This window comes from Paenibacillus sp. FSL H7-689 (assembly GCF_000517905.1).
Lineage (GTDB): Bacteria > Bacillota > Bacilli > Paenibacillales > Paenibacillaceae > Paenibacillus > Paenibacillus amylolyticus.
In genome coordinates, this window is record NZ_ASPU01000003.1 from 57,672 (window position 1) to 173,014 (window position 115,343).

The window sequence follows — 115,343 nt, forward strand, 5'->3', positions numbered from 1 at the left end:
CCCGCGACCCTATGCTCGCTGTGGAAGGGTATGATGTCATCCGGCGGATCTGGGCAGCTGACAAACCGTTGAACGATCCGTTAATCAGTCCAATCTACGGAGATTTCGCAGGTCTGGGCAAAATCAGCATCTTTATCGGAACCCACGAGGGTTTGTTTCCTGATAATATGAAGCTCGACAAACTGCTGACGGATCAAAGAATCGATCATCAAACGTACGTTTACCCCAAAATGAACCATGTCTTTGTCCTCTATCCGATTCCGGAGGCAAGGGATGCTCAGCGTAAAATGGTTAACATCATAAAAAGCTCAGCACATGAAGCTGGACAATAAACTGTAACGCATCCCCCCACTCCTTTCGCAAAAAGAATGAAAAAAAGCTCAATCCCTGGACTACCGCCACCGGATTGAGCTTACTTTCTGTTATTCTGTCATCTAAATATTATTTATATGAACCATATTCAAACCAGTCAAAGTCCGCTACCTGATCGGAAGAAGTACCGTTGCTACTGCTAAACATTCCGATACAACAGCCAACAAAGCCGCCAGCTACTTCGGTGCTCAGGCTGCTTGTATCCACCTGTTCCGCCACCAGATGATACTGACTTCCATCTGTGCTGTAATAGAAGTTTAGTTGCTGACCTGTCGCAGCCAGTTTGATATACACTCGCGATACATCACCCTCCAGCGCGATTTGCGCAATGTGGCTATCCTGACCATCTATAACGGTCACCACACGCAGCACCTGCTGTTTATCCGCCAGAGCACGCTCAATCCGTACGTGATACAGATCGTTCTGAATGACGACAAGACCAGCCGTTTCATTGGCATTCCCGGGCACAAATTCCATCGCTGTAGCTGCGACATAATCCATATGCCTTTGACGCAGACAAACAAAGCTGGAATTTTCTTTTTCCTTCAATGTTTGCGGTTTCAGCTTCAGCCGCAAGTATCCTTTTCGTTCGGTTAATGAATATAGATCCTCCTGAGGATTGCGCAGGAACATCCATTGCAAGCCCAGTTTATCACTGTCAAAATGGTCAAAACGCAGTTGCGGCTCTACCGGAACAGGCTTCAAATCCAACGTGCCCTGCTCCTCCAGAATTCCGCGGCCCTCATTAACAACAGGCCATCCGTCCTCCCAAACAACAGAAGCAAGGAACGTCTCCCGCCCCAGGTTGCTATAGCTCCCTCCATATGGACGCGAAGCAAGCATGACCATGAACCATTGACCGTTCGCAGCCTGCACCAAGTCGGCATGTCCTACATTAACAACAGGGTAACGCTTACCCAAATGGCGATGTGTAATGATTGGATTATTCGGATTCCCGACGTATCCTTCGGTTAAACTTTTGCTACGAGCAATGGTCACGGCGTGGTTTGGCCCTGTGCCTCCCTCTGCAATCAATAAATAGTAATATTCATCGATCTTATACAGATGCGGGCCTTCCGGCCAGATGACATCTACCATCGCCCCGCGCCACAGAACGTAACTGTCTCCCACCAGCTTCATACTGCCCAAATCAAGCTCTCTCAACCAAACTTCCCAATTGCCATTATAACGAACCCCCTCAGAGCAAGGACGTGTACCAAGGTAATAGGCTTTGCCGTCATCGAAGAAAATCGTAGGGTCGATGCCTTCTGCGCCTTCAATAAAATAAGGATCAGACCATGGCCCAGCCGGGTCGGTAGCGGTTACAACAAAATTGCCGCCATGTGATACATTGGTTGTAATCATATAGAAGGTGCCTTCATGATACCGAAGCGTTGGAGCGAATATCCCCTGTGAATGGCCTGCTCCCTGAAGATTCAACTGTGAAGGGCGGTCCAGCACATTTCCAATCTGTTTCCAATTTACAAGATCACGGCTCTGAAAGATCGGAACGCCAGGAAAATAGGCAAATGTTGATGTCACCAGATAAAAATCTTCACCCACCCGGCATACGGATGGATCTGGATAAAATCCGGGCATAATCGGATTGTTAAACGTGCATTGTTCGCTTTGATTTGCATTTTTCATTCTTTTACCCCTCCAATGGTTAGTCCAGTCACAAAGTATTTTTGCAAGAACGGATACAGTAAAACGATTGGCATTGCCGTTACAACCGTGATTGCTGCCCGAATAGATACAGGCGTCACCATGTTGGTTACATTTTTGAATGAATCCACATTGACGGTTCCCCCCTGTGAGGTCGCAGAGGATAACAATTTCATCAGCTCATACTGCAAGGTGGTCAAATTCCGATTTCCCGCCGTGTACAACATGGAGTCAAACCAGGAGTTCCACTGACCTACAGCAATGAACAAAGCGACTGTAGCCAACACCGGCTTGGACAGCGGAAGCACGATGCGCATGAAAATCCGAAAATCTCCGGCTCCATCCATCTTCGCGGATTCTATCAATCCCTCGGACAGTCCCTGAATGTAGGTACGAATGACGATCATGTTGAACACCCCGATCAACCCGGGAATAATGTATACCCAGAAGCTGTTCAGCAGCCCCACTTGTTTGATCAGCATGTATCCCGGAATTAAACCACCGCTGAAATACATCGTCATGACAAACAGCGTTGTGACCAATTTGTTGAACATATACTCCTTGCGGCTCAGCACATAGGCCAGCATGGCTGTACAGAACAGCTGTACAACCGTTCCCACCACAGTTCTGGCGACCGAAACAAATGCGGCTTGTGTCAGATTCGGGTTTTGGAATACGGAGACGTAATTTTGCAGCGTCCATTCCCTCGGCCAGAGATAGATCCCCCCGCGGATCGTATCCAGCCCGTTATTGAAAGATACGGCAATGGTGTTTAAAAAAGGATATAACGTAACAACCATGACAAGCAACATAAATATGCCATTGGTGATGGAAAAAATAGAGTCACCCAAGCTTCGTTTTCTGCTAAATCGCTTCACAGTTCTGCCCCCTTATCATATCAATCGCTCTTCACCAAGAGACTTGGCAATCCCGTTGGCGATAAATATGAGCACCAGACTGACCACACTTTTGAAAATGCCTGCTGCGGTGGCAAGTGAGTAGTTGCCGAGATTAATCCCGTATTTCAAAACAAAAATGTCGATCGTCTCGGATACATCCTGCACAAGTCCGTTCCCCAGCAAGTATTGAATCTCAAAACCTGCGTTCAGTACGTTACCAACGTTGATGATGAGCAGGATAATAATTGTTGGTTTGATGCTTGGAAGTGTGACATTGAACATTTTACGAAACCGTCCGGCTCCGTCGATGGAAGCTGCCTCGTACAAGCTCGGATTAATCGACGCCATGGCCGCCAGATAAATAATCGTGCCCCAGCCGATTTCCTTCCACATGCTGGACAGACCTACAATACCCCAGAAGTACTTTGGTTCGGCAAAAAAATTGATCGGTGCATCAATCAGGCCCAATTTCGTCAACAGCACATTCACTATTCCTGTTTCCGTTGATAATACATTCGCAACAATACCTGTTACGATGATCCATGACAGGAAATGCGGAAGGTAGGAAACCGTCTGTACCACGCGTTTGAACAATACCATTCGCAGTTCATTCAATAAGAGCGCCAGACCAATCGAGCCGACAAATCCCAGAAACAGACTGATCAGGCTCATCGCCAGCGTATTGCGAATGACACGTAAAAATGTAGGGTCCGTGAATAACGTTCGAAAATGATCCACCCCAACCCAATCCTGCTCCATAAAACCAATGCCCGGTCTATAATTCTGAAACGCCATCAACCAGCCCCATAATGGTCCATACGCAAAAATAGCGATAAACGCAATAAACGGAAATGACATCCACATTAATTGTCGCTGACTTTTCATTCTGGACAGGTTGTACCCGATCCAACTTGTTCCCGCTGGGATATGGCTGGTTTTTAACGAAGGCTGCAGCTCCTTTTTGGCCATGTTTTTTCTCTCCTTGCTTACGAGTTTATCTATATCACCCAGTCTGGGTGAATCGATTCCATTCCTATCCAATCTCCGAATCTAGCGTGTAAGAAAGGCTACGGGGTTCCCCATAGCCTTTCTGTGTGACAGGCCTTTATCCCCACAGTTCCATACGTCTGCGGACTTCTTCCGTCAGCGCATCTTCATACGCTTTAATATCTGCACTTTCCTTGAGCGTGGCTTGATATTCTTCCCAGGCCTTATCAAATTCGGCTGGTGAAGTCATAATCACTTTTGGCAGCCATTTGCGTTTTACATCATCCATTTTCTGTCTGGCGATGGTCTCCGGTTTATTCGGTTCAAAATTATAGGTATAGATTGGGAACCACGGTTCATTTTCCTCCGCAGGCTCAAGGAAGTCGGTAAACTTCGTATATCCATAAGCCTTCAGCACTTTTTTGTCGATGTCATTCAATGTGGCAAGGTACTCCTCCGGCTGCTCCTTAGGGTCAAGGGCATTCTTCCCGTCAGCGGTCATGCCTTCATGATGCGGGAAATAGACCAACGGGCTTCCCGTGTTTGCCAGCACCCAGTCCGGATCTTTGGAATTCGCACGTTGCTCTTCATTCCTGGAGAACACGCCTTTGTCATCGACTTGGTAATCCACGCCTTCCTGCCCCCAGGTTCTCAATACCTCCATCTCAGGGTCCAGCAAATCATTAATATATTGAAGTGCCCCCTCGATATCCTCGCAGCTTTTTGTAATGGCCAAGCCACCATTCACGTTAAGGATTGGATTGTTCTGATAACGCCCTTTAACATCCTCGGAGAGTGTAATGGACAACGGTACATAGGTTTTGTCGTACAATTTTTGCTTCACGAGTGATGCCTCGGCATCAAGGAACTGCCATCCTTGATCCACCATACCCAGCACACGTCCGGTTGAAATTTTGGAGATATATTGATCATAGTTTGCTGTAAAGGTTTCGTTATCGACGAGGCCTTGATGATATACCTCATTAATTTTCTTGAAATATGCCTTCGCTTCCGGAATGGTATTATAGTTTTTGGCCGTCAGCGTTTCTTTATCAACGATGGCTGCGCCTTCGTTAGGATAACCAGCCATGAAGAGCGGAGGGTTCTCCAGTGCGAAATAACGCCAGTCATAGGAGATAATTTCAAATCCAATTGTTGGCTGACCATCAACAGTCGGGTGAGCTGCTTTATACCGTTCAATCAAGTCGAAGTATTGGTCAAGCGTTTTGATTGTCGGATAATTATCCCATTCCAGTACGGCCTTCTGAATCCAGAATGCTTCTCCGTCATGGGATACTTTCATCGACTTTTCTTGTATATTGCCGAATTGAGGAATGAAGTAGATATGTCCATCCGTCGTATTTTTCATCTTCTTCCAGTCTTCGCCCAGGTAATTTTTGATGTTTGGATATTTATCGATGTAATCCTCAAGTGGTACTAACGCTCCTGCTGCTACCAGTTGCTGAGTACCATCACTCCCATCGATAAAATCGGGATATTCGCCGCCTGCAATGAGTACACCAATCCGCTCTTTGGCTGTTTGGCCTGTAAGCCAGTCCATCGTGACTCTGGCGCCTGTTTTCTCCTCAATAGCCTTTAACACCCGATTATCGTCAGGAGCAATTTTTCCCGGTACGGCAAAAAATGCGGAAAATTGTTTCAATTCCCTTCCATCTGCTGTCTTTTCCCCTTTCGAGGACGATCCCGGTGTACATCCAGTGAGTGCGATGACCAGTATTAAAGCGAGCAGAGCACTATACTTGATTCTTTTTCTAACATCCTTTTTCATCATGACCCCTCCATCGATTATATTGACAGAAGCTTTTTGGAAAGCGCTTTCCAAAGGCTGACTTAAAATTATCATGCTTCCATGCCCCTCTCAACGGGATAAACTATAGATGGAATCCCACTAATTCCAGCATCTGCGAAAAAAAATATCCCGCCGCTCCGTCAAGGAGTGCAGGATGTTAATCAAGAGAGTACGCAGCATGGGCACTTTTACGATATTGTGCAGGAGTCTCCCCCATGAGTTTCTCGAACCGGCTAATAAAGTAATCGGAATCCCGATATCCCACCATTGTTGCGATTTCGTATACTCTTTGATCTGTTCTGCGCAACAGCCGGGCGGCTTCCTCAATACGCAATTGATTCAAATAATCACTGAAGCTGATCGAGAAATGCTTTTTGAAAATCTGACCCAGATATGCACTATTCATGTAAAACTGCTCCCCAAGCAATTTCAGGCTGATATTTTCTCTGTAATGCTCGTGAATGAAGGCCTCGATTTTGGCTAATACGCCCATCGCATTTGACTTTTGCTGCTCCTTCAGTTTCTCTGCGCACATGAGCGAGAATTCGCATAAATGTTCAATGTTTTCCTCCATGGATAACATCGCGTAGTTCACCTTCAGAAAAGTCGATTCCATCAGCCCGGAATCTGGAGTAACCGTATCGTTATTCACGAGATCCAGCAAAGTGTAGGCCAAATAATGCAAGTGGATTCGAACCATACCAGGCTCGATTCGCTCATCCAGAAAAAATTGAAAAATGGCCTTTGCATGACTGTATAACTCATCCGTCTGCTGTTCCTCAATAGACTTAACTAGCCCATCAAATAATTGTTTTTCGAACTGTCCCGGCCGATTAACAAATAAGGTCGTATCCATAAGTTCGAAGTAATAAATGGGCCTGCAAGTGGTGAAGAAACGTAAGCTTTTCATTATGCCGCAGGATTGATAAGACTCGTGCAGCGCCTCCAACTCATGTACTTCCTTCCCGACATAACAAGCAATAGCCGCCTCTTGACCATGGCTCAGATCGGCATGTAATCGGGTCAAATATTGCTCCAAGGTCACTGCCTCACGGTTCACCATCAGGTCCGTAACCATAAGCAGAACCGCATTTTTATCACCTGTGAAGGGCTTCAAAATTTGTCCCGGCAAGGGCTTGCCCACCCATGCCTCAACCCGAGCGCACCAATCCGTTCCCTGTTCTGGACCGGCTTCCGCTTCAATCAGGACGCAACGCAGTATGCCGGCATCTTGATAGTGGGGCTGCAGACTCGTAACAGCTTCCTCCTCGGCCACCCCAAGCAAGATCGACTGCATATGCTGGGCCATAATAATTCGATCTTTTTTTTGCTGATATCGCTTCTCTTCCGTCCGCGCATTAAATGCGACCCTGAACTCCTCAAGCACCTGAACCAGTTCGGTCTTCACAATAGGCTTGAGAATGTAGTCATCCACCTGGTATTTAATCGCCTGCTTGGCATATCCGAACTCATAGAATCCACTCAGAAGAATCAGCTTGATGTCACCGTTATATTGCTCGTACAAGGTTTTGGCAAGCTGCATTCCGTCCATTTCCGGCATCTTAATGTCGGAAATCACCAGATCGGGCTGCATAGCGCGTATGCACTCCAATGCCTGCATACCATTGGAGGCCTGACCGCAAATCTGAAATCCGTAAGACTCCCAATCAATTAACAATAGAAGTCCTTGGCGAATAAATGGCTCATCGTCCACAATCAGCACGTTGATCATATCCTCGCTCCTTATTCTTGAGATGCCTGCATAAGAGGAATTTGAATGCCAATCGTTGTTCCCTTCCCCTTTTCACTGAATATGTGCACCTGAACGAAATCATCAAAATACATCCGCAGCCGAATATATGCATTCATCATACCAATGCTGCTAAGCTCGCTCATCCGATCCATACTCGGGTCTTGCATCATTTTGCGGAGCGAGGCCAGCTTGTCCTGATCCATACCGACTCCGGTATCTCGAATGGAAATGTACAGCTCATTCCTTCGAATTTCGAATAATACCTCCACGACCCCATCATTCGACGTCCCCTCAATACCATGGATACAAGCATTCTCCACAAAGGTGAGAACGGTTAGCTTGGGTATCATCATGGCAGCAATGGATTCGTCTGTGATCCGGATTGCAAATTGCAGCTTTTCACCAAAGCGATACTGCTGGATACTCAGATAACTCTCCACAAAATTGATTTCCTCTGCAATTGTAATCAGATCATCGCCCCAATTGATCGTCTGACGTAACAGCAGTGCCAGTTTATGAATGACATCGGAGGTTTCAAGCTCGTCCTTGATCAAACTCCGCATACGGATCGTTTCAAGCGTGTTGAACATGAAATGGGGATTCACCTGACTCTGAAGGGCTTTCAGCTCCGCCTGCTTTTTGGAGAGCTCAAGGGCTTGCCGCTCCACCTGGCCCTTAAACACAATCTCAATCAGGTTCTTGATCTTAATGACCATCATGTTATAACTATGGGTCAGGCTGCCGATCTCGTCTTTGCCCACAGGTCCCGATATCACCTCAAATTTCTCATGCTTCACTTGATCCAGGTGCTTCGCTATCCGATCAACTCTGATGACCAGTGATCTGGATATCAACCAGATTAGCAGTGTCGGCACCAACAGATTAAGAATGATTAGTAAAGTCAAATTAAGCTTGGAATTAACAATCTCCGACAAAACGTCCAATTTCTCCGTGCTGACGACAATCTGCCAATCCTCGGATACGACGGGAATCGATTGCATGGATTGAACAGGATCAATTGAACTGTTTGCAATCAGATTAAATGGCTTGCGCATCTGATTCATTTTTGAATCGTTCGAGAAAATGACCCTGCCATCCGAAACGACATACACCTTCCCATTGGCTCCCTCATTTTTAAGCGATTTGTTGATGAAAGCGTAGTCCAGATCAACCTTTAACACCTTTTCAACCTGCTGCTCCCCAAAGTAATCCAGCTTACGAATAATGCTTACTTTGCGCCCTCCCTGACTTTGCGACATCTCCGCCTGCTGTTTGTCAAAATACGAATAGATCATGATATGGTCGCTTGTGTTCATCAGCGCTTGATACCAATCACTTTTCTTCACCTCTTCATCCAGCTTAATGAAGTTTCCTCCATTGACGAAGGTATCATTGCCAACATAAAACGTAATTTGATTCACCTGCTGGTAGCTGTAATAGTACCTGACCAGATTGTTGTTGCTAAGCATATCATAGTAGGCAGAGTAATAGTCTTCCTGATCGCGATACTTGAACTCCATGAACCGGTTCAGCGTTCCATCGGTATAGAGAAAATTGGACACATACAAGCTATTGTCTATACTGTTCCGCAGGTTGAACTTGATCCTTTGCTGCATTTCATTGAATCGGCTATGCTCCTTCTCTTCAATGTTACCTTTGATACTTTGGTAAAACACGGTATTTGTGACCAGGACCGGGACCAGCACACAAAAAATGAACAATATGTACAACTTGGTTTTGAGACTCCAATCATCCAGAAACTGAATACGCTTACAGTATTTCTTTCGGCTCATGTTATGTCTTTGTCTCCTCTAACCATGTCATATATCAACATTATTATAACGAGTACAGGATGGGTTGGATACTGCAATCCAGGATTTCCGGGAAGCCTTTAATCAACCTCCCGTTCAACTGGCCCAACAAGACAGACACTAACACCCCACATATTTTCGTATGAACCCGATCTGATCTTAAGTCGAAACGGGTATCTCGTTATAATTTCAAGAGCATTTCGTACTGGCCCACATGATATGCAAAACCTGATTTGACCAGGAGGAAATCTTGCATCGGTTTCAGATGAGACTCCACATTGAGGACACTGACTCTAGGCGATTCTGTGCGTTGGACCATCTCTGTCAGGATGCTGCTTGCAATACCTTTGCCCCGGTAATTTTGGTTCACTGCAAGCTGGGGAATATCACCTGTTTTTTGATCTATAATGCCATAACCAACAATGCTGTGATCCTGACGTGCTACCACATAGATAAAAGCCTCCGGTACAGCGTAGATGGAATCAATTGAATTTTGCCAGGAGGGCTCCACATCCCAAAATTCCTTAAACTGCTCCACATCGATTCTCTCCACACATTCCACCGTGCAGGTCGTTTGCGGTATGAATTGATCTTTTTGCAACTGGAAACATGAAAATTCCCTTTGAATTTTAAAGTTTTGTTTACTGTACAGCTGAACTGCAGATTCGTTGGATTGGATGACCTCCAGCAAATATTGCTCTACATTTTTTTCTTTTAACAGCTTTTGAATATTCAAGAGCAGATTGCTTGTAATGCCTTGCCGTCTGCAATCTTTTACAACGCCTGTCCCAAGATCATATGCAGTTGTCTTTCCATTCCAGCTTCGAAGCCCATTGATAACAAATCCGACCATTCTCTCATCCTTAAAGGCTCCCATAGATATTTCGGGGTGATAACCCCTTCGTTGGAGCATTTGTTGAAACTTCCAAAAAGGCAAATCCATTTTAACCTGATAGTCGGAGAACGCATCCACAAACGCCTCGTGAAGTGTTGCCATGCTTACTTTGTCCAACATTTTATAACTGTACATTAGGGCATTCTCTCCTTTAAAAAGATGAAAACAATAAAATATTAGGGCTCATGATCCCTATCCTTATTTAAATATTCTACTAAATAGTATTAACACTATACAGTGAAATCCGTAAGATAAAATCTTCTTCCTTCGAAGTTTTCAGACACGCCCTAATAACTAAAATAGACCGCTTCCTGGTTAAGGAATACGGTCTATCGAGTCATCATTCTATGGGGATACCGATTTTGTTAAACCAATTTTGGTGATCACCGTATCATACGGCTCCAATTCCACGGTCTGTTTTCCATGCTCTGTATTGATCGTCGTGGACTGAACCTGATTGCTATTATTGATCACAACCAATATGTTGCTCTCGGGGTAATAGGCGCACTCAGTATACAAGTTATCCGTGATGTACTTTGTTTCATGGAATTCATTGCCCGCAAATCGAATCAAATTCAGAAGTAGTCTTGTATTTTCCCAGCTGAATTCGAAGGAAGGCAGGTAGATCCCTTTTCCTTTTCCAAAAGCATGTGTGGACAGTGTGATCTGACCATCCGTTTCATTCACTACAGCTGCTGATCCATCAGTAAGATAAATGTTATCTTTCGGAAGTATGCTGGCCCCCTCAGGCACCAAACCATACTCATCATTAACTTCATACGACCATTTTCCATGAACAACCCTTGCACCTGTATCCTCATCTACCCCAAGCACATGGGCCATTCTAAAATAGCTGTCGTACCCGTCCATTGCCGAAGGCTGGTTAATGCCAATAAAGGTACCACCCTCATAAACCCATTGGGTCAATAAGTCCACAGACTGGTGGTCACTCCAATGCGCTCCACCGCTCCATGCTGAACCTGCAGAGCCGGCATTGATGACGACATCTATATCCTTCAATGCGCCCTGACGAATATCATCAAAATCAATAAACTGCACGTCAACAGGCAACCCGGCTAATGCCTCATTCACATGAATCAGATCATGCATATGCGTTTCATGAAAATGACCGGACAAGGTCCACGATCTTAACTTGCCCCAGCTATGCAGCACGGCTACCTTTGTCTTGATCTGATAAGGCTTTCCAGCCTGATGTAGCTCTTTCATTTCCCTGAATTCATGGGCAATCTTCTCGATATAATCCACAAAGTCCGGGTAAGGCTCAACCAGATGCAAATATCCACCCAGTCCAATCCGGTCAATCGACTCACGCAGCAGCGCACGCCGGATATTAATCCAATATTTCTTCGCATCCAGGGTAGGGTCTCCTCCCTCTTTGAAGGTAGGAAGCCCGCCTAAGCCAACTGGGAACAAGTAGGGATGCAAGCGAATTTCATGGGTATCAGCCTTAACGCCGGAGCACATTCTTGCCTCGTAACCGGAGAACACACATTTGATCATGCCGTCGAATCCAAATTCCTCAAAGCGATCATTATACGGCTCCATGCCCACCCAGCTGTCATCATAGAAGACATACGCCAGCTTGTCATGTTTGTGTACAATATCAATTAACTTTTTACCGAATTCAATGACAAAATCATTGATAAATGCCATCCAGTCCAGTTTGCGCTGATCCGCAGGCATATGAGTGACCTGATATTTACCGCCATTTACAAAGTCCTCGGCGGAGAGTGAATACCCATATTTTTGAGCAAACAGATCCAGCGCTCTCGAACTTACCGTGAAATCGTATGAACCCCAATCCGAGAACAGATGGCGATTCCGCTCATCACTGCCCCAGATCCAGGCGAAGTTATAAAATAGGGACGTAAAACGTACAACGGTTGTTTCCGGGTGTTCTTGGCACCACTTTTCCATCCAATCCAGCAAATAGGTTTGGGTGTCTGTATAGATCGGGTCAATCTGCATCAGATGCTCTTTGTCCCAATTATTCGTCGTGTGATTGTACATGGAAATCTCTTCCCAGATCCGATAAACCATGAAACTCACCGTGTATTTATGCCAAGGAGCAACGCCGGTAATGACAACATTGCCAGATTCCCTTTCATAACTCCACTGTCCTCTAGGAACTTCTTCCCCAGTCGTTCGGTCGTACACCTGCCAATACTTAAACGCTTCTTTCGAATCATTCACCCTGAATTGTTCAGCGAAGAAGTCCTCCATCAGAAAGATGGATACATAATCTTGCACAGCAACCTTCGGATTCGTAATGAGAAAACATTGCTGCAACTTATCCAAATTACGGGATGCCCACTCATTATGATCCCGAATAATGCAAATGGTTGAATAGATGCCATATCCGGCATTGATAATCTCATCGGACAACTTTGTACCGTCACTGTCACGGATCACATCGGCACCCCAGCGGTTGGCAAGTTCAAGCGTCAGTGCTTCATAACCGGATTCTCCCGGTAGTGTAAAGGAGCCTTTGGTTAATTTGGACAATTGGGTTCCCTCCCTATCTCAACATATCGGACAGAAAAGCGAGTGCCAGGCCCTGACCCCAGCCCTGAATCCAGTCTTTTGGAATATTGCGATAGCCAGCCCGATCCTTCATCACCGCGGTACCTCCAGATACACCAAGCACGCGTCCATCTTCGCTAATGTTGTTCAGGATACCTTCCAGTGCCTTTTGCACGTATTTGGTATGCAGTGGATTACCGTTATTGATCATCGCTGCTGCAATACCTGCGGAAGCCGATACCTCTTCATACGATTCTTCGTCATCCAAAACCGTACGCCACAAGCCGTTCTCGGTCTGTACCAGCTTGAGAGCCGCCAATTGATCACGAAGGGCACACTCTACATCCATACATTGCGGATACAAGTACCAGTCGTTGAGCTGAGGTTTCACCTGAGACATCGTATAGGCTCCCCAAGCATTCGCTCTGCCCCAGTAAAATCCGGACATGTGGTCCTTATTAATATTGTTATAACCGTGATACCACAGACTGCTGGTCGGATCTTGCAGGTATTTGATATGCCAGTAATACTGATTCAGCGCATCCTGAATCATGGCTTCATCTTTTAATTTGCTACCTACACGGAGCAGGAAAAATGCCGCCATAAACAAGGTATCCGCCCAAGCCTGTTCCGGAAAATCATTGGAAACGGATACCGTATGCTGAAGCACATTGTCTCCAAAGCGAAGCGCATGATTCTGGAGATAATCGACCTTGCTGAGGACAATATCCCAATATTTCTGATCTCCGGTTTCTTCATATAAAGTGATGAGCACATGGCCCATGGCACATGTATTAACCGTCCAACTTGGCAGACCCAGCTCGATATATTCGTCTGCCCATTTCACCAGCCTGTCCAGAATCTCTTGGTTACCTGTCGTTTGATAGGCTCTGGATACACCATAATAAGCCACTCCACCGGGCCAATCCCATGTCAGATCCATATCCAGTGTTTTCTTGGTAACGTTCTCGATTACATGTAGAATCTGATCCCTGTCATATTTCACTTGAAGCATTGTTATTCCCCTCTCCCTGCGCACACGCCCCCAAGTGCGCCCTGAGAGGTGTCCTTCCATTGTTGTAAACGCTTTACTTATTCCATTGTACGCAGTAAAATAGTCTCAATCTAAGCATATTCATAACAAAACTGCGCAATTTCAATCATTTATACATAGGAGTCCTCGAAAATGCCCAAACCGAAGAAACCTGTCATTGAATATCGTCACTACAGCCTGCCCATTGATTTCCCTGTCCTGTTACTCAGTGGGGACCGCTGGAGAATATCCGATATCAAGAGTGAGCATCTTCATTTCCATAACCACATGGAGATTGGCATCTGTTATTCAGATGGAGGCATCATGGAGATTAAGGGGGAATCTGTGCCTTTTCGGGCAGGCGACATCACATTCATTCCCCGCTATCTTCCGCATACCACATACAGTTCACCTAATAACGCCAGCCTGTGGGCTTATATCTTTTTTTCACCGGAAGAACTCTTCCGTCATTCACTCAAAACAGCACAAACTCACATTGAACCGAATCTATGGGCGATTCAGGGAACCAATTGCATTCTGAATAAGGAACAGCATCCCAAAATTCATATGCTCGCAACTTCAATCGTTGAAGAAATGAAGCAGCAGTCCCCCTACTATCGGGAGAGCGCGTACGGCTTGTTGATGTCTCTATATATCGAACTGCTTCGAATTCATGCGAGCAGCGAACGCTTGTCATCTCAGGATCAGGAACGGGAACGTGACCTCCAAGGGGACTTGGTCATCTCACCTGCGCTGGAGTTTATCACCAAAAACTATATGATGCCTGTGACCATCGATTACCTCGCTGAACTGTGTCATCTGAGTACAACGCATTTTCGCCGCAAGTTCCATGAAATTATGGGAACCACGCCGCTTGATTTTCTGAACAGTACCCGGATTGAAGAGGCATGCAAACGATTAAAAAGCACCGAGGCCTCCATTCTGTCCATCTCTGAGCAGGTCGGCTTCCGATCCATCTCCAGCTTTAACCGCTGCTTCGCCAAACTGATGGGCGAATCGCCTAAAGCCTGGCGCAAAGGCGCTCATACAGAAGCACAGTCTGCAAAAGCCTCAATATTGGAATTCACGGGGTGGGTATGAAGGAATTTGTCGAAATGTGATTGCGCCCCCCAGAGATATTCGCTACAATGCCGATAGAATACAAGAGATTTTGTCCGAAGCTACCAAAGGATTGAACAATCTCTAAAGGAGCAGCATTTCGTGTTATTAAAAATTTCAGGCGTTGTCCTGACTGTTTTACTCGCTATTACCGTACTGCTGCTGTCAACGATCAGAGAACCACAATCTGCTGCGCTTCATGCCCGTCAAGGTGTTCTGGACCTCTCGGCCTGGGACCCTGAACAAGACGAGCGGATCAAGCTGGACGGGGAGTGGGAATTTTACTGGGAGCGATTGCTTCCTGACGAATCTGCAACATCGAATCAGGCTGGTCCAACGAAAGCACCCGACACCTATGCAACCGTTCCCGGCTCCTGGAATCGACTTAAAGTGGATGGTGAACGACTGCCAACCCACGGCTTCGCCACGTATCGACTGGTACTGCGTAATGCACCTGTTGAGGGAACACTGGCGATCAAAAAAATGAACATCCGTTTTGCCAGCGAGATCTACATTAATGGCAACAAGCTGCTGGAAGACGGGCATGCCGTGGCAAAATCCGCAGGTTACCGACCAGGCAACTCCCCCCAGATTGGCTTTTTCCCCTATCATGGCGGTGACATTGAGATTTTGATCCGGGTGGCTAATTACGATTACACGGACTCTGGCATTCCGGGTCCACTCTTTTTCGGCGAACAAGCAGCCATGCTGAAAAAACATCAATTCAACACAGCTATCGAATTCGGCACGCTTGCTGTACTGGCTACCATTTCGATCATATTCCTCGTCAGTTACCTGGGGTCTGCACTCTACCGAAACAGGGACGACTCCCTGCTGCTGATTGGTCTAATCTGTCTCCTGTATGCACTCTATAACGGCATGATCAGCGAACGTGTGTTATCGATGGCGGGCACGGAAATCTCCTTTAGCACGCTCTATAAATTAAAAGATTTCTGCTCTGTGGCATGTCTGGGTCTGTTAACCTTTTACTTCTACCGATTCAAAACAGGCATCCTGTCCGGTATGCTCACGGCGTTGATCCTGATCATCTTCGGAGCTTACTTATGTATGGTCACGCTCCTGCCTATTTCCATCTACGGGCTGGCTGCACCTTACGTCGTCGTTATGTACACGTTGATGCTGCTCTGGTTGCTCTATCAATGTGCAAAACAGTTCCTAACCAGTGAGAAAGGCGAACGGCTGTCTACTTTTCTGTGGTACGCAGCCCTCTTAAGCATCATGCTGTACTGTCTGGACATTAATCTCTTCTCGATCTCGCTCAAGGAAAATATGAATATCGGGCAGGCTTCCATTGTCCTGTTCAGCATCCTGATGCTGTTTCTGGCGGTGCTTCGGTTCTTCGAGGCCTATCGTACGGTCCGCACCCTCAAAGATCAGTTGCTATTGCTGGACAAGGTGAAGGACGACTTCCTGTCCAATACTTCGCATGAGCTCAAAACACCGCTGAACGCGATTGTTAACATCAGTGAAAGCCTGCTTAAAGGCGCAGAAGGTCCCCTTACCGATGAGCAAGCGCACAATCTGGCGATCGTGACGGGAAGTGGCAGACGATTAACCTATCTGGTCGATGAATTGCTGGATTATTCGAAAATGAAACATGGCGACATCCCGCTCCACCGGTCTTCGACCGATCTGTACTCGTTTGTCGAATCGGTCATGCGTATGCACTCCTTCCTGCTTGGCGCGAAAAAGGTGGAGCTTATCAACCGCATCCCGGCGCATTTCCCGCCGATCTATGCAGACGGCAATCGACTGATTCAGATTTTGCATAATCTGATCGGCAATGCCGTTAAGTTCACGGAACGTGGCACGGTAAGCATCAAAGCTACGGTCGTGCAAGGCAAAGCGGAAATACGCATTGTGGATACCGGCCGTGGTATCGGTACGGACAAGCTGGAACATATCTTCCTGCCGTTCGAGCAGGAAGCGGATACGGGGCCAGTCGTTGCTGGAGGCACCGGTCTAGGACTAAGCATTACACGCAAGCTGGTCGAGCTGCATGGCGGAACCATTCATGCGGAATCAGCACCCGGCATGGGTGCTACGTTCATCCTGACCTTTCCGCTGGCAGAGAATAAAGGAGAGAAACGTTCCAACGTCATGCCACTTACCATCGCTCCTACAGGTCCTGGTAATCGGCTACTCCGGTTCGAAGAACCAACGATTGTACAAGGGAATAAAGACGAATGGATCATCGTTGTGGATGACGACTCGGCTAATTTGCAGACAATAGTGAATCTCTTGAAGCTGGAAGGTTACAGTTATGCGGTCACTTCACGCTCCCCTTCCGTACTGGAGTTGCTGGACAAACTACCTGCCGTGCATCTCGTCATTGCTGATATCATGATGCCTGACATGTCGGGTTACGAATTGCTGGAACGGATCAGGGAGCGCTTCTCTCCTTCCGAGTTACCTGTACTCATGTTGACGGCGAGTAATAAAGCTAATCAATTGAAGCTGGCCTTGGAGAAAGGCGCCAATGATTTTGTATCCAAGCCGTTCGAATCGGAGGAACTGCTGGCACGGATCGGCGGTTTGACTCGGATGAAAACATCCGTCCAAGCTGCGCGAGATGCGGAAATATCTTTTTTGCGGTCACAGATGAACCCGCACTTTCTGTATAACGCCCTGAACGCCATTGCCGAATTGTGCGTGGATGCGCCAAATCGGGCAGAACAATTGATTTTGCAATTATCGAGTTACTTACGACGGAGTGTGCACTTTAAACATCTGGACTCAAAAACTAGCCTAATGAACGAACTGGAGATGATCGAGGCATACGTAGCGATTGAGCAAGCCCGCTTTGGCTCAAGGTTGGAGGTCATTATCGATGTGGATGCGGATGTGAACCGGAACATGGACATTCCACCGCTCACGTTACAGCCCCTGATCGAAAACGCAATTCGGCATGGGCTGATGTCCAGCATTCGCGGTGGTCGGGTCATGTTGTCTATCCGCAATCTGAATGATACGGAAACACGGTTCACCATCGAGGACAACGGAATCGGCATAACCAAGCAACGGATGGACGAAATTCGGCAATCCACAGACGGCAGTAACGGCGTTGGACTATGGAATATTTCCAGCCGGTTGAACCTGCTGTATGGCAGACACCTTCAGATGGAAAGTCTGGACGGCGAGGGAACGCGGATTACATTTGATCTTCCAAATCAACGTCTAAGCACAGATGGGAACGGAGGTTATGAAACATGAAGATGAAAGTCATCATCGTGGACGATGAGGATTTGTCGCTGAAGCGACTGAATCGCATTTTGACAGAAAGCGGAGAAGTCAAGGTATCTCGTGCGTTTCATGACCCGGAGGAAGCCTGTGAATATGCGGCAGAGAATAGCTTCGATGCGGCATTTCTGGACATTACGATGCCTCGCATCTCGGGTATGCAACTCATTGGTGAACTGCGTAAACATCATCCTTCGCTTCCAATCGTGCTGGTGACCGGTTATGAGGAATATGCGGTGCAGGCCTTCGACAAAGAGATCATCGATTACGTCATCAAGCCGGTCACGGCTGAGCGACTGAACCGCAGCATCAAACGGTTGCAGGAAAAGCTTCACAAGTCCGTGATAACACCTGAACCAGCGGTGCCTGGACCCAAACTGAACGTTCGTCTGTTCGGTGAATTCACCGTGTTTGGCGGTGCCGGAGCAGACAGTCCCATCAAGCTTAGAACGCCCAAAACCGAAGAGTTACTTGCATTCTTGCTGTATACCAAATCAACCACCCGCGATGCCTTGGCCGATACGTTGTGGAAGGACCTCAGTCCGCAGAAAGCCTGGACCAACATCAATTCCACACTGTACTACGTGCGACGTGCCATCGGTGATAACAGTGACGTGCCGATCATTCTCAAGGACAGAAACGGTATCCGTATCGACCGGGAAGCGATTAACTGTGATCTGTACGAGTTCGAGACTTTGTTCCGGCAGATGCGTCAGGCCTCGGCACATCGCCCCGAGCTCTTCGAGCGGATGGATACGTTGTATACGGGTGAACTTCTGAAAGGAAGGCATTATGAGTGGGCTTTTGCGTGGTCCAGACAGCTGGAACTGGATTTCATCATGACGATGGAAACTGCGGCCCACTATCACGCGAAGGCAGGCGAGCCGTTACGGGCGCTGTATTATTTTGAACGTATCCTCCAGATTGATTCGATTCGGGAAGATATTCATCGCGAGATCATCCTGTTGTATCTGTCGCTTGGACGAAGAACCGAAGCGCAGCGACAGTATCTGGTGCTGGAGGAATTGCTCAAAGAGGAGCTTGGCTCCAGTCCGGCAGCGGATATCAAACAACTGCTGCGACAGTCATGAAACAGCAAAAAAGCCCATGCCTTGGCGATAATGAACTGCTCCCATCGTAGTCTTCTACGGTCTACTATGACAGGAGCAGTTCAGTGTTGCTTTTGGCTTGGGCTTTTTGCAATAAATGGACGTTTATTCGTCCTTGCAGGATTATTTTACATCACCATTGTCTAGAATCAATTACTCATTTATAAGTTTTTCTGTATTAAGGGTAAAGCCTTCAATCACAACATCTTCGTCCACTTCAATCATGATGCAACGTCTGCCTTGATAATTTACCTGCTTCACATATCTCAGGTCTTGCGGGCTAACCGAAATCGTAGCAACCTTGGTCTCAATCTTAATGGACTTGGACGTAAACTTCGGCATAACACTGGTTGCCTTCATCTCATAGTTCTTGTTATCAACGATCGTTTCGAAGGCACGTTCTACTTTCTCCGTTGTCAGATCCTCTATACCGCTTGCGGTCAGTACACGTTCCAGATCTTTATAATCCAGCTTCGGAGGTTCTTCCTCATGGGACTCTTCGTTAATCTCGATGACTCGGTTGATCTCCTCGTATACATGTGCAATGGTGGCTGAATCGAACTGTTCACCGGCCACTTCCTTGACGATATCTTCGAAGATCGCCCGTTCTTCCAGTGCGGTAACGGATCTTTCTCCATTCAATACATTTTCAACAAAATGCGGATCCGGGAAATTAGATTTCCCTGTACAATACAGTACACGGTTCACATCGGAGTAGTTGTCCGTCACGCTAGGGTACAGAAACCCTTGCTCTGGCGTGCTTAATTTGATAATCGGATCTACAATGATGTTGTATTTGAATTCTCTCTCCACGTAATCAAACAAGAGTGTCTTCCGCTGTTTCTCCGTGGAATTCACGCTGCACAGAATGAACGGATGGGCGAACACCTCATTCTTCTCACTCTCTTCCGTGGCTTCGTTTCTAGCCTTGGTTGGCAGATAATACTGTCCACGCACGAACGTAGCTACCATATCCCGCTCAAACTTCGTATCCACCAACATTCGATCCACGAGCAGCAACATCAGATCCTGCCATTCATCCGGATCACCTGTTACCAGCGCCTGGTGAAGCAATACTTGTGCTGGATCCTCCGCCGCTTCCTGGAACTTCAACTCAAACAACTTCTGATCCAAATCACCTGTCAGCAATTTTTTGAAATTGCCCATGTACAGCTCCTGCTTCTCTCTGTCCACCAGTTCGAACGGGTGACGCTCCCAGTGATAGACCTCATTGGTTTCCTTCGTAATATACACGTTGAGAATATCGTAAATATTCAGTAGATCGTGATCGAGTTTAAACTGCTTGCGTATATGCGCGACTTCTTTTTTATTCATGATTCGTTAGACAACTCCCACAATATATAATTTTATCTGCGTGCAGCTCTATATCCTAAAAGCCAGTGCTCCCTTGGAAGTCTTCATCTGAGCAGTAGGTCACAAATGGGCGCAGCTATGGAGTAGCTGGATCAAGCCGTTCTTGCTCTCCATTTCTGTACTCTCAGTGAGAAATTATATCATATAATGATGACGATTAATGAGAAACAATCTATGGTATTTCCCTCTTTATCACGATCCATTTTTGAATATGGAAAATAGCTCGCCGTATGGGAGCACGAATGAGATTTAAAAGAAACCAGAAAGACGCAACAGGAATGACTCCCGTGCGTCTTTTTTCGTTGTTTAACGATTCTTAAAAAATTAATTACTGCTCGGCAATATATCCATATTCAACAGGGGTGCTCTGCTGGAAGAAACTTTCCTTGTTTCCCGCAGAAACAGTAATCCCATGAACAAGGACACTCCGCCAATAATAATCAGCAATGCCCCCAACTCCTGACTGTAGGCTGTCAGCGCCCCGTCCCTAAACGCCATTCCACGAATCAGACGGTTAAGCCAGTTCATGGGTAATGCCCATGCGAACATTTGGAACGGTTCTGGGAACGCCAGCGGCGTTAATTGAATTCCCGTAGCCAAAAAGGAGGGATACAATACAAAACTGGTTCGTAGGCTTACTTTCGACATATCTTTGGCAGTGTATCCAATCAGCATACCCATGAGTGACAAGGCAAAAGCATAAACAACTAACGGAATGATAAAAAGATAAGCCTCTGCTTCAAACCGCATTCCCCCCACCTGCTTTAATAATCCATAGGTTAGAAGCAGCGAAAGGGAACTCAACACAGCGTAAGGTACACTCCGAACCCATATCTGGAAAGGTGACTTTCCGTTTGCAAACAGTTTCCCTTCCTGACGAAGCCGGGGTACAATTGAGCCCGCTGCACTTGTTGTAATCATCAATACTACGATATTCACAAATCCAAGCACCATAAAACCGACATAACTGGAGGTTGGATTAAACAGCATCCGCTGCTGAAGGGATAACGGTGACACGATTCCTTTAGCTGTCTCGGCATCCATCCCTTTTTGGATCAGACGTGTCATGGAAAGGGTCATATTCTCTGTCAGTATGATTTCCTGAATCGCAGTGCGAATACCTGTTAACCCCGAGGGCATCGTGTTATCCATCAAGATGCCGATATTCGTCGATTTCCCTTGTTGTTGACGCAAACCCAACTGATTGGGAAGCATAATGACCGCTACAGCCTGCTCGTTGGCAAGCAATGTTTCAGGACTCATTCGGCTCGCATATACGCTTTTGACGCTCATATATTGTGACGCATTTATCTTGGAGATCAATTGCCGTGAATATTCGCTATGATCCTCATCAATAACCACAACTGGTGATTTATTAAGTTGATTCTGCGAGAACATTAATCCAAAAAATAGGGCTGCAATCATTGGCCCAATAAAAATTAGCCGTATATACTTACTGTCCGCGACGTACTTCCATTCGTCAATCAGTGATTTCATCAAGTTTCACCTCTGCTGTCATCCCCGGAAGCAAATCGGTATTCGAATCCATCGATATTCGGACCAGAAACATGCTCAAATCGGCTTGCCCTTTTTCCCGCGACATACGCAAGTTCGCAAACTGAGGAGCAGTTGAGATGGAAATAATACTCCCTTTCACCTGCGTTGGCTGATCCAAATAAGGGAAATGAACATCAATGCTTTGATTCACTTCAAGCTGTTGAATTTCACTTTCCTGTATGTAAAGGTCGGTGTAATACGTATTCTTTTGCACAACTGCTAGCGGGACTCCTGCTTGGACTTGATCTCCCTGTATTACAGCAACTCGGTCAACCAACCCGTCATACGGTGCAAGTACCTCCTTATCTCCCTCCCCCGCTGATTTCACTTTGAAAAGTACCTCTCCCTCTTTCACGGAGTCACCTGCAGACACACCAACCTCTGCAATCGTCCCGGGACTATTCTGATAAAATAATGTCGTTTGCTCTGCCTCAAGTATGCCTTGTTTACTGCTCTCGGCCTGACTTACAGCATCCTTTCCTTTAACAGCCAGAAGTGAACCTCCAACAATGAACACCATCGCAATTCCGATATACAAACCTGCTTTTAACTTCATCTTTTTATCTCTCCCATTCCCAATCCTCGTGTATGGTTAAATTTGCTGACTATTTTTGCTTTTTCATTTTGATGACCGCGTTCTCGGCTGCCTCCATGATCACTTCTCCCAAAGTGGGATGAGGGTGAATCGTCATGGCCAGATCTTCCACGGTTGCGCCCATCTCGACCGCAAGTGCAAGCTCCGATATCAGTGTGGATGCCTCCACTCCGACGATTTGCGCACCAATGACAATTCCTGAAGTCGGGTCAGCCACTATTTTCACAAAACCTTCGGTTTCCCTTAACGCCAATGCTCTTCCGTTGATCCCAAAAGAAGATTTTCCGATAACCACCGGAATGGCCTGCGCTTTGGCTTCCGTCTCACTTACCCCAACACTGGATAGCTCCGGATTAGAAAAGACAACAAGCGGAATCACCTTGTAATCCACTTTGGAGGTGAGACCCGCAATGGCCTCTGCAGCTACTTTAGCTTCATAGGAGGCCTTGTGAGCAAGTGCCGGACCGGCTGTAATATCTCCAATGGCATAAATGTGCGGGATAACCGTTCTGCACTGTGCATCCGTCTCAACCAGTCCTTTGTTTGTTACGGGCAAGCCTATGCGTTCCAGTCCTAACTGGCCGTCTGTATTGGGTTTCCTGCCGATTGTGACCAATACATATTCCGCTGTAACCTGATGCTGCTCCTGATTTTTTGAATAATGAAGTGTAATGGAATCCGCCTTGTGCTCCACCTTTTCGGCAATCGCTCCGGTTACGATCTGGATGCCGTCCGCCTTTAATTGTTTGACTACAGGGGCTGCAAGTTCCGCCTCGAATCCAGGCAATACTTGTGCGCCTCCCTCCAGAATCGTTACCTTGGTTCCGAATTTGGCATACATCTGTCCGAGCTCCACCCCAATATAACCTCCGCCGATCACAATCAGACTACTCGGAACCTCCTGTAGAGATAATGCTTCAGTGGAAGATAAGATGCGACCTCCAACTGGAAATGCTGGCAGCTCAATTGGACGAGACCCCGTTGCCAATATGAGATTTTTAAAAGAAATGCTTTGCTCCTGTCCAGTTTGCTGGATCATGGCTGTGTGCTCATCCAACAGACTGGCCTCGCCTTCAAGAATGGTCACACCCGCAGTCTTTAACAAATAGTGGACACCACCTGCCTGTTTATTCACAACCCCCTGTTTAAAATCCTGAGCATTCTTAAATGTCGCTGCCGCGTCAGCTTGATTAAACTGTCTGAACCAATCATAACGATGCGATTCCGCAATTAAGGCTTTGGATGGTATGCAACCCACATGTGTACAGACCCCGCCAAGCTGTTTACGTTCAACAATTGCCGTCTTCATCCCCAACTGCGAAGAACGAAGAGCCGCCACATATCCCCCTGGACCTGATCCAATAACTAACGTATCCACAGATTCAAGCTTGCCCATATTCTGATACCTCCCGATTTGAAGTTGATTTAAAATATGATTACCATAATATATTATAACCATCATATTTTAAGACCGTCAACAATCGTATTTGGCCCTTTTGAAAATGAACAGACATCCAGTTAGCAAATTGACAGGCTTTATTATGATGAATATAATATTTTAAAAAGCATAATGATGAAACTATGGAGTGAATGATCATGCCCTATCCTAAAGGACATAAGATAAAAGTACGAGGTAAAATTGTTGAAAGTGCGGCTCGAGCTTTTCGCACCAATGGTATCCAGGAAGTGAGTGTCCCGTTTATTATGAAGGGAGCTGGATTAACTCACGGTGGGTTCTATTCCCACTTTGACAACAAGGAACAATTGGTTGCCGAAGCCTGTGAATATGCCATTAGTGATACCATTACACTTCTAAAGAACGTGGCTGATCAGGAAGAGCAGAATTCCAAAATTAATAAAGTAATCGATTATTATTTGAGTCCGTATCACCGCGACCAAACAGAAATGAGCTGTATTTTCCCCGCCCTTTCCAGCGAAATATCCCGTTCGTCCGAAGAGGTTCGGCAGGTGTTCACCCATGAATTGGAGCGGATGATCACTTTTATCTCCAATCTGGCTGAGATCGATATGTCCAGCGGTCGTGCACTGTTCAGTACAATGGTTGGTTCGCTTGTACTTGCACGCTCTGTTAGTGATCCTGAGCTTAGCGACAGCTTTCTCTCGGCGGGCAGGCAGCAAGCCAAAGAAATGGTTAAAAGGAACGATATGTAGCCTTGATGTTGCTATGCGCTTATTATCTAGCTTTCAACAAAAAACACGCCTATAAATGGCGTGTTTTTCATATCTGTTTGCAACTAAATAAATTCCATACTAGCCACCGTAACGCTCTTCTCGTACTCAAAGTACGAGGTCATTAACATTCCCAAACTTTTATAAAAACGAATTATTGTTCATCTATTAGCTCCAAGAAAAATATGGTATACTCACAGAGCAATGGAAAGGCTTATATGGGCGGTCGGCTAATCTCCCGGAAGGGAGGTGATGCCTTGTGACAGTATTTGAAGCAATTATGCTAATGCTTACCTTCGGTTTGCTGATTGTAGCGCTGCTGTCCAATAAAGACAAATAGACCGCCCTCTGGCTAAGGGATGCGGTCTATTTAGTCGGTACCCTGCTTGTTAAGCCCACCGCCCTTAAAAGCGGCTATTGCATCAGAGAGTCGTGTTAGCGCACGGCTCTCTTTGCATTATAAGCTGTTTCTGTCCTCATTATAACATGGAGATTGTGGATTTCAATCCCACGATCTCCATATGTTTCGTATGTTAAAACTGACGATACGGCGAAAATTTCAGCATCTTACATATTTACGTTTGAACCCCGTACGCCCTTTTTCCACTGCCTTTTGGATATTCTCAGAGGCATTCAGCAACTTGCTCTTGGGCATGTCCTTGTTCACTTCAACGGGGCCAACTACCTGAGCTGTCTCCACCGCCAGATCGTGCAACGGTTGATAGGATGTTGCAACGGTATACAGGAAATTGTTCATCGAATATTTTGTTCGTTCCGGAGATTCGTGAATCGTCTTTTTCACCTGTTCCAGCATCTCCATCAGTTTATTCTCCGAAAACTCAGCATCCTTTCGACTGCCGAGCAACCAACAGTAACAGCTCCATCCCGCTGACATTCTCAGTTCATCCCCACTAGCAATCCACGCATCGGAAACCTCTTGCGCAATGTCTGTCTCGGCTAACGTCACAGCAACGATAAAGTCAGAGATCATGTAAAAATAAGCAGCGTCAATCCAACGGTCAAAATCAGCTTCCGTCATCGCTTGAGGATCGGCAATCACGCCCGCAAAGTACATCGCATCATAATTCCCCGTTGCATATAGTTGCTCTGCCAAAGGTTGATCCTTTTTGATCCGCTTCGCCATTGGTTTCATCGCCCCGGTTGCCACGCCAAATAGCGGTTCATGCGCACCGTTGGAGATATAGATTTTTTTCGTTCGTTCTTTGCCCAGCGCTTCAAGCTCCTGCATCACTTCATCTAGATTCATTTCGTGACACTCCCAATCCTATAAATTATTTATCTGATCAAATCAAACAGACACTTATGTTTAACGAAAAACCGATGGACAATCGCACATTATCCAATTCGAACCATTCTGCCATATGCATAATCATTCCGACGAGATTATTTCCTTTCGTATGGGGGACTCCTCACTGGAGTATTTTTCCTAATAATACTGAAGACTATTCAATTTTCCCTATGGCTCTGACAACCTGTTCGAGCATTATCACCGATCATAACATCCATACCCTTGTTTCGCACAGATCCCTGAAAAGATAGATATAACTTCTTCGCAGACTGACATTTTTCCTTTGTTATGCTTTTACCGGCAACTTCTGATACCTGCCGAGAGCCTGATTGGAAAGAGCTGATTCCCCCAGCACAAGCAGAGCAACATATGTCCATGTCCAAGCAACGTTAAGCTATGGCAGGATACGTCACTCATCGTTTATGTTCAGTTTAGTGTTGTTAACAAAACCGAGATGAGGAAGGATGCGAGAGCATGAGCAACAATCAAGTGTTAGGCTTTGCCCCTGCCCTGGGCTGGAATTCGTGGAATACCTTTACGTGGGATATTAACGAACAATTAATTCGGGATGTCGCTGATGTGTTTGTATCGGAAGGTTATCTGGCCGCTGGTTACGAGTATATTGTCATTGATGATTGCTGGAGCCTGAAGGAACGGGATGCGAGTGGCAATCTGGTGGCTGACCCGGATAAATTCCCGAGTGGAATGAGAGCGCTTTCCGATTATATCCATAGCAAAGGACTAAAGTTCGGCATGTATTCATGCGTAGGTACACATACATGTGCCGGGTATCCAGGCAGCTTCGAGCATGAATTCCAGGATGCTGCTCTTTTTGCCGAATGGGGCGTTGATTATTTGAAGTATGATTACTGCTTCAAACCGCGCCATATCTCAGGAGAGCTGCTGTACAAACGGATGAGCCTTGCGCTCAAAAACTGCGGACGCGATATCCTGTTCTCCGCCTGCAACTGGGGAGCCGACGACGTATACGATTGGATTCGGGAATCGGGCGCTCATATGTACCGTTCTACCGGCGATATCCGTGACAATTGGGATTCAGTGAAGGAACTTGCCCTGTCTCAATTGGGCAAACAAAGCTACACCGGCTCCTTCTGCCATAACGACATGGATATGCTGATTGTAGGTATGTATGGTGGAAGCAACAATGATTATATTGGCAGCATCGGCGGATGCAACGACATCGAATATAAAACCCACTTCTCTCTCTGGTCCATGATGGGTTCCCCATTAATGATCGGATGTGACGTGCGCAAGGCTAACCAGATTACAAAGGATATTCTCCTGAATCCTGACCTGATCGCTATCAATCAGGATGTAGAAGCGCGTGGAGCTTACCGCATTAAACCAGAACCGCAATGGTTTCACACAGACGATGTATTTATGCTGGTGAAGGTACTCACAGATGGTGATCTAGCTATTGGTTTCTTCAACCTGAGCGACAGCCAGCGGGAATTGTCTTTGCAATTTTGGGATATGGGTCTGCCTTACGCTGCCGGTTATGCCCTTTCCCTGTATGACTGCTGGGAACATCAAGAGCTTGGCGTGTTCCGTGAACGCTTCGCTCCCGTTGTCGCAGCACATGATTGCCTCGTCGTCCGGGCCAAACTGGTGAAATAGATGGCTCAACATCGCCTGTGCACCTCCTGTCAGGTCCCGCTCTCTTCAGACGATGTGGGCATCTACCTCAAATTGATCTCGCGCTCTGCCCAGCAATTTCTGTGCATTGATTGTATAGGAGTGAAGCTGAACTGTGGACGTGAGCCTATTGAGAAGCTGATCCGTTATTTCCGAGAGTCCGGGAACTGCGCCCTGTTCCGTTAACGTTATGCCTTGGTCCCGTGCAGCATCATGTACGATGTTGGCGTGTGTGAAGTTGCTTTTTTAAATACTTTGGAAAAATATAACGGATCATTGTAGCCGACAGAATAAGCTACCGATTGAATCGGCAGGCCCGACGTTTTCAACAGTTCACAGGCGCGCTCGATTCGGCAGGATGTAATATACTCCAAAACAGACTTGCCGGTTGCTGCCTTAAACAGACGAAACAAATAACTGCGCTCCAGATTAACTGCCTTTACGATCTCGGTGACGGTCAATGTTGGCTTCCAGTAGTTCTGCTCGATGTACTTTCTCGCCAGCCAGACATAATCCTTGGCGTCCACCTGCGGCTCTTTCGGATAATGCTCCATATAGTAGGAGAGCAGCAGACGCAAACGTGCATCCGCCCGCAGTAATTCATAAGATGATGCACCCGCGTTCCAGGCAAGGTGGAAAAAAGGCTGCAATGTCTCCGGCGAGACCGTCACCACGGGTTGTACCTCTGAGAGCTGTGTCAGCCCCAGCAACCGCCCGGCATCCTCACCGCTAAACTCCACCCAGACGTACTCCCATGGATCTTGCGGGTCTGGATAATAGTAAATCTCCTTTTGCGGAAATATGATAAAGCTTTCCCCCGTAACGAGCCGAAAAACGCGGCCGCCCGTCTCCAGCGTCCCTTGGCCGCGGATAATATAGTGCAGCGCATAAACGTCACGCACGCCTGGCCCCCATTGGTGAGGGTTAGCTGGCTTGTGACCACCGCTGATAAAATGCAAATTACTGGCTCTACTGCTCTCATGCCAAATCGGATTCAACCACGATTCCCCCTTTCTAAGACGCCCTGTTCTGGCGTTAGGTTTATCTTATATATCGTTGATCAGATGCTCGGTAACGCTTACATGCTAAATCCAGAGAGGAGAATGTTGTATGCATAGAATGGTTACGGTAGAACATGGACAAGTGCAAGGACTGCCCGCGGCGGACCCGCGGATTACCAGCTTCAAGGGAATTCCTTTTGTCGCCCCTCCTGTAGGTGAGAACCGCTGGCGCGCTCCGCAACCGCAGTCGAACTGGGAAGGTGTACTGCAAGCTTTTGATTTTGCCCCCATCTCCATGCAAGCCCCAACAGTCATCGATGATAACAATATCTATACCCGCGAATGGGCCGTTGATCCCGACCTGCCCATGGACGAGGATTGTCTGTATCTGAATGTCTGGACACCCGCCAAGCGTACGGACGAGAAGTTGCCTGTTTTTGTCTGGTATTTTGGCGGGGGCCTGCAAGTCGGCCATACGGCCGAAATGGAATTTGATGGCGAGCGAATCGCTCGTAGAGGTATTGTCGTTGTGACGATTAATTATCGACTGAATACCTTTGGCTTCCTGTGCCATCCTGAGATTAGTGCCGAATCCCCACATGCACCCGCCAACTTTGGTCATCTTGATCAACAAGCAGGTACCCAGTGGGTCAAACGCAACATTGCCGCCTTTGGCGGTGATCCAGACCAGATCACCATCGGCGGACAGTCGGCAGGCGGAGGAAGTGTACTCAGCCAGATGACCTCTCCGCAAAATAAAGGCTTGTTCCAGCGAGCCGTCATCATGAGCGGTATAGCTACCGAGTTGTACCCGAAGGTCCGCGTGCCTTCTGTCCGCTCCACACTAAGGGATGCAGAGCAAGCAGGGGTTGAATTTTTCGACTTCCTGGGCGTATCTTCCCTGGCTGAGGCGAGACAACTGGATGCTGAACATCTCCGTGACAAAGCACTCGAATACAAAAGCTTCTGGGGAACCGTCATCGACGAACAATTCTGCACAGGCGATCCGTTTACTCGTTTTGTTCAGCAGGAGCGCGAGGCGATCCCCGTAATGCTGGGGCATACGTCTTCCGAATTTTGGACCCGTCCCGCCGCAGCCAATCTGGAAGAACTGAAGCAGATGGCTGTGGAGCTGTTTGGCGAGGATGCTCCTGCCTTTTTGCAGCTATGTGAGGCCGATACCGGCCAAATCGAACATGCTCTGCAACAAGCATCGGTCCGCATGATCCAACATGCCATTCTGCTCGCCATCCGCGCGAACAGCGGTCATCCGTCTGAAACGCCTCTCTACTATTATAACTTCGACGCCGAGATTCCGGGCTGGGATCAGCCAGGCACTTTTCACTCCGTTGATCTGTGGTTTTTCTTCGAAACACTTGCCAAATGCTGGCGGCCTTTCACAGGCAAGCATTATGATCTGGCTCGCCAGATGTGTAATTACTTATCCAACTTTATTGCTACAGGTGACCCAAACGGTTCGGACTCCACCGGAAAGCTGATGCCTCATTGGACTCCTTGTACTACGGAACAGCCGTATCTCATGGAATTTGGCGATCAGGCTCAATTACAGCAGGCTGAGCCCGGACCGATGCTCGCGTTTTTAGTTGAACAATATTTCAAGAAACAGAATGCACCTGTTGTTTAAAACATGAGGTTTGCCCTCTCACGATATATGTAAGAGCCATGCTGTCGCATGGCTCTTTTTGTATAGTGTGAATGGTAGAGCGTTGTTCTTTCTCCTACGCCTATTTAGCAAGCTCCTCCACTACAGCACCCTAAGGTAACAAAATTAGACAGCAAGATGGATTCCAAGAACACTCAGCATCATTTCAAGAGATCCGTTATATATGAGTCTGTGTTGGTTTGTTGATGATGACAGGTAGCATAATCTGTAGTGAAAAGATATCCTTTTCCTCCGACACCGTCAACGTCCCGTTGTGCTGCTGGATCATTTTCTGACAACTAACGAGCCCAATTTCGTTGCTATCTTTCTTTTTGCCAACACGTTTAATCTTATTCTCCACCTCAAGAATAACCCATTGTTGCCTCAAAGAAATCTGGATATGAACGGGATGCCCTGGATCGGCGTATTTTCGAATATTTGAAAATATGTTATCCATTACGCGACGCATGGCGACCAGATTGATTTCCAGCAAAAACTCCTCATGATGTGCATCTGTCTGAACCTGCACGTCTATATCGTCCAAAACCACTAATTGCTCATCTATGAGTTGATCGATAAGTGCTCTGCCCTCATACATTTCAAATTCTACTTCCTCTTCTTCAGCGGCAGAGGATACCGTAAAATATTCGAATAGTTTGTCCGACAGCACTTTGATCTGATAGGCCTTCTCCCGGCTATTATGAATATACTGCAACAGATCCTCATGTGTCTTATATTTGTTAAGCTCTATGATATCCATATATCCTAATAGAATCGTGAGTGGCGTTCGCAAATCATGGGAAATCGCCGTGATCAATTCACGGTTGGCCATCCTGACCCTCTCCTCGCTGTCCAGCCGCTCCACAAATGATTTCCTCATCTCATCAATACTCTGGGCCAGAGATGACAGTTCATCCTTTCCCGATATCGTAATCGAATAATCCAAATTTCCACCTTCGAGTATTTTGATCTCTTGTTCAAGCACGCCAATATAAGATGTTTTCTTATTAATCATCAGTAGAAAGGAAACAATAAACACAATGGCCGCTATGAAAACACCAATAATCAGAATGAGGTTGTAGTATTGATACTCATAAAAGCTAACCAAGTATATCTGGGCATCCTGATCCGCAAAATGGATGGTGGTGATGGGTATTTTTGATGGCACGAATTGAGTTAACAACTCTTCATTAATGGCAGGATCAATCTCCGTGTTGGAGGAAAATATCAATTTGTCTTTTGCAAAAATATACAGATTTAAGTAGCGCTCATGTCTTATCCAAGCAGACAATTCCTCATGATCACGGGTTGACACGTTCTGGTTATCCACAAATGCTTCAAATCGATCAAGCGCATCTTGCTGCCTGTTCTCTACAAAAGTGGATTTGCTTAAATAACTATCCAATACAGTCTCGCCAACAACTTGTAAAATAACGAGTGCACTTATGGAAATGACCAAAGAAATGACAACCGCCAGAACCAGTTTAATCTTCAGCTTTTTTCCGATTAATAATCTATTCAATTTTGTACCCCTTCCCCCAAACAGTCTTCACATATTTAGGGTTCTGCGGGTCATCCTCCAGTTTGCCTCTCAAATTACGAATATGAACCATCACCGTGTTATTACACGTATAAAAATAGGGTTGCCCCCAAACACTCTCATATATATTTTCTGCCGAGAATACCTTTCGTCGCTTCTTAGCCAACAGCAGCAAGATCTGGTATTCAATTTCAGTTAGAGCAATCTCCTTCTCCCCAACAAACACGGCTTTTGAATCCTGATGGACGGTAAGATCCTTAACGATAATCTGGTCCTGTTCTTCGGTCTTCTCCTTGCCCCGATATACATAATACCTCCGCAGTAAAGCCTTCACCCGCGAAACGAGTTCTGTATAGGAAAAGGGTTTGGACAAAAAGTCATCACTGCCTGAGGAAAAGGCCAATTGTTTGTCAGAATCCTGCGTTTTCGCCGTGAGAAACAGGATCGGTGCGCTTGTTTTTTCACGAATCTCCAGACACGCCTTCAGCCCCGATTTATTGGGCATCATCATATCCAAAATAATGAGATCCGTCTCTTCGTTCACTTTATCAATCGCATCTTGACCATCTATCGCTTCAATCACTTCATAATTCTCACTCTCTAACAAAATCCTTACAATTTCACGAATTTCACTGTTATCATCAGCAATTAGAATTTTCTTGCTCATCTGATCCCTCCGTCTAATTTCAGTATAATATGCGCTATTAGCGACTACCAGCAAATACAATCGACTTAAGAATTCTTCAGAAGTTATGTAGGTATCTCTTAATAATTTCGTCTTATACTGTAAATATGTAGAAGTTATTACACAAAGGGGTCGTCAGGAATGCCACAAACTTCGAAAAAAGTAATGATTAACATATTGTTGGGTCTGTTCATCATGTTGTCCATTGGTCTACTGGTGTATTATTCTCCTGCCCTTATTAAAATCATGTCTTCCATGGACAACTTCAGAGCGTATATTCATTCAACAGGCCATTGGGGTCCGGTCATGTTTATTTTATTCCAGATTCTTCAGATCGTGGTTGCACCCATTCCAGGAGAAGTGGTACAGATTGCAGGCGGTTATATCTATGGGGTTACACTTGGGTCCTTGTATACTACAATAGGTTTGATTATAGGCTCAGCGATTGCTTTTTATTTTACTCGTTTTATCGGTCGCGCTTATATTTCACGGCTAATGCAAAAGAAAAATAATAAGTGGATGTCGTTAATTCATGATGAGAAGAAGTTCTCCGCTTTTTTATTCATCTTTTTCGTAATTCCCGGCTTGCCCAAAGACATGCTTGTATTTGTCGCCGCACTTACATCGATTAGTTCGTTTAGGTTCTTCACGATCCTTATCGTCGGTCGTCTGCCGTGGATCATCGCATCTACCATTGTAGGGTCCACGATTCATATGCAACAATACACAATCGCCATTATTATTTCTGTTATCGCTGTAATCGGGTTTGTACTCGGTTATATCTATAGGGAAAAATTGGTGGGATTGTTCTCCCGGTCAGACAGTACCAAAGCCAAACCCAAGGCTATACCCAGTTATAGTACGAATAGGGCGTCTCGTAAAATAAAAAGAGATACAACATGAACAAAGCCAATCTATTGATATGAAAACCGGAGGTATATCATCTTATGCAAATACTTAAAACCAATCGATTAATCCTGAGAAATTTCACCTTAACGGACGCAGCCGGACTGTTGGAATACACAGCAAATCCCAGAGAAAATTGTTTTATGGATCAACAAATTTCAACATTGGAAGACGCGGCGGCCGAGGTCGCAAAAAGAAGCAGTGACGATTCCCACATCGCGGTCTGCCTGAAAGACAGTAACGAGTTGATCGGTGAGCTGTTTGGTATGAGGGAAGATCGGGATTCCGATACGGATAAAGATTCGAATTCAGATACGTATAGTATAGGTTGGAATTTTAATGGCAGATTTGAAGGGAAAGGGTACGCCAGTGAGAGCGCCAATGCTTTCATCGAAAATCTCTTTATGGAACAGGGAATAAGAAGATTGTACGCTTATGTCGAGGATGATAACTTCCGTTCTCAGAAACTGTGTGAGAAGCTGGGCATGCGCCGGGAGGGTCTTTTTTTGGAGTTCGTTTCATTTGTCAAAAATGAGGACGGCACACCGAAATACGAGAATACGTATCAATATGCATTGTTGAAAAAGGAATGGCTGGCACAGCGTGAATCGCAGTAATAAAGAAAGACATGCCTGCCTCATCATTAGTTTAAAAAAGTTGTAGAAATGAGAACGTACCCATGTGTACGTTCCACAACAAATACGGCGGCTTCTCCCTGGATAGATTCCAGAGGAAAAGTCGCCGTTTCATTATCGTGCATAACACTATTGATCAAACAATGTGTTTATAAGGTCACAATACATTCAGCTTAAATCCTAGACCGTGCTGCCCCAATATTGCTTTGCAATCTTCTGCCCTTGATCAATCTTCGCCCATTGCTGAGCTTCGCTTAATTCGTTACCGCCATCACAAGATGCAAAGCCGCATTGGTGAGACAACAACAGCCGATCCTTATCGATGATTTTGGAAGCTTCGTCCAGCAAACGGACAACACGTTCTTCATCATCGAGTGTACTCGTTTTGGATGAAAGCAAACCTAATACAATTTCCGTTTCAGGTCTGTCCTTGAACACTTCCAGAGCTTCAATTGAACCCGCACGATCATCATCCCACTCCAGGAAGAAACGGTCATACTTCAATTGCTTCAGGAACAGATTCGCAATTTTGGCATACGATCCACCACCCATGTTGCGGGAATCATAATTGCCGCGGCAGTTATGTGTCCACATTTTCAAGCCAAGGCTATGTCCGAAGTCAATCACGGTATTATTAATATCAATGAATTCGGTAGCGAGACCCTTTACTTCATCTTGATTAATATTTTCCCCTGTAAAAGGAGAGTTCGGGTTGTCGTCTGCAAACAGTTCCCACAAGCAATCATCGAATTGCAGAATTTTACCGCCCACTGCAGCGAATTCCTCCACGAATTCCTTATACGCGATCACAAGACCCTCTTTGAGCTCCTGTATGTTTTGATATACAGCATCCGTACCGCCAATGTTATCTGACCAGGAAAGCTCACCGAAAATATGGGAAGGAGACGGTACGCAAAGTTTCGTTTGTTGCTCCCCAGCCGTGTCTTGCAGTTGTTGGAACAGTTGAATGAAATGATGGTTCTTTCCACTCAATTTATCAGTGATGCGCAATCCAATATCTTTGCGTGTTTCATACTTCGAAGTTCCGTCCACATCTCTGAAAAAATAGCCGTGATCCGCGATGTAACGCTTCACTCCGCCAAATCCCCATACAAAGTCCAGATGCCACATCGATTTGGAGAATTCGCCATCGGTAACCACGGACAAGTTATGTTCGATTTCCTTAGCGACAACTTGTTTTATTGCCTCCGTCTCACACTTCTCATATCCTTCGTAGTTTTCATAGAACGGATATTGGATATCATCATTATGTTCAATTTGCGTTTTATATTTCAGCAGCTCATCCGGCCGCAATAAACTTCCTACGATCTGGAACTTATCAGTCATGTAAAAAACCCCCTCGTTGTATACAATGATCATATCACGCTGAGAGCAGTTAGAAGGGATACTAAAAAACCATAACTGGTTATAGTTAAAAGCTATATCAAAAGTTATTCAATTTCACACCGTACGACGACGCAGTTCATAAAAATATTGTACCGCTGGATGCTTTAATTTGACCTGCTCCGACATATTTAGAATTCGCTTTTTGCCAACTCGTCTGTCCATTAAAGCCAGAATATTAAATAAGATATCCTTGCTCTCCAGATTATCCTCTATAGAAGTGGATAAATACGTCGTAGCTGCAACGGTAAAATTTGATTTACTGAGTGCGGTCTGAGCCAGCAAAAGCTCTTTGGCATGTACGGAGATTTTTCTACTTCTTGCCATGACTTGAAGACGATCCTCGGGAATGGGTCCTTTAGACTCTTTTCTGATAGCTTCAATCTCTTCATCGCTCACAGGAATCATGATCTCCGGATCACTCTTGATCTCCTGCTCTGACTGATACCATCGAATTGGGGTTGTAGTATCGCTCATGTTGAGTACATTCTTTTTATCTACAGTAATATAACAATTGCCTGATTTATCAGGTGAATAGCTATAGCTGGTGGCACGGTACTCCACCCTTCCAACTAACGCAGGACTAAGAAAACTCTCCAGTTGTTGCTTCAATTTACTCCAGGACATAAATCCTCCTATTATCAAAAGCCTACCGCATGAATTGCGGCGATCATTTCAAATATTTTTCAATCCGTCTCCAGTATCAACATTCATCTAAATTATAACATAGCAAACCAAATGGATGATGGAAGAAACCCAGTTATTGGTTTTGAATTCCCCTATGTGATAAAATTGCAGAAAATTATCTACTTACTATTAAATCGTCATAACCTACCATTGGAACTTACGTTGTTATTCACAAAGGAGAGGAAGAGTGTAATGGCTACGAAGAAAGCAACCTTACCTGCTCATATGGAAAAACTCGTTAAAGATAATGATACCGCTACCGTAAAAGAGGTCTTCGAGCAATGCGAATGGGATGCCCGTGGGGGTTATAGCAAAGGTACGGCCCTCAGCTTTCGGCATATTTCGGATGAATTGGTTCGCTGGCTGGTAGAACAAGGGGCAGATATTAATGCACGCGACAAATATCAACGCACGCCTTTACATGCCCATGCCTCACACTGGTCAGGAAATGTACCCCTGTTCCTTGAATTAGGTGCGGATCTGGACGCTGTGGATTACCAAAATGAAACACCGTTACATGCAGCGGTCAGTGGGTATCGAACCAAAGTGGTTCAAGAGTTGGTAAACCAAGGCGCTACGATTAACGTAGATAATAAACAGGGAAATACGCCTTTAGCTAAGGGGTTAGTCAATTGCAGAAATAGCGATATAGTTAATCTGGCAGAGATTGCCGCAATTCTGTTGGATGCCGGAGCATCGGTCACCCCGGATATGAAAGAATCGGTGAAACGGATCGGTAAGGATTTTGAATTCGTCCGTGAGAAGTTCAATAAGGACAAGGTCGATGAAGTTTCAGACGCGCTGATCAAACTGTACCCGTTATTTGATGTCGAGCCGGTAGCGAATCGGATCATGCACGATGGGACTACCCCGATTCAGGTAAAGGCAACCACTTGGACCAAACAGCACCAAGAGCTGTGGGAATATCTCATTCCGGCCCAAGGCCACGCTCAAACGGTGCAGGGAGAGGTCATCCGCATCACAGGACGTGTATCCCATGAAGTATTGGATAATGGCGGTGGAAACTGGGATGCGGAGTATCGCAAGATGCTGGATGCACTGATTCGTCACCTGGGCTCTGGTACGCCACTCGCCCCCGCACTTCTCCAAGAGGCAGCAGACTTGGTCAGCAGGCTTCGCAATGGATACGATTTTGATGCGCCTGCCAGATTATCCGAGTTGGCTGTGTTATGGGTGCTTGCCAATCCTCAACCGGTCGCTATGGAAAAGCCTGCGTATACGCGTTAAACAGCAAAGCAAAAAAAAGAAGCGGAAGAGTTACCGCTTCTTTTTTTTGCTATTAATCTACCTGAATCATACTCCGTATCCATGATTACGTCTTACTCTACTCTACCTGTTCATTGCTTTCAAACTCATTGAGCAATTCGCGTACTTTAGAAGTGGTTTTGGCGTTCATCAAGCTGTTTCTCAGCTCACTAGCACCGCGGAAGCCACGAACATAGATTTTGAAAAAACGGGCCAGCGGGCTGAACGAACGCGTTTCAAGCTCGGAATATTGATCATGGAGATCCAAATGCAGCCGTAGCAAATCAAGCAATTCCGTGCTGCTGTGTTCCTTCGGCTCCTTCTCAAAAGCAAATGGATTCTGGAAAATACCGCGTCCAATCATAATTCCATCCACACCATATTGCTCCACGAGTCTCAGGCCTGTTTCACGGTCAGGAATATCCCCATTAATCGTCAGCAGTGTATTAGGAGCTATCTCATCCCGCAGTTTTTTAATCTCAGGAATCAATTCCCAGTGAGCATCTACTTTGCTCATTTCTTCTCTCGTTCGTAAGTGAATGGACAGATTCACGATGTCCTGTTGCAAAATATGGGTTAACCAGTCGCGCCATTCATCGACCTCATTAAATCCGAGACGCGTTTTTACACTGACCGGCAGCCCCCCAGCTTTCGCCGCCTGAATAATCTCCGCCGCAAGGGCTGGCCGGCAGATCAATCCACTTCCTTTTCCATTCTCGGCTACATTCGCTACCGGACAACCCATATTGATATCGATGCCTTTAAATCCTTCTTTCGCCATACCGATACTCATCTCACGAAAGAATTCCGGTTTATCTCCCCAGATATGAGCCACAATCGGCTGTTCATCCGCTGTAAATGTCAGACGCCCGCGCACACTATGGTGCCCCTCCGGGTGACAATAACTCTCTGTATTCGCAAATTCGGTAAAAAACACATCCGGTCTGCCCGCCTCACCTACGACATGCCGAAACACAACATCCGTGACATCTTCCATCGGTGCCAGTATAAAAAATGGTCGTGGCAATTCACGCCAAAAGTTTTCCTTTGTCATCTCAAAAGCTCCTCTATACATTCCAGGACAGTCTCTGTCCTCATTAATAGTTAAAATAGTAAAACTCGTAACTCATGCATCTGCTTGCCTATCATTTACATGATCATTCGCAGTTACGATTCACATTATGGTGTCCTAGCTTCTTCTTCACTTATACCATGCAAATGTAACTTTGTTCAAACAGCAGTATCTGTTATTACTTCCATTAGATCTTCAGATTAATAGAAGTTCGATGATTACGAAATTGCCCTTTCCCGATTTTATCACGTCTTTATTAGATTTTCAGCCCGATTGCACTTGCCGAACTGGAAAAGCTCCTCTAAAATGAAGCTCGACAGGCTTTTAACCTGCAAATCGAGATTTTAAGGAGGCCTGAATGATATATGGAAATTTCACTGGATATGATCAAAGACAAAGTCGAATGCTTGCAGGCTTATGACTTTCATGAACTGGCACGAGCAATGGAAGAACGAATCGAGATCAATAAGGCACTTATGCTACGCGTGAAGCAAGTTCAGCATCAAGTAACGTTTGACCCTTTTCGCAACAAGATGTTATATAGTGCAATCGTGCATTTTGCCGTAGATTAATGGACCAAGATTTTCAATAGTGAAAAACTGTTCACTGACGCAATTGCATTTAAGCATATCCGATAAAGCATGCAAAAAAGAAGACGCGAATTCGCTCGCGTCTCTTTCTATACGAAACTCCACTTTCTCTTGTTAAAACTCCTGCTTAACCAACAACAACTTATAAGCAGAATTTCACCTGTAATCATACTTTACATAGTTAAATACGGGATCGTACCACTTTACAAACAGTCATTTTTGAAGATTAAGGGGGTAATACCATGCAAGAATTAATATTTATGAAGAATTATAAAAACAATGAAGTACTGCGCAAGAGTTTTTTCGAGCTTGCTATCAACACGTTTGAGATCAATTTTGAAGATTGGTATCAACAAGGATACTGGGGCGAGCGTTACATCCCTTATTCATATGTCGATGGAGACCAGGTTATTGCCAACGTTTCTGTTAACATCCTTGAGCTCATCATTCACGGTGAGAAGAAAAAAGCTATTCAAATCGGTACGGTGATGACACATCCTGATTATCGGGGGAAAGGACTCTCTACACGTTTAATGAACAAAGTTTTAGAGGAATACGAGAACAAGTACGATTATATGTACCTTTTTGCCAATGAATCGGTGCTCGATTTTTACCCCAAGTTTGGGTTTAAGCCTGTGGAAGAACATCTTTTTTCAATGAATTATACGGCAAAAAAATCACCCGAGCCTGCGAACATCCGAAAACTAAATATAACTAACGCGGAGGATTTACTTCTTATTCAAAAATTGGCTTCGGAAAGATTGCCTGTTTCTCGCCATTTCGCAACCCATCATTCTCAAGGAATACTCATGTTTTATTGCCTGAATGTCTTTAGTGATGATATTTATTACTTGGAAAACGAAAACGTCATTGTTATTTATCAGAAAGAAGACAATCATATTGAGCTCTTCGACGTTGTTAGCTTAAACGAAATGAATATGAAAGATATCTTGGATAAGATTGCAGATGAAGATACAGAGAAAGTAACCTTTCATTTCACTCCAGATGCAACGGATGATATCGTTCTAAAAAGTTCGATCACCAATGAAGGTTTATTTGTAAGAACCCATGGTGAACATCTCTACCCTGTGCACGTTAAACATCCGATTACATCTATTGCTTGATGATTTATTTAATAAGGCCTACCACCAGACCATACTTAAAAAAGATCAAAAAGGAGCAGGATTCCCTGCTCCTTCGTTATGTGAAACTTCTTTCTCTCATCAAACGTAAATTCACAAGGTATAATGAAATCAGATGACCGTTCAGCATGATCTTATGACCATCATAATGAAGGAGGGGACATTCGTGGCGTTTATCCCGCTAAACTGCCCCAATTGCAACGGAAGAATTGAATACAAGAAGGATGAGGTTTTAAAGTGTCCCTATTGTGAAACAGAACTTTTATTGAAGCAAAATCATGTCTATTACGTAGACCAGACTATTAATCATTACCATGGAACGCCCCCTAAAGTACCACCGAAGCAGACTGCCTCCGTAAAGGTAATGCTGATACTGATGTTAATCCTAACTGGCGCGATCGGTACATATTTTTATTATAGCAACAGCTCCACCTATCCAAAAACAGAAGCCAATCTGCCTGTACGAAAGATGCCTGAAAGCGAGGTTCTGCTCTCATTTTTGCGAGATATCTTTGATAAAGGGGCCGCCTTGCCAACAGAGGAGGAATTGGCTCGTATTCGCTATTTAACCGTAGAGCATTCGGAGAATGATCAGTGGAAGTTTACATATAGCCTCTCCGATCCCTTCAGCGATGAACAGGCCGAGAAGATCACTTATATTACTCAGGACAAGAAACTGAATAGCCAGCGGATTGATCAGCGAGATTTTGAAGCTTTTAAGGGACTGACGGCATTGGACCTGACGAATACCTATGAAATATCCCAGACGGACCAAACCACTTTGGCCCATATGCCCGGATTAAAAAGTTATGGTGGCGCTTTTAACGAATCCTTTAGTACATTTTTGGGCTACTTTGGCGACAAGTCTAAAATTACGGAGCTTACCACTCAGCTTCGCAGCAATCAGGAATTGGCTATGTTACTGGAATTCCCCAATCTGAACTCTTTATCCATTACCTATGTGGATGAGTCCGTAACAGATTTTCACTTGTTAAACCAATTGCCAATCAAGTCCCTGTCGCTCACCTTTGTCGATGAACTCGGATGGTTGTCGTCCATGACCGGGTTATCATCCTTGTCTATACAGTACAGTGAAACCACAGACCTGCAGCCGCTGTATGCCTTGACCCAGCTTCAGGAGCTTCAGTTGTCCTATTTAACGAACGTAAAGTCCATCGACTTTGTGCAAAATATGCCTGCTCTACAAACGTTAGATATCGAAAATGTAAACTTCTCCAGTCTGGAGCGCTTGACCGGCAAAAACTCTATTACCACACTACGCCTGGCTTCTCTAAGTGAGCTTGGCTCGGTAAAGGCCATAAACAGTCTGCCCTCTTTGCGGGAATTAACGTTGTCCGGCTACTACGAAAATGCAGAAGCGCTGAAACTGCCTAAAGTAGAGCGAGTGGAAATTCCAAGCTCCTTTCTCCCCGGGCTAAAGGCCCCGGTTACAACCAGTCTGACGCTCCGTGGCGGAAGTGGGGAATTGAACTTGGCTGCGCTGGGGAAATTTCCGAAGCTGAAGCAGCTTTCCCTCTGGGAGATCAGTGAAATAACCCGTCTTGCCGCCCTGGACGGCTTGTCCCGCCTAGAGACTCTGAAAATTTACGACTCGTCACTGTTCAAGGAAAGCGATGCCTTATTTCGTTTGAAGCAGGTGAAATCTCTGGTGTGCTCCGAGTGTAGGCTGAACTTTGAACAAAAGGCGGCCGCGAAGAACAGCGTACTTGAACATTTGACCTTAAACCAGTCATATTTTAGCATGAACAATACCTCTGTTACTGAAATTGATCAAATGATGCCTTACTTTGCCAACATGTCCGCTCTACGTTCCTTCACCATGCAGGATAGTAATTTGGATTCTTTAGAATTCATGAGTAACTGGCAGGCCATAGAAGAGCTTCATCTCGAGAACAATGCGATTTCCAATATCGAGACCCTAAGCCAGCTGCCTAATCTGCAAAAGGTATACCTATCCGGTAATTCCGTACAAAACAAATCCGTGCTTGGTACGGGTGTGCACGTGTATTAATTCCCGGCTGGGATGATGGGAGTTTTAGACCTACTATAATTAATGGATGATATTGAAACAAAGACAAGAAGGGGTTCGAGAATTATGTATAAATTCTCGAACCCCTTATGTTTATGTTTAGCTTTCTAACCATCATCGCTACACTCCAGAACGCTGCGGATTGACCGTGCCAAAGATATGATACGGTGTTATCCCCTTTGAAAATAGACTATCGATCAGTTTGATCAATTCCTCCGACGATAGATCTTTGTCGTTGCGTATCCAAAGACGAAACATAGATATTAATGTTGAAATGTAAAACTCGATGATATATGGTGCCAAGACATCATCTGTTGGAAAATCCACAATCAATCGCTCAAAGGGAATTTCTCTTTTCAAGCGTTCCACAAAATGAACAGAACCATAGTCGCCCAATATAGCTTTAAGAACTGAAATCTCCTCTGCATTTTCTAAGCATTGAAGTGCATCTTGAATAGTATGTGTAGAAAACTCTCTGCCTGCCATTTCCTCCTTAATGGATTTCAAAATACGCTCTTCAACGCAGTCCAACAACTCATAGATATCTGTAAAGTATTGATAAAATGTACTCCGATTATATCCTGATTGGTTAGCAATCTCTTGAATAGATATTTTTTCGATGGGTTTTTGGCTATATAAATCGCAGAATACATTTATGAATGTCTGCCTTGTTTTGTCCGTAATTTCAGGTTGCTTTTTCATTATTTGCCTCCGTTTGCTGTTCGATCAATTATCCGACAGATATTAAAAATCTGATGGTTGATGACCGTATAGTGAATCAATACAATAATATTATACAACACGTTGTTGGATCATCAACAAGGATGAATATTGATTATTAGGAGGCTAAGATGAGAATTTTATTTTTCGGTAGAGGTGTAATATCGACCCAATACGCGTGGGCTTTCGAAAAGGCAGGCCACACCGTTGAGTTTTACGTTAGAAAAAGGAGAAAAGAAACCTTCGGAAGTCATATAGCGCTTGAAATGTGGGACGCACGAAGAGCGAAACGGTTAATCAAGGAAAACTGGAAAGTCAAGCTGCATGAGGAGATAAGCCCAAATTACGATCTTATTATTGCGAGTGTCAACACGAAACAACTTCCCGAAGCAGCACAATTACTATCGACTACCGCGGGTAACACCCCGATCCTTATTTTCAATAATATTTGGCAGGATTTAAAATCATCGATCTTGCCCTTGTCTATGAACAATGTTGTCTTTGGTTTCCCAGGAGCAGGAGGCGGCATTGAGGACAATAAGCTTAGGGGCGGCTTCTTAAAAACGATATTTCTGGAAAAACCACGTGTAGGCACGGAACAGATAAACAACAAGGTCAAAGAACTATTTGAAAGCGCCCATTTTAAAATCAATTGGATAAAGGATATGCAAAGCTGGCTATGGAATCACTTTGCCGTGAATGCGGCGATGGAGACCGAGGTGTTAAAACGGGGAAGTTTTCCAGCACTTATGAATCATCGTGACTCATTCGCAAATGTTGGTAAGAATATGCGGGAAATGGCACCTGTACTTAAAGCAAGAGGCGCAAAGATGGACGCGATTACTCTACTGTTGACCAAAATTCCATCAGCACTTCTCGGCACGCTGTTTAACAAGGTTATTTTTGCAAAGGGCAGCTTACCGCGACTTTTCATTGAATACAACAATAGTAAAGCCGGTTTTGCAGTACTTGAAGTTGTGAGAGAAGCCAAAAAGTTAGGTATACCTTTGCCACGCCTTACCTTGGCATTAGAAAACATTGAACAACACACAGCTATTAAAAACGGATAAACTGAAAAATTGGATATTGTTCAGACCAACATCAACTCTACTAATGGTTATAACAACTATAGCCCGAGCTTTAGAAGCTTCGGGCAAAGTAATTTATTAAAACAGGTAAATGTAGCTTCAAAACACTACACCCTAACCAACATCGCTACACTGACTCCACATGACTAGTGTGCTGTAACAAAATCAAAAAAAACGGCATCTCTGCCGTTTGTGTTTAAAGTGTTGATGCAGAAAGCGGCGGTTTTCATAAGATGAAAAGACACATGCACAGTATGCCTGTTGATGCGGCTCATTTCTAGCAATATTAGATGTGATTTTACCTGAAAGCCTTTAACATTAAAAATAATTGATTATGAAAATGTACTTCATTCGTATATATTTTTGTAACTAAACCAATGCACTTGTCTATGATTTCCCCAGTGAACTTTTGGGACATGATGGCTTTATTCGAATAGATCCTTACTGTCTTCCAGTCATGAATAATTTGGTCCAATAACGGGTCAAGCGTATTTTTTGCATTGATATGATCAATGTTGTACTTATAGAGAGTATTTAACCTGTATTTCTCAGAACATTTTCTATAAATAGTACTGCTCAGTGTTTCTATAATCGTTTCATTTTTTATAATGAGCTCGTAATTTTCTGCCAACAACAGTATATTATTCAAACTTTCCGTTATTTCATTTTGATACCTGCACATATTTTCTACGAATGTATTGATGGTTGTGTGTGCTAAATTCTTATTGTTCAAGATCTCATGATTACCGGGGGGCACTAGCGCATATTCCCAAAAGTAGTCTGGCATCTTTACGTGTTCCGAAGTCATACATGACCATTTAAATTCTGAAAATGGCAGAGAATATTGTCTGTATTCTGTAATATCATCAACCGTATATATTTCCTCGTTCGTAAGATTGAAGCCATAGACAAAAACAGGGTGCAGTCCATGTTTTTTGTTATAGTAAAAGTCTCTCCCGCGTTGATAAAATAAATCAATAAATATGGAAATCGGATGACCACTTGAAATAGAGTTTATGATCTCATCTTGTAACGTATCTAGTTCAGGGGATTTTTTACGAATAGAGATCCCCATTTCCTCAAGGATCTGATCTCCCTCCTCAAGATCCAACACCTCTAACTTGAAATATCCTCTTGTTTGTATTTTTTGTTTATCAAATCTATAAATACTAATAACATTATTCAAAATCGGCAACTCATCTTTTTTAAAATATCTGGCAAGCGTTAACAACAAGTTGTAGCCGCAATTAAAATAAGGAAAATTATGATGAGGATACATTTTTGTCATGCCGTCGAAGGGCTGAAAGGTGTCCAGGGAAATAATTTCTTCCATAAAATATTTCTCCTATACTAAAATTATTGTTGATATTACGGCTATATTACCTCTTAACAAGGTTCATCATACGGTATTGCCGCGTTCCAGCCTTCATCTCTTCATATTTCTTCGAGCCGGGCAATGCGATGAATTCATTGATATCTCCAATATTCGTGCTCGCTTTGGCGTTGCTCGCAATCCCTTGTGTGCCAGTACGCTGCTTCGCACTCTCATCACATGATAGAAGAACATTCGAAGTCACATCCTGATTGCGGATTACAGACAGGCCTGCTTCCTCTAACAGCCTGATGTTCTGCGCTACCTGATCTCCCAGCATCAGCTCCGTATACAGAAATACGCCGCCAACTCTCATTATCCGGTACACCTCTTCATAGAATCGTGATCGGTTCGGATAGGCATGTGCGGATTCTATATTTAACACCACATCGAAGCTCTCGTCTGCAAACGGTATATTCTCCGCATCGCCGACGAGATACAAAGATTCACCCCCTCGGGATTTGGCATTGCAATAGGCAATATTCGCCGGGCAGATGTCGAGACCGACAATAGACAGCGGCTTGAAATATTTAGACAGAGCTGCTATGTTCCCTCCCCTGCCGCATCCGATGTCGATCACCTGCCGCTCCCGAATCGCCGTCCTGCCCACTGTCTCAAGCAGCAGCTTGACCGAGTTTCTATTCCATGCATCGTCGGGCTCGATCACCGCATGTTGCTCATTCCCGTGCGGGACGTAACCATAATTTAAGAAGGTGGCGAATCGGCCTATACCGGACAGCGCAAGAGAGTGCGAAATCTCGCTATAATCCCGAATTTCAGCCTCTTTCCGATTCCATTCGGAAGGGTGGACAAACTGCTCACGCCGGTCGAGCATCGATACATAACGGTCATCGTTCGTATATACCGCATCGCAGCTGCAGCATTGCAGCAATGCCTCCGACTGGACCAGCACGCCCTTGCAGCTGGAGCATACCAACCTTGCATGTAGATGTTGTAACATGACTATCACCCAGCCGACGTATGCATTTGATTCAACGCGTACACATTATAGTAATTTGGGATATTCAAATCTTCGTAGTAATCGATCACGGCATAGAAGCCGTTGGTTTGGAAGATGTTCTCGAGCCTGCTGATCTGCTCTCCATCCAGTCCGTGTACCTCCATTACAATTTGCCTGATTTTGCCCCAATCTTCCGGTTCGATTCCTTCCAGCACCTCAAACTCACTTTTTTCCACGTCGATTTTGAGCAGATCAATTTGGTTCAGATCATAAAAACGGATCATTTCGGAGATCGTAGTTAGCTTGCAACGATAGATTTGTTCATTCAGAAGCTTCGGCGACATAAGATGATCGACAAAGCGGTTTAGCATTCGCCGGTCAGCGAAATTATCTTCGTAATGGTTGATTAACCCGTATCGGAGATCCTGATCGTGGTTCTCCCTGTATTTGATCTGGACAGAGTCCGTGGACATCGTAGGAAAATAGGCAAACTCCGCTTCCTTGATCTCATTGGAAAGCCCGACGTTAACCGTCGTTACGCGAGGCAGCGAACTCGTATTCATCTTCAAGAGTTTAAACGTCGGAGGCAGTGGCTCAAAGGCATACACCCTGCAGTCGCTCTTGCTGCTGACATATAGGCTGAACATGCCGATATTAGCCCCGACGTCCAGGACCGTGCCATGATCCGGAAGCGTAATACCGTGCTTGAAATACATCTCCTTGTGGAAAATCTCGTTGTAGAGAAACTCGGTCTCTCCTTCGTTGTTTTGATAGATTTCAATCCCGTTGTGCAGCCGTTTCTTTGTAATGGCCTCTGTCTGCAATGGATGACGCTCATGCTCCGTCTTGCTCATTCAATTCACCTTCTCAACAATTTGTTTGTAGGGCATTTCTCTAACTGCTGGCGCTTTCATAGCGTTTGACGGCCAGCTTCCAGAACAGCCTGACCACTAGAAGCGATATAACGGGAGCTACAAAAATCCATATCCCAAGGAACAAGTCCAATCGATCGATCAAATAAACCGACGGCATGTTGGTGATGAACAAGATCGGCACAACATACAGCCCTATTCTCCGCAGCCATTTGGGGTATATGTACATCGGCATATTGTTTAAATCCCAACATTTGTCGAGTATTTCGAAGATCGAACCGGACTTCACCGTCCAGAAGGCAAGGATTTGCGGAAGTAGAAGCACCGAATAGGTCACGATCGTGCTACTCAAGATCACGCCGATATATCCGGCCACGTGGATCAAGCTTGGCTCGATGTCAAGACGCCGCCAAGCCAGTACGATCATCGTGATCCCGGCGATCAGGTTCGGGATCGGAAACGCGAAGTTAACGTGCCGGAATGAAATCATGAACTGCAGCGAAAGCGGCTTCGTCATATACAAGTCCAGCGTCCCGTTGCGGATATGGCCGGCGAATCTATAAAAGTTATCCATAAACAGTCCTGTATAGATTGCGATCATAATCGTATAGGTCCCCGTGAAGATCAACATCTGGTCAGGAGAAATGCCATTGATTTCGATCCCGAGCTGGAAAACGAACAAGATATAGATCAGCTTGGAAAACAGAAATACGGTCTCCATGATCAAACCGGAGTAGAAATTCGCTTTGTATTCCATGTAACCGACCAAGCTGTTCTTTGCGAAAATAAAGAACATACGTACATGCTTCCGAAACTCCGTCAAGCTGATACTCACAGATTTAACCTCCAACGGCTACATATTTCCTCATCCCGGAATCCCACGACAACTTCGAAATCATCATAAGCACAATTACCCAGACCGCTTGTAAGAGGAGTCCGCGCACGATTTCATGAATCGCCATGCTCCCATTGATGATGTTAACCGGGAAGAATACGACATATTGAAACGGTAAATAGCTGGAGATTCTGGCAAACGTATCTCCGAAAATATTAAGCGGAAAGATGGCACCACTGAGCAGATAGACGCCTTGATTGAACGCGATATAAACGCCCCAAACCTCGGTAATGATGAACGCGAGAGCACTAATCGAATAAAAAAGCAGGAAGTTGATGAGCAGTCCGAACAGAATGCTGACCAGGAACATAACGATCTGCACCCCTCTAAGCTGAAACCCCCAAATCTGAGTAAAAACGATCATCAGTATGACGAATAAGACAAGGACGACCCCGATCTGGACCGTTTTCCCACCGAAAAAATTGCATATCCGATAGCTGAAATAATGAATGGGCTGAGCGATAAATTTGCTCAGTCCACCCGTCTTGATATCATTCGCGATTTCCCCTTCGAAGCCGGCAGAAACCAGCTTGGAGACGACGCCGGATAACACGGAATAAATGATGATCTGTGAATAAGTATAGCCATTAATAATCTCTTGCGGCGAACTGCGAAACACGGCCGTCCAGAGGAAGCATTGGACGAGAATGATGAAGCCGCCGCTGATGATACTCATAAAGAAATCGGTCCGATACTCCATCGCATTCTGAAGCGCAAGGATGTACGTCCTTTTATACTTCTGTAAGGCTTTCATGTCTGACCCCATCTTTCTGATACAAGCTTTCGATGCCTCGCTCGACAGGTATATCTTCAACTGTGAAATCGAGGATCGGGAACCGGTCCAGCATCATCTTGGAAAGCCGCTGAAGGTCATGCTTATCGATCTCCATGACGGCATTCATGCCGTCATGTTGCATGATAGCGCCATAGTCGCTTAGCGCTTGCCTTGGCACTTCGTCCGTAAATTGCAGCTTGATGATTTTTTTTGCATGAAACAACTCGTTCACACGCCGAAGATCGCCGTCGTATACGATCTTCCCTTGATTGATGATGATCGTTCGTTTGCACAAATCCTCAATATCCGCCATATAGTGGCTTGTCAGAATGACCGTTGCTTTCGTCTGCTGGTTATAATACTTCAGGAACTCCCGAATGCGCTTCTGCGAAATCAGATCGAGTCCGATTGTAGGCTCATCCAGAAAAATCACCTTAGGCCGGTGGATGAGCGACGCAATTAGCTCCATCTTCATCCGTTCCCCCAGCGAAAGCCTACGTACCTGAATATTGAGCAGATCTTTAACATCAAGCATCTCCGTAAGCTCATCCAGGACAAGGTTGTAGGGCTTATCCTCGACCTCATAAATGCATTTGTTCAGGTACAACGATTCGTTCGCCGGTAAATCCCACCACAACTGCGATTTCTGCCCCATCACGATCGAGAACTGCATCTTGAATTCTTTTTTTCGCTCCCAAGGGACATAGCCTAATACCGTCGCTTGCCCGCTTGTCGGATACAAGATGCCGGACAGCATCTTAAGCGTAGTTGTTTTGCCGGAACCGTTCGGGCCTAAGAACCCGACCATCTCGCCTTGCTCGATTACAAGTGATATTTCGCTAACCGCTTCTTTGATCAGTGATTTCCGCTTCACTAAATTTTTTAGCGATTTTTTGAAACCCAATTCTTTTTCGTAGTAATTGAAGCTTTTGGATAAGTGTTCCACTTGGATAATGCTCACTGGTTCACCTCATTTATGCTCATGTAGAATAGTTAAACACCGTGCAAATGCAAGACACTGCACTTGGAACATGCCGGTGTCAGTCGTTCATCCATCATTTCCCTTATCCTTCTGTAGGTCATGCCGTGCCATAATTCCTGTACAGACGCTTCATTTAATTTGCCGATCTCGAACTCCTTGAAAAATTTGCATGCAACAATCGTTCCATCGGGCGTAATATCCATCCGGTTCGAGAGAGCCAGGCACTTCTTGTTCATCGTGCCTTTACTCTTCACCTCTTTGCCGAGCACGAAATCTTCGATCTGGTCATAATCCAGATTCGGCTGGTAGCGTAAACGCATTTTCCAGACCCGATTATTCACCCGGTCCAACTCGCTCATCAAAGCAGGGATACGCTCCGGATCGAGCTTGTAGTTAAAGGCGTGCCAGCTTCGTTCGCCCTTGTGCTCGCTCGCCGGAAGGAAGTCGAACTTCTGGTCAAAGTAATCGTCCATTCCCTGCGTGCATTCGTCCGAGATGTACCACGGGAAGCAGACCATGACCATATCTACACCGACGTCCTCCAGAAATTCCAGCAGATCGTAAAGCTTGTCGGTCATAGCATCGTTAACGACGGTATGGATCGTAATTTTGCCCCTGAATCGGTTTTCCTTGCGCAGCTCGACTAGCATCCGAATAGCATCTATCGCCTTGTTGAATACCCCTTTGCCGCGAAGCGCATCATTCTCTTCTTCGAATCCATCAAGTGCAATGAGCAGCTCCAGATTGTCGGAGATTCTCAGCAAGGCGTCCAGCTTTCGCTCGATCAGCATCGCGTTCGTGCAGATCGTCGTCTCGCGAGGATGGGCTTCAAGCAAATCGGCCAAACGGTCGAAATGGCTGTATACGAGCGGCTCGCCGCCCCAGATATAGAGTCTCGACTTGGCTGGTTCCGTCTCAAGGATCAGCTTCTCCAGCAGCCCGTAGTCGAGCTGTTCCCGCTGCTGCTCCGGTGTCATAAAGTGATGGTAGCCGGTGTCGTTCCATTGATAGCAATGCTTGCAGCGCAAGTTGCATTGGTTCGTCAGTTTAATCCCGACCGACTCTGGCAACGGTGTCGCGTAACCCGCTATTTTCTCCATGTTCCGCTTAGTTTCCACCGTATTCTTGATAGTACGTTTCAATATTTGCAAATCCTTTGGGGAATGTTTAATCTCTGATTTTGGATTCATATCAACACACCCTTCTTAAACTTATTAGGTCATTCACATGAATCAATAGATATAATACCTTGAACAAGCCGTACAAATCGGAAGCATATTTTTTTTCATATACGCGCGATAATCTTTGTACTTGTCACTACTCCAGATATCCAGCAAACTCTCTTCGTTCACGTTGCCGAAGGTCAAATCATAGAAGGCATGGCAGGGCGAAACGTCGCCCCTTGCCGTAATCTCCGCATAAACCCATGGAAGGGAGCACCGATTTCGTTTATCAGCCATCTGATGGAATTGCCCCGAGAAATAGTTACTCAAATTTTGTTCATCTATCGTCTTCGGATAGGTGATCACATGGATGCGGTTTTTCAAGCAATACGCTTTAACATTATTGAGCTGTCTCGTCAATTCCGGAATATCGATCTGGCTGAACGAACTGGTGTCCCGCCAGACCATCCCCTTGGCATAAGGAGCTTCATGCACGTCGAATTTGTCACTAAGAACCTCCACATATTGGGCATACTGCTCTTCCGTTGCATAGAGCTGCACTTCCATGCTGATATGGTCCAACATCGACAAGTCGATATGCTTAAAGAAAAATTCCTCAGCGTACATATAGTTCAAGGGCGTAATGATAAAGGATACACCCATTTTCGGAAATTGCTTGCCCTTGCTTTCCCGAAGCTCATAAAGCTTCTCGATCCCCTTGATTACTTTCTTGAATACGCCTTTGCCTCTCTGCTTATCGTTGATTTCCTCAGGGCCGTCGAGCGACATCCAGATCTTATTTGGAGCAGTCTCGACAAGCATCTCGGCATGCTGCTCAAGCAATGTGCCGTTCGTGGGGAAGTCCGCTTTACTTCCATAGTGATTGATCATGGCGAGAATGTCGCTCAGCCAAGGGTACATCAGCGGCTCGCCGCCGAAGAAATCGTAATACGGCTTGCCCGGGCTGCACTCGACGATGATCTTTTTAATGAGATCCGGATCCAGATGCGCTAACGTTTTTTTGCTTTTGTAGGGACCTTCGAGTCCCCACTCATAGCACATCTTGCATCGTAAATTACACTCCTCCAACAGCTGCATGACGATCCATCTCGGATAGCTTGTCTTTGTCTTATCTTGGGCGACACTCAATTTGTTTACCCTCATCGCATAACCCCTTCTGCCATTGAAATCTTACCCCTTCGTTAACGCGACTCTCGCACAATAATGATCCACATAATTCGTCCGTTCTCCGCGTCTGTTCATGATCGCTTGATGCATCTCCCTAAGGACCTCTACGGAAAAATCCATCTCCCGCCACTTCTCGTAGCGTATTCCGAACCCCAGTGATTCCCACAATTCCAAATTGCTAAGCTCGTGACTTCCGAACGGCTCCAGCAGAATAAGAGGGGTTTCGGAGGCAAGCGAGTCGATTAATGTGCCCGCTCCCGGCTTGGCCACGATAGCCATCGCCTCCGAAGCGATATCGAATAACCAATGATGATCAACCTCAGCGGCGTATGACTTCGTGTCTTTTCCCGTTATTTCGATGTATGGCGGAAACTCGTGCAGGCCGTTCGCACTCTTCACCCATGCACACCATTCCGGATCATTCATCCAATATCGGTGATCGGGATCGGGCTTCGCTTCCTTCCAATCGTAAGCTACGATATCAAGCCCATAGTTATGGCCGGCAAGCTCTGGAATTGTACTTTGATAAGTGCCCATCCCCCAGCCGCCGCCATGAACAACAAGCCGCCGCTTCCTTGAGTCGAAGGGCAGTGCCGTACGATGAAGAACTGGGATTTCGCATCGAATCTCCATCTTGTCAGTGTCATAGAGACAAGCATTGTAATAATACTCGTCATAGCGAGAATGAAACTTCTTCAAGCTCTTCCAAGACGGGGCCAGATCTGAATCGACGTAGAGCAGGTCTACATGAATTTGATTCGGCAGCATCTTCTCCCTATACAAATCCAGAATATAGATCCAGTGTCCGGATAACGATATGAATTCGTACCGGTCTTCCGCTTTCCACGCCTCCAGCAATAGCTCGACCTGGGCATAATCAATGCTGTTGCGTATATCCATCGGCATTCGGGCCGATAAATTGGCAAGTGCGAAATTATTGTGGTAAGCCTTTCTGCTGTCTACAATATGATCCATCTTGTCTTGCTCCAAATAGCTTTCGAACACGAGCACTTCCGTCGCGATATCCCTTTTCTCGAAATCACTTGCAGCTAACAGACCGGGAATATAGAAACCCAGACCGAAACCCGAGCATAGAATCGTCACTTTCCGCTTACCCATAAAATTTCTTCCTCCATTCATGGCTTTAAGCGCTTCGGACTGCATCAGCGGGCGATCTTGAAGGATAACGACGACAGCACCTCCTTAACCTTAGCGGTCAATCGTTCGTTATCCCATTCCCCCTGGATCAACGAATAATATAATCTGCCTTTCACCTGCTTATTCCGGATCCCCTTGCACTCGCTGACGACTTTGTTAATAAGGAGCGTATTCGCGCTTAACGGTAAAATACCGAATCCTCGATCAGGCTTATATAGAACACCCTCGCGGTCCAGCGATTCAAGCAATTGATCGAATGATACATCGCATGCAAACTGTAAAGTCGCATGCGTCATGCTCCCGGCCGTGTCGTGCTTCTTCAGGTAGCGGTCAACGTAATGCTTGATCAGACTCATCGATCTTCTTGCATTCACCTCAACAATCGGAACGATGCGGCCGTCCGTCAACAGCATAGAATCGACGCATACGTCGCCGTGATAACCCGACCGATAAAGCTCGCGGGCCGCCCGTTTCATTACATCAAAATACTTCGCTTCCTGCAGCATATGAAGCAACCTATCGTCTGCTGTATAGGAGCCTTGGTAAGCGAAATTGTGATTGACCAACTGCTGCACTGAGATATGTCGGTAAGTACCGTCCGAATCGATGTGGAATTGGCAAGAAAAATCCAATTCCTTGCGGAGGAACGGCTCAATAATAAACCGAACCATTTTTCCCTTGCTGCACTGATCGGCGACATAGGATGTGACTCGCTGCAAAATCGCTTCCGACTCGATCAGCAAATTCCCTTTCCCGGATACCCCAAACTCATCTTTGATCAGGAAGGGTCCTTGATTCAGCAAAGTCAAGCCGCTTGCCAGCAGCTCTTCGGGAGAATAGACCGTCTGGCTGTCACACCGAAGATCAAGGCGACGGTTCAATTCGGTTGAATACAGCTTCGAATTGACAGTCTGAACCGTTTCGATAGCTGGAAAATCCTGTTCCAGCCCGTAACGCGCTGCAGTACGATCTACCCCCGGAATGACGGCAAAGGGCGACAACCGGGCGCCGTCCAGCAAGTAGAGATCCATGTCACCCATTCGATAGGCTGATGTGAGCAGGTCGAATATATTGGCGGTTCTGCCTACGCTTCCTACATCAGGACTCTCGAGATCGGTTGAATTGGAAAGAAATTTAAATCCGATCTCATGCAAATACGCTTTATGGCAAACGTTCATTCGATAGCGAGTAATGAGCTTATCCTCCGCCTCGCAAAATGGGAAGAGCAGCTCATCCATGGCCATCACGATATTCTCCATTTCAGGATCGTGAAACGACGGCAGTTTGGCTAGATTAGGGTCGCGCCAGAAGCGTTCCGCGTCAAATGTCCCGATAATGAGCTCGAACTTGCGTCTATCGTTCATACAGGCGCTGTTTTCTGCAGCTCCGAGATATAATTGCAGAAGGTCGTTACCGACTCCATAAGATTGAAGTCGAATTGTTCAAAATCGATTTCAATACCGAAACGCTCTTCCACCTGTAGTACAAAAGTAATTAGCTGTAAAGAGTCCAATCCCCCGTCTTCCATGATGTTCGAATGCTCGTTCAAACTGTTTACCAGTTGGGCATCTTCCTTGATTTCGCATATCAACGCTATGATCTGTTCTTGCATAGGTACCTCCCGTTTAATGGATTATTGACCCTGGTAATAATGGATCGTTCTAGCGAGTGCATCATGCAAACTGATCGCCGGTTCCCAGTCCATAATCGTCCTTGAAATGGTAATATCCGGCTTCCTTCTCCTTGGATCGTCTTCCGGCAGCGGGAGAAACTCTAACTGCGCGTTGGACTTCATTAGCTCCTTCAATATTTGGGCGACTTCAAGTATGGTAACTTCCTCCGGATTCCCCAAATTGACTGGCTGTTCATACGTGGTGCTCAGCAGTCTCACAATCCCTTCCAGCAAATCGTCGATATACTGAAAGCTTCTCGTCTGTCTGCCGTCGCCATAAATCGTAAGGTTTTGCTTGGACATGATTTCATTAATGAAATTGGTAATGACGCGTCCGTCATTTAAATCCATCTTCGGGCCGAATGTATTGAAGATCCGAATGACCCTTACCGGTATACCGTATTTCCTGTTCATCCAGTAGGTGATCGCCTCTGCATACCGCTTCGCTTCGTTGTAACAGCTTCTTGCTCCAACCGAATTCACGTTGCCATAGTAGCTCTCCGGCTGAGGGTGAACAGTTGGGTTACCGTAGATCTCGCTTGTTGAAGCCAAGAAGAAAGCAGCCTGCTTTTCTTTGGCCAGATACAGCAGATGCATCGTCCCTTCGCTGTTGACCCTCATCGTTTCGATCGGATAGGACAGATATTTGGGCGGACTGGCCGGACTTGCAAAATGCATCACCCAATCGACAGGGCCTTCAATTGCGAGCGGATAAATGACGTCATGCTCGATAAACTTGAAATTTGGCGACCGTAAGAGATTGTCTATGTTGACAGTAGACCCGGTCAGAAAATTATCGACGCCGATAACGGTATGGCCTTCCCGCAACAGCCTCTCGGCAAGGTTGGAACCGATGAAGCCTGCGACTCCTGTTAATACAATGAATATTATGATCCCCCCCCCTTGCTTAAGGTTTGTGAAACCACTATTAATTCAATCGAACAGATATGGTTCTATGCATGAATCACAAGATGTCGGGTTAAATACTAGGAGAGATTCTTGAGGTGAGTGGATTCGCTGTGGTTGTGCCGGAAAAAAGCGCTTGAAGCAATGCGGATCGTTGAAAGACAAGAAGGCAATAGGCTGTCAGCAAACGGAATCTTTAAGACAAGAGCAACGGTTTGGCTTACTCAACACGCTGTCTCCCAACGATTATAATCCCGGCATCACTCCTTCCATAAATATGCCCGGATCACCACGGGCTTCGCGCTAAAGCTTCTATTCGGGTGCAAGAAGAGATATCCACAACTGACATCATCTGCTCCCTCAACATTACTGAATAACTACCTTCTTCAGCCATCGTTCAAGGAATATGGATTCTTCATTTTCTATATTCGTAATCAGCGTTTGTAAACTTTCGGAAATACTCGTATCCTTTGTCAAATTATATTTAATCGCTAGATTCACAAGGATTTTTGCTTTAAGTTCAATAGCTGTGAATTCATCTATATGCTCTTGATTTAATTTAATTAAATGCTGATTATCGTACAAGTACTTGAATCTTAGCGTCATTATCTTCTTATGATCATAAATTAAATGAAAGGGTCTTATATCAAGCATAGCCTTATGTTCCGATGTCTCTTTCGCATAATTTAATAGAGTTGTGTATATTTGCATGCCGAAGTCAAGATTATCCCTGTCGCCCCCGTAGTTAAACATCTCCCAATACTCCGGCGTTTTGTTAGTGAAATAATTTCTTATCGAATTCACTAGGGTATCTGCACTGAATTTATCCTGATTTTGATCATTGAATGTATACAGATAAACCATTTCTCTAAGGTAATCATGATTGGTTGTTAGATGATTTGTGTCGAACGCAAGATTGAAATCATTAAATGATATCTCAGCCTGACTATACACCCCGTTCTTAAAAAAATCGGAAACATACAACATCTCTCTATCCAAATCATAGCCGTAAACAAATATGTCATGATGCAATTGAAGTTTATTGTAGCGATCGCTTAGGGGCACGTAGAAATAATTGATCATGGTGTGGACATAGTTATTAGCATTAATATTTTCTATAATAAAATGAATAACAGAGTCCCATTTAGTTGTTACAGTATCTCTATGTATCTTTTGAGTAGTAATCCATTTGCACGCATCCGAAGGCCGCAGCTCATAAGTCAGAGGGAAATAAAAATCTCCCCAATGATGTTTATAATCTTTGTTAATAAATAATTGAATATAATTGCTAAATATCCATGGATGTGCGCACTCGTAATGGGTAAGTATGGACAAGAGATGAGCATGTTGCGTATAGGTTGTAATCATCGGATAACTGACCGGCAGTATTTCTCTTCCCAATGTTTGAGTTGAATTCTTCAACCTTTCGTTCACCCCTCGTTATTTGGTTAAATGGCTTAAGGATGCCGAATCAGTATATCTCATTTAGCAATAAGCGCTTCGTACTTGCCCTGTCCAGTTTTCCTGTTTTTGTTTTTGGAATGTTATCGATAACCCTCCATTGTCTAGGCACTTTATACGATGACAAATGCAAGTTGCAATGTCGTGTCAGTGCATCTATATCAACCAGGCATTCATTAAAAACTTTCAGAAATGCGATAGGCACTTCGCCTAACAGATCATCGTGTACACCAACAACCATGACCTCCTCCACTTCTTTCAAGCCGTACAAAAATTCCTCGATTTCTTCCGGATAGATATTGATACCGCCGGATATAATGATATTCTTCTTTCGGCCTGTGAGTATAAGACACCCTGATTCATTCCAATATCCCAAATCTCCTGTCTTTAACCAACCCTCAACAATGGTAGCGTTCGTTAACTCCGGGTTTTTGTAATAACCGAGCATCACATTCGGGCCCTTTACCCAAATTTCTCCGATAGCAGCTCCTTCTACCTCATTCTCTTCTTCGTCAACAAGACGAATAGAAACGTCATTTATGGGTGATCCACAGGATAAGTAGCGCTCTCCCCGTTCCATCATGCTTACCCGCGGAGAAGCTTCGGTCAATCCATAGGTTTGAATAATGTCCGCATGAGGAAATACAGTCTGAAGATGGTCTACTAATTTCGCGGAAGTCGCCGCACCGCTAATTACAATAAATTCAATGGAATCAAAGGCACTCCAGTTCTTTGTCTGATGGAAATCGGAAACAAAGTGCATCAATTGCGTAGGCACCGCTGAGAATGCCGTGACCGCCTTATTCTGAAACAGTTTAAACGCGGTGCGCGGCAGCAAGGGCAAGCTGATAAGTTTAATTCGGGTTCCATATAACATACAAGAAATCAATTGCGTGACAATCGTAGAACTGAAATGAACGGGCATCGTTACAAGAAACGAATCTTGTTCTGTATACCCCACCTTTCCGCCATGTGCCAAGGCATTCGTTAATACATTCCAATGGGATAACATAACGATTTTAGATTTTCCGGTTGTGCCCGATGTAGGAAGGAGAATCGCACATTGATTGGGATCGGAATGATTGGTTAACGAGATCGATTCGAACGAAGGCATTGGTTCTTGCGATAAATCCTGAGCGGTAATCCAAGGAATGTCGCAATTTAAATGCGCAGGTTGTGCATATTTGCTGATAACCAATTTGGCGTCACTGGCATTTAAAATATTTTCAATTTCAGTATTGGATGCCGAATAAGGAACCGGTACTAACACATAACCGCAGAATTGAATGCCCAGCGCCGCCATAATGAACAAGGGCTCATTATTTGTGTATAATGCAAGATGGCTTCCGGACTCAAGTTCAAAATTCTTGTGGATATATAAAGAAATTAAGTAAGCTTCTGTCATCACTTCTGCGTAAGTCCATTGCTGCTTTAGATCTTCAAGGATAATATGATCTTGGCGATCAGAGGCCTCCAGAAATAGACGCTGAATGATCGTCATCATAGCGTTCTCACAGTCAAATAATTAAGGATTAATCCAGCCGTGGAGAACTTCTCAAATAACAGATCTTCATCAGGGATCGAGATGTTAAACTTCGATTCCATTAAAACAATAAGCTTGATGAAGCCTACTGAATCGATCCCTTGGTCCAACAAACGGGTATCGTGGCCTTCCGGATACTCGATGTCCAACTCAGCAAAAATTTCATCTCTCAAGATAGATTCTATTGATTTAGACATCATATTCCCCCGTTAGATAATCTTTAGAAAGGCTGATTAAAGAGGATAGTATACGTGATAAGCAAGTGAGAGTATTGTGAAGAAGAATAAGTTCATAAATATAGACAAGGTGAATTTGCACTGAAAGAGTTGTTTGCAGAGATGCTGCAATTCATGTTGGAGGTGGAATATGACACGGTGCAGGACATAAAAAGCTTGACGCGAAGAGTACAACGACGGAAATACTTGAGGGTTCCCTCGTCAACATCGCAAAGCCTAAAAAAAAAGCATTTTCCCAAGCAATGAAGCGTTGCTGAAAATGCTCTACAAAACTACGATGAATGTCACTCGTAAATGGACAGAGTGTATATAAAACTGGGAGTAAGTCCCCAATCAACTCTCCATTTTCTTCCTCGACGGGATCGAACTATACTGCGTAAAGTTTTTCTTGGTAGCGTTTACACTAGTAGATTTACAGCACTAAGCGCCCGATATATTTAATATAATTACAAATATACCAATTGTCAACAGTTTTGAAAAAGCCCGTTGATGCCCTCTGGAATTCCATTCGTCATCTGGTTGTTTCTCTCATTTGCGATTGTTTCAAAATGTGTATGGTAAAGGGAAAATATAGTTAACGCAGCCATTCCAGTCATAAAGAATACGCCCAATACATGATAAGGAGATATTTAACGCATGCTGTGGGGCTGTCAAGAACGAACGTCAATCATTTAAGGAGAACGGCTCGACTTCAAACTGGAATCGCTCATGAACACGATACAGAATCACGTGTATCAGCGTCCAAAGCTGAGTTAATGAAGTTTGCCTCGCTTTGATGTCCAATCGAAATCAGTTATAACTCTAGCACATGGGTAAACACCGTTTCCAGTAACCTCTTTCATCCGTTCGGAAAGAAAGAGGTTACTGGTACGAAAGTATGGCTGTTGGCCAGCGGCGAGCCAAGCGGCAATCCACATGAAGATGATATTTTCACGAATCGCCCTACAAGGCTTCTCTACCCACATTTGGCTACAAGCGTGATGATAAGAAGCTTCTACTTGATGAGATCTATGCCCCTATAGTTCAAGAAATTTCACCTCTATCTGTATTAGGTTTAGGGTGTGTACAAAATCAGTAATTACTTCATTATTACAGGTACAAAAAAAGACACGGAAGAACAACTCCGTGCCTATATAAAGCAATTATCCCGCTTCACCGAACTTCAAATTGAAGTTATTCAAGACGGTTCAATCAAAGCCATACATTACATATTTCCCGTCCTCAATCCATAAGGAAGTTGGAACAACGAGAGGCGTAGGAATTAATCCTGCCCCTTCCATTTTAACATCGCCACCGATTCCACATGCACCGTATGCGGGAACATATCCACCGGCGTTACCTCCACGGTGCGATAGCCGCCATCTTCCAACACACGAAGATCACGTGCCAGCGTACTCGGATTACAACTCACGTAAACCACGCGTTCCGGCTTCATCTCCAGGATGGTATCGAGCAAACGCGGGTCGCAGCCTTTTCGTGGTGGGTCGACAACGATGACGTCAGCTTCGATGCCTTGTTCTTTCCAGCGCGGGATGACGTCCTCAGAGGCACCAACTTCGAACTTGACGTTGCGCATCTCGTTCAATAGAGCATTGCTCCGCGCATCCTCGATCGCTTCAGGCACGATCTCTACCCCATACACCTGATCCGCATGTTGCGCGAGGAAAAGAGAAATCGTTCCGATGCCGCAATAGGCATCAATTACCGTCTCTTTGCCGCTCAGTCCAGCGTACTCTACCGTTTTGCCATACAGTACTTCCGTTTGCACCGGATTCACCTGATAGAACGAACGCGCAGAGATCGCAAACTGCACATCACCGATATAATCATAGATTACATCACGGCCCCACAGGACGCGGGTCTCATCGCCAAAGATGACGTTGGTCTGTTTCTTGTTCACGTTCTGGCAGATGCTTGCCACATGTGGAATCGCTTCACGGATACTGCCAATCCATTCGTCTTTGTACGGAATGTCTCGACCATTCGTGACCAGTACGAGCATCATCTCGCCAGTACGGAATGCCTTCTTCACAACCACATGGCGCAATAAGCCGCGACCTGTCTCTTCGTTGTAGGCGCTAATTCCAAAATGACTGCCGATCTCTTTAACCTTTGCGACCACTTCGTCATTGTGCTCATGCTGAATGAGGCAACTCTCCATATCGATGATGCGATGGCTTCCTTTGGCGTAAAAACCACCTACCAGACCACCCTCGGCAGCTCCAATTGGCACCTGTGCTTTATTCCGATAGCGCCATGGCTCGTCCATACCCATCGTAGGTAGTACACGAATGCCCTGCTCCGTATCCTCTTCGTTCATGACACCTTCAAGCCGCAAACGAATGCGATTACTTCCAATCATTTGTGCTTCAGAAGATGCTTGTCCAGGTTCAGTTGTCTGATTCGCATCATGTTCCAACCGTTCTGCCAGCTTAGCCTCATCAACTGAGGTGTCATCCTGCGCGTTGGATGCCAACGTCTCTGCATCCTCCATCATCACGTTCAACTTGCCAATCCGTTGCAAATTATCGATCACCAACTGGCGTTTCCACGCAAGCTGTCCGGCATAGCTCATATGCTGGATCTGGCAGCCGCCACACTGATCGTAGATCGGGCAAGGCGCGGACACTCGATCCGGGCTTGCTTTCACGATTTCCAGCAGTTTGGCATAGCCATACTGCTTCTTGGTTTTCATCACGCGCACACGCACGGTTTCACCTGGAAGCGCACCCTGCACAAAGAGCGTGTATCCATTCGCACGACCTACACCCTCACCGTCATGGTTCATGCCAATGATGTCGATGACGGTCTCTTCATTTTTGCTAACGGGCAGTCCTTCGATTGGTGCAGATTCACGCGTTCTCCCCTTTGGACGAACGGCAGAAAGAGATGCGCCTTGTGGCCGCACCTCTTTTCCCTGCTGACGTGTAGATGGACGAGATGATTGACTTGGCTGACGGGACGCTGAAGCGTTCCCTTGCCCCTGAGAGGCAGCCGAATTCCGGCGGTTTTTTCCACGACCGCTGCGGTTCGTATTAGACAACGTACATTCACTTCTTTCTTCTTATATGGTATCACATCAAAAAATAACGTTCCGAATTTCTAATGAATTTCAGAAACGTTATATCATCTTCGGATGGTGTTTTCCGACCTTTTTCGGTCATTTTCTCCAAAATAACGACACTGAGATTCGTTAGATTCGCAGCTTCGGCTATTTAGCCACATTAAGGCTTTCTGAGTTCGTTAGCCGCCAGCCGGCACTCGACCAAACTGTTACATTCAGTACGGTGTACTACATCGCAGTACCATCGAACTAGACCAGCACTTTTAACCTTCACTGTTCAATGTTCATTGTTTCACGTTCACTCAATCACCACAATGTGCCCTGTATCCGCTCAACGTATGGTGACCACATGAGATTATACGCGATCCCACCGTACACAGCAACTGGAAATTGCACTTCCATCTCACCTTACGGCAGAGCTGTATCCAACTCTCCTCACCACTTGTGCGATGCTTTACAAAAACCACTGCGGCATTAACGCTTTCCGCAAGCAACCACATTCTCCGCTAAGTGCCAAGTTTAACGATACAACATCAGATGATGACGCAAATTCGTAAACGTAGCAGGTAGCGTGCCGCCCAACTCTCCATCGAGGTTCAGTTGCACATAACCTGGCGACGTAACTTCCATATGACTCGTCTGGAAATGAACCACTTTCTTGTCGTTCAGATGCTCCCCACGCAACGCGAGCGTTACGAGGCGAATCATATCAGCCAGATTACATTTGCGGACACCGATCACATCGAACAGACCATCATCAATGGTTGCTCCTGGAGCCAACTTCTCAAAACCCCCGACCGAATTGGTATTGGCGATGAGGAATAACATGAATTCATCATGGATCTCTTCCTGACCGTCGGCACGAATAATCAGCTCCTGTGGAGACAGACTCGCCATTTTCTCAATACCCTTCATATAATAGGCCAGTTGCCCAATCATCGTTTTCAGACGACTCGGCACTTCATAGGTCAGTTCAGTTAATGAGCCGCCACCGGCAATGTTGATAAAATATTTATCATTCGCTTTGCCCAGATCGAGCGGACGAAGTTGCTGGTTAATGACCAGATCCACATAATCCTCCCACTGTCTCGGAATGCCGAGTGCACGTGCAAAATCATTCGTTGTTCCCAAAGGGAACACACCCAGCGGAGGACGATTCTCCCGCTCAGCCATACCATTGATAACTTCATACAACGTGCCATCGCCACCAGCAGCAATAATCATGTCATATCCGCGTTCAATTGCCAGTTCAGCTTCCCGGGTTGCGTCACCTTCACCCGTTGTTGCGTGACATGAAGCTTCAATACCACCTTGATCCAAACGCTGCAAAATATCAGCCAGACGTTTCTTCATTTCTTCCCGGCCTGAGGTCGGATTATATATTAAGCGAGCTTTTTTCATCTCATACGCCACCTATTCCACATTATCCATGAGTCTAAACGACCTCATATTCTTACGTTGCATCAGTCCACAAAAGGGCATATTTTTTACACAATAATGAACTTGCGTTCATTCTGCTCTAATCTTTCGACTTACCTATATCTATGCATCAGGAATTCCGTCTCATTCCAAAGCCTTTAACTCCTATCATATCATCAAATGTAAAGATGTCCTAGCCTGTAATCCATAAGTATATTTTAACATATCCGTACCCACTAATCTGCCTATTACCCAATAAACCTCACGCACCGATCCTGAATCTTCTCCACTACCTTTTATGTAAAATAGTCTCATTAATCAACCATTCTGCCCGCTTGGACAGGAATTAGTCTTCGATTTCGATGATCTTTATATGATTATGACATAGATATGCTACAAATTTACAAATCTTAAGATGAAAAGATAAATAACATAAACCTTTTTCCAATATAGTTTTAGTGAACCCTCAACTTAGCACCACATCATACCCTTGAAGGAGAAGTGTAAATGAAAAAAATCGTGTTAATGCTCCTGGTCTTTCTTATGGCATGTATTCCTTGGGTCACCGTTGTTGAAGCGGCAGAAATCAATCATGATCAGGTTGTCGGATTCCAGGAAGTCTCACCAGTCACCGTAATGCAACAAGCAGCCAAGCGTTTTCAGCCATTTTTGAAGGTCTATCATGGTTGTGTGCCTTTTCCCGCAGTGGATCAACAGGGCAATACCAGCGCTGGCTTGAATACGTCCGGGTCATCGAATGGGAACTGTAGCTCAAATACAGGGCAGATCTACTCCCGCTCCGCATGGCACAATGGGGTGTGGGCTATCATGTATTCGTGGTATTTCCCCAAAGACTCCCCTTCCTCTGGACTCGGCCATCGTCATGATTGGGAAGGAATCGTCGTGTGGGTCGATAATCCGGCAGCTGCCAATTCCAAAATCCTCTCTATCGCATATTCCGGTCACGGCCAGTTTACAAAAGTTACACCGAGCAATAACAATACACAAGGTAACCATCCGTTGATTTCCTATAATAGTACCTGGCCGCTGAACCATGAGCTCGGGGTCACCAACGCTGTTGGGGGAACACAACCATTAATCGGATGGGACGATCTGACTTCTGCCGCACGAAATGCACTCAACACGACAAACTTCGGTAGCGCCAACGTGCCTTTCAACGATAACAATTTTACCAACAATTTAAATAAGGCCTGGTTCAGATAAAAAAAATCCCCTTCAAGTGGCAGCTCACTTGAGGGGGATTTCGTTATGAAGTTATCGTAGTATCCCGGATACCTGTATCACTTTTTCAACCAACCTCAAAATCCGATTTTTCTGCCTGCACGCAGCTGTTTATACCAGAAATAGACGGTGCAGCCTACACAATAACCCAGCAGTGCCGCGCTTGCAGCCGCGAGAAGCATGACGGAGAATACATAACCTGCGCCTACCCAACCAAGCGAGAACGAGATGAGTGCCAAAGACAGGAAGAGCACGGCCAGAATATTGTTGAATCGCTGTAACTCCACCGCCTGCGCCTCTGTACCTTTACCAGTCAGCACGACTTTGCCAATCTGTACGAACAGATTAAATTTGCCACCGGAAGCCAGCCCCACCACCTGAATGATCCACAGCAAGCCCAGAACTACAATTGGATTGAACACAAACGAGAGCAAAACAAACAATACAATACCAACCTGATTTGCTTTCACATAGCGCATAGGCACTTCCCGCATCTGTATATCTCCTTATCCCCATTTTATTAGTTGGTTTTATTGTAGTCGGTATGCAGGGAATGAGCAACACTTCATTTAAGGATAGTAAAATCTCTTTTCAGCACGTCCCAATGGGGAGTCGGGATGCCTGTTGTCTTTTTCCAATCGGTAAATGCATTATTTAACGCCTCAATCTCTCCAAAAGAACCCGCAATCAGCTTATGAATTGGTAGCACACTATAGATCTTCAACAGAAGGTACAACATCCGTTGATGCTTGCGGATCATTTTAGCCTGAATCTCCGGTATAATCGTTATGCCCATAGCCTCAAGTACGCTAAAGCCTTCATCCATCGCCCTAATCATATGTTGGATTTGCTTTCTATTCCCGTCCAACTTGATCAACTCACGCTCCTCATTAAAGCTCACCGCATTAAGCATCAGAATGGGGATGATATGGCTTTTCAGCCAGGCATCAATATCGCTCAGAACATTTAACTTGTATTTCACATGTTGGAAAGCTTGATCCAGCAAAGGTTTAAAGCCTATTTCACCGTCCAGACTACCGATCACCATTTGTCCGCTGCCTCTACCGACCGATAACATGCGGTCCTTTTCCCGCTTCCCTGCACTCACATGAAATCCAAACGCGACCTTTTTTGGTGCCCGGCTGTTTTCCTCCAAAAAGTTTTGCATGCTTCGTGCATCTGCGTTGTTTCCCACAATCACAATATTGCTGCTCTGATTGTCTGCCAGAATAGGTAACACTGAAGGAAAATCGTTATACTTCATGACAACAAAAATCAGATCATATTGGTCATCCACTTCCAACGTTCTGGCTACCCGAACCTGATCAACTGTCGTTTTGAATTGAAAAAAATGCCGGATGACGAGTCCATCCTTCTCCAGCTCCTCTGCCCGCTTCCCTCTGGCCAGAATGGTGACTTCATTGCCGCCGCGCACCAGAACATGCGCCAGTTGACTGCCCAAAACCCCCGCACCATACACTAATATCTTCATTGGTTATCCCTCAATTTCATAGTTTATAAATAATCGTTGTTTTATCAACATTTGTTGATAAAATAAGAGTAACAAAGCACCTACGGTGCTTCAATCGTTAAAATATCCGTTTTTGTTGAATAATCAACGAATGATTCCTTATTGTTGAAAACCATCATAGGAGGGGCCATGGACAGACGAGTACTCAAGACACGAAAGGCAATAATTGAAGCTTTTGTGGGGTTACTGGAGGAACAAGATTTTGAGCAAATTACGATAAACGATATTGCTGATCGGGCTAATGTAAACCGAGGAACCATCTATTTGCATTACGCTGACAAGTTCGACCTGTTGGATCAATGCATTGAGACCTATTTGCAGCGGTTGTTGGATGCCTGTATGATCGAAAGCCCTACTACAACACCCGTTACGGCCAAGGATGCGTTGCTCCGAACCTTCAGTTATCTGGAACAGCATGCCTCTACCTATACCACACTTCTAACTAAAAAAGGTATTCCAGCATTCCGTAGTAAGTTGATGACATTGTTGGTCCAGGGAGTGGAGGAACAGATGGATGCCTGTGGCATCCAGGAAGGTATGAAAAAAGAGATCACCATACAGTTTCTTGCTTCCGCTGCTGTGGGCCTCCTGGAGTGGTGGATTATGAATTCCATGCCTTATCCGGCCGAGGAGATCGTTGACCAATTAATAAATTTACTGGAGCTACATCTGCAATTGCACGCACCCATTAATGGATAACCCAATCTCTTTCAAGTGATCTACAACAAACAAAAACCACGTCCTTCGACGTGGTTTGATTGTTTATGAAGCTATGGAGTTCAAATCAATTGATACTGCATTACTACGAGCGATGCGATCACACACCTATGCCAAAGCGATCACCTCAAGAAGAAGCTTTAACTTCATTACATCTCTCCAGCAAAATCTGGATCTGGCGCTCCAGCCACTGCCCAAGCAATGGATGTGGCAACAGTGTCTCACCGCTGTACACATAGTTCAGTTCTTGCAACCGACCCGGGATAACGTTCCTCGTGAAATAACCGGCACTCAAAAACAGCGGCGCCACAATGACTCGGTTCCCCCGCTCTTCGCTCCAATACTTCACTTTGTCGTACACACTCTCCGGATTCAGCAATGCATAATCCGTATGGGCTACATCGCTAACTTCCTGCACACGCTCTGCAAGGGAAGAAATTCCGGCTTCCCAACGCTCGCGAAAACCATCATGAATACTCCCATGGCCAACCAGCAGAATCGTTTCTTCCTCCGGTTGCTGCGACAGTACTCGGACTTTGTCCCACACCATCACGGCAATATCCGGATCGTTATCCACCGGATAACCGAAGTGAACCCGAGCCTTCACATCGAACGGTTCCAGATCCGTTTCGCGATCAGGTGTTTCCTTTGCACCAATGGCATATTCAATTTCATCCACATGTGTACTGCCGGACGAAACAAATAGAGGTACGACCAGAATATCGGTTACGCCTTGTGCTTCCAGTCGGTCGATACCGTCCTGGATCAGGCGTCCTTCCACAAGTTCAAGAAAACCGGCTTCAACCGGTAATGGAACAGGCAGATTCAACCGGGAGATCGCGTCATCGACGGATTCCACCCAGGTCTGCTCCTGTGAACCGTGACTGATGATGAGTACACCCGGCTTCTTCATGTTAGCGTCCCAGGCGTTCCAGCGTCATTTTATAACCATCATTACCGTAATTCAGGCAGCGTTTCACACGTGAAATTGTAGCTGTACTCGCACCTGTCTCTGCTTCAATCTGGTTATACGTATTGCCTTTACCCAACATACGAGCCACTTCCAGCCGCTGGGACATGGATTGGATCTCGTTAACTGTGCAGAGGTCATCAAAGAAAACATAACACTCTTCAATATCTTTTAGCGTCAAAATAGCCTCGAATAGTTGTTCAATGCTTTTATCATTTAGCTTTTTCAGCTGCATTTCATCATCATCCCCTAGCGGTTACTGTGTACCTACATTGTACTCACCCTGAGTTGGTATTTCAAGCGTTACCGATTTCACGCACTACAGAATAAAAATACATGTTACCGCTTACAAAAGGTACTATTGTCCTCCCCTCGTGTACATCGGGCGAAATTTCCGCGCTTTTTCCCAGTTTTCACCTGTATATATCCGATTACTTATGTAGGATTTCAATCCTCCTAAATGTTACAATTTTGTGTCTAAACTTCATTTTACTCTTCGTGAACCTGCCATCTTACATGCGCCCAAATCCGCAAATATCCCGTTTTCCGGGATACCCGCCTACGCCGTCTCTCCGCGAATGACATACAGTATAACAAAAGGGAGTTCCACAAGGGTCTATGATGTACATCTGTCATGCAACTCATGGAACGCAATTCCGAAATCCAATAGAAGGAACGTGATTGTTCATGCCACAGCATTATTATCACCGCCAGCCAGCACCAGGGCAGCGTCCGTCTTCTCATGCTCATCGGCAGGCACATACTTCTGCCTATATGCCGCCCGGTGTGGTTCCGAGGTCTTTAAATGAAACTCAGATTCAACCGATGTATCCTGGAGTAGAGCCCCATTACCCGGGCTTTGGTGAAGTCGAAGCTTCTGCAGTCGTACCCTATGGGCAAGGTGTGGCTGGCGGGAACTTTTATGGAGGTGCAGCTCAGGTTCTTCCCCCAGCTCCGGTACCGGCGCCTGCTACTGGCAGTACCGGCTTTTCATTAGCCAACATCGGTGAGTTAAAAGGAATGATCGACCGCTTCGGCGGCATTGATGGAATCATGACTGGAATAGGCAAAATGCAAAAGGTCGTCGGTGGGATCCAGCAGATGGCTCCGATGATGAAGCTCGTTATGGGCATTCTGCCTTTTGGAAAAGGAAAAACGGATAACAGCGCGGCCGATGCAGACTATGAAGAATATAAGCCGTCCCGCAAACGCAAAAACAAACGTCGGAACAAAGCAACGAATGTTCCACGTCGCCGTAATACGACTCCAACCCGTCGCAAATCCAATTCCACGAAGCGCCGTCCCAAAAGTCGCAAAGGTTAAGAAAATCCAGGCACCCCCATACAGAAGGTGGGTGCCTTAACACCGTTCATCCGTATAGAAATAAATTTCAGGAACTCACGTTCTTATTTCTGTAATTTGAGGTATACTGGATAGTAACTAAAGGAGGCGGACCATGGAACTTATCAAAGACAAATACACTCCCGCATTAATCGATCGGACCGGCGAACATTTGCGTCAATTCTACCCGAAGCTGGATACACAGCAATTTCATGAATTGGTTTTCGCTGAAGGCTGGGAACAGTTGGAATTCAAAGCGCGCATTCGCAGAATCACATTGGCTTTGACCCAGGTACTGCCGGACAATTATGAGGAAGCATTACATATTATCGAACAAGCCGCCCCTACGATGAGAGGCGTTGAATATCTGTTTGTACCGGATTTTATCGAAGTGAACGGACTTGACCCAGAGGATTACGAGTTATCCATGAAGTATCTGACCCTCTTCACACCTTATTCCAGCTCGGAGTTCGCGGTACGCCCGTTTATTGAACATTATCCAATCCAAACGATGAAACATATGATGGCGTGGGCAGAGAGCAACAACGAGCATATCCGCAGACTTGCCAGTGAGGGCAGCCGGCCACGTTTGCCCTGGGGCGCGAAACTCCAGAACTTTATCACCGATCCAACACCTGTACTTCCGATTCTGCATGCATTGAAACAGGACGAGTCCCTCTATGTTCGCAAAAGTGTCGCCAATCATCTGAATGACATTTCCAAGGACCACCCTGAACTGGTTATGGATCTGGCCACGACCTGGTACGGACAACATGTACACACAGACTGGATTGTCCGGCATGCCAGCAGGTCATTGCTAAAGAAAGGACATAGCAAAGCACTAAGTCTTTTTGGTTATAATGAGCAGGATTCGATTCACATTGAGCAGCTTCAGCTTGTCCAGGATACGATTAGCATTGGCGAGGATCTTCATTTTTCGTTTGATGTCGTTAATGAGAGCGGCGAGTCACAGATGCTACGAATTGAATATGAGATGGGTTATATGAAGGCAAACGGCAAGCAGGCTCCCAAACGATTCAAATGCTCCGATAAAATGTACCCAACAGGCAGAACCAAGGTAGCCACCAAACAATCCTTCAAAGTCATCACAACGAGAAAATATTATGCCGGTCTGCATACGCTTACCATTCTTGTGAATGGCAAAGAAGCAGCTACAACTTCTTTTGTTCTTGAAATGGAGTAAAAGGAAGTCATCATAAGTTACACACAGCTTGTTGAAGCGGAATAGTTATTCACATGTGGATACATTTTTTCAAAACTTCTAATAGAAGAATCAGAAAGGCCACCTGGCAAACATCATCTCCCGACATTTATTACTGCCCGAGATCATGGCCCAGTGGCCTTCTTCATATGTAGTTCAAACTGCAATTCCCCTTACCCACCCTCACCGCTATCCAAAGACCTGCATATGGTCGTAACAATTAGAAAGATACACGATACATCCATGCTGCGCATTCTTGTAACAATATTGGGCTAAATGATGATATGGGTTAGACATGGCCCAGCGTCTACCAGGTTTCCAACTTCCCGTTGGTGGGTTATGCTCGCTTCATTTGGATAGGGTTACCGACGCAGTTTTATTCCTCGATTAAGTCTATGGTCCAGTTCTTCTCCTGAATTTTAAAATCCAGTTCCCGGTAGGATTTCGAAAGGCTATCCACTTTATGTTGAATATCTGCTATGTTCACGGTTCGCTCATACTTCACTTCAGAACGACTGTACCGATCCTGGCGAATGGACGCATTCTGCAAAACTTCGTTAAACGATGCTCTTTCTTGCATGATTCCATCCCGCTCTGCAAGGGCATCTGCAAGCGTAACTCCAGCTGTGAAGTCAGTCTGTGCATTGGTCTTATTAATTTTCTTAACCAATACCGTCAGGCTCCGGATCGTATTCTCCAGGTCAATCATAAGCAACTGTGGGTCCTCTGCTGGCTGTTCACCTTCCTGAACTTTAACTACGCGTTCCAGACGTTGCTTGAGCTGAGCTATCTTCTTCTGCTCATCTGCACGCAGTACAAGAGCCTCTGCCAATCTCATCGTATCCCATCCTTCCACAATGATATGTATGGATAATTCATCTAGAATCTATTCACATATCGTTATATTTTACCTGTGGATACACGTTATTACAAGTTTATGTTACTAACATCTGATTACACTCGTTCTCACTTAAACCAGCCCCGTTTTACAAACCAGGCCACCATGCTTCCGCCAAGCACAAACATCAACAGCAGCACCGCACCATACCCAAACTTCCATTGAAGCTCAGGCATATAGGCAAAGTTCATGCCATAAATACCCGCGATCAGTGTGAGCGGCATAAATACAGTCGTAATCACCGTGAGTGTCTTCATGATCTGATTCATCCGGTTGGAGTTCAGGGAAATATAACTGTCGCGCAGGTCAGCGGTCATCTCCCGATCGGCTTCAATCATATCCGTCAGCTTCAATAAATGGTCATAGATATCGGTAAAATAAGCCGTATGTTCACCTGTTCGCTGTACGTGCTGGGAATTGACCACCCGATAGAGCAGATCCCGCATCGGTACTACCGTTCGTCTGAGCTTCAGCAATCGAGTCCGCAGATCAAACACCTGGTTCATCAAGTCTTCAACTGACTCCTGTCCACCCCGGTTCTCCAGTTCGGCCAGTTCATCCTCAATCGCAAATAGAGACGGAAAATAATGATCGACCAGCTTGTCCATCACCGTATAGGCTGCTGCCACCGGACCTCGCGCCCAAATGGTTCGTTCATGAGCATGGTGCAACAAGCGTTCCCACGCTTCATCCACTTCCTCCAATACGCCATGATGAAAAGACACTAGGAAGTTTGATCCGAGAAACAAGTCAACCTCCTCGGCTTCCAGTGTGGACGGGTTCAGTGCGTGCAGCACAAGAAACTGCAGATTATCATAATAATCGAGCTTGGGCCGCTGCAACACATGCAGACAGTCCTCAATAGCTAAAGGGTGAAAATGAAAATATGTATCCAGCAAACGGCTTTCCTCTTCCGTTGGCTGGTTAAAATCGGCCCATGCCCAGGCGTAATCGTTCAGATCCAGCTGTGTAAGTGGTACGTTAACGGAGACTTGATGTTCTCGTGTAATGGCGAGTGTACGAATCATAAATTAGACCACGTCCTTGTCCTGTATCTTTACGTTATTGTACAACTTTAACCATAGGTACGTCTCCCACGTGTCCAAAATATCCACAGACGCATTCAAACTCGACAACAAAAAAAGCCAACCCTGTTGGCTTCTCTCATTTCCCTATCCACAGTTCCCTGTATCCACAGGAATATCTTCTTTTGGTTTATCATTCCACGGATGGCTATCCACATATCCAGCCTGTCCACACGTTCATGCACAGGCGTCTCTTGATTTTGGTTGTATAATTGTCCACATATCCCGATATTCACACAGTTATGAACAGATTGTCTGGTAACCCCGAATTCGTTCGGGATAACTTCTCTTTTTAGAAAATAATCCAGTAGAGCAATCCTGCCAGTCCCGCAGTAATCGGAATCGTAATGAACCACGTAATAATGATACGTCCAGCAAGTCCCCATTTCACAGCAGAGAAACGTTTCGCGGAACCCACACCCAGAATTGCTGATGTGATCGCGTGCGTTGTACTAACTGGAAGGTGAAGCAACGTTGCTGTGAAAATAACGGAAGCAGCTGAAATATCCGCGGCAAAACCATTAATCGGTTCAATTTTAAAGATTTTGGTACCCATCGTTTTGATGATTTTCCAACCACCGATGGACGTACCCAGAGCCATCGCTGTTGCCGCTGAAATTTTAACCCACAGCGGAACATCCAGATTATCCTGCACACCTGCTGCAACCAAAGCAAACGTAATAATACCCATCGCTTTCTGTGCATCATTCGTACCATGCGTGAATGCTTGCAGTGCTGCCGTGAAAATCTGTACCGTACGGAAACCTTTGTTCACGTTATGCGGACTGCGTTTGGCGAAAATATATTTGAGAATCGTCATGACCACATAACCGATGGCAAATGCGATCAGAGGTGATAATAGCAAACCTCCGACGATATCAATGAATCCGCTCCATTTCACTTTATCAGATCCTGCGCCAACGAGTACGGCACCTGCAAGGGCTCCAATAAGTGCATGTGAGGAAGAAGACGGAATACCAAACCACCATGTAACCAGGTTCCAGATAATCGCTGATATCAAGGTGACTATGACGACCTCTATCCCGTTATCCAGCGTGGTGGGGTCGGTCACACTCCCCCCAATCGTCTTCGCAACACCTGTGAACATCATCGCACCGACAAAGTTCATCACCGCTGCCATAAGAATAGCTCGACGCGGCGTCAGTGCTCGGGTTGAGACCGAAGTCGCAATGGCATTGGCCGTGTCGTGAAAACCGTTGATGAAGTCAAACGCCAGTGCAAGGAAGACGACTATACCCAATACCCAAATCGTTGTTTCCATTATTCTCTGGCTCCTTAAGAATTACGCATAATGATGGATTCAAGCACGTTCGCCACGTCTTCACAAGCATCCGTTGTTGTCTCAAGACGTTCGTAAATTTCCTTACGCTTGATCAGTTCAATCGGATCAGACACGGTAGCGAAGAGATGTTTGATACACATGCGCAGCACTTCGTCGCCTTGGTTTTCCAGATCATTCAAACGAATGGTATACTCACGGATCGCGAGCAATTTTTTCTGGGACAGCAGATGGATCGCCTTCTGAATTTCGTAAGCCGATTGGCGCAAAATTTCAGCAAACTGTATGACGAACTCATCATCTGGATCTGTCAGTTGGTACATATAGAAACGGGAAGCCGTTGCTTCGAGTCCGTCCAATACGTCATCAAGTGTTGTTGTCAGCTCCATAATATCATCGCGTTCGATCGGTGTGATAAATGTTTTGTTGAGTTCTGTAATGATCGTATGCACGTAATCATCACATTTCGACTCGTACTTCTTCATTTCATTAGCAAAAAGAGTCACATCCTGAAGGTTGGAAACATGCTGGGAGAAATAATCTGCCGCTTGAACAACCGTATCTGCCATATTCTCCAGTGTCTCAAAAAATATATCCTTCTTCTTCTTAAGCTTCATAGCTCTATCCCCTTTACGAGAAAAATTGCCGACAACCGATGAAACATGAAATGACAACCTTTGATATCTTATCATATTTGTTTCATGGTTTGTACAAAAGGTGTGATCCTTTTTTATATTCTTATCACATTAATCTGAAATGAATCTTAATTATTTGGAATAATGGTAAATTCAAGTCAAGATTTTACACTGCGTTTACAATTCGACATCAAAATTCAAAATCGACACGATTCTACTTTTCACGCTAAGGACAAATATAATGCCTTTTCGACAACAAAATGAATACATGTTTCATTGTTTTCTTTCATTACATCCTTTTATTGCTGCGCAGCCAGCTTCACATGACTGGAAAATTCCGGTTGATTGGGAACAATGCTGATAAAGGTTTTACCCGGTACAAGAGCAACTTCACTGCCACCCTGAACAAACCGTATAATATCCCCCTGCTTCTTCACCCACTGCCCACGAATCATCTTGCCCTTCTGAAAAAGCATGGCTTCCCCGCCCTGTTCCAAATTAACGGACAACCGACCTACACTATCGAGCACCTTGTGATCTGCACCTGCCACAATGATGTTCGCTGCACCAAGTTGAGTCCCATTATCCAGATCCTGATCTGCCTTGCCATTCACCATTCTCATATATCGTCCGCTAACTTCATCATAATCATACGTCACCCGGTAACTATCCAATAAATAATGGATATCGAATTGCTTTACTGCCTCTCCTGCGGATGTCGCGCCTTCTTCGTTATAATTGTATACTGGCGACTTGAAATCATGGCTGTAACCCTTGATATCTGACCCTTCTCTCAGCTTGTCCGCTGAAGTATACAGATTATGTGGGGCTTTACGATCCGAGGAACGCCAGAAGTAAGGTCCACCATTCGAGATTTCATCCATATGCTGTTTCTGCTGCCTTTGCAAAATGGAATACGCCTCCGGACTGCCTCCGGCGTGAACAAGTACCCCATCATAACTCTCGCCGAGCTCAATTAGATATGGACGTATACTGCGAACGGGTCCAACCGTCTCCGCACCGCCTCCACTCTGGAAGATGGCTATGAAACGGGTAATGCCTCCCTCAGCGAGAACTTCAAGAATGATATCGGCTGAACTTAGACCTGATTGGGGCCGAGCTGCGGGTGCATTATTAATCATTACGGCGAGTGGTCGACGCGTAATCGCTTCATCTACAGGCAGACCCGTCAGAGGTGCTGTATAGAGAGACGTGTTGGTTTCCTCCACGTGTTCTTCTTGTACAGGTGCAGGTGTCGGTTCTGGCTGAACTGGCATCTGCGCCACCTCCTGGTTTTGGCAGGCAACAAGACTTAATGAGAGAATAAACAGAGATGCAACCGATGCTGCTTTGTTCCATTTAAAAAGCTTCAATATAGGACCTCCTGAACGATATGGCCTGGTTCTAAGTTGTGATATATGTCTCATGTGGGCAACCATTTCACGTATTTCTTTCCATTTAATCACACCCCATCCGATTTGTCTGCGCCTAGAAGGCCTTGATACAGCTTGAAATTCACATTTGAAACAGCGATTTGCGAGAAAAATATGTCCTAAATGTGAACTTCTCAAACCTTACTTAAAATTTGAACTAGATTGTGATTTTAATCACAAACAAAACAACTTTTGAACTATACAATAAAGACATCAAAGGTGATCACTTAGAAAAACAAAAACAACACACACTAGATTCCATGAAGGAGTGGTTCATATGTTCAGCACAAACCAATGGCTTAGAGAAAACAAAGTAGCAATGTGGATTTTGACAGTACTTCGGGTGTATATCGGTTATGATTGGATGACTCACGGATGGAGCAAATTGACTGGCGGATTCCAAGCTGGCGGGTTCTTGGCCGGTGCGGTAGAAAAAGCAACAGGTGATCACCCGGCTGTTCAAGCTTGGTGGGCAACGTTCCTCGAGAAATTCGCAGTACCAAACGCAGGACTGTTCGACTTCGTTATCCCATTGGGTGAATTCCTTGTAGGTTTGGGTCTCATCCTCGGTTGCTTCACTACACTAGCAGCACTGATGGCTATGGTCATGAACTTCGCGTTCCTCTTCTCGGGAACAGTAAGCACGAATGCTCAACTGGTTGTAATGGAAATCTTCCTTGTCGTTGCTGGTGCAAATGCAGGTAAAATCGGTCTGGATCACTGGGTACTGCCTTACCTTCGCGGATTGTTCACTCGTAACAACAAAGGAAATCTTCCTAAAGACACACCAACGATTAGCCCTACTCAAAAAACAGCTTAAGCAATCATTCATAGAATTCTCGGCCCTGCTCCTAATCCCCCTGGAGAGCAGGGCTTTTTACTTTTCAAAATCAGCCTGAATGCCTGACTGACTTGCCCATCCACAGAAAATCGTATTATGATGAAATAAAGTTGAACTTCAAAGGAGTACACGATATGCCGACCCAGCGACGTCTCGAGACCGATGCGGACTTCCAGGAAGCCATGAATATGAAGTATAAGGTTCGAGTTTTTAAAGATAATCACCAGATTGACTCCGGTGGCATCATTATCCGTTTTGACAGCAACACCGTAGTAGTACAATCCAGTGTCAGTGAGCTCGCTTATCATTCGCGTACAGACTGTGAATTGTTCGAAATCCGCAAATAAAGATCTATTGCATGAATAAGTCCTCATATTGAAAAAAGGTTACTGTAGCCCTTCAAGGGTGTACAGTAACCTTCTTTTGTTTATATATTGTAATTGTATGCATTAATACACGTTATATTATCCGTACCAAACTGGCTTCAAGCACCATAATCAGGCTGTTGTCTGTTCCAAGTTACACGCCGTCTCCAAACTGCCAGCAGTTCAAACTGAGCGTTCCGTAAGGGTAAGACTGGAATAGACGCTTCGCTGATCGGGACATATCCGCTGTACCCATGGCGTAGAACAAAGGTGCAATGTGTTCTGTACCATACGACGGAACCGCCGTACGTGCATGAGGGGCTTTTTTCTCATATTGAAACAGTTCTCTTGTGTTCCACTGTTGCAAGCGCTCCCCGATCCAGTTATCAAACTCCACCGCCCACTCTTGCGGTTCATCCGTATTGCCCAGCAATCGCAAATTGTGAACCGTTCCACCGCTGCCAATGATTAACACATCATCATGACGTAGCTGTTCCAGCATTCGGCCAATATCATACTGTTCCTGCGGCGTACGCAGCGAGTCTACAGATACAGCAATCACAGGAATGTTAGCCTCGGGATACATATGGAGCAACGGTACCCATACGCCATGATCCAGCCCTCGGCCTCGAATCGGCTGATGTGCCAGATTGCTGCGGGTGAACAAAGCACATATCTCGTTCGCTAAATCTGGCTGCCCAGATGCAGGGTATTCCATCGTATACATCGTAGAAGGAAATCCGTAAAAATCATGCAAGGTCTGATGTGTATCATCCATCGTCACGGACGGTTCAGGACAATCCCAATGCGCCGTAAATACGACAATGGCTTTCGGAGCCGGCAGCCTGTCTCCAAGCTGGTTCAAGAAGTGAGTGTAGTCATTGCTCTCCACCGCCAGAGCGGGAGAACCATGCGCAATGAAAAGTGCGGGTAATGTCATTGCTGCCAACCTCCAGACACGGATAGAATGCTTACTCCTCTATTTTACCCTTAAGAAGGCGCTTTTCCAAGCTGACATCCCCAAACAGTTGTAATCCTGCCACTTATATCATCCAGTGCTGCCAATCCTGCTCGATCTTCTGACGTTCACCCAGCCACTCTCTGGTACGCGTAATCAGCTGTTCCCGCTCTTTACCTGAAGAGAAGGTGTGATCACCCTGGAAGATGATCTCCTTGTCGCAACGGCCTTCCTGGCGCATCCAGAATACCTTTTGATACAGGAATGCATAGTCTACAGGGATAATCTCATCTGACGTGCCGTGCACGACTAGAACATCGCCGCTAAACTTGACTGCTTCCTGGAATGGCTGTTGTTCAGCGAGAGATTCGAAAAAGGTCGGTGTGAATTTGTATCCCAGATAATCAGCCGCACCCAGTTTCACGCCTTCATCGTATACTTCCCGTCCCGTAATCTTCACGATATCATTGAATGGATAACCCACGGAGGACCACATAACCAGGTTTTTGACACGTTTGTCACGTACAGCAGTTAGTAATGCAACGGCACCACCCAGACTATGACCAATTAGTGTAACACGCGTAGGATCTACATCACTGCAATTTACCGCGTAATCCAGCACCGAACGAGTCTGCAGCACCATGGACTCCAGTCCCTCCGCTCCGTACTCCCCACTGCTCTCTCCACAACCGATATAATCGAAACGCAGGACCAGATAACCGTCTTCAGCCAGCTCCCGTGCAGTCTTCACAAACAAACGATCCACGCCGATCCGGCTACCAACGAAGCCGTGGCAGATGACCGCCAGAGGGACCCGTTGCTGACTCTTCTCCTCCTTGATATCTTTCACGACCGGATAATGAATCGTGGCTGTTAATTCTTCCTGTCCATGACGGATACTGATCTGACGTTCCATACCGATTTCCCCTTTCCACCCTTAGCCTGTTAACTTCCATTTATTAAATATATATAATCCGATAAGTTTAGTGTGTATTAAGATGTTATTCATATATTATCATCCCGTAACCTTCAAGTCAACGTAAGTAAGAACCCTTTCTGCGTCGACTACCAATCTACAGTTTATCGGATAATAAGCGCAAAAAAATGAGCCACGCTGATGACAGCTGGCCCAGATATCATTTGGAATTCAAACCAAGTGTTGCAGGATCGTTATTCGTAGCTTCTACGGAACATCTCGTGAGTCTCCACCCGTCCATTCCACTCATGCTCATGACCCGAATCAGTATTGTCCCAGAAACTTCTCCCCTTCAAATTGCCATCTGTCAGTTCTTCTGCATACTCCGTATCCTCCAGATTCTCCTCAAAGGATACAACCTCGTCCACGACTCCACGGGAGTTGCTGTTCAGTAGCAGCTTCCGGGTCAATTCTGTTTGTTTATCCATAACAAGCACACTCCAATCTTGGATTTCTGTTGGAAATGCTACTATTGTGATGGAATCGGCTGCTCTTTATGCATACTTCACACAATCGTTAGATCTGGGAGGCGTGAGGGTATTTTTTCACATGAACAGGGGAAAATAAATGAACAAACATAGGTAGCATATGCCTCGGAATCCTTCGGCCGAAAGGAATGAATTCATGGAACATCTACTGGAATGGATTCAACATCACGGTAAACTGGTGCTGTTATGCACCTGTGTTATACTGGCCTGTGTATGGATATGGGTCCACCATGAGCAGCTTTTTTATAAGGAATGACTTTGCGAAACGAGAGCCCTTCCCGTATACTAAAATACCGTCAGGGTCTTCAGTCCATTGGAAGATCAGAACGTGTGTAGACAGGGGGAGCAATCATTGGGGATTTCCTATAAGAAGCTTAAAGAAATACAGAATCGGCAAATAACTGAGATGAGTCGAATGACACCTGAACATGTGAAACTGTATGACGAGATCAGCACAATTGCGCGTCATGCGCCAGCGGACGAGAGAACACAGGAAGAGTGGATACTCTCCGCAGGAAAAGCAATCGTACAGGCTCAGCGGGATAACAAACCCGCTCGCGAGTTATACGGACCTGATCTGGAACAAGACATCCATGCACAGCTAGGGATTACAAATACAGCACCGGAGAAGACGACTGCCGTTGAGGTGGGTAAATCCAGCCCAACCCGTGATAATAGTTCAACAGCTTCATCGAAAAAGAGTGCCAACGCTGTAGAACCACAGCCAACTGAGAATCCAGAGCCTGTGAAACGGACACCAAAGTGGTATGCCATGATCGCTTGGGCGGCTTTGTCTTTTGTCATGTTGATTCAAGGATGTGTGGGATTGTTCGTGGGTTGGACTGGCGGAGATACGGAGCCGTTCCAACACATCAGTCTGTTCTCTCTGATCGTTGCGGCAGTTGGCGGTATTGCATTGGTGGAGATGCTTCGCCGTCTTGCTGAGCGACCAGACGATGAAGGAGCGGACAAGAACACCGTACCTAAGGTTAACCTTAAGGGAATCATCATTTACATCGTCATCGTGGTCCTTGTGCTCTTTGTAGGGTATCCACTGCGTGATAAACTTCCGGTATTTGCACTGGCTCCGTGGGTGAGTGCAGTGATCGGAGTTGTGGGACTTGCAACGGTAAGGCCTTTATTTGGACAAAAGAAAACAGCATAACACGTATATAAGCGATTAAGGGGCTTCACGAATTCGTGAGGTCTTTTTCCATTTGGAGCTGGTTCCGATGTTTGATTCCTTTGCCCGGTGTCTCTCCAAACTCCCGCTTGAACATCCGGATAAAATAGTTCACTTCCATCCCTACGGTCTCTGCCGCCTCTCGTACACTTGCTCGTGGATGCTTGTCCATCCAGTCCGAAGCCTTCTGCAAACGTAATCGTTGCATATATTGATGTCCTGTCACGCCATAATGCTGGTGAAATAGTCGGTTGAGATGCTGCACCGAATAACCCACTGCGTCAGCGATGTGCTTCAATAACAGGTCATCCTGATAGTGCGTATGCATCAATGCTACTGCTCGGATGAGTGCATCCTTGCTCGGATCGGGCTCCCGATTAGAGTGTTTTACAGTGCCATCCTGTGCCCTAGATGTTCCAATACCTCCTATGCCGACATCAGATGGTATTTTCGATTGTGCTAAATCCAAAATGAGCTGGTAGATCAGGGTTGATGTGTCCCACATCTCCGTTGCTCCTTGATCCAACGCGTGCCAGAGATTGGTCATGCGTGACCAGATGATTTCAAAACCGGAGATATGGTACGGTTCGTTCTGAAGCAAACCCGTGGATTGTAGTACCGATCCAGCCGATGTACCGCCAATACCGATATAACCCAGTTCCCCTTTGGATTTGGAATGAGGCACATACTCATGCGCAACCTCGGGTTCCACGATGAATACCTGCCCTACTCCCATCGTCCATGTCCCTTTTCCCGGAACCCTGAACTGCCCTTCACCGCCGCCTGACAAAAACAACTGATACACCGGAAATCCATCCGGTCTATGCAGAACTTTCTCTTCCTGCGTGCCCACACAATACAGGTACAGCGGCAACCGGGAATCCGGCAGGCCCGTCAAACGAAACGCAAGCATTCCATCATTCCTTTCGGCTCATAGGCTTCTACATAAAGTGAACTAAAGATTTTTACACTAGCCACTCCGTTTCATGTAAATGTTAGTTTAATCTATATAGCCAACTTCCCTTTATTATCCAATAATTGGTTCAAATGCAACATTGGTCTAAGGAACCGTTCTGGCGACAAATTTTTTATCAAGTGAATTGCCGCGAGGATGTTAAGCGGTGTCTACGCGGGAATATTAAAAACTCCCTTTCCGGTTGGAAAGGGAGTTAATGGCTTTAAATTCCTAAAAATTAATTACCCAGTATGCGTTTCAACCGCATTTGTCTATCTGGATTCATGAACCTGGCGTAGAGGGGTCTGCAGCAGATGATTGAGTGACATTACCACCTGAAGTTCCCGCGCCCGTATTGTCAGTTCACTGACCATTGCCAGAAGAAGCTGGCAAAATCTCAAATGTGCCTTCTGCACTGACAGATGTATATTTCGTCGGCTCACTCACCACTGAGACTACCAAAACTTTGTATTTACCCGCTCCAAAAGCCATATTATTTGAATCATTGGCGGAATTTCCAATATCCACTATTGCTGTCCCTGAAGAAGTACCACCTACACTAACATCTGTTAAAACTCTCCCAGTAGTTCCTGAGCTGCTCTCTTCTTTAATGATATACACATCGTAACGAGCGATGCCTACTTCATTTGGCTTAGTGAAACTTATATTAATGGAAGAAGCACTTACAGTTGTTTTTAGATCTATTACACTATCAACAGTCGTTGGTGCCTGTTTTTTTGCTTTAATTATGAAAGGAGTCGACGTAGTTATATTTGATTCCCTTTTACCGTCAGATGATTCGGATAAAATAACAACCTTGTATGTTCCAGCTTTGATCTCGTCACCATTACTATCGGATAAAGAAATAGGAAGTTCTGTAACTGTACTTGTAGAAACATCGAGTGAATTGCTGGATTTCGCAGTTTTTTTGGCCGCATTTAGATCGAAAGTTGTAGATGCAGGTACTACCATTAACACATAACGTCCAATGGCTTGATCAGGGACTGGTTTTGTATATGTCACTTTTACATCGGTAGCATTACCTGCAGCTTGCTCTTCTTTCTTAACTTCAACGTTAGTAATTGTAACTGCTCCTACTGCACTAGTTACGGACAATTTAACATCTGCATAGGCCGTTGACAGCACATTGGATGAATTACCTGTATTACTTACCGCAAGTACAAATATGCGATAGTTCTCATCATTGCGAATAGTTGTACTATCTGTTGCCTTGGTATCGTCTAAAGTCACCGTGTAATTTCCGCTTCCTCCAGCTTTATTTACCACCTTAAAGTTGGAGTTCCGATTAGCTTCCGCCAAATCAAATCCACTCAAGTTGGAAGTTTTGACTACAAATACACGGTAATGATACACGTTCGTCTCATTCGATGATCGATTAAATGTCACACGCAAATCACGTCCATCTCCGTTATCCGCGATGTCCGTTGCAGTCACACTGGTCGGAGCGGTAACAGCCGTGTTCGCAGTCAGTGTGATCTGAGAAGAATATGAAGACAACGCATTTTGACTTGAGTTTCCGCTATTGCTTACTGACATAACGAATACACGATAGGAAACGTTATTGGAAATAAGGGAACCGCTTGTATCATATGCATTCGGAAGCGTAACGGACAAGTTACCACCCGTTTTGTTCACCTGCGTATAGTAGTTCGACGCATTAGCTGCACTTAGTGTGAAGTTGCCCGCATTACCGGAGCGAACAACGTATACTCGATATCCAGAGATTCTGGACTCATCCGCGGCCTTGTTGAAAGACACCCGTAGATCACGCCCATCACCGTTGTCACCAATATCCGCAACAGCCAGGTTGCTAATGACTCCCGCGTTACCGGTCGTTGTCAGTCTCAGAGCTGTGGAGGAAGCTGACAGCGCATTGGTGTATCCATTTTGCTGATTGCCCACCGCCATCACAAAGATGCGATAATCTTGCAGATTCGTTACATTATAACCACTTGTGTCCTTCATGGATGAAGGTAATGTCGTTGTAATGTTGTTGCCTGTTTTATTCACCGTATAGTACAGACTGGAGGACAGGTTACTCGCCGTTGTCAGATTAAAGTTGCTGGCAACCGAGTTACGCACCACAAAGACGCGATAATTCGCCACCTTGGACTCATCTGATGAACGGTTGAAACTCACCTGAATGTCACGACCATCTCCATAATCCGAGTTATCCTTCACCTGCGTAATTACTGGAGACGTTGCTGTGTTCACGGACAACGTAAGTGAAGATGATGCTGCGGACAGCTTGCTGTCTGTTGTTGTATTAGTGCTTACCGACAAGATGTAGACCACATACGCTGTGCCACTTTTAATCATTTCGCCAGACGTATCCCGTGTCGAAGAAGTCAGCTGGCTTTTCACTGTGGTACTGTTTCCTTTGTATATGATCGTGGAGTTTGCACTGGACACTTTATTCGCTGCAGCCAGATTGAACGCAGAAGAGTCCTTCGCTTTGACTACAAAAGCACGATAATACGTAATGTTCGATGTCGTGCTCGGCTGCGTGAAGTTAATCTCCAGATCGCGGCCATCGCCATAGTCACTAATATCTGCGGCACGCAGACTTGTAACCGCCTGTACTGTGGATTTCACATTATTGAGCTTCAATGCTTGGGAAGACCAGTTCAATGCATTTTTATAATTATTGCTGCTGTTACCAACAGTCAGTACATACAGACGATAAGTTTCATTACTATTGAGCAAATCCCCGTTTACGTCACGCGTCTGTGCATTAAGTGTCAGTTTCGGGTTGTTGCCATTCGGTGTAACAGATGTATAGTTTGCAGAAGGTACGGCAGTTGCTGAGGACTCCGTAAAGCTATTCACATCGCGAGTTTTCACCAGCATAATCCGGTAAGCAGATACCGCCTTCTCTGAAGTTGGACGTGTGAAGCTCACGGTCAGGTCACGACCATCTCCGTTACTTCCGGATACCGAACCATAGATGTTCCATGCAGCATATTGTGTCTCATCTACTGGAGGTGTTGCTGTTGTCTTGATATCTACACGCTGATTGCGTGAGTTCCAGAATACTTTTTCTCCAAAAGCTTCACTGACAAAACGAATCGGAACCATCGTGTTGCCCTTAATCGTGTTTGCAGGTACATCCAGCGATATCGCTTCCCCGTTGATGTATGCCGTTTTGGAACCAAGTTTCAAAGTAACTTCCTGATCATCGCGAGTTGCAACAATCGTTTTGGTTCTGTTCGTGTATTGTACCTTCGCATCCAATCCTTCAAAAATCGACCGAAGCGGAACGAGTACGCGTCCACCTTTCATGACAGGTGCCTGAGCAGATGATAACTCTGCATCATTGATGTATATGCTGATTCTCGCGGCTGCATCCATAACCGACGTTGGAAGTGCGGACATCAGCATGGCCGATACAGCCAGCGCTGACATTACCTTCTTCACTTGTTTTCCTCCCGCTTTCCTCATATCCCATATCCCCATTCTCACATTTAGTTAACATCGAAATAGATTCGCTGTTCTTTTCATTAATTCCTGTATTTTCCTATGCACAACTAAGACGTTCCGATCGGCTCAAAAGTTTCCAGTTGTACAAAAAATATTTTCTCAGAAAACTTCCTCTATCTTCCACCCTCCAAAAGTTAAAAATAACAGAAGAATTTGTCACCATTCCGCAACCACATCCTGCACCAATTGGGTTAATGTATAGTGACTAGTGAACAACACCTATCATTTTCTCAACTACGGGAGGTTCATATCTATGACATCATCGTTCCAATCTGCCAAACGTAAAGGCATGCGCACCTTCATTACAGCCACCGCCATCCTCATGCTGCTCCAAACGGCTGTCGCTCCATTATCCGGAGTCGCTGCTGCCGCTTCTTCCAGTACAGATACCAAAGTCACAACTGCCAGTTCAACAACGATATATAAAACATTTCAGTCCATGCTCTACAAAAAGAACGGCTTGCCTGCCGCGGATATTTATCTCGAATCTCATATCGATCAAGTTACGATCTATCATGCAACCCTGATGGTCTTACAGCTGGAGAATGCCCGCAACAAGGCGTTAACAGCCATGACGGACCGTCTACTGGTGCCTAATGTTCAGGACAAGATGATCAAAGCCTACAAGTGGAATGATAGCTTCACCCAACTGATGAGCCGCACCAACGACACCAGTCTGCGTGCGCTGCTCCAGCAGGCACGGGATAGCGGTTATCGCCTGGTTATGCTGGAAGGTTCCCTCTATCCGATCATGAATTATATGGCTTTTCAGAAATATATCTCGTACGTGAAACCAGACATCAAACAATACATTAATATTATGGCAGTTGAAACCAGCAACCTTGCCGCCGATGATGGTGCACTGGTCGTTGGCTATCAGGAGATACTCAATCGCGCTTTGAATCAGGAACGATTCCTGAACGAATATCCGAAGTCCAATCGGGTACAACAGGTGAAGAACCTGATGAATAACTATACCTTGTATACCTTTTATGGCCTGAATAATACGCCTTTATTTGACTATGAAACGAACAAAATGACAGCCAATGCCCAGAAAGGTTACAAAGCTGTCTTACAACGTAACTCATCCGAAGAAAGTGCCTTCCTGACGAAACTCGAAAAGTTCATGGACATCGTAACCGAAGCCAAATTCGAGAAAACGACTGCTGTCGAGAAATGGCTGGAGCAGAATGTGCCGGTCAGCGACTACGCGAATTATTGAGTTAATCCGCTTCCATGGTTAACACCCGGTTCAAGCCAAAACTTGGGCTAAATCCTAACAGATAACCACGACAAAAACCGCCACAGGATTTTCTCCTGTGGCGGTTTCTTCTTGCTTCTATAATCAAAACTGACTTAATCCGTGAGCTCCCTGCACTATTGAATCGGTTTGACCATATGATTATACTCATGTCCTGCGATGACAATCACATCGTCTTTGACATATCCCTGCCGTTCGTACAGCATTAGCGCACGGCCGTTGTCCCGTTCTACAATCAAGGATACCTGCGAGTGACCCTGATCTCTGCCCTGCTGCTCAAAAGCAGCCATCAGTGCCCGGCCGATGCCCTGCCCCTGATAAGCTTCACTTACCGAGAGAGTATCCAGATAATACTCCCCCGGACGGGTTTCTTTAACCAAAGCATACTTCTCATCCCGGCTTCGTCCAGGTCGATCCAGAATCGGCTGGTCCAGACGATCTGCTTCTCCGCCATCATAGGCTACCAGAATCCCCGCAATCAGCCTATCCTGCTCCATTACTGTCACATGACGATAGCTAATCCGGTTGTCTTCCTGTACATAGAACTCCTGCAAAATCTGCATCGCCTTCTCATGATCCGCCTCACCCGCAAGCGCGTATGCAATGTCTCCTATCGCCTGATACAGCAAAGGAATAACCTGATCAGCATCTTCTATGCGTGCAGGTCTGATCAGAGGAGATGTTTCGTGGTGATCTGACGGCATACTGGTATGTTTCATCAGATTAACATGTTGAACAGATTTAGATTTTTGTTCAGTTCGGTATAGGCGATACCTTTGCGGTTCATGCGTTCAATGAGCGGGTGGTAATCTTCCTTGTACATCAGCTCGATGCCCACCAAGGCAGGGCCATTTTCCTTATCATGCTTTTTCGTATATTCAAACCGGGTGATATCATCATTCTTCCCTAGAACTTCCTCCAGGAATTCACGTAAAGCTCCTGCACGCTGCGGGAAATTAACCATGAAATAATACTTCAGACCTTCATAGATCAGGGAACGTTCCTTGATCTCCTGCATCCGGTCGATATCGTTGTTCCCGCCACTAATAACACAGACCACCGTCTTGCCCACGATTTGCTCACGATATTGCTCAAGCGCCGCAACAGCCAAGGAACCGGCAGGCTCGACAACGATCGCATTTTCATTATAGAGTTCCAGAATAGTTGTGCAGGCTTTGCCTTCTGGCACTTTCACAATGTCATCAAGTATACTGTTGCAGATATCAAAGGTGAGATCGCCAACCCGTTTCACCGCTGCACCATCCACGAATTTATCAATATCATCCAACGTCACAACCTGTTTGCGGAACATCGCTTCACTCATGGAAGCTGCCCCAAGTGGCTCAACTCCAATGATGCGTGTCTCTGGACTCACGGTCTTCATGTAGGTTCCCACGCCGGCTGCCAGCCCTCCGCCACCAATCGTCACGAATACATAGTCGGCATTCTCATCGAGACTTTCCATGATTTCCATCGCTACCGTACCATTACCTGCAATAATCTTCGGTTGATCAAAAGGATGGATAAACGTCATGCCCTGTTCGTCACATGCACGCATTGCTTCTGCGTATGCATCGTCATACGTATCCCCGATCAGCACCACTTCAACGTTGTTTCCACCAAAGCGACGCACCTGCTTCACCTTCTGGTTCGGTGTTGTACTCGGCATGAAGATTTTGCCGTTAATTCCAAGGGCATTACAGCTAAAAGCAACACCCTGAGCATGGTTGCCCGCACTTGCACAGACAATACCCTTCTCCATCTCGGCTGGTGTCAGACTGCGAATCATATTATAGGCGCCCCGAATTTTGAACGAACGCACCACTTGAAGGTCTTCCCTTTTCAGATACACATTACAGTTATATTTGGCCGACAATACAGCATCCCGCTGTAACGGCGTTCTTACAATGACCTCACGCAGCACATGATGTGCGCGCACGATATCTTCCATGCCAACACTGGCACGACCGGGACTTGTGGTTCCCGTTGGTTCTTGTTCAACTGGTTTCATGTTGTTCTCCACACTCCGCTTTTATGGTCTAGCAATGTCGCGCACTGCTTTTCTTTGTATTGTATCACTTTTGTTCTGTTCTTGCGCCTGAGCTCTCATCATTTATCATTCGTAAAATCTCATCAATAATGACCTGAGGGTCTGTATACATAACCATATGTCCCGATTGATCGGCCCCAATCCATCTCGCATTGGATAGCTGGCTCACCGTCTGGCGATGCGCCGTGATGAGGGCAGGTCTGATTTTCCCCTCTCCCTTGCCGGGGTTCGTACCCGAGATCACGCTAACTTCCAGATTACCCAGAGCCGGAGGATGTTCCAGGAGCCCTGCCATGTCATCCAGAAACGTTTTGCCTTCTGCAAGCATCGTGCTGGCTGCCCGTACAGTGAAATCCTCCTTGAGGTGATCCGCTGCCACATCGTCAGGCTGAACACTTCCAGCTTTGCTGCCAAGCATCTTATATAAGCCAGTCCGCGCCATGATTGGAATAATGAAACCATTGATGGCAAAGCTCTTTTTAGTAAGCTTGGAAAAATACATTTCGCAATGCTCGTCTGATGGATCTACCAGAATAATGCCACGTAATCGAGATAGATGTGCAGCTGCCGCAGCCCGTACAATCGGACCGCCCCAGCTATGTCCAACCAGAATGAATGGGCCCGGGCCCAGAGCTGTCAGCAGTTCTCCAAGATCCCCTGCAATGCGTTCAAGGCTGCGGGGAGCTGAGTCGACATCACTTCGTCCCGCCCCTGCCCTGTCATACACAACTGCACGTGCATGCTCAGCAATGGCTGGTGCAACCAGTCCCCAGTTTGATCTGGAGGCGCCCATACCGGACTCAAATACAACCGTCAGCTCTCCTGTTCCCCTGGACATATAATGTAGTTTGCGACCATCACGGGTCCGAACAAACGCACTTGAACCAAATGTATGTAAGCTAGGGTTAGGATTCATATTCCCCTCCTGATTACGTGCATAATCATCTATCACCGAATCTAATTGAAAATGATTATCAATTACTTCATTATAGATTAATCCATCCTTTACGACAACCATGTTGCTTCAGCAAGTTAGAGCAGTCCTGTCACCTCTGTCACGTTGCTAGAGTCATCCTCCATCCCACCGTCCCGTTAACCCTCCTTTTTCCTTATGCAAAAAGAAAACCCGATCCATGATCGGATCGGGTAACTGTCCTAGCCACTATGCGGCTGGCCCTCATGCACATTCTTATGGCTTCGTGCGCAGTTCCTGCACGTATCGCATAATCGTAATCGCTTAATCCAAGGATGGACGAATACTCGGTTTAAGAGCACAGCCCCTTATCCCCTAATACCATGATCCTTGTTGTTCAGCTGCTCCAGAAGTTCATTCATCGCTTCTTCCGTCATGGCCCCACCGCTAAACGCAACCAGTGCTCGCAGCGGCATATATTTCATCATCGCATCCATCATATCTGCATGATCCCCGGCATCATCACCGCCGAACCCACTGGCTTCCTGGAATTGTTGCAAAGCCTGGTCCAGTAGCTGTTTATGGGCCGGATCACGCTGGATATCACCCAATGTACTATTACGCGTATAGGTTGGAAGGAATGTCGCTGTAGACTCTACATTCACACGTGTGTGCACATGAATGTCCCGTGAGGAACTGCCTACTTGAATCTCGAACTCTCCGGTCTCCACATGCCAGTCCTTCATATCTACGTTGTAATAGGCGAATGAACGTTTGTTTAGTGTGAAGCTCACCACTTTGGACTCTCCAGGTTCAAGGGCCACCTTCGCAAATCCTTTCAATTCTCTTACAGGACGAATAACTGTGCTCTCTACATCGCTGACATACAACTGTACAATCTCCTTGCCTGCTCTGTCACCGGTATTGGTGACCCTTACTTGCACATTCACCTCATCCTGATCGGTCAATTCTGTGCGATCTACCTTCAGGTCAGCATATTCAAATGTCGTATAACTTAGTCCATAACCGAACGGAAACAGTGGCTCCAGCTCTTTTTTATCATAATAGCGGTAACCAACAAAGATACCTTCCCGGTAATCAACTCGATCCCCTTCACCCGGGAAATTCAGATAAGATGGATTATGGCTGAGTTTGGCAGGGAATGTCTCTGCCAGTTTACCGGACGGATTCACCTCTCCATACAACAGATCAGCTATCGCTCCACCAACGGCCTGTCCACCAAGATAAGCTTCAAGCACCGCTTGCACCTGCGGCAACCAAGGCATCTCCACTGGAGATCCGTTGCTCAGCACCACAACCACACGTGATTGTACTTTTGCAATCTCTTCAATCAGACGAATATGATTGTCAGGCAGACGCAAATGAGCACGATCATACCCTTCGGATTCATAACGATCCGGCAATCCAACAAACACAACAGCGGTATCCGCTGACTGTGCTGCCTGAACAGCCTCATGCATTAACGTCTCATCCACATCATCCGCTTCAATCCGATAACCTGGGGCATACGAGAAGGTTACACTTTCGCCAGCCACCTGTGTCATCTCTTCCACCATATCATCCACTTTGGTCGGATTAATGTGGGAACTTCCCCCGCCCTGGAAGCGAGGTTTACGCGCAAATGCCCCGATTATCGCCACATCGCCTTCACGCCCAAGCGGCAGGATACCTTCTTCATTTTTCAGCAAAACCATACTCTCGGCTGCCACCTTACGCGCAAGTTGGTGATGCTCATCCTTGTTATATGTAGCCCCATCTTGCTTTTGATCAACGGCATTAAAGATCAGCGTAAGCAGACGCTCCACCGCCCGATCCAGCTTGTCCAGCGGCAGTTGTCCGCTTTCTACGGCATCGATCACTTTACGCTCACCGATTCCACCGCTTGTTGGCATCTCCAGTTCCAGTCCTGCTGCAAGAGCGTCTGCACGTTCATTGACCGCACCCCAGTCTGATACCACAAGACCTTCGTGACCCCATTCGTCTTTCAGGATATCCGTAAGCAACCATTCATTCTCACCTGCATACGTACCGTTCACCTTATTGTAAGAACACATCACCGTCCACGGCTGTCCATCCTTCACTGCACCTTCGAAGCTCGCCAGATAAATCTCACGCAGCGTCCGTTCATCCACCACCGCATCAATCGACATACGCCGTTCTTCCTGATTATTAACTGCAAAGTGTTTGAGAGACGTACCCACACCTTGGCTCTGCACACCCTGAATATGACCGGTAGCCATCTGCGTAGATAACAACGGATCTTCGGAAAAGTATTCAAAATTACGTCCGCCCAGCGGGGATCGTTTAATATTTACACCCGGTCCAAGCAGTACCGCTACATCCTCGGCCTGACATTCCTCACCCAAAGCCACCCCGACCTGACGCGCCAGCTCCTTGTCCCATGAACTAGCCAATCCTGCCGCAGAAGGGAAACAGGTTGCAGGCACGCTCGACGTCAGTCCTAGATGATCTGCACTCCCATCCTGCTTGCGCAGCCCATGAGGTCCGTCCGTCACCATGATGGATGGAATGCCAAGACGCTCCACCCCTTTCAGATGCCAAAAGTCCAGTCCCGAGCACATACCCGCTTTTTCTTCCAGTGTCATCTGCTGTACCAGTTCCTTAATGTTACGTTCCACATTAACCCCTCCAGTTCATGATGTTGATACATAGCTATATCACTAAGCATACAAGGTTATCTACCACACATTCAAATGTTTACCCGGTTAGTAACGGTTACATAACACCAGTCAATCATTTCCTCTTCCTGACGATGATCAAAATAAAAAGGAAAAACAGCCCGATCTTCACGATCAGGCTGTTTCTATATGTTTCATAACCGTCTATCCACCCAATTTACGCCTGAGTCTTAAACCAAGCTGCCGCTGCTTCTGCCTCGGTACGAGTTAACTGATGACCTTGACGCTCCCAATGCGTGTTTACATCGGCACCTGCACCGCTCAGTAGCGAAGCAAGTTCCTCCGTTTCACGTCTTGGTACAATCGGATCGTTCTCGCCCGCACCAATGAACACAGGCAGACCTTTCAGATCCGGAAGTTCGAGTCCGCGCAGCGGTACCATCGGGTGATGCAGAATTGCACCTTTGAATACATCTGCTTGATGGAAGATCAGGCTGGCCGCAATGTTGGCACCGTTAGAGTAACCCAGTGCATACACGTTGGACCGATCAAAATCGTATTCCACCGCAGCTGCATCTACAAAAGATCCCAGCTCTGCCGTACGAGCAATCAGATCTTCTTCATCAAAAATGCCTTCGGCTAGACGGCGGAAGAAACGTGGCATCCCGTTTTCCGATACATTACCCCGCACCCCAAGTATGCCAGCTCCTGGTGCGATCATCTCCGCCAGACCCACCAGATCGTTCTCGGTTCCGCCTGTGCCGTGAAGCAACAGGATTGTTGGCGCATCCGGCTGAGCACCTGCTTTATAGATATGTTTCATTGTATTGGTTGTGGTCATGATTTGGACTCTCCTTTCCATTCACGTACTTCAATTCGTGGCAACAATTGTTCAATCTGCTCACGCTGTGGTTCATACCATTCAGGCAACATCAGTTTCTCACCCATGCTCTCTGCTGGTTCATCCCGTGCAAATCCCGGAGGATCCGTAGCCAGTTCGAACAGTATACCACCCGGCTCCCGGAAATACACAGCGTTGAAGTATTGACGGTCAATGACTGGCGTTGGATGATATCCGGATTGTTCAAGATCCTGCTGAATTTGTTCATGTTCCACGTAATCTTTGGCACGCCATGCAATATGGTGAACCGTTCCGGCTCCACCAATCCCGCGTTGGATACCTGTGGACTGAATATCGATGATCTGACCAATATCGCCGCTTGCCTGAAGACGAAGGAGTCCGTTCTCTTCACCGACTTGCTCCAGACCCAGTTTGCTCACCAAGACGTCCATGGTTTTCTCAGGAACTTGGCTGAACAATACGGCTCCGCCAAATCCTTTGATGGCATGCTCCGGTGTCACACCGTTGAAACTCCAGTTGCTTGGCTGACCGCCTTCACGCTCAACCAGTTCAAGCAGCAGACCTCCTTTGTCGAAGAAACGAATGTACTGCTCACCAAATCTGGTTTTATTTTCATATGGAATATCGAAGGAAGCAAGACGTTCTTTCCAGAAAGGCAGGCTTCCTACAGGAACCGCATATACGGTAACTCCAGTCTGACCTGACCCAATGACACCTCTTCTTGAATTCTGCTGTGGGAAAAAGGTAATGATTGTGCCCGGTGCACCCTGCTCATTCCCGTAATACAAGTGATACACGTCCGGTGCATCAAAGTTTATTGTTTTTTTCACCAGTCTGAGCGCCAACACAGCTGCATAAAAATCAACGTTTTTCTGCGCATCGTCAACAAAAGCTGTAATATGATGAATTCCTGAAGTTCTGAACATAATCTCCACTCCCTTGGTTTTAGTTGTATCATAGGTTGTTTTTGCTTCTTTTATTTATTGGTTTCTGTTATTTATCTTTAAGTTAAGATTCTTTAAATTTATATTAATCCATTGGACCACATTATGCAAGCTTTTATTTTAAAATTAAGATTTAATACAAAAAGCAGGCCCCGATCACTCCGGGAACCTGCTTAGCGTTATAACGATTGATTAGCTTGTTTCGTATTCCTGTATTACTTTTGTATTAATGCTTCTTAAACCAGTTTCATTCTTTTTGGTGGATTCACCAAATCTTTATGCTCGTATTCATCCTTGATATCTCCGACAATCTCTTCAAGGATATCCTCCATCGTAACCATACCTACCGTAGCACCTGCCTCGTTTTTCACGGTTGCAATGTGTACACGGCTTTGCTGCATCTGGATCAGTACATCCTTGATTGGAGAACGCTCGGAGAAACTCGGTGTATTGTGAACAAATGTCTCCATATTGAAGTCTCTGCCTGCTGCTACACTCGTCAGCATTTCTTTCGTGTTAATGAAGCCAACAAAATGAGCCTGATCCCCATTCGCAATAACAGGGTATCTCGTGTATTCGTGTCGATTCAGCGTCTCAATGATCTGATCAATCGGCATTTCCTTATTCAGAGTAACAATTTTATCTCTTGGAATCATAATCTCCTGAAGCAGACGCTCATCAAAAGCAAAAATGTTTTTGAGATAGTCCAGCTCCGTCTGGTTGATCTCGCCACTCTCGTAGCTCTGTGCCATAATCAGCTTCAGCTCTTCTTCGGAGTGAACGGTATCATGCCCGGCAGGTTTTACACCAAATATGCCAAGCAACAGACGAGCAGCTCCATTTAGCGCGTAGATGAATGGATTCATGATTTTACCGAACCAATACAGTGGTGGTGCCAGCAACAGCGTCATTCTCTCTGCAAACTGAATCGCCAGGGTTTTCGGTGCCAATTCACCAATAACCACGTGCAGGAACGTAATGATCGCCAGAGCAATACCATAGGAAAGCACGGTAGACAATGCCGCTGGTACTTCCATTCGCTCAAAGAGCGGATGCAGCATTTTCTCAACAGTAGGTTCACCCAAGGCTCCCAATACCAGCGCCGTGATGGTGATCCCCAATTGACATGCCGACAGATAATAATCCAGGTTGTGCGCCACTTTTTTGGCCAGTACTGCCTTTTTGTTGCCTTCCGAGATCAATTGATCGATTCGGGACATCCGTACTTTAAGAATTGCAAATTCGGCTCCAACGAAAAAGGCTGTCAGACCTATAAATACGGCTACTAAAAATAAATTCAAGGCTATTATTCCGTCCAATGATTTCCCTCGGGTTGAGGGATTCACCTCCATTAAATTTTAAAATAAGGTTGCACGAGTGACGTTCCGATGACGGCTCGTTCTTCCGATCGCCATTGCCTCCAAATTTTCCTGATTATTGTTTTCAAAGGTTTAAAATTGGTTTGCAAACGCGAACGCTACGCTTCTTCAGGATCGATTCCGTCCCCTACACTGCTACGTTGCCAAAACGTTCTAAATTCTGAGGGCAGTAGCCAAATAGGCAGTCAAACCCTAGATTACAGTCAGATCGAACCAACCAAGATTACGCCAGATCGCTAGTAGCTTCCTCAACCTGTGCGCCGCTCACTCGTTCCAGAAGAACTTGTTTGATGTGATAGTTTTCGGTATCCACAACGGTCCAGACATAATCGCCGTGTTCTACCGTGTCTCCTTTTTCCACACCTACACCCTTCTGGTATTGAATCCATCCAGCAACGGTATCCATCTCTTCATTACCTTCAAAGCTAAGCCCGAACTGCCGCTCCACTTCATCTAAAAGTACCCGACCATTAATGAGATATTGATTCTCTCCGGTCTCCTGAATATCGGCCACCTCATCGGCATCGAATTCATCGCGAATCTCACCGACAAGTTCCTCCAGAATATCCTCCATCGTAATGATACCCGAGGTACCCCCATATTCATCCACGACCACGGCCATGTGTACACGTTCCTGCTGCATTTTAATCATTGCATCCTGGATACTTGTAACTTCGGAAACAAATGGGATCTCACGAACGAACTCGCTTAGTTGATACGATCTTGCGGCTACCATGTCAGGCAAAATCTTTTTCACATTCACAACGCCGATAATGCGGTCCTTGTCCCCATCCTCGATGACAGGGTAACGTGAGTAGTTATGTTCATCCAATATAGGAATAATATCGTCATAGGTCATATCCTGATCTAATGTCACCAGTTCTGTACGAGGTACCATGATGTCTTTGGCATCACGTTCATCGAACACAAATACATTTTCCAGATATGAAAGCTTGGTCTTGTTGTTCTCGTCACCTTCATAACTCTGGTTCATGATGATTTTGATCTCATCCTCCGAGTAGGCTTGATCATGTTTGGCAGGCTTCACACCGAATCCTCGCAGAAGAACACGTGATGTTCCATTAAGCGCCCAGATGAACGGATACATGATTTTACCAAACCAGTATAGCGATGGGGCGAGCATTAATGTCAGTTTTTCTGAAAATTGAATCGCCAACGTTTTCGGTGCCATCTCACCAACAACCACGTGCAAGAACGTGACGAGGATAAAGGCGATCGCATAGGAAGCAATCGACGAGATTGAAGCAGGTACATCTAAATAATTGAATACCGGATATAACAATCTCTCAACCGTCGGTTTTCCGAGCGCTCCCAGTCCCAGAGCAGTGACCGTAATACCGAGCTGACAGGCTGACAGATAATAATCCAGGTCCGAGACAACTTTTTTGGCGAGTACAGCCTTTTTATTGCCCTCCGCGACCAGTTGATCCACTCTTGATGTACGAATTTTGACTACAGCGAACTCCGATGCTACGAAAAATGCAGTCAATGCAATCAAGATAATAAGTAAAGCGATATTCAATATGGTAATTATGTCCAATGATTTCCCCGGTTCTCAGGGATTCACCTCCAGAGATAGTTACAGCGTGATCCGTTAACTGTGTTAACCATTCATCAACTGTTAGTCTTTCAACACGACGTCTGCCTTATATAAAATTGATTTCAATGATATCTTTTGTATAAGTCTTACGTTTGACCTTGTAAAATTACAAAACAGGAATTCAAGATGAAGTCAATGACTTGCAGAAACTTCTTCATTCAAATCGGGTTACCCCTCATGCTGTCAATTGTTCCTCGCTTAACTCCACCTAGATTCGCCATTTGGACAATTTACAATATCGCCTACCCAATAGATATCCACCTCCCCTCGTACTCATTCCTGTTTCCGAAAAGTATACCATGTTTCCCGCTCAACCATCCAGTTGCACGTTATGGTTTGCCACAAGCTTACAGTTTAATGTTCTCAAATTAGTCTCTATGTATGTTACGTACTTTATATAATATGATTGATATTACTCATAATGTGATATTGTTCACATGTTTAGTATAGTTCAATTTATAAAAATACTACCCCTTACTTTAGGGCATTAAACATGCCGGATCTCCCTGATTTAATCCCGTTTTGAATCTTCCCCATATTCTTTCCCGTATAAAACAAGTCCGGCCTTATGCACAAGATACATCTATATACGTATCAAAGAGCCCGCAAGATGCAAATACCTTTCCGGTATACATCTTTACGGGCTCTTATATTCATTCTATACGAGTGCTTTGGCAGCAATATCCGTTCGCTGATGTTTACCATCAAAGTGGATACGCTCCGCCTGTCCATAAGCTTTGTTTCTAGCTTCGGCAATATCCGCACCAAGGCCAACTACACCCAGGATCCGTCCACCATTCGTAACCCAGTCTCCCGCTTCACTACGCGCTGTACCTGCGTGGAATACCACGGCGTCATCTACTTGGTTCAGTCCTTCAATGACTACACCTTTGGCATAAGGACCCGGATAACCTCCTGAAGCAAGCACCACACATACTGCGGCTTCATCACTCCATTCAATCTCAATATCAGCCAGCTTGCCATGGACGGTTGCCCAGAAGATATCGAACAAGTCACTTTTTAGGCGTGGCAATACAACCTGTGTTTCCGGATCACCAAAACGTGCGTTGAACTCAATCGTTTTGGGCTTACCATCTGGTGAAATCATCAGCCCGGCAAACAATACACCCTGGAATGGGCGTCCCTCGGATACCATCGCTTTAGCCGTTGGTTTGATGATCGTCTCCACGGCTTCTTCAATAATCGATGCTGGGATATGTGGCAATGGTGAGTATGTACCCATACCGCCTGTGTTTGGCCCCTGATCATTGTCGAATACAGGTTTGTGATCCTGTGCTGCGGCCATCGGACGAACCGTCTCCCCATCAACAAAAGCCAGAATGGACATTTCCTGCCCTGCGAGGAATTCCTCAATGATCACTTTGGCTCCTGCTTCACCAAATACTTTGTCCACCATGATACTGCGAAGTGCCTGATCAGCCTCATCACGCGAATAAGCTACCGTCACACCTTTGCCCGCTGCCAGTCCATCTGCCTTGATGACAACCGGAATTGCTTGCTCATTCAGGTATGCTTGAGCTTGTTCGTAATTGTCGAATTTCTCATAGGCTGCGGTTGGAATGTTGTATTTGTGCAGCAGGTCCTTCATGAACGTTTTACTTCCTTCGATCTCTGCTGCATTACGACGAGGTCCGAATACCGGAATACCTGTCGAATCAAATGCATCCACGATCCCATCTGCAAGCGGATCATCCGGACCAATAACCACCAGACCTACTTTAAGCTCTACAGCAAGAGCCGTTAGTTTATCAAATTCATTCACCGCAATGGCATGACACTCAGCCAGTTGAGCAATGCCTGCATTTCCCGGTGCACAGTGAATCTTGTCTACCTTTGGGCTCTTCGCCAGTGCCCAGATGATTGCATGTTCCCGGCCACCGCCGCCTACTACCAGAATATCCATTCGCTCTGTTCCCCTCCGTGCATAACTGAATTTGTTACGCTATTGCGTGTTAAAAAAACTAAAAAATAGGGGGTGTACCATAAGTCATTAGCATGACAGGCGACACCCCTTATTAAACCTTTTTCGTTCTAGTGTTTGAAGTGACGAACGCCTGTGAAGACCATGGCAATTCCGTATTCATTCGCTACTTTGATGGATTCTTCATCTTTGATCGAACCACCCGGTTGAATTACCGCTGTAATTCCGGCTTTTGCTGCCAGTTCCAGCGTATCACCCATTGGGAAGAACGCATCAGATGCCAGAATAGCCCCTTTTGCTTGCTCGCCCGCTTGTTCAATCGCAATTTTGGCTGCACCCACACGATTCATTTGTCCAGCGCCCACACCCACTGTCATGTCATTCGCAGCAAGCACAATCGCGTTGGATTTCACGTGTTTAACTACTTTCCAGCCAAACAATAGCTGTTTCAGTTCTTCTTCCGATGGCGCACGATCGGTTACCACGTTCAGCTCGCTCGCTTCGATGGAGTGTACATCGGACTGTTGCACGATCATACCACCGTCGATGGACGTTACCACGAACTGGCTCTCCCGTTTACGAGCAGCATTCAGTTCACCCGTTTTCAGCAAACGAATGTTTTTCTTCTTCGTCAGGATATCGAGAGCTTCTTGCGTAAAGTCAGGAGCAAGTACGATCTCCAGGAAAATCTCGCTTAATTTGCCTGCTGTGTCGCTGTCGATAATACGGTTTGCTGCCACAATGCCACCAAATATAGATGTTGGATCTGCAGCATATGCTTTGCCGTAAGCTTCATAGATACTTGCGCCAATACCTACGCCACATGGGTTCATATGTTTAACCGCCACAACGGCCGGTTCTTCAAATTCTTTGACAATCTGCAATGCTGCGTTCGCATCGTTGATATTATTGTAAGACAACTCTTTGCCATGCAATTGCTCGGCTGTTGTCAACGTATCTTGTGCAGCCAGCGGTTTGCGGTAGAATGCCGCCTGCTGGTGTGGATTTTCGCCGTAACGCAAATCCTGGAGTTTTTCGTAAGTAACCGTTAGACGCTCTGGCAGTGGATCGCCATTTACGTTGGACAGGTAGTCGGAGATGAGTGCATCGTAAGCCGCCGTATGACGGAACACTTTTGCCGCAAGCCGTTTGCGAGTTTCGAGAGTGGTATCTCCATCGTTGCGCACTTCCTCCAGCACTTGGCTGTAATCAGATGCGTCTACAACGACACTGACAAAGGCATGGTTTTTGGCTGCCGAGCGAAGCATCGTTGGACCGCCAATATCGATGTTCTCGATGGCATCTTCGTATGCTACGTCCGGTTTCGCAATAGTCTCTTGGAATGGATACAGGTTCACGACAACCAGATCGATATAGCCGAGACCGAGTTCTTCCATCTGGCGTGTGTGCTCTTCGTTATCACGCACAGCCAACAACCCACTATGAACTGCCGGATGCAATGTTTTGACACGTCCGTCCATGATTTCCGGAAATCCGGTCACATCCGAAATTCCGATGACAGGTACGCCTTCCTTCGACAACAGGCTACTTGTACCTCCTGTCGAAATAATCTCCACACCCATTTGCGACAGCTCGCGGCAAAAGTCCACGATGCCCGTTTTATCCGATACGCTAACCAGCGCTCTTTTGATACTCACAATATGCTCCTCCTTTAATGTCCCATGGCTTCGCGTTTCCTGACGAAACACAGCCGATTTATTTCCCGAGAAATATCACAAAATGCGTACCAATATTCGACTTCTGTTATAGAAGTTGAACCAAGATGTTTACACGGGACACTCCGATGACAGAACAACCTTCCAATCGCTGTTATCCCCAGATTTTTTGATTCCCTTTTCTTAAAGGGAAAATCCGGTGATAAAGGCGAACGCTTCGCTTTTTCAGGTTTTTTCTGTCCTCTCCGTTAATGTGTAAAAAAATTCAACTTATATCAAACCGGTTTGTTAACAGTCACGTGACGTCCGTCTAACTGAACCAGACCTTGCGCGAACCAGGAAACAACTTCAGGGTATAACTGCTGTTCAGCCGCATGAATGGAACGGCTGATTGACTCAGGCGTATCCTCTGGCAAAATGGGAACCGGATGCTGGGCAATAATCGGTCCGGTATCCATGCCTCCGTCCACAAAGTGCACCGTCACGCCTGTAACTTTCACGCCATATTCGAGAGCCTGTCCAATCGCATCCTTACCTGCAAATGCTGGTAGCAAGGACGGATGAATATTAATCAACCGCCCTGCGTAACGATCCACCACAACGGAAGTCAGCAATCTCATATATCCGGCAAGAACGACCAGGTCGATCTTTTTGGATTCAAGCACTTCCACGATCTCTGACTCATAGGCTTCACGGGAAGCATAATTTTTCGGAGTAAACAGATGACATTCCACGCCTGCGTCCTGTGCCCGCTGCACAACACGTGCAGATGGTTTATCACACACGAGCAGATCAACGGATGCATTCAGCCCACCATTCCGTACTGCATCGACCAATGACTGAAAGTTAGTCCCTTCACCCGAGGCAAATACAGCTATGCGGTAGTTCGCCATTAAACATCCGCTCCCGTGAAGGTTACTCGCGCATCTCCTTCAGTAACACGGCCAATGATGTATGCTTCTTCACCAGAAGTTTTCAGTTGTTGCAGTGCTTCCGTTGCATCTGCTTCATTAACGACCAGTACAAGCCCAACACCCATGTTAAATGTGGTGAACATGTCACGGTTCGAGACAGCACCCTTTTCCTGTAACAGGTTGAAGATTGGCAGGATCGGCCAAGATCCGTAGTCAATATCCACGTTCACGTTGCTAGGCAACATACGTGGGATATTCTCGATGAAACCACCACCTGTAATGTGAGCCATGCCTTTTACTTTGACCTTTTCCAGCAGGGACAACAGGGGTTTAACATAGATCTTTGTAGGTTCCAGCAGGGAATCACCCAGCTTACCGCCCAGTTCCGCTACTTCATCATGCAGATCAAGACCCGCATCTTCCAACAAAAGTCTGCGTACCAGCGAGAATCCGTTACTATGCACACCGCTGGAAGCAAGTCCAATCACTGTGTCGCCAGGGGCGATGGTTGTACCATTGATGATCTTCGCTTTGTCCACGATCCCCACCGTGAATCCGGCAATATCGTATTCGCCTTCACTGTACATGCCCGGCATCTCCGCCGTCTCGCCACCGATCAGCGCACAACCTGATTGATGACAGCCTTCAGCGATACCCGCAACAATAGCTTCGATCTTTTCAGGAATGACTTTGTCACATGCCAGATAATCGAGGAAAAAGAGTGGTTCTGCACCCTGTACCACAATGTCGTTCACACACATCGCTACCGCGTCGATTCCGATGGTATCGTGACGGTCCATGGCAAATGCAATTTTCAGCTTGGTGCCTACGCCGTCTGTACCGGATACAAGCACAGGCTCATCGTATTTATCTTTGTTCAAACCGAACAGGGCACCGAATCCACCCAGATCCGTCATCACTTCCGGACGGAAGGTACGCTTCACGTGTTTTTTCATCCGTTCAACCGCTTCATTACCTGCCGCGATATCAACGCCGGCCTTTTTATATGCTTCGGACAAGTGGAATCATCTCCTTTTTTTTCGCCCCACCTAAATCCTCCCGCCCGGGAGGACCCCATAGGACCTTGGCAGGCCCTCTGGACACCCGCCAAAAAAGCGGTGCAGAGGTGGCTGGTATGATCTTGCTATGGTTGATTCGTTCGTGATCTCGCGATATTGTTCGCCGATTCCGTTGGCTGCAAGCCATCGGTCGGCGAACCCCGCTCAGCTACGCTGCGGGCAAGCCCGCTGGGCAGCTGCTTCGCTCGGCTGCCTGGCCCCTATTGCTTCGCAAGGCGGGGCTTAAGGGCTCGGGCTTGGCCCGGGGGCAGCTGCTTCACTCGGCTGCCTGGCCCCTATTGCTCCGCAAGGCGGGGCTTAAGGGCTCGGGCTTGGCCCGGGGGGCAGCTGCTTCGCTCGGCTGCCTAGCCTCTGTTGCTCCGCAAGGCGGGGCTTAAGGGCTCGGGCTAGGCCCGGGGGCAGCTGCTTCGCCTGGTTGCCTGAGCCCCTGTTGCTCCGCAAGGCGGGGCTAAGGGCTCGGGCTAGGCCCGGGGGCAGCTGCTTCGCCTGGCTGCCTGGCCCCTATTGCTCCGCAAGGCGGGGCTTAAGGGCGCGGGCTAGGCCCAGGGCAGCTGCTTCGCCTGGCTGCCTAGCCCCTGTTGCTCCGCAAGGCGGGGCTTAAGGGCTAACAGCTACAGCCGAATTTTTCCTCGCCGCCAAAGTCGAGGCGGGTTGGGTAATCATGATCAAAACATGCGAGACAAAGTCCGCCTTTAGGATCATCCTGATTATCTCCCTGAATCGATGCAATCAGTCCATCGGGACTGAGGAACTCCAGGGAGTCCGCATTAATTTCACGGCAAATTTCTTCCACCGACAACTGTGAAGCAATTAATTCACGGCTGTCAGGCGTATCAATACCGTAGAAACACGGGTTTTTAAACGGCGGTGATGTAATCCGTACATGTACTTCCGTTGCTCCTGCATCACGCAGCATGTTCACGATCCGTCGGGAAGTTGTTCCCCGTACGATGGAGTCGTCAATCATAACCACACGTTTGCCTTCCACGACACGACGCACAGCGCTCAGCTTCATCTTCACGCCCTGCTCCCGCAATTCTTGGCTTGGCTGGATAAACGTACGTCCGGTGTATTTATTCTTGATCATACCCATCTCATACGGAATACCTGTCTGTTCAGCATATCCAATGGCCGCCGAGATGCTGGAATCTGGTACCCCCGTAACCAAGTCCGCATCCACAAACGACTCAATCGCCATCCGGCTTCCCATCCGTTTACGGGCCGCATGCTGGTTCGTACCATTCATATCACTATCCGGACGAGCAAAATAAATATATTCCATCGCGCATAATGCCTTGCGGTGTTTGTGATGATCAAAGCGATCCTCGTGCAGACCATCTGCATCCAGCACAAGCAGTTCACCCGGTTCAATGTCACGGATTAACTCTGCGCCAATTGTTTCCAGTGCACACGTCTCGGATGCAAACAGATATGCATCTCCCAGCTTACCCATCGTCAGCGGACGAAGTCCGTGCGGATCGGAAGCCACGAGCAGTTTGTCATTGGTCATGATCAGAAATGCATAACCACCCACAATGCGCTGGAACGCCTCTTTTGCCGCTTCCACAAGCCCTTTGGAGGACCGTGCAATTAGATGCGCAATGACCTCAGTATCACTTGTTGTTTGGAAAATGGAACCGCTCTGCTCCAGCTCACGCCGGATCGTTGGTGCATTCACAATGTTCCCGTTGGTCGCTACCGCCAAATCGCCATCACGGTATTTAAATACCAATGGCTGTGCGTTTGTCAGTTTACTGTCACCACTCGTTGAATAACGGACATGTCCAATGGAAATATCCCCGGTCAGCGTCTGCATCAGGTCTTTGGTGAATACTTCCTTCACCAGACCCATGCCGCGATGATAGTTAAACTGGCTGCCATCACTCACACACATGCCTGCACTTTCTTCGCCCCGATGTTGCAGCGCATGCAGTCCATAATAGGAGAGCGAAGCTGCGTCAGGGTGTCTGAACACCCCGAACACGCCGCATTCTTCTTTCAATTTGTCGAGTCCTTCCTTGCCGGACCCTTCATTATAATAATCGCCTGTCCACAACGGTCCTGTCGTCAGTTCATGAGACATGGAATCGCATCCTCCCAGACCTGAGCCAAACCTCCTACAGGTTCGCTCACGGCTGATGTTCCGTTCAACTCAATCGTCAGGTTACTTCCTTCTACACGTCCAATCACAGCTACAGGTACACCGCGCTCACGTACAAATGCTTCAAGTTTACCCGCTTGCTCTGGCGTAGCCGACAACAAGATACGGGATTGGCTCTCACTGAACAGAGCGTGATCTGCACGCAGTGCAGTCTCCACATTCACCTGTGCTCCTACATTACCGCTGATACAAGACTCTGCGAGTGCTACAGCCAAGCCACCTTCAGACAAGTCATGTGCAGAGCGAACGAGTCCGGATTGAATAGCTTCCAGCACCGTGCTGAGCAACGCTTTTTCTGTTTGCAAGTTCAGTTCTGGTGGACGACCTTCCGTCTGACCATGAACCGCGTATTGCAGCTCGCTGCCACCTAGTTCAGCTTTTGTTTCGCCGAGGAGGATGATAACATCACCTTCGGATTTGAATGCTTGTGTCGTGATATGATCCGTATCATGAACGAGACCTACCATACCGACAACTGGCGTTGGATAGATGGAGCCTTTGGCGTTTTCGTTATACAGACTTACGTTACCACCGATGACCGGTGTATCCAGCACACGACAAGCTTCCGCCATACCGTCTACCGCTTTCTCCATTTGCCAGAAAATATCCGGTTTCTCCGGGTTACCGAAGTTCAGGTTGTCCGTAATCGCCAGCGGCTCAGCACCGGAACATACAATGTTACGCGCTGCTTCACTTACGGCAATCCGTCCACCAACTTCAGGATCAAGGTACACATAACGTCCATTACAGTCCGTTGTCATCGCGAGACCTTTGCGTGTGCCACGAATCGTAACTACGGCTGCATCCGAACCTGGGCGAACGGCAGTGCTTGTACGCACCATGTAGTCGTATTGATCATAAATCCATTTTTTACTTGCTACTGTTGGTGATGCCAGCACTTGTTTCAGTGCTCCGCCGAGATCCGACACTTCGTCATAACGAAGCGTGTCGATGGAAGCACTTTGCTCGTAGTAGGCAGGTACAGAAGAAGGTTTGTCATACACTGGACATTCGTCAACCAAAGCCGTTACCGGCATATCTCCGACCACTTCGCCGTGGTGGATCAATTTCAGACGACCATCATCCGTTACTTTACCAACTTTGGCACAGATTACGCCCCAACGTTCAAAGATTTCCATCGCCTGCGCCTCATCCTTCGGCTCAACGACGAACAACATGCGTTCCTGGGACTCAGACAACATCATCTCGTAAGGCGTCATGCCTTCTTCACGCTGTGGCACCTGATCCAGATACAGTTCCAGACCGTTACCCGCTTTACTTGCCATCTCTGCACTCGAACATGTCAGACCTGCAGCGCCCATATCCTGAATTCCGAGCACGATGCCCGAGTCGATCAATTCCAGACAAGATTCCATCACCAGTTTCTCCATAAATGGATCACCAACCTGAACCGCTGTCCGTTGGGACTCGGATTCTTCCGTCAGTTCAACCGATGCAAAGGTTGCTCCATGAATACCATCCCGGCCTGTTGGCGGGCCCACATAGTACACCGGGTTACCTACACCTTTAGCTACGCCGCGCTGAATCTTGTCATGATCAATCAGACCCACACACATGGCGTTAACCAGCGGATTGCCTTCATAGCTCTCATCAAACATCACTTCGCCACCAACGGTAGGAATACCGATACAGTTACCGTATCCAGCAATACCCGCTACCACATGTTCGAACAAATATTTAACGCGATCGCTCTCCAGCTTACCGAAACGAAGGGAGTTCAGTATTGCTACTGGTCTTGCACCCATGGAGAAAATATCACGAATAATGCCTCCCACACCTGTTGCCGCACCTTGATATGGCTCAACCGCGGAAGGATGGTTATGGCTTTCAATTTTGAATACAACGGCCTGGTTATCACCGATATCCACGATACCGGCACCTTCACCAGGTCCCATCAGGACACGTGGTCCAGTGGTTGGGAAACGGCGCAGCAATGGCTTGGAGTTTTTATAAGCACAATGCTCGGACCACATTACACTGAACACACCGATTTCCGTGTAGTTTGGCTTACGCCCCATGAACTCACAGATCAGCTCATACTCGCTGTCAGATACGCCCATTTGTGCGTAAAGTTTATGTTCTGCGACCTGTTCTGCTGTTGGTTCCTTAGCGGATAGCTGCTGCGTCATGCCGATCCCTCCATGCTTTCAAAATAGATGTAAACATACGTTTGCCGTCTTCCGAACCAAACAGTGAATCCACTGCACGCTCTGGATGCGGCATCATGCCGACCACGTTTCCAGCCTCGTTACATACTCCTGCAATATCACCCAAGGAACCGTTCGGGTTGGTACCATACGTAAATACGATCTGGTTGTTCGCTTGCAGACTCGCCAGCGTCTCCTCGTCGCAATAATAGTTGCCTTCACCGTGAGCAATCGGGATGATAATCTCCTCGCCGGGTGCATAGTCACGTGTAAATGGTGTATCTGCGTTCGCCACTTTCAATACCGTATCGTGACAACGGAATTTCAGGGAAGTGTTGCGGATCAATGCGCCTGGAAGCAATCCCGCTTCCGTCAGGATCTGGAATCCGTTGCAAATACCCAAAATATATTTACCTTGTTCAGCAGCTTTCGCTACCTCGTTCATTACCGGTGCAAAGCGGGAAATCGCTCCGCAACGCAAGTAGTCACCATAAGAGAAACCACCCGGAACTAAAATACAATCATAAGCCGAAAGATCTGTAGCCGTGTGCCATACATAATCAACCTCTTGTCCAATCGCATCTTCCACTGCCTTGTAACAGTCGATGTCGCAGTTGGAGCCAGGGAACACAAGAACTGCAAATTTCATGAGATTAACCCTCCAATTCGTAGCGGTAATCTTCAACAACGGTGTTGGCCAGCAGCTTTTCACACATGACTTTCAATCGTTTCTCCGCTTCCGCACGATCTGTTGTATCCAGGTTCAGTTCCATGACTTTACCGATCCGTACACTTTCCACTTCGTTGAATCCCATTGAATGCAGGGCTCCTTGAACAGCTACGCCTTGCGGGTCGAGTACGCTTTGCTTAATAGTGACATATACGGTTGCTTTGATCATGATCCTTATGTTCCTCCTCAGTAATGAACGGGATAAATGCTTTACGCTGTTAAAAAAGTTACTTTTGGTGCTTGCTCCGGGCCGGATTGTTCTTTCCGGTCGCTTGTTGTCCCCAGGTTTTTTGGATTGTTTTGGCCCGCTCTGCGGTCAAAACCCGGGGACAAAGGCGAACGCTATCGCTCCTTTAAGAACAATTCCGCCCCTCCGCTAGTCCATGCGATGTTTTTTAAAGGCCTAAACCTTTTACGTTGCACGGTGTGTAATGGTCTAGACTGACCATTCCTTCAAAACAGTGAATGGCGAATGGTCTTTAAGTTACTTTAGTAATTAGTGAATTTAATTCTCTTAATTTTTCAGGCTTCCCCTACCTGTGGGAAGCCACCGCTCTTAATTGCCTCACCCACCAGTTTGTCACTGGCGGAGGGAAAGATTTGAGCTAGAGAAACGAAGTGCTCTCCTTTGCAACCGGAATGTTTCCTTTTGAAAAAAGGATTCCAATCAAAACATTCCGGGGGCAACAGCGATCGAAAGCCAAACTTTCCCATAGCCTCTCGCTCAAACGTTAAACGTTATTATTTCGTTAAACGGTTATAAATATCGACGTATCTTGCGGTTGTTGCTTCAACTACCTCTTGTGGAAGTGGATCAGGTTTGCTGTTCTTGTCCCAATCGGTTCCGGCGAGATAGGTGCGCACTGGCTCTTTATCCATACTGTCGATCTCGATGTCGAGTTCATAATTCTCTTTGGCCCAGAAGCGTGAAGCATCTGGGGTGAAGATTTCGTCAATCAGGATGACCTTGCCATCCACGATGCCGAACTCGAATTTGCAATCTGCCAGAATGATGCCACGCTGATCACAGTAATCACGGGCGAATTCGTACAGGCGCAAGCTTTTTTCCTGAAGCTCAGCTGCGAGTGCGTCTCCCACCAGTTCTTTCATGCGATCCATTGGGATGTCCTCATCGTGACCAACATCGTTTTTGGCTGCCGGTGTGAAAATGGGAACTTCGAGCTTGGCGTTTTTGCGAAGTCCATCAGGCAGTTTAATGCCATTCACTTCACCACTCGTCTCATATTGTCTCCATCCCCCACCCGTGATGTATCCACGCACGACACATTCAATATCAATGCGTTCTGCTTTGCGGGTTACCATGATGCGGTCTTTGAGCAATTCTGGGTCTGTGATGAGATCACCCAGTTGATTCACATCGGTATGAACGACGTGATTCTCCATCATGTCACCCGTCAGTTCGAACCAAAAGCTGCTGAGTTTATTCAGTACGTTTCCTTTCTCGGGAACCGCCGGGTCCAGCACGTAATCAAATGCCGATATACGGTCCGTAACCACGATCAGAAAATGTTCACCCAGATCGTATAATTCACGTACTTTTCCTTTATATAACAGAGGTGCTTTAACGAGATCTGCCGCAGTGGACAGTGCCATGGGCTCACCTTCTTTCAGGAGATGTAAAGTATACGTCCAATTCCCCTCATCACGCGGGGCCACTCCGAATGCAGAATAACCTTCCGATCGCTGTTATCCCCGGATTTCTCTGATCCCTTTCTCAAGGGGGAAATCCGGTGATAAAGGCGAGCGCTTTGCTTCTTCAGGTTTTTTCTGCCTTCTCCGTTCCAGCGTGAACACATAATCAACCTATACTTTTAGAGAGTAGAATAATTCAAAACCTTAATATATTAGTCGTTCAAGCCGAGCTTTTTGAAGATGGTGTCAACGTGCTTCAGGTGCCATGACGGGTTGAATGCATCTGCGATTTCTTCTTCGTTCAGCACTTCCGTGATTTCCGGTGTGGATTTCACGATATCCTCGAACTGGCGTTGATCTTCCCATGCTTGCATCGCACGTGGTTGAACGGTATCGTACGCTTGCTCTCGGCTGAAGCCTTTGTCGATCAGCTTTGTCATGATGCGACCGGAGAATGGTACCCCGTAGGTGCGCTCCATGTTACGTTTCATGTTCTCAGGGAAAACCGTCAGGTTCTTCACGATGTTACCAAAACGGTTCAGCATATAGTTCAGCAGCATCGTTGCATCCGGTAGAATGATACGTTCTACAGAAGAATGCGAGATGTCGCGCTCGTGCCAGAGCGTTACGTTCTCGTATGCCGATACCATATGTCCGCGAATAACGCGGGACAGACCAGAGATGTTTTCACTACCAATTGGGTTACGTTTGTGTGGCATCGCAGAAGATCCTTTTTGACCTTTAGCAAAAGCTTCTTCCACTTCACGGAATTCACTCTTCTGCAGTGCACGTACCTCTGTAGCAAACTTGTCCAGGGACGTTGCGATCAACGCCAGTGTAGCCATATACTCGGCGTGACGATCACGTTGCAATGTTTGAGTCGAGATTGGCGCAGGTTTCGTGCCCAACTTCTCGCAGACAAACTCTTCAACAAACGGATCGATGTTCGCGTACGTTCCTACTGCGCCTGAGATTTTGCCGTATTGTACATTGTCTGCTGCATGGCGGAAACGCTCCAGGTTCCGTTTCATCTCTTCATGCCACAATGCCATTTTCAGTCCAAATGTCGTTGGCTCCGCATGCACACCGTGCGTACGTCCCATCATTGGTGTGTGCTGATAAGCCAATGCTTTTTCACGAAGAATTTCAATGAAATTCACAATATCCTTTTCCAAAATCTCATTCGCTTGACGCAGTACATAACCCAGAGCCGTATCCACGACATCTGTGGAAGTCAGACCGTAGTGTACCCATTTCCGCTCCGCACCCAGACTTTCAGATACCGTACGTGTAAATGCGATAACGTCATGACGTGTTTCCTTTTCAATCTCATAGATGCGGTCGATGTCAAAAGATGCGTTCTGACGAAGCAATGCTGCTTCTTCCTTAGGGATAACACCCAGTTCGGCCCACGCCTCACATGCACAAATTTCAACTTCCAGCCACGATTGGAATTTGTTCTCTTCGGTCCAGATGGCTCTCATTTCGGGTCTGCTATAACGTTCAATCATGAATTTGTATTCCTCCAGAGGTTAGTTTGTTCAATCCATTGCAATCCTTCTTCAACATCCTGACAGAGCAGATTCACATGCCCCATCTTTCGTCCTGTTTTTGCTTCGGTTTTACCATATATGTGAAGCTTGGGAATCACACCGAGTTCTATCGCTTCTACATCAGGTTGCCCTGTTCTGGCGATAATGCCTTCCAGATGTTCTCCAAGCACATTGACCATAACAACCGGACTCAATAACGAAGTGTCCCCAAGTGGTAACCCGCAGATCGCACGGATATGTTGTTCGAACTGAGAAGTCGCACAGGCTTCCATCGTATAGTGACCGGAATTATGCGGTCTTGGTGCCAGTTCGTTGACGTACAGTCTTCCATCCGTCGCTACAAACAGTTCCACAGCCAGCAACCCAACAGCCTTCATCGATTCTGCCACCGCTGCTGCCAGCTTTTGCGCTTCAATCTGGATATCTGCGGCAACTCTAGCCGGTACAATTGAAGCATGCAAAATGTTGTTCACATGAATGTTCTCCGCTGGCGGGAACGTTTTGATCTCCCCATTTGTACTACGCGCTACAACGACCGATATCTCGCATTCAAACTTGATGAATTGTTCCAACACCAGTTCCGCACCAGTAGCCGCAAGTTCTTCGTATGCCGCAACAGCCTGACTTGCTTCCCGGATGACCCGTTGACCTTTGCCATCGTAGCCTCCAGTCACCGTCTTCAGTACACAGGGCACTCCAAGTTCGCTAACAGCAGCAAGCATCGTATCCGCACTTGTGATTTCCCGATAAGGCGCGACTCTTACTCCAGCAGCTTCGATCGCACGTTTTTCACGCAACCGATGTTGTGTGGTGTACAGTAACGCACTTCCTTGTGGAACGTAAGACTCACGCTCGAGCAGCCCAGCGACTTCTGCATCCACATTTTCGAATTCATACGTAATGACATCGCATTGCCGAGCCAGTTCAAGTGCAGCTTTGGCATCGTCATAACCAGCTTCAATCTGACGAGCAACTTGACCACAAGGTGCATCCGCAGCGGGATCAAGAGTAACGAATCGATAACCCATTGCCGTTCCTGCGAGCGTCATCATACGTCCGAGCTGTCCGCCTCCAAGAATGCCGATGGTTGTTTTCCCGGGCAGCAGGACTTTTTTTAGCTCTCCTGCTATACCGGATTGGTTCTCGACTCTATTCATAGTTCTTCACTACTTTCGAGTACTTCTTGTTTGATGCGCTCTCGGCGAGCTTCAGAGCGACGTTGGACATCCGGGTCAAAAGCACCGATCATTTGAGCTGCCAGCAATCCTGCATTCGTTGCCCCCGCCTTGCCAATCGCCACAGTTGCGACGGGAATACCACCAGGCATCTGAACAATGGACAACAAGGAATCGAGACCGTTCAATGCTTTGGATTGAACCGGTACGCCAATGACTGGAAGCATCGTTTTGGCGGCAACCATACCAGGTAGATGTGCTGCCCCGCCTGCCCCTGCAATGATCACCTTGAATCCTCGATCAATTGCTTGCTCTGCGTATTCAAACATCAAATCCGGTGTACGATGGGCGGAGACCACCTTTTTCTCATACCCAATCTCCAGCTCGTCCAGCACCTCGCACGCATGTTTCATCGTTTCCCAATCCGACTTGCTGCCCATAATTACAGCGACTTGCAGTGACATGAATACATCCAACTCCCGTCTGCGCTTTTTTGATTACATCTGACTATTAAGGGACTCTTATTACGTGTGAAATGAAAAAATCCGCTACCCGCGAAAACATCACATTTTCTCCGGACACCGGACTCCAAGAAATACGTATCCCTCATTTGGGCATGCCAAAGGGGGCTTGCTGTCCGCATCTGGTTGCATGCGACTCTCAGCCGTATCTCCTCGTAGTCCGGAAATTTACGGTTCCCGGGTAGATACTTCCGGGCCCTATTCCCGGCGTTATACGAGCAAATATCTATCAAACTATCTTCGTTCATTTTTGCAATCTCTTATTACATATTTCGTTCCTACTCGACCTTATTCTTACCTGATCGACACATCTAACATTCTAACAATCCCCTACAGCTAATGTCAACTTAAAGACGAACATTTAACATATTGACAAATATAATGTTCGGGAATTGCTTCTTTAAATTCGTTTAACCAACCATTTCATCCCATAAAAGAAAGCCGGCTCCTCTTCAATCTCTCGAAGACAACCGGCTTCCTGCTTTTCAGTGCGTACACACTTCATCCATTATTTTACGATCAGTACTGGAACCCGCGCATGCTGCACCACATTGTGACTAACACTACCCAAGACAAATTCCCGAATTCCACCCAGTCCGCGGCTACCAATTATAATGATATCAGAATCATTTTCTTTGGCAAAATCAAGCAATACTTCCGCTGCCGCTCCTTGAATCAGATCCACATTGGCCGTTACACCCGCAGCCTGAATTCGTTCTTTCGCTTCATCTGTTGTCTGCACCGCCAGATTGTAGTAGTCATTATTAAGTGAAGGTGGCAGTGGAGCCAACCCCTCACCGATGAATACACGCGGGAAATCAAAAGCATGAATGACATCCAGTACTGCATTTGGGGACACTTTAGCTAGCTCAATGGCACGATCAAGTGCTTTATTTGAAGCTTTGGAACCATCATAAGCCACTAATATTTTGGAAAATAACATGTGAATCCCGTCCCTTCCTTTATATGTAGAGCACGCGAAGCAAGCTTCGGTCTGACATGTAATAAACTAACAGTTAAATAACAGAACCATGTAACTCCTTAAACGTTCCGGAACCACAATGAACCATTTATACGAATGAATTTACATATCAGACGAATTAATGATACACCTTTCACTTCAGCGTAAGTCTTGTTTGAATGGTTACGCATTTGTTCCATGTGTTCATTGAATAAAGTAACCATAGATTACCGCATTTAAGAACAACAACAACGGAATGCCAATGGTGAAGCTGGGATGTTTAGTCTTATGCCTTTTCCGATACATCGCGATCCAGACTCCCAATGCACCGCCTATAAATGCTAATAAGAATAACGTCCGTTCGGGTGTACGGTCACGACGCTGTTGTGCACGCCTCTTATCATCCGACATCACCAGATAACCAACTACATTAATAAATAAAAACCACAATATAAGTCCGGTTTGCATATAATTCTAGCGATCCCCCTGTCCCGGGACATCTCCCTGTCTCCATTATAGTCCTCATCAGAGACATGTTCAACGCACCGGATAGGGAACCGCAATTTTGTGTAATAACGCTAACCTCGCTCTAACCTAGGACTCCTGCTTTGGAATACCGTTCAGGCTTGGTGCTCTTTTGGCTGCTTTGTCCGGGCGCACAGCGATACTCTCTTCCCGAATACTGTCTTTGTTTTGCTGGTTATGGATTTTCTCTGGTTTGTTATGCGGCATATAGGTATCACCTCCTTGGCTTACGTTGCCTGAAAACGGAGGATCTTATACGACTTCACATAGATGAGTAGAGAAAAGTTATAATCAGTCCCTTTGGAGTAAATGAGTACATCATTCGCATAGCTCGTACCGCACGAAGTATTACCTCAACTACCCTCAAGCGTGTTACTCTCCCTTTTTCTCCATAGCCGCCTTCAGCAGTTCACCCAGATTGGAACCGATGGACTCCTGCTTAGCATACTGTTTCACCAGCTTTTGCTGATCGCGTTTGTTCACATGCTGTTTGTCCTTATCCAATGTTTCTGTAATACCACAAGGTAGACATTGTACGTATAACCCCGCCTTGCCTTCTTTGATTTCCATCTTTTTGTGGCACTGCGCACAACGACGATTGGACAATCTTTTTTCTGCCGAACGACGATATCCACAGTCCTCCGTAGGACATACAAGAAACTTGCCACGCTTGCCCTTCTTCTCTAACAACCGTGCATTACAGTCCGGACAATGGCTATTGGACACATTATGTGGCTTGTACTCTGCTTTGCTGCCTTTGACCGTAGACACCAGCTCTTTCGCCATGGATCGGATACTATCCAGAAACGGTCCGGGTTTCCCTTGCCCACGAGCGATGCGTTCCAACTCAGCCTCCCAGCGAGCAGTCAGATCCGGTGTACGAAGCTGCGGGGCAGCCA

100 protein-coding genes and 1 riboswitch (2 of these 101 cut by a window edge) are annotated in these 115,343 nt (G+C 46.2%); of the genes, 24 read left to right on the forward strand and 76 right to left on the reverse strand.

The genetic code is table 11. From position 1 onward, the window contains the following. On the forward strand, positions 1-332 hold the 3' end of the coding sequence (locus tag C170_RS01910; RefSeq protein ID WP_036606004.1) for an alpha/beta hydrolase fold domain-containing protein. The gene continues 613 nt to the left of window position 1, outside the view; the window shows 332 of its 945 coding nt (coding positions 614-945); its start codon lies off the left edge, out of view; the stop codon is at positions 330-332. Positions 333-441: 109 nt separating this feature from the next. On the opposite strand, the gene C170_RS01915 is transcribed toward C170_RS01910, so the two are convergent. The 9 genes from C170_RS01915 to C170_RS01955 form a co-directional block, all read right to left on the reverse strand. Next, positions 442-2,019: a glycoside hydrolase family 43 protein gene (locus tag C170_RS01915; RefSeq protein WP_051446946.1), complete on the reverse strand. Its 1,578-nt coding sequence runs from the start codon at positions 2,017-2,019 to the stop codon at positions 442-444. Beyond that, positions 2,016-2,915, reverse strand: coding sequence for a carbohydrate ABC transporter permease (locus C170_RS01920; protein ID WP_017690606.1), 900 nt, complete (start codon positions 2,913-2,915; stop codon positions 2,016-2,018). The genes C170_RS01915 and C170_RS01920 overlap by 4 nt, the downstream gene beginning before the upstream one ends. A gap of 15 nt (positions 2,916-2,930) precedes the next feature. Continuing rightward, positions 2,931-3,905, reverse strand: coding sequence for an ABC transporter permease (locus tag C170_RS01925; protein ID WP_036606005.1), 975 nt, complete (start codon positions 3,903-3,905; stop codon positions 2,931-2,933). Between the two features lie 136 nt (positions 3,906-4,041). Continuing rightward, entirely contained in the window at positions 4,042-5,715 is a 1,674-nt protein-coding gene (locus tag C170_RS01930) for an extracellular solute-binding protein (protein ID WP_235200699.1), read from the reverse strand. Between the two features lie 175 nt (positions 5,716-5,890). Beyond that, positions 5,891-7,465, reverse strand: a complete 1,575-nt coding sequence (locus C170_RS01935) for a response regulator (RefSeq protein ID WP_036606007.1) — start codon at positions 7,463-7,465, stop codon at positions 5,891-5,893. A gap of 11 nt (positions 7,466-7,476) precedes the next feature. Next, positions 7,477-9,279 carry a cache domain-containing sensor histidine kinase gene (locus tag C170_RS01940; protein ID WP_036606008.1) on the reverse strand — a complete coding sequence of 601 codons (1,803 nt, stop codon included), beginning with the start codon at positions 9,277-9,279 and terminating at the stop codon, positions 7,477-7,479. A gap of 199 nt (positions 9,280-9,478) precedes the next feature. After that, positions 9,479-10,327 (reverse strand): GNAT family N-acetyltransferase, encoded by an 849-nt coding sequence (locus C170_RS01945; protein ID WP_036606009.1) that lies wholly within the window; start codon positions 10,325-10,327, stop codon positions 9,479-9,481. Between the two features lie 210 nt (positions 10,328-10,537). After that, positions 10,538-12,718: a 1,3-beta-galactosyl-N-acetylhexosamine phosphorylase gene (gene gnpA, locus C170_RS01950; protein ID WP_036606010.1), complete on the reverse strand. Its 2,181-nt coding sequence runs from the start codon at positions 12,716-12,718 to the stop codon at positions 10,538-10,540. A 13-nt stretch (positions 12,719-12,731) separates the two neighbouring features. Further along, complete coding sequence (locus C170_RS01955; protein ID WP_036606011.1) at positions 12,732-13,751, reverse strand: glycoside hydrolase family 88/105 protein; 1,020 nt, start codon at positions 13,749-13,751, stop codon at positions 12,732-12,734. A 171-nt stretch (positions 13,752-13,922) separates the two neighbouring features. Here C170_RS01955 and C170_RS01960 point away from each other — a divergent pair, with 171 nt between their 5' ends. From C170_RS01960 to C170_RS01970, 3 genes are all read left to right on the forward strand, one after another. Continuing rightward, complete coding sequence (locus C170_RS01960; protein ID WP_036606012.1) at positions 13,923-14,870, forward strand: AraC family transcriptional regulator; 948 nt, start codon at positions 13,923-13,925, stop codon at positions 14,868-14,870. 120 nt (positions 14,871-14,990) lie between these two features. Continuing rightward, positions 14,991-18,122: an ATP-binding protein gene (locus tag C170_RS01965; RefSeq protein ID WP_036606013.1), complete on the forward strand. Its 3,132-nt coding sequence runs from the start codon at positions 14,991-14,993 to the stop codon at positions 18,120-18,122. Continuing rightward, positions 18,119-19,240 carry a response regulator gene (locus C170_RS01970; RefSeq protein WP_051446947.1) on the forward strand — a complete coding sequence of 374 codons (1,122 nt, stop codon included), beginning with the start codon at positions 18,119-18,121 and terminating at the stop codon, positions 19,238-19,240. The genes C170_RS01965 and C170_RS01970 overlap by 4 nt, the downstream gene beginning before the upstream one ends. 171 nt (positions 19,241-19,411) lie before the next feature. Here the strand turns inward: C170_RS01970 and C170_RS01975 are convergent, their stop codons facing one another. The 4 genes from C170_RS01975 to lpdA form a co-directional block, all read right to left on the reverse strand. After that, entirely contained in the window at positions 19,412-20,593 is a 1,182-nt protein-coding gene (locus C170_RS01975; protein ID WP_036606014.1) for a DUF4317 domain-containing protein, read from the reverse strand. A gap of 363 nt (positions 20,594-20,956) precedes the next feature. After that, a complete protein-coding gene (locus C170_RS01980; protein WP_036606015.1) occupies positions 20,957-22,129 on the reverse strand; it encodes an ABC transporter permease in 1,173 nt (390 codons plus the stop codon). Beyond that, positions 22,113-22,745 carry an HlyD family efflux transporter periplasmic adaptor subunit gene (locus C170_RS01985; protein ID WP_036606016.1) on the reverse strand — a complete coding sequence of 211 codons (633 nt, stop codon included), beginning with the start codon at positions 22,743-22,745 and terminating at the stop codon, positions 22,113-22,115. Before C170_RS01985 ends, C170_RS01980 begins: the two co-directional genes overlap by 17 nt. A 49-nt stretch (positions 22,746-22,794) precedes the next feature. After that, positions 22,795-24,180, reverse strand: a complete 1,386-nt coding sequence (lpdA, locus tag C170_RS01990) for a dihydrolipoyl dehydrogenase (RefSeq protein ID WP_036606017.1) — start codon at positions 24,178-24,180, stop codon at positions 22,795-22,797. Positions 24,181-24,380: 200 nt separating this feature from the next. Here lpdA and C170_RS01995 point away from each other — a divergent pair, with 200 nt between their 5' ends. Together C170_RS01995 and C170_RS31635 are read left to right on the forward strand one after the other, a co-directional pair. Further along, positions 24,381-24,956 (forward strand): TetR/AcrR family transcriptional regulator, encoded by a 576-nt coding sequence (locus tag C170_RS01995; RefSeq protein ID WP_036606018.1) that lies wholly within the window; start codon positions 24,381-24,383, stop codon positions 24,954-24,956. Positions 24,957-25,233: 277 nt separating this feature from the next. Beyond that, a complete protein-coding gene (locus tag C170_RS31635) occupies positions 25,234-25,314 on the forward strand; it encodes a putative holin-like toxin (RefSeq protein ID WP_370739116.1) in 81 nt (26 codons plus the stop codon). Between the two features lie 219 nt (positions 25,315-25,533). Here the strand turns inward: C170_RS31635 and C170_RS02000 are convergent, their stop codons facing one another. Then, entirely contained in the window at positions 25,534-26,241 is a 708-nt protein-coding gene (locus C170_RS02000; protein ID WP_036606019.1) for a DNA alkylation repair protein, read from the reverse strand. A 516-nt stretch (positions 26,242-26,757) separates the two neighbouring features. On the opposite strand from C170_RS02000, the gene C170_RS02005 reads away from it, so the two are divergent. Both C170_RS02005 and C170_RS30330 read left to right on the forward strand, forming a co-directional pair. After that, complete coding sequence (locus C170_RS02005; RefSeq protein ID WP_036606020.1) at positions 26,758-27,921, forward strand: glycoside hydrolase family 27 protein; 1,164 nt, start codon at positions 26,758-26,760, stop codon at positions 27,919-27,921. Next, positions 27,922-28,125, forward strand: a complete 204-nt coding sequence (locus C170_RS30330) for a hypothetical protein (RefSeq protein WP_074093540.1) — start codon at positions 27,922-27,924, stop codon at positions 28,123-28,125. Between the two features lie 2 nt (positions 28,126-28,127). On the opposite strand, the gene C170_RS02010 is transcribed toward C170_RS30330, so the two are convergent. Further along, the gene (locus tag C170_RS02010; protein ID WP_036606021.1) at positions 28,128-28,937 is read right to left on the reverse strand and encodes a helix-turn-helix transcriptional regulator; all 810 of its coding nucleotides are present in this window, start codon (positions 28,935-28,937) and stop codon (positions 28,128-28,130) included. Positions 28,938-29,049: 112 nt separating this feature from the next. On the opposite strand from C170_RS02010, the gene C170_RS02015 reads away from it, so the two are divergent. Continuing rightward, a complete protein-coding gene (locus tag C170_RS02015) occupies positions 29,050-30,585 on the forward strand; it encodes a carboxylesterase/lipase family protein (protein ID WP_036606022.1) in 1,536 nt (511 codons plus the stop codon). 196 nt (positions 30,586-30,781) lie between these two features. Here C170_RS02015 and C170_RS02020 read toward each other — a convergent pair whose 3' ends face one another. Beyond that, positions 30,782-32,125, reverse strand: a complete 1,344-nt coding sequence (locus C170_RS02020) for a sensor histidine kinase (RefSeq protein ID WP_036606023.1) — start codon at positions 32,123-32,125, stop codon at positions 30,782-30,784. Continuing rightward, positions 32,118-32,810 carry a response regulator transcription factor gene (locus tag C170_RS02025; protein ID WP_017690627.1) on the reverse strand — a complete coding sequence of 231 codons (693 nt, stop codon included), beginning with the start codon at positions 32,808-32,810 and terminating at the stop codon, positions 32,118-32,120. Before C170_RS02025 ends, C170_RS02020 begins: the two co-directional genes overlap by 8 nt. Positions 32,811-32,969: 159 nt before the next feature. On the opposite strand from C170_RS02025, the gene C170_RS02030 reads away from it, so the two are divergent. Beyond that, positions 32,970-33,731 carry a TVP38/TMEM64 family protein gene (locus tag C170_RS02030; RefSeq protein ID WP_036606024.1) on the forward strand — a complete coding sequence of 254 codons (762 nt, stop codon included), beginning with the start codon at positions 32,970-32,972 and terminating at the stop codon, positions 33,729-33,731. Between the two features lie 44 nt (positions 33,732-33,775). Then, the gene (locus tag C170_RS02035) at positions 33,776-34,351 is read left to right on the forward strand and encodes a GNAT family N-acetyltransferase (RefSeq protein WP_036606025.1); all 576 of its coding nucleotides are present in this window, start codon (positions 33,776-33,778) and stop codon (positions 34,349-34,351) included. 198 nt (positions 34,352-34,549) lie between these two features. On the opposite strand, the gene C170_RS02040 is transcribed toward C170_RS02035, so the two are convergent. Both C170_RS02040 and C170_RS02045 read right to left on the reverse strand, forming a co-directional pair. Next, entirely contained in the window at positions 34,550-35,716 is a 1,167-nt protein-coding gene (locus C170_RS02040; protein WP_036606026.1) for a cobalamin-independent methionine synthase II family protein, read from the reverse strand. A gap of 114 nt (positions 35,717-35,830) precedes the next feature. Next, complete coding sequence (locus C170_RS02045) at positions 35,831-36,400, reverse strand: SF0329 family protein (RefSeq protein ID WP_036606027.1); 570 nt, start codon at positions 36,398-36,400, stop codon at positions 35,831-35,833. Between the two features lie 252 nt (positions 36,401-36,652). On the opposite strand from C170_RS02045, the gene C170_RS02050 reads away from it, so the two are divergent. After that, complete coding sequence (locus tag C170_RS02050) at positions 36,653-37,708, forward strand: ankyrin repeat domain-containing protein (RefSeq protein WP_036606028.1); 1,056 nt, start codon at positions 36,653-36,655, stop codon at positions 37,706-37,708. A 97-nt stretch (positions 37,709-37,805) separates the two neighbouring features. Here C170_RS02050 and C170_RS02055 read toward each other — a convergent pair whose 3' ends face one another. Then, a complete protein-coding gene (locus C170_RS02055) occupies positions 37,806-38,780 on the reverse strand; it encodes a tRNA dihydrouridine synthase (protein ID WP_036606029.1) in 975 nt (324 codons plus the stop codon). A 383-nt stretch (positions 38,781-39,163) separates the two neighbouring features. Between C170_RS02055 and C170_RS02060 the strand changes: the two genes are divergently transcribed. From C170_RS02060 to C170_RS02070, 3 genes are all read left to right on the forward strand, one after another. Next, a complete protein-coding gene (locus C170_RS02060; RefSeq protein WP_036606030.1) occupies positions 39,164-39,370 on the forward strand; it encodes a DUF2536 family protein in 207 nt (68 codons plus the stop codon). A 260-nt stretch (positions 39,371-39,630) separates the two neighbouring features. After that, the gene (locus C170_RS02065) at positions 39,631-40,512 is read left to right on the forward strand and encodes a GNAT family N-acetyltransferase (protein WP_036606031.1); all 882 of its coding nucleotides are present in this window, start codon (positions 39,631-39,633) and stop codon (positions 40,510-40,512) included. A gap of 394 nt (positions 40,513-40,906) precedes the next feature. Then, positions 40,907-42,562 (forward strand): leucine-rich repeat domain-containing protein, encoded by a 1,656-nt coding sequence (locus C170_RS02070; protein ID WP_235200700.1) that lies wholly within the window; start codon positions 40,907-40,909, stop codon positions 42,560-42,562. Between the two features lie 138 nt (positions 42,563-42,700). Here C170_RS02070 and C170_RS02075 read toward each other — a convergent pair whose 3' ends face one another. Continuing rightward, the gene (locus C170_RS02075) at positions 42,701-43,282 is read right to left on the reverse strand and encodes a TetR/AcrR family transcriptional regulator (protein WP_017690637.1); all 582 of its coding nucleotides are present in this window, start codon (positions 43,280-43,282) and stop codon (positions 42,701-42,703) included. Between the two features lie 149 nt (positions 43,283-43,431). On the opposite strand from C170_RS02075, the gene C170_RS02080 reads away from it, so the two are divergent. Beyond that, entirely contained in the window at positions 43,432-44,370 is a 939-nt protein-coding gene (locus C170_RS02080; protein WP_036606033.1) for a ketopantoate reductase family protein, read from the forward strand. 316 nt (positions 44,371-44,686) lie between these two features. On the opposite strand, the gene C170_RS02085 is transcribed toward C170_RS02080, so the two are convergent. The 17 genes from C170_RS02085 to C170_RS02165 all read right to left on the reverse strand — a co-directional run bounded on the left by C170_RS02085 (position 44,687) and on the right by C170_RS02165 (position 64,037). Further along, positions 44,687-45,721 carry a hypothetical protein gene (locus C170_RS02085; protein WP_036606034.1) on the reverse strand — a complete coding sequence of 345 codons (1,035 nt, stop codon included), beginning with the start codon at positions 45,719-45,721 and terminating at the stop codon, positions 44,687-44,689. A gap of 46 nt (positions 45,722-45,767) precedes the next feature. Then, complete coding sequence (locus C170_RS29890) at positions 45,768-46,721, reverse strand: class I SAM-dependent methyltransferase (RefSeq protein WP_051446948.1); 954 nt, start codon at positions 46,719-46,721, stop codon at positions 45,768-45,770. A gap of 5 nt (positions 46,722-46,726) precedes the next feature. Next, positions 46,727-47,575 (reverse strand): FkbM family methyltransferase, encoded by an 849-nt coding sequence (locus C170_RS02095; protein WP_036606035.1) that lies wholly within the window; start codon positions 47,573-47,575, stop codon positions 46,727-46,729. Positions 47,576-47,615: 40 nt separating this feature from the next. Then, positions 47,616-48,428 (reverse strand): ABC transporter permease, encoded by an 813-nt coding sequence (locus C170_RS02100; protein WP_017690645.1) that lies wholly within the window; start codon positions 48,426-48,428, stop codon positions 47,616-47,618. Between the two features lie 4 nt (positions 48,429-48,432). After that, on the reverse strand, positions 48,433-49,242 hold the full coding sequence (locus tag C170_RS02105) for an ABC transporter permease (protein WP_017690646.1): 810 nt from the start codon (positions 49,240-49,242) through the stop codon (positions 48,433-48,435). Continuing rightward, positions 49,220-50,224: an ABC transporter ATP-binding protein gene (locus tag C170_RS02110; RefSeq protein WP_036606036.1), complete on the reverse strand. Its 1,005-nt coding sequence runs from the start codon at positions 50,222-50,224 to the stop codon at positions 49,220-49,222. The genes C170_RS02105 and C170_RS02110 overlap by 23 nt, the downstream gene beginning before the upstream one ends. Before the next feature lie 32 nt (positions 50,225-50,256). Continuing rightward, a complete protein-coding gene (locus C170_RS02115; RefSeq protein WP_036606037.1) occupies positions 50,257-51,435 on the reverse strand; it encodes a radical SAM/SPASM domain-containing protein in 1,179 nt (392 codons plus the stop codon). A gap of 42 nt (positions 51,436-51,477) precedes the next feature. Then, positions 51,478-52,572 carry a radical SAM protein gene (locus C170_RS02120; protein ID WP_036606038.1) on the reverse strand — a complete coding sequence of 365 codons (1,095 nt, stop codon included), beginning with the start codon at positions 52,570-52,572 and terminating at the stop codon, positions 51,478-51,480. Between the two features lie 27 nt (positions 52,573-52,599). Then, the gene (locus C170_RS02125) at positions 52,600-53,715 is read right to left on the reverse strand and encodes a UDP-glucuronosyltransferase (RefSeq protein WP_036606087.1); all 1,116 of its coding nucleotides are present in this window, start codon (positions 53,713-53,715) and stop codon (positions 52,600-52,602) included. Positions 53,716-53,759: 44 nt separating this feature from the next. Further along, complete coding sequence (locus tag C170_RS02130; protein WP_036606039.1) at positions 53,760-55,118, reverse strand: hypothetical protein; 1,359 nt, start codon at positions 55,116-55,118, stop codon at positions 53,760-53,762. Next, a complete protein-coding gene (locus C170_RS02135; protein WP_036606040.1) occupies positions 55,115-55,366 on the reverse strand; it encodes an acyl carrier protein in 252 nt (83 codons plus the stop codon). Before C170_RS02135 ends, C170_RS02130 begins: the two co-directional genes overlap by 4 nt. Positions 55,367-55,387: 21 nt before the next feature. Further along, entirely contained in the window at positions 55,388-56,359 is a 972-nt protein-coding gene (locus C170_RS02140; protein ID WP_327196613.1) for an NAD-dependent epimerase/dehydratase family protein, read from the reverse strand. 339 nt (positions 56,360-56,698) lie between these two features. Next, positions 56,699-57,754 (reverse strand): hypothetical protein, encoded by a 1,056-nt coding sequence (locus C170_RS02145; RefSeq protein WP_036606042.1) that lies wholly within the window; start codon positions 57,752-57,754, stop codon positions 56,699-56,701. Between the two features lie 49 nt (positions 57,755-57,803). Further along, positions 57,804-59,297, reverse strand: a complete 1,494-nt coding sequence (locus C170_RS02150; RefSeq protein ID WP_081745820.1) for a class I adenylate-forming enzyme family protein — start codon at positions 59,295-59,297, stop codon at positions 57,804-57,806. Then, positions 59,294-59,533: a phosphopantetheine-binding protein gene (locus C170_RS02155; protein ID WP_051446949.1), complete on the reverse strand. Its 240-nt coding sequence runs from the start codon at positions 59,531-59,533 to the stop codon at positions 59,294-59,296. The genes C170_RS02150 and C170_RS02155 overlap by 4 nt, the downstream gene beginning before the upstream one ends. Positions 59,534-60,833: 1,300 nt before the next feature. Next, positions 60,834-62,615, reverse strand: coding sequence for a 23S rRNA (uracil(1939)-C(5))-methyltransferase RlmD (gene rlmD / locus C170_RS02160; protein ID WP_036606045.1), 1,782 nt, complete (start codon positions 62,613-62,615; stop codon positions 60,834-60,836). 540 nt (positions 62,616-63,155) lie between these two features. Beyond that, entirely contained in the window at positions 63,156-64,037 is an 882-nt protein-coding gene (locus C170_RS02165; protein WP_017690659.1) for a diacylglycerol kinase, read from the reverse strand. Between the two features lie 525 nt (positions 64,038-64,562). Here C170_RS02165 and C170_RS02170 point away from each other — a divergent pair. Further along, complete coding sequence (locus C170_RS02170) at positions 64,563-65,279, forward strand: NPP1 family protein (RefSeq protein ID WP_036606046.1); 717 nt, start codon at positions 64,563-64,565, stop codon at positions 65,277-65,279. A 95-nt stretch (positions 65,280-65,374) separates the two neighbouring features. On the opposite strand, the gene C170_RS02175 is transcribed toward C170_RS02170, so the two are convergent. Both C170_RS02175 and C170_RS02180 read right to left on the reverse strand, forming a co-directional pair. Continuing rightward, entirely contained in the window at positions 65,375-65,791 is a 417-nt protein-coding gene (locus C170_RS02175; RefSeq protein WP_036606047.1) for a DUF4395 domain-containing protein, read from the reverse strand. A 71-nt stretch (positions 65,792-65,862) separates the two neighbouring features. Next, positions 65,863-66,789 (reverse strand): ketopantoate reductase family protein, encoded by a 927-nt coding sequence (locus C170_RS02180; protein WP_036606048.1) that lies wholly within the window; start codon positions 66,787-66,789, stop codon positions 65,863-65,865. A gap of 168 nt (positions 66,790-66,957) precedes the next feature. Here C170_RS02180 and C170_RS02185 point away from each other — a divergent pair, with 168 nt between their 5' ends. Next, entirely contained in the window at positions 66,958-67,527 is a 570-nt protein-coding gene (locus C170_RS02185) for a TetR/AcrR family transcriptional regulator (protein ID WP_036606049.1), read from the forward strand. Between the two features lie 145 nt (positions 67,528-67,672). On the opposite strand, the gene C170_RS02190 is transcribed toward C170_RS02185, so the two are convergent. After that, complete coding sequence (locus tag C170_RS02190; protein ID WP_036606050.1) at positions 67,673-68,458, reverse strand: sirohydrochlorin chelatase; 786 nt, start codon at positions 68,456-68,458, stop codon at positions 67,673-67,675. A gap of 1 nt (position 68,459) precedes the next feature. Then, positions 68,460-68,750, reverse strand: a complete 291-nt coding sequence (locus C170_RS02195; RefSeq protein WP_017690665.1) for a YerC/YecD family TrpR-related protein — start codon at positions 68,748-68,750, stop codon at positions 68,460-68,462. A 452-nt stretch (positions 68,751-69,202) separates the two neighbouring features. On the opposite strand from C170_RS02195, the gene C170_RS02200 reads away from it, so the two are divergent. Then, the gene (locus tag C170_RS02200; protein ID WP_155985009.1) at positions 69,203-69,838 is read left to right on the forward strand and encodes a tyrosine protein kinase; all 636 of its coding nucleotides are present in this window, start codon (positions 69,203-69,205) and stop codon (positions 69,836-69,838) included. Between the two features lie 133 nt (positions 69,839-69,971). After that, positions 69,972-71,060 (forward strand): DNA alkylation repair protein, encoded by a 1,089-nt coding sequence (locus C170_RS02205; RefSeq protein WP_036606051.1) that lies wholly within the window; start codon positions 69,972-69,974, stop codon positions 71,058-71,060. Between the two features lie 394 nt (positions 71,061-71,454). Here C170_RS02205 and C170_RS02210 read toward each other — a convergent pair whose 3' ends face one another. The 5 genes from C170_RS02210 to C170_RS02230 all read right to left on the reverse strand — a co-directional run bounded on the left by C170_RS02210 (position 71,455) and on the right by C170_RS02230 (position 76,369). Beyond that, the gene (locus tag C170_RS02210) at positions 71,455-71,916 is read right to left on the reverse strand and encodes a DIP1984 family protein (RefSeq protein WP_036606052.1); all 462 of its coding nucleotides are present in this window, start codon (positions 71,914-71,916) and stop codon (positions 71,455-71,457) included. A gap of 128 nt (positions 71,917-72,044) precedes the next feature. Beyond that, the gene (gene corA, locus C170_RS02215; RefSeq protein ID WP_036606053.1) at positions 72,045-73,004 is read right to left on the reverse strand and encodes a magnesium/cobalt transporter CorA; all 960 of its coding nucleotides are present in this window, start codon (positions 73,002-73,004) and stop codon (positions 72,045-72,047) included. A gap of 349 nt (positions 73,005-73,353) precedes the next feature. Beyond that, positions 73,354-74,343: an inorganic phosphate transporter gene (locus tag C170_RS02220; RefSeq protein WP_036606054.1), complete on the reverse strand. Its 990-nt coding sequence runs from the start codon at positions 74,341-74,343 to the stop codon at positions 73,354-73,356. Between the two features lie 14 nt (positions 74,344-74,357). Beyond that, positions 74,358-74,978, reverse strand: coding sequence for a DUF47 domain-containing protein (locus tag C170_RS02225; protein ID WP_017690670.1), 621 nt, complete (start codon positions 74,976-74,978; stop codon positions 74,358-74,360). 317 nt (positions 74,979-75,295) lie between these two features. Beyond that, complete coding sequence (locus C170_RS02230; RefSeq protein WP_036606055.1) at positions 75,296-76,369, reverse strand: DUF3048 domain-containing protein; 1,074 nt, start codon at positions 76,367-76,369, stop codon at positions 75,296-75,298. A gap of 337 nt (positions 76,370-76,706) precedes the next feature. Here C170_RS02230 and C170_RS02235 point away from each other — a divergent pair, with 337 nt between their 5' ends. Together C170_RS02235 and C170_RS02240 are read left to right on the forward strand one after the other, a co-directional pair. Next, positions 76,707-77,249: a DoxX family protein gene (locus C170_RS02235; RefSeq protein ID WP_036606056.1), complete on the forward strand. Its 543-nt coding sequence runs from the start codon at positions 76,707-76,709 to the stop codon at positions 77,247-77,249. A 155-nt stretch (positions 77,250-77,404) separates the two neighbouring features. Then, positions 77,405-77,617, forward strand: a complete 213-nt coding sequence (locus C170_RS02240; protein ID WP_017690673.1) for a hypothetical protein — start codon at positions 77,405-77,407, stop codon at positions 77,615-77,617. 172 nt (positions 77,618-77,789) lie between these two features. On the opposite strand, the gene C170_RS02245 is transcribed toward C170_RS02240, so the two are convergent. The 3 genes from C170_RS02245 to C170_RS02255 all read right to left on the reverse strand — a co-directional run bounded on the left by C170_RS02245 (position 77,790) and on the right by C170_RS02255 (position 79,997). Further along, entirely contained in the window at positions 77,790-78,575 is a 786-nt protein-coding gene (locus tag C170_RS02245; protein WP_017690674.1) for a DODA-type extradiol aromatic ring-opening family dioxygenase, read from the reverse strand. A 103-nt stretch (positions 78,576-78,678) separates the two neighbouring features. Continuing rightward, positions 78,679-79,509 carry an alpha/beta hydrolase gene (locus C170_RS02250; RefSeq protein WP_036606057.1) on the reverse strand — a complete coding sequence of 277 codons (831 nt, stop codon included), beginning with the start codon at positions 79,507-79,509 and terminating at the stop codon, positions 78,679-78,681. Positions 79,510-79,763: 254 nt separating this feature from the next. Beyond that, complete coding sequence (locus tag C170_RS02255; RefSeq protein ID WP_036606058.1) at positions 79,764-79,997, reverse strand: hypothetical protein; 234 nt, start codon at positions 79,995-79,997, stop codon at positions 79,764-79,766. Between the two features lie 412 nt (positions 79,998-80,409). Between C170_RS02255 and C170_RS29895 the strand changes: the two genes are divergently transcribed. After that, positions 80,410-81,222, forward strand: a complete 813-nt coding sequence (locus tag C170_RS29895) for a DUF1129 family protein (protein ID WP_051446951.1) — start codon at positions 80,410-80,412, stop codon at positions 81,220-81,222. Positions 81,223-81,247: 25 nt separating this feature from the next. Here the strand turns inward: C170_RS29895 and C170_RS29900 are convergent, their stop codons facing one another. Together C170_RS29900 and C170_RS02270 are read right to left on the reverse strand one after the other, a co-directional pair. Further along, positions 81,248-82,153 carry an AraC family transcriptional regulator gene (locus C170_RS29900; RefSeq protein ID WP_051446952.1) on the reverse strand — a complete coding sequence of 302 codons (906 nt, stop codon included), beginning with the start codon at positions 82,151-82,153 and terminating at the stop codon, positions 81,248-81,250. A 405-nt stretch (positions 82,154-82,558) separates the two neighbouring features. After that, positions 82,559-85,633 carry a copper amine oxidase N-terminal domain-containing protein gene (locus tag C170_RS02270; RefSeq protein WP_036606091.1) on the reverse strand — a complete coding sequence of 1,025 codons (3,075 nt, stop codon included), beginning with the start codon at positions 85,631-85,633 and terminating at the stop codon, positions 82,559-82,561. A 316-nt stretch (positions 85,634-85,949) separates the two neighbouring features. Between C170_RS02270 and C170_RS29905 the strand changes: the two genes are divergently transcribed. Further along, positions 85,950-86,918 (forward strand): hypothetical protein, encoded by a 969-nt coding sequence (locus tag C170_RS29905; RefSeq protein WP_051446954.1) that lies wholly within the window; start codon positions 85,950-85,952, stop codon positions 86,916-86,918. A 155-nt stretch (positions 86,919-87,073) separates the two neighbouring features. On the opposite strand, the gene C170_RS02280 is transcribed toward C170_RS29905, so the two are convergent. The 24 genes from C170_RS02280 to C170_RS02390 all read right to left on the reverse strand — a co-directional run. Further along, positions 87,074-87,676 carry a GNAT family N-acetyltransferase gene (locus tag C170_RS02280; RefSeq protein WP_235200702.1) on the reverse strand — a complete coding sequence of 201 codons (603 nt, stop codon included), beginning with the start codon at positions 87,674-87,676 and terminating at the stop codon, positions 87,074-87,076. Next, the gene (gene ilvA, locus C170_RS02285; RefSeq protein ID WP_036606060.1) at positions 87,676-88,968 is read right to left on the reverse strand and encodes a threonine ammonia-lyase IlvA; all 1,293 of its coding nucleotides are present in this window, start codon (positions 88,966-88,968) and stop codon (positions 87,676-87,678) included. Before ilvA ends, C170_RS02280 begins: the two co-directional genes overlap by 1 nt. A 64-nt stretch (positions 88,969-89,032) precedes the next feature. After that, complete coding sequence (locus tag C170_RS02290) at positions 89,033-89,923, reverse strand: alpha/beta fold hydrolase (protein ID WP_051446957.1); 891 nt, start codon at positions 89,921-89,923, stop codon at positions 89,033-89,035. Positions 89,924-90,288: 365 nt separating this feature from the next. Continuing rightward, a complete protein-coding gene (locus C170_RS02295; protein WP_036606061.1) occupies positions 90,289-92,580 on the reverse strand; it encodes a beta-glucosidase family protein in 2,292 nt (763 codons plus the stop codon). Positions 92,581-92,797: 217 nt separating this feature from the next. Next, the gene (locus C170_RS02300; protein ID WP_036606094.1) at positions 92,798-93,403 is read right to left on the reverse strand and encodes an alpha/beta hydrolase; all 606 of its coding nucleotides are present in this window, start codon (positions 93,401-93,403) and stop codon (positions 92,798-92,800) included. A gap of 14 nt (positions 93,404-93,417) precedes the next feature. Further along, positions 93,418-94,368 (reverse strand): ring-cleaving dioxygenase, encoded by a 951-nt coding sequence (locus C170_RS02305; protein ID WP_036606062.1) that lies wholly within the window; start codon positions 94,366-94,368, stop codon positions 93,418-93,420. A gap of 254 nt (positions 94,369-94,622) precedes the next feature. Then, entirely contained in the window at positions 94,623-95,705 is a 1,083-nt protein-coding gene (locus C170_RS02310) for a hemolysin family protein (RefSeq protein WP_036606063.1), read from the reverse strand. 283 nt (positions 95,706-95,988) lie between these two features. Then, positions 95,989-97,326 (reverse strand): hemolysin family protein, encoded by a 1,338-nt coding sequence (locus tag C170_RS02315; protein WP_036606064.1) that lies wholly within the window; start codon positions 97,324-97,326, stop codon positions 95,989-95,991. Positions 97,327-98,044: 718 nt separating this feature from the next. Further along, the gene (gene purD / locus C170_RS02320; protein WP_036606065.1) at positions 98,045-99,310 is read right to left on the reverse strand and encodes a phosphoribosylamine--glycine ligase; all 1,266 of its coding nucleotides are present in this window, start codon (positions 99,308-99,310) and stop codon (positions 98,045-98,047) included. Between the two features lie 128 nt (positions 99,311-99,438). Beyond that, positions 99,439-100,986, reverse strand: a complete 1,548-nt coding sequence (gene purH, locus C170_RS02325; protein WP_036606066.1) for a bifunctional phosphoribosylaminoimidazolecarboxamide formyltransferase/IMP cyclohydrolase — start codon at positions 100,984-100,986, stop codon at positions 99,439-99,441. 293 nt (positions 100,987-101,279) lie between these two features. Next, positions 101,280-101,897 (reverse strand): phosphoribosylglycinamide formyltransferase, encoded by a 618-nt coding sequence (purN, locus tag C170_RS02330; RefSeq protein WP_036606067.1) that lies wholly within the window; start codon positions 101,895-101,897, stop codon positions 101,280-101,282. Further along, complete coding sequence (purM, locus tag C170_RS02335) at positions 101,897-102,937, reverse strand: phosphoribosylformylglycinamidine cyclo-ligase (RefSeq protein WP_036606068.1); 1,041 nt, start codon at positions 102,935-102,937, stop codon at positions 101,897-101,899. Before purM ends, purN begins: the two co-directional genes overlap by 1 nt. Before the next feature lie 664 nt (positions 102,938-103,601). Further along, entirely contained in the window at positions 103,602-105,080 is a 1,479-nt protein-coding gene (gene purF / locus C170_RS02340; protein ID WP_036606069.1) for an amidophosphoribosyltransferase, read from the reverse strand. Continuing rightward, positions 105,065-107,308, reverse strand: a complete 2,244-nt coding sequence (purL, locus tag C170_RS02345) for a phosphoribosylformylglycinamidine synthase subunit PurL (protein WP_036606070.1) — start codon at positions 107,306-107,308, stop codon at positions 105,065-105,067. The genes purF and purL overlap by 16 nt, the downstream gene beginning before the upstream one ends. Next, positions 107,286-107,975, reverse strand: coding sequence for a phosphoribosylformylglycinamidine synthase subunit PurQ (gene purQ, locus C170_RS02350; RefSeq protein WP_036606071.1), 690 nt, complete (start codon positions 107,973-107,975; stop codon positions 107,286-107,288). The genes purL and purQ overlap by 23 nt, the downstream gene beginning before the upstream one ends. A 4-nt stretch (positions 107,976-107,979) precedes the next feature. Then, positions 107,980-108,225: a phosphoribosylformylglycinamidine synthase subunit PurS gene (gene purS / locus C170_RS02355; RefSeq protein ID WP_017690695.1), complete on the reverse strand. Its 246-nt coding sequence runs from the start codon at positions 108,223-108,225 to the stop codon at positions 107,980-107,982. Positions 108,226-108,797: 572 nt separating this feature from the next. Next, positions 108,798-109,670 (reverse strand): phosphoribosylaminoimidazolesuccinocarboxamide synthase, encoded by an 873-nt coding sequence (locus C170_RS02360; RefSeq protein ID WP_036606072.1) that lies wholly within the window; start codon positions 109,668-109,670, stop codon positions 108,798-108,800. A gap of 251 nt (positions 109,671-109,921) precedes the next feature. Beyond that, positions 109,922-111,220 (reverse strand): adenylosuccinate lyase, encoded by a 1,299-nt coding sequence (purB, locus tag C170_RS02365; protein WP_036606073.1) that lies wholly within the window; start codon positions 111,218-111,220, stop codon positions 109,922-109,924. Beyond that, entirely contained in the window at positions 111,217-112,419 is a 1,203-nt protein-coding gene (purK, locus tag C170_RS02370) for a 5-(carboxyamino)imidazole ribonucleotide synthase (protein ID WP_051446955.1), read from the reverse strand. The genes purB and purK overlap by 4 nt, the downstream gene beginning before the upstream one ends. Further along, positions 112,416-112,901 carry a 5-(carboxyamino)imidazole ribonucleotide mutase gene (gene purE / locus C170_RS02375; RefSeq protein ID WP_017690699.1) on the reverse strand — a complete coding sequence of 162 codons (486 nt, stop codon included), beginning with the start codon at positions 112,899-112,901 and terminating at the stop codon, positions 112,416-112,418. Before purE ends, purK begins: the two co-directional genes overlap by 4 nt. Before the next feature lie 193 nt (positions 112,902-113,094). Continuing rightward, positions 113,095-113,196, reverse strand: a riboswitch (purine riboswitch). A gap of 270 nt (positions 113,197-113,466) precedes the next feature. Beyond that, positions 113,467-113,901: a universal stress protein gene (locus tag C170_RS02380; protein WP_017690701.1), complete on the reverse strand. Its 435-nt coding sequence runs from the start codon at positions 113,899-113,901 to the stop codon at positions 113,467-113,469. A gap of 222 nt (positions 113,902-114,123) precedes the next feature. Next, positions 114,124-114,387 (reverse strand): DUF1294 domain-containing protein, encoded by a 264-nt coding sequence (locus C170_RS02385; RefSeq protein WP_017690702.1) that lies wholly within the window; start codon positions 114,385-114,387, stop codon positions 114,124-114,126. 126 nt (positions 114,388-114,513) lie between these two features. Further along, complete coding sequence (locus tag C170_RS31095) at positions 114,514-114,651, reverse strand: hypothetical protein (protein ID WP_017690703.1); 138 nt, start codon at positions 114,649-114,651, stop codon at positions 114,514-114,516. Between the two features lie 165 nt (positions 114,652-114,816). After that, a protein-coding gene (locus C170_RS02390; protein WP_036606074.1) for a DNA topoisomerase III crosses the window boundary here: on the reverse strand, positions 114,817-115,343 show its final stretch. Its footprint extends 1,603 nt past the window's final position; only the last 527 of its 2,130 coding nucleotides appear in the window; the start codon falls outside the window, past its right edge; its stop codon occupies positions 114,817-114,819.

Excerpts from the sequence above, each read along its gene's own strand:
- C170_RS02300 (WP_036606094.1), bottom strand. The coding sequence starts at position 93,403 with ATGAAACATATCTATAAAGCAGGTGCTCAGCCGGATGCGCCAACAATC.
- purL (WP_036606070.1), bottom strand. The coding sequence starts at position 107,308 with ATGACGCAGCAGCTATCCGCTAAGGAACCAACAGCAGAACAGGTCGCA.
- C170_RS02060 (WP_036606030.1), top strand. The coding sequence starts at position 39,164 with ATGGAAATTTCACTGGATATGATCAAAGACAAAGTCGAATGCTTGCAG.
- C170_RS01960 (WP_036606012.1), top strand. The coding sequence starts at position 13,923 with ATGCCCAAACCGAAGAAACCTGTCATTGAATATCGTCACTACAGCCTG.
- C170_RS02130 (WP_036606039.1), bottom strand. The coding sequence starts at position 55,118 with ATGAACGATAGACGCAAGTTCGAGCTCATTATCGGGACATTTGACGCG.
- C170_RS02040 (WP_036606026.1), bottom strand. The coding sequence starts at position 35,716 with ATGACTGATAAGTTCCAGATCGTAGGAAGTTTATTGCGGCCGGATGAG.
- C170_RS29905 (WP_051446954.1), top strand. The coding sequence starts at position 85,950 with ATGACATCATCGTTCCAATCTGCCAAACGTAAAGGCATGCGCACCTTC.
- C170_RS02305 (WP_036606062.1), bottom strand. The coding sequence starts at position 94,368 with ATGTTCAGAACTTCAGGAATTCATCATATTACAGCTTTTGTTGACGAT.
- C170_RS02200 (WP_155985009.1), top strand. The coding sequence starts at position 69,203 with ATGCCACAGCATTATTATCACCGCCAGCCAGCACCAGGGCAGCGTCCG.
- C170_RS02250 (WP_036606057.1), bottom strand. The coding sequence starts at position 79,509 with ATGGAACGTCAGATCAGTATCCGTCATGGACAGGAAGAATTAACAGCC.
- purQ (WP_036606071.1), bottom strand. The coding sequence starts at position 107,975 with ATGAAATTTGCAGTTCTTGTGTTCCCTGGCTCCAACTGCGACATCGAC.
- C170_RS02095 (WP_036606035.1), bottom strand. The coding sequence starts at position 47,575 with ATGAGCAAGACGGAGCATGAGCGTCATCCATTGCAGACAGAGGCCATT.
- C170_RS02175 (WP_036606047.1), bottom strand. The coding sequence starts at position 65,791 with ATGCGGGAAGTGCCTATGCGCTATGTGAAAGCAAATCAGGTTGGTATT.
- C170_RS02385 (WP_017690702.1), bottom strand. The coding sequence starts at position 114,387 with ATGCAAACCGGACTTATATTGTGGTTTTTATTTATTAATGTAGTTGGT.
- C170_RS02195 (WP_017690665.1), bottom strand. The coding sequence starts at position 68,750 with ATGCAGCTGAAAAAGCTAAATGATAAAAGCATTGAACAACTATTCGAG.
- C170_RS02015 (WP_036606022.1), top strand. The coding sequence starts at position 29,050 with ATGCATAGAATGGTTACGGTAGAACATGGACAAGTGCAAGGACTGCCC.
- C170_RS02225 (WP_017690670.1), bottom strand. The coding sequence starts at position 74,978 with ATGAAGCTTAAGAAGAAGAAGGATATATTTTTTGAGACACTGGAGAAT.
- C170_RS02220 (WP_036606054.1), bottom strand. The coding sequence starts at position 74,343 with ATGGAAACAACGATTTGGGTATTGGGTATAGTCGTCTTCCTTGCACTG.
- C170_RS02075 (WP_017690637.1), bottom strand. The coding sequence starts at position 43,282 with ATGAAAAAGCAACCTGAAATTACGGACAAAACAAGGCAGACATTCATA.
- ilvA (WP_036606060.1), bottom strand. The coding sequence starts at position 88,968 with ATGAAACCAGTTGAACAAGAACCAACGGGAACCACAAGTCCCGGTCGT.
- C170_RS02380 (WP_017690701.1), bottom strand. The coding sequence starts at position 113,901 with ATGTTATTTTCCAAAATATTAGTGGCTTATGATGGTTCCAAAGCTTCA.
- corA (WP_036606053.1), bottom strand. The coding sequence starts at position 73,004 with ATGATTCGTACACTCGCCATTACACGAGAACATCAAGTCTCCGTTAAC.
- C170_RS01925 (WP_036606005.1), bottom strand. The coding sequence starts at position 3,905 with ATGGCCAAAAAGGAGCTGCAGCCTTCGTTAAAAACCAGCCATATCCCA.
- C170_RS30330 (WP_074093540.1), top strand. The coding sequence starts at position 27,922 with ATGGCTCAACATCGCCTGTGCACCTCCTGTCAGGTCCCGCTCTCTTCA.
- C170_RS01955 (WP_036606011.1), bottom strand. The coding sequence starts at position 13,751 with ATGCTTCAAGTGAAATATGACAGGGATCAGATTCTACATGTAATCGAG.
- C170_RS02210 (WP_036606052.1), bottom strand. The coding sequence starts at position 71,916 with ATGAGATTGGCAGAGGCTCTTGTACTGCGTGCAGATGAGCAGAAGAAG.
- purD (WP_036606065.1), bottom strand. The coding sequence starts at position 99,310 with ATGGATATTCTGGTAGTAGGCGGCGGTGGCCGGGAACATGCAATCATC.
- C170_RS01935 (WP_036606007.1), bottom strand. The coding sequence starts at position 7,465 with ATGATCAACGTGCTGATTGTGGACGATGAGCCATTTATTCGCCAAGGA.
- C170_RS01945 (WP_036606009.1), bottom strand. The coding sequence starts at position 10,327 with ATGTACAGTTATAAAATGTTGGACAAAGTAAGCATGGCAACACTTCAC.
- C170_RS02080 (WP_036606033.1), top strand. The coding sequence starts at position 43,432 with ATGAGAATTTTATTTTTCGGTAGAGGTGTAATATCGACCCAATACGCG.
- C170_RS02125 (WP_036606087.1), bottom strand. The coding sequence starts at position 53,715 with ATGGGTAAGCGGAAAGTGACGATTCTATGCTCGGGTTTCGGTCTGGGT.
- C170_RS02105 (WP_017690646.1), bottom strand. The coding sequence starts at position 49,242 with ATGAAAGCCTTACAGAAGTATAAAAGGACGTACATCCTTGCGCTTCAG.
- C170_RS02255 (WP_036606058.1), bottom strand. The coding sequence starts at position 79,997 with ATGGATAAACAAACAGAATTGACCCGGAAGCTGCTACTGAACAGCAAC.
- C170_RS02360 (WP_036606072.1), bottom strand. The coding sequence starts at position 109,670 with ATGGCACTGTCCACTGCGGCAGATCTCGTTAAAGCACCTCTGTTATAT.
- C170_RS02085 (WP_036606034.1), bottom strand. The coding sequence starts at position 45,721 with ATGGAAGAAATTATTTCCCTGGACACCTTTCAGCCCTTCGACGGCATG.
- C170_RS02025 (WP_017690627.1), bottom strand. The coding sequence starts at position 32,810 with ATGAGCAAGAAAATTCTAATTGCTGATGATAACAGTGAAATTCGTGAA.
- C170_RS02280 (WP_235200702.1), bottom strand. The coding sequence starts at position 87,676 with ATGAAACATACCAGTATGCCGTCAGATCACCACGAAACATCTCCTCTG.
- purS (WP_017690695.1), bottom strand. The coding sequence starts at position 108,225 with ATGATCAAAGCAACCGTATATGTCACTATTAAGCAAAGCGTACTCGAC.
- C170_RS01940 (WP_036606008.1), bottom strand. The coding sequence starts at position 9,279 with ATGAGCCGAAAGAAATACTGTAAGCGTATTCAGTTTCTGGATGATTGG.
- C170_RS02000 (WP_036606019.1), bottom strand. The coding sequence starts at position 26,241 with ATGAATCTAGATGAAGTGATGCAGGAGCTTGAAGCGCTGGGCAAAGAA.
- C170_RS02235 (WP_036606056.1), top strand. The coding sequence starts at position 76,707 with ATGTTCAGCACAAACCAATGGCTTAGAGAAAACAAAGTAGCAATGTGG.
- C170_RS02240 (WP_017690673.1), top strand. The coding sequence starts at position 77,405 with ATGCCGACCCAGCGACGTCTCGAGACCGATGCGGACTTCCAGGAAGCC.
- C170_RS02050 (WP_036606028.1), top strand. The coding sequence starts at position 36,653 with ATGGCTACGAAGAAAGCAACCTTACCTGCTCATATGGAAAAACTCGTT.
- lpdA (WP_036606017.1), bottom strand. The coding sequence starts at position 24,180 with ATGGGCAAGCTTGAATCTGTGGATACGTTAGTTATTGGATCAGGTCCA.
- C170_RS02155 (WP_051446949.1), bottom strand. The coding sequence starts at position 59,533 with ATGTCTAAATCAATAGAATCTATCTTGAGAGATGAAATTTTTGCTGAG.
- C170_RS02290 (WP_051446957.1), bottom strand. The coding sequence starts at position 89,923 with ATGAATCCTAACCCTAGCTTACATACATTTGGTTCAAGTGCGTTTGTT.
- C170_RS29900 (WP_051446952.1), bottom strand. The coding sequence starts at position 82,153 with ATGCTTGCGTTTCGTTTGACGGGCCTGCCGGATTCCCGGTTGCCGCTG.
- C170_RS02035 (WP_036606025.1), top strand. The coding sequence starts at position 33,776 with ATGCAAATACTTAAAACCAATCGATTAATCCTGAGAAATTTCACCTTA.
- C170_RS01930 (WP_235200699.1), bottom strand. The coding sequence starts at position 5,715 with ATGATGAAAAAGGATGTTAGAAAAAGAATCAAGTATAGTGCTCTGCTC.
- C170_RS02190 (WP_036606050.1), bottom strand. The coding sequence starts at position 68,458 with ATGAAGAAGCCGGGTGTACTCATCATCAGTCACGGTTCACAGGAGCAG.
- C170_RS01915 (WP_051446946.1), bottom strand. The coding sequence starts at position 2,019 with ATGAAAAATGCAAATCAAAGCGAACAATGCACGTTTAACAATCCGATT.
- C170_RS01970 (WP_051446947.1), top strand. The coding sequence starts at position 18,119 with ATGAAGATGAAAGTCATCATCGTGGACGATGAGGATTTGTCGCTGAAG.
- C170_RS02120 (WP_036606038.1), bottom strand. The coding sequence starts at position 52,572 with ATGAGGGTAAACAAATTGAGTGTCGCCCAAGATAAGACAAAGACAAGC.
- C170_RS02065 (WP_036606031.1), top strand. The coding sequence starts at position 39,631 with ATGCAAGAATTAATATTTATGAAGAATTATAAAAACAATGAAGTACTG.
- C170_RS02045 (WP_036606027.1), bottom strand. The coding sequence starts at position 36,400 with ATGTCCTGGAGTAAATTGAAGCAACAACTGGAGAGTTTTCTTAGTCCT.
- purN (WP_036606067.1), bottom strand. The coding sequence starts at position 101,897 with ATGGCGAACTACCGCATAGCTGTATTTGCCTCGGGTGAAGGGACTAAC.
- C170_RS02005 (WP_036606020.1), top strand. The coding sequence starts at position 26,758 with ATGAGCAACAATCAAGTGTTAGGCTTTGCCCCTGCCCTGGGCTGGAAT.
- C170_RS02165 (WP_017690659.1), bottom strand. The coding sequence starts at position 64,037 with ATGAAAAAAGCTCGCTTAATATATAATCCGACCTCAGGCCGGGAAGAA.
- C170_RS01975 (WP_036606014.1), bottom strand. The coding sequence starts at position 20,593 with ATGAATAAAAAAGAAGTCGCGCATATACGCAAGCAGTTTAAACTCGAT.
- C170_RS02205 (WP_036606051.1), top strand. The coding sequence starts at position 69,972 with ATGGAACTTATCAAAGACAAATACACTCCCGCATTAATCGATCGGACC.
- C170_RS02135 (WP_036606040.1), bottom strand. The coding sequence starts at position 55,366 with ATGCAAGAACAGATCATAGCGTTGATATGCGAAATCAAGGAAGATGCC.
- purK (WP_051446955.1), bottom strand. The coding sequence starts at position 112,419 with ATGAATAGAGTCGAGAACCAATCCGGTATAGCAGGAGAGCTAAAAAAA.
- C170_RS31095 (WP_017690703.1), bottom strand. The coding sequence starts at position 114,651 with ATGCCGCATAACAAACCAGAGAAAATCCATAACCAGCAAAACAAAGAC.
- C170_RS01995 (WP_036606018.1), top strand. The coding sequence starts at position 24,381 with ATGCCCTATCCTAAAGGACATAAGATAAAAGTACGAGGTAAAATTGTT.
- C170_RS29890 (WP_051446948.1), bottom strand. The coding sequence starts at position 46,721 with ATGTTACAACATCTACATGCAAGGTTGGTATGCTCCAGCTGCAAGGGC.
- C170_RS02070 (WP_235200700.1), top strand. The coding sequence starts at position 40,907 with ATGTTAATCCTAACTGGCGCGATCGGTACATATTTTTATTATAGCAAC.
- C170_RS01985 (WP_036606016.1), bottom strand. The coding sequence starts at position 22,745 with ATGAAGTTAAAAGCAGGTTTGTATATCGGAATTGCGATGGTGTTCATT.
- purE (WP_017690699.1), bottom strand. The coding sequence starts at position 112,901 with ATGTCACTGCAAGTCGCTGTAATTATGGGCAGCAAGTCGGATTGGGAA.
- C170_RS02180 (WP_036606048.1), bottom strand. The coding sequence starts at position 66,789 with ATGAAGATATTAGTGTATGGTGCGGGGGTTTTGGGCAGTCAACTGGCG.
- purB (WP_036606073.1), bottom strand. The coding sequence starts at position 111,220 with ATGATTGAACGTTATAGCAGACCCGAAATGAGAGCCATCTGGACCGAA.
- C170_RS02150 (WP_081745820.1), bottom strand. The coding sequence starts at position 59,297 with ATGATGACGATCATTCAGCGTCTATTTCTGGAGGCCTCTGATCGCCAA.
- C170_RS02185 (WP_036606049.1), top strand. The coding sequence starts at position 66,958 with ATGGACAGACGAGTACTCAAGACACGAAAGGCAATAATTGAAGCTTTT.
- C170_RS02170 (WP_036606046.1), top strand. The coding sequence starts at position 64,563 with ATGAAAAAAATCGTGTTAATGCTCCTGGTCTTTCTTATGGCATGTATT.
- C170_RS02055 (WP_036606029.1), bottom strand. The coding sequence starts at position 38,780 with ATGACAAAGGAAAACTTTTGGCGTGAATTGCCACGACCATTTTTTATA.
- C170_RS02245 (WP_017690674.1), bottom strand. The coding sequence starts at position 78,575 with ATGACATTACCCGCACTTTTCATTGCGCATGGTTCTCCCGCTCTGGCG.
- C170_RS02030 (WP_036606024.1), top strand. The coding sequence starts at position 32,970 with ATGCCACAAACTTCGAAAAAAGTAATGATTAACATATTGTTGGGTCTG.
- C170_RS01980 (WP_036606015.1), bottom strand. The coding sequence starts at position 22,129 with ATGAAATCACTGATTGACGAATGGAAGTACGTCGCGGACAGTAAGTAT.
- purF (WP_036606069.1), bottom strand. The coding sequence starts at position 105,080 with ATGTCTCATGAACTGACGACAGGACCGTTGTGGACAGGCGATTATTAT.
- C170_RS02115 (WP_036606037.1), bottom strand. The coding sequence starts at position 51,435 with ATGAATCCAAAATCAGAGATTAAACATTCCCCAAAGGATTTGCAAATA.